The 112,017-nt window shown below is 68.9% G+C and carries 102 protein-coding genes and 4 pseudogenes (1 of these 106 running past the window's edge); 64 read left to right on the forward strand and 42 right to left on the reverse strand.

Annotation, left to right across the window (positions count from 1 at the left end; genetic code table 11):
- The 7 genes from HWX62_RS05785 to HWX62_RS05815 all read left to right on the forward strand — a co-directional run.
- Positions 1-1,218 carry the 3' portion of a ShlB/FhaC/HecB family hemolysin secretion/activation protein gene (locus HWX62_RS05785; protein WP_175932832.1) on the forward strand. Its footprint begins 540 nt before the window's first position, so the window shows 1,218 of its 1,758 coding nt (coding positions 541-1,758); its start codon lies beyond the left edge, outside the window; its stop codon occupies positions 1,216-1,218.
- Positions 1,219-1,357: 139 nt separating this feature from the next.
- Positions 1,358-1,660 (forward strand): hypothetical protein, encoded by a 303-nt coding sequence (locus HWX62_RS05790; protein ID WP_175932833.1) that lies wholly within the window; start codon positions 1,358-1,360, stop codon positions 1,658-1,660.
- 348 nt (positions 1,661-2,008) lie between these two features.
- A complete protein-coding gene (locus tag HWX62_RS05795) occupies positions 2,009-2,479 on the forward strand; it encodes a rhodanese-like domain-containing protein (RefSeq protein WP_175932834.1) in 471 nt (156 codons plus the stop codon).
- Between the two features lie 28 nt (positions 2,480-2,507).
- Positions 2,508-3,446, forward strand: a complete 939-nt coding sequence (gene epsC / locus HWX62_RS05800) for a serine O-acetyltransferase EpsC (protein ID WP_175932835.1) — start codon at positions 2,508-2,510, stop codon at positions 3,444-3,446.
- Positions 3,447-3,454: 8 nt separating this feature from the next.
- Positions 3,455-3,676: a helix-turn-helix transcriptional regulator gene (locus HWX62_RS05805; RefSeq protein ID WP_011356215.1), complete on the forward strand. Its 222-nt coding sequence runs from the start codon at positions 3,455-3,457 to the stop codon at positions 3,674-3,676.
- A 137-nt stretch (positions 3,677-3,813) separates the two neighbouring features.
- Positions 3,814-4,746, forward strand: coding sequence for a family 2A encapsulin nanocompartment shell protein (locus tag HWX62_RS05810; RefSeq protein WP_006479760.1), 933 nt, complete (start codon positions 3,814-3,816; stop codon positions 4,744-4,746).
- Positions 4,721-6,721: a family 2A encapsulin nanocompartment cargo protein cysteine desulfurase gene (locus HWX62_RS05815; protein ID WP_175932836.1), complete on the forward strand. Its 2,001-nt coding sequence runs from the start codon at positions 4,721-4,723 to the stop codon at positions 6,719-6,721. The genes HWX62_RS05810 and HWX62_RS05815 overlap by 26 nt, the downstream gene beginning before the upstream one ends.
- 79 nt (positions 6,722-6,800) lie before the next feature.
- On the opposite strand, the gene HWX62_RS05820 is transcribed toward HWX62_RS05815, so the two are convergent.
- The 6 genes from HWX62_RS05820 to HWX62_RS05845 all read right to left on the reverse strand — a co-directional run bounded on the left by HWX62_RS05820 (position 6,801) and on the right by HWX62_RS05845 (position 12,581).
- Complete coding sequence (locus HWX62_RS05820; protein ID WP_175932837.1) at positions 6,801-7,685, reverse strand: acetylglutamate kinase; 885 nt, start codon at positions 7,683-7,685, stop codon at positions 6,801-6,803.
- 48 nt (positions 7,686-7,733) lie between these two features.
- On the reverse strand, positions 7,734-8,255 hold the full coding sequence (locus tag HWX62_RS05825; RefSeq protein WP_175932838.1) for a PTS sugar transporter subunit IIA: 522 nt from the start codon (positions 8,253-8,255) through the stop codon (positions 7,734-7,736).
- 133 nt (positions 8,256-8,388) lie between these two features.
- Positions 8,389-8,610, reverse strand: a complete 222-nt coding sequence (locus tag HWX62_RS05830) for a hypothetical protein (protein WP_175932839.1) — start codon at positions 8,608-8,610, stop codon at positions 8,389-8,391.
- Between the two features lie 601 nt (positions 8,611-9,211).
- Positions 9,212-10,852 carry a chaperonin GroEL gene (gene groL, locus HWX62_RS05835; RefSeq protein ID WP_175932840.1) on the reverse strand — a complete coding sequence of 547 codons (1,641 nt, stop codon included), beginning with the start codon at positions 10,850-10,852 and terminating at the stop codon, positions 9,212-9,214.
- 12 nt (positions 10,853-10,864) lie between these two features.
- On the reverse strand, positions 10,865-11,155 hold the full coding sequence (locus HWX62_RS05840; RefSeq protein WP_011694564.1) for a co-chaperone GroES: 291 nt from the start codon (positions 11,153-11,155) through the stop codon (positions 10,865-10,867).
- A gap of 142 nt (positions 11,156-11,297) precedes the next feature.
- Entirely contained in the window at positions 11,298-12,581 is a 1,284-nt protein-coding gene (locus tag HWX62_RS05845) for a lipase family protein (RefSeq protein WP_175932841.1), read from the reverse strand.
- A gap of 384 nt (positions 12,582-12,965) precedes the next feature.
- Between HWX62_RS05845 and HWX62_RS05850 the strand changes: the two genes are divergently transcribed.
- Positions 12,966-13,646 carry a class II aldolase/adducin family protein gene (locus HWX62_RS05850; protein WP_175932842.1) on the forward strand — a complete coding sequence of 227 codons (681 nt, stop codon included), beginning with the start codon at positions 12,966-12,968 and terminating at the stop codon, positions 13,644-13,646.
- A 120-nt stretch (positions 13,647-13,766) separates the two neighbouring features.
- A complete protein-coding gene (locus HWX62_RS05855) occupies positions 13,767-14,891 on the forward strand; it encodes a sigma 54-interacting transcriptional regulator (protein WP_175932843.1) in 1,125 nt (374 codons plus the stop codon).
- Here HWX62_RS05855 and HWX62_RS05860 read toward each other — a convergent pair.
- From HWX62_RS05860 to HWX62_RS05875, 4 genes are read right to left on the reverse strand one after another with little or no spacing between them, the layout of a single operon-like run.
- Positions 14,882-15,670: an ABC transporter permease gene (locus HWX62_RS05860; protein ID WP_175932844.1), complete on the reverse strand. Its 789-nt coding sequence runs from the start codon at positions 15,668-15,670 to the stop codon at positions 14,882-14,884. The genes HWX62_RS05855 and HWX62_RS05860 overlap by 10 nt on opposite strands.
- 22 nt (positions 15,671-15,692) lie before the next feature.
- A complete protein-coding gene (locus HWX62_RS05865; protein ID WP_175932845.1) occupies positions 15,693-16,508 on the reverse strand; it encodes an ABC transporter permease in 816 nt (271 codons plus the stop codon).
- Entirely contained in the window at positions 16,508-17,614 is a 1,107-nt protein-coding gene (locus HWX62_RS05870; RefSeq protein WP_175932846.1) for a PhnD/SsuA/transferrin family substrate-binding protein, read from the reverse strand. The genes HWX62_RS05865 and HWX62_RS05870 overlap by 1 nt, the downstream gene beginning before the upstream one ends.
- A 31-nt stretch (positions 17,615-17,645) precedes the next feature.
- Complete coding sequence (locus tag HWX62_RS05875; RefSeq protein WP_175932847.1) at positions 17,646-18,722, reverse strand: ABC transporter substrate-binding protein; 1,077 nt, start codon at positions 18,720-18,722, stop codon at positions 17,646-17,648.
- 442 nt (positions 18,723-19,164) lie between these two features.
- Here HWX62_RS05875 and HWX62_RS05880 point away from each other — a divergent pair, with 442 nt between their 5' ends.
- The 8 genes from HWX62_RS05880 (at position 19,165) to HWX62_RS05915 (ending at position 28,272) form a co-directional block, all read left to right on the forward strand.
- Complete coding sequence (locus HWX62_RS05880; RefSeq protein WP_175932848.1) at positions 19,165-20,337, forward strand: LLM class flavin-dependent oxidoreductase; 1,173 nt, start codon at positions 19,165-19,167, stop codon at positions 20,335-20,337.
- Positions 20,338-20,387: 50 nt separating this feature from the next.
- Positions 20,388-21,434 carry an ABC transporter substrate-binding protein gene (locus tag HWX62_RS05885; RefSeq protein ID WP_175932849.1) on the forward strand — a complete coding sequence of 349 codons (1,047 nt, stop codon included), beginning with the start codon at positions 20,388-20,390 and terminating at the stop codon, positions 21,432-21,434.
- 33 nt (positions 21,435-21,467) lie between these two features.
- On the forward strand, positions 21,468-22,280 hold the full coding sequence (locus tag HWX62_RS05890; RefSeq protein ID WP_175932850.1) for an energy transducer TonB: 813 nt from the start codon (positions 21,468-21,470) through the stop codon (positions 22,278-22,280).
- Positions 22,281-22,320: 40 nt separating this feature from the next.
- A complete protein-coding gene (locus tag HWX62_RS05895; RefSeq protein ID WP_175932851.1) occupies positions 22,321-23,037 on the forward strand; it encodes a MotA/TolQ/ExbB proton channel family protein in 717 nt (238 codons plus the stop codon).
- A complete protein-coding gene (locus tag HWX62_RS05900) occupies positions 23,037-23,447 on the forward strand; it encodes a biopolymer transporter ExbD (RefSeq protein ID WP_006484323.1) in 411 nt (136 codons plus the stop codon). The genes HWX62_RS05895 and HWX62_RS05900 overlap by 1 nt, the downstream gene beginning before the upstream one ends.
- Before the next feature lie 35 nt (positions 23,448-23,482).
- Entirely contained in the window at positions 23,483-24,547 is a 1,065-nt protein-coding gene (locus tag HWX62_RS05905; protein WP_175932852.1) for an ABC transporter substrate-binding protein, read from the forward strand.
- On the forward strand, positions 24,544-25,761 hold the full coding sequence (locus HWX62_RS05910; RefSeq protein ID WP_175932853.1) for an MFS transporter: 1,218 nt from the start codon (positions 24,544-24,546) through the stop codon (positions 25,759-25,761). The genes HWX62_RS05905 and HWX62_RS05910 overlap by 4 nt, the downstream gene beginning before the upstream one ends.
- Positions 25,762-25,956: 195 nt before the next feature.
- Positions 25,957-28,272 (forward strand): TonB-dependent receptor, encoded by a 2,316-nt coding sequence (locus tag HWX62_RS05915; protein ID WP_175932854.1) that lies wholly within the window; start codon positions 25,957-25,959, stop codon positions 28,270-28,272.
- Positions 28,273-28,337: 65 nt separating this feature from the next.
- On the opposite strand, the gene HWX62_RS05920 is transcribed toward HWX62_RS05915, so the two are convergent.
- Entirely contained in the window at positions 28,338-29,357 is a 1,020-nt protein-coding gene (locus HWX62_RS05920; RefSeq protein ID WP_175932855.1) for an NAD(P)-dependent alcohol dehydrogenase, read from the reverse strand.
- 136 nt (positions 29,358-29,493) lie between these two features.
- On the opposite strand from HWX62_RS05920, the gene HWX62_RS05925 reads away from it, so the two are divergent.
- From HWX62_RS05925 to HWX62_RS05960, 8 genes are all read left to right on the forward strand, one after another.
- Positions 29,494-30,423, forward strand: a complete 930-nt coding sequence (locus tag HWX62_RS05925; RefSeq protein WP_175932856.1) for a LysR substrate-binding domain-containing protein — start codon at positions 29,494-29,496, stop codon at positions 30,421-30,423.
- 171 nt (positions 30,424-30,594) lie between these two features.
- Positions 30,595-31,902, forward strand: a complete 1,308-nt coding sequence (locus HWX62_RS05930) for an MFS transporter (protein WP_175932857.1) — start codon at positions 30,595-30,597, stop codon at positions 31,900-31,902.
- Between the two features lie 161 nt (positions 31,903-32,063).
- Positions 32,064-32,783 (forward strand): SDR family oxidoreductase, encoded by a 720-nt coding sequence (locus HWX62_RS05935; RefSeq protein ID WP_175932858.1) that lies wholly within the window; start codon positions 32,064-32,066, stop codon positions 32,781-32,783.
- A gap of 136 nt (positions 32,784-32,919) precedes the next feature.
- Positions 32,920-34,869 carry an arylsulfatase gene (locus tag HWX62_RS05940; RefSeq protein ID WP_175932859.1) on the forward strand — a complete coding sequence of 650 codons (1,950 nt, stop codon included), beginning with the start codon at positions 32,920-32,922 and terminating at the stop codon, positions 34,867-34,869.
- A gap of 10 nt (positions 34,870-34,879) precedes the next feature.
- Entirely contained in the window at positions 34,880-35,929 is a 1,050-nt protein-coding gene (locus tag HWX62_RS05945; protein ID WP_175932860.1) for a formylglycine-generating enzyme family protein, read from the forward strand.
- Positions 35,926-36,738: a MetQ/NlpA family lipoprotein gene (locus HWX62_RS05950; protein WP_175932861.1), complete on the forward strand. Its 813-nt coding sequence runs from the start codon at positions 35,926-35,928 to the stop codon at positions 36,736-36,738. Before HWX62_RS05945 ends, HWX62_RS05950 begins: the two co-directional genes overlap by 4 nt.
- Entirely contained in the window at positions 36,732-37,718 is a 987-nt protein-coding gene (locus HWX62_RS05955) for a YkgJ family cysteine cluster protein (RefSeq protein WP_175932862.1), read from the forward strand. The genes HWX62_RS05950 and HWX62_RS05955 overlap by 7 nt, the downstream gene beginning before the upstream one ends.
- A gap of 63 nt (positions 37,719-37,781) precedes the next feature.
- On the forward strand, positions 37,782-38,108 hold the full coding sequence (locus HWX62_RS05960; protein ID WP_175932863.1) for an antibiotic biosynthesis monooxygenase: 327 nt from the start codon (positions 37,782-37,784) through the stop codon (positions 38,106-38,108).
- Positions 38,109-38,118: 10 nt separating this feature from the next.
- Here HWX62_RS05960 and HWX62_RS05965 read toward each other — a convergent pair whose 3' ends face one another.
- Together HWX62_RS05965 and HWX62_RS05970 are read right to left on the reverse strand one after the other, a co-directional pair.
- Entirely contained in the window at positions 38,119-39,003 is an 885-nt protein-coding gene (locus HWX62_RS05965; protein WP_175932864.1) for a hypothetical protein, read from the reverse strand.
- Positions 39,004-39,158: 155 nt separating this feature from the next.
- Entirely contained in the window at positions 39,159-40,091 is a 933-nt protein-coding gene (locus HWX62_RS05970; RefSeq protein WP_027782276.1) for a LysR family transcriptional regulator, read from the reverse strand.
- Between the two features lie 203 nt (positions 40,092-40,294).
- Here HWX62_RS05970 and HWX62_RS05975 point away from each other — a divergent pair, with 203 nt between their 5' ends.
- From HWX62_RS05975 to pdeR, 4 genes are all read left to right on the forward strand, one after another.
- Positions 40,295-41,068: a putative hydro-lyase gene (locus tag HWX62_RS05975; protein WP_175932865.1), complete on the forward strand. Its 774-nt coding sequence runs from the start codon at positions 40,295-40,297 to the stop codon at positions 41,066-41,068.
- Positions 41,069-41,153: 85 nt separating this feature from the next.
- Positions 41,154-42,452: an MFS transporter gene (locus HWX62_RS05980; protein ID WP_175932866.1), complete on the forward strand. Its 1,299-nt coding sequence runs from the start codon at positions 41,154-41,156 to the stop codon at positions 42,450-42,452.
- Between the two features lie 128 nt (positions 42,453-42,580).
- A complete protein-coding gene (locus HWX62_RS05985; protein WP_175932867.1) occupies positions 42,581-46,219 on the forward strand; it encodes a hydantoinase B/oxoprolinase family protein in 3,639 nt (1,212 codons plus the stop codon).
- A 578-nt stretch (positions 46,220-46,797) separates the two neighbouring features.
- Complete coding sequence (gene pdeR, locus HWX62_RS05990; protein WP_175932868.1) at positions 46,798-48,801, forward strand: cyclic di-GMP phosphodiesterase; 2,004 nt, start codon at positions 46,798-46,800, stop codon at positions 48,799-48,801.
- Positions 48,802-48,849: 48 nt separating this feature from the next.
- Here pdeR and HWX62_RS05995 read toward each other — a convergent pair whose 3' ends face one another.
- Positions 48,850-49,713, reverse strand: coding sequence for a crotonase/enoyl-CoA hydratase family protein (locus tag HWX62_RS05995; protein WP_175932869.1), 864 nt, complete (start codon positions 49,711-49,713; stop codon positions 48,850-48,852).
- 467 nt (positions 49,714-50,180) lie between these two features.
- Between HWX62_RS05995 and HWX62_RS06000 the strand changes: the two genes are divergently transcribed.
- From HWX62_RS06000 to HWX62_RS06010, 3 genes are all read left to right on the forward strand, one after another.
- Positions 50,181-51,182, forward strand: a complete 1,002-nt coding sequence (locus HWX62_RS06000; RefSeq protein ID WP_175932870.1) for an OmpA family protein — start codon at positions 50,181-50,183, stop codon at positions 51,180-51,182.
- Between the two features lie 481 nt (positions 51,183-51,663).
- Positions 51,664-53,553, forward strand: coding sequence for a DUF3857 and transglutaminase domain-containing protein (locus HWX62_RS06005; RefSeq protein WP_175932871.1), 1,890 nt, complete (start codon positions 51,664-51,666; stop codon positions 53,551-53,553).
- Positions 53,554-53,621: 68 nt separating this feature from the next.
- Positions 53,622-53,786 (forward strand): hypothetical protein, encoded by a 165-nt coding sequence (locus HWX62_RS06010; protein ID WP_175932872.1) that lies wholly within the window; start codon positions 53,622-53,624, stop codon positions 53,784-53,786.
- 40 nt (positions 53,787-53,826) lie between these two features.
- On the opposite strand, the gene HWX62_RS06015 is transcribed toward HWX62_RS06010, so the two are convergent.
- Complete coding sequence (locus HWX62_RS06015) at positions 53,827-54,876, reverse strand: AraC family transcriptional regulator (RefSeq protein ID WP_175932873.1); 1,050 nt, start codon at positions 54,874-54,876, stop codon at positions 53,827-53,829.
- Positions 54,877-54,946: 70 nt separating this feature from the next.
- Here HWX62_RS06015 and HWX62_RS06020 point away from each other — a divergent pair, with 70 nt between their 5' ends.
- Positions 54,947-56,149 carry an MFS transporter gene (locus HWX62_RS06020; RefSeq protein ID WP_175932874.1) on the forward strand — a complete coding sequence of 401 codons (1,203 nt, stop codon included), beginning with the start codon at positions 54,947-54,949 and terminating at the stop codon, positions 56,147-56,149.
- Between the two features lie 49 nt (positions 56,150-56,198).
- Here the strand turns inward: HWX62_RS06020 and HWX62_RS06025 are convergent, their stop codons facing one another.
- Positions 56,199-57,077: an aldo/keto reductase family oxidoreductase gene (locus HWX62_RS06025; RefSeq protein ID WP_175932875.1), complete on the reverse strand. Its 879-nt coding sequence runs from the start codon at positions 57,075-57,077 to the stop codon at positions 56,199-56,201.
- Positions 57,078-57,178: 101 nt separating this feature from the next.
- On the opposite strand from HWX62_RS06025, the gene HWX62_RS06030 reads away from it, so the two are divergent.
- Positions 57,179-58,078: a LysR family transcriptional regulator gene (locus HWX62_RS06030; RefSeq protein ID WP_175932876.1), complete on the forward strand. Its 900-nt coding sequence runs from the start codon at positions 57,179-57,181 to the stop codon at positions 58,076-58,078.
- 7 nt (positions 58,079-58,085) lie between these two features.
- Here HWX62_RS06030 and HWX62_RS06035 read toward each other — a convergent pair.
- From HWX62_RS06035 to HWX62_RS06045, 3 genes and pseudogenes are all read right to left on the reverse strand, one after another.
- A pseudogene (locus tag HWX62_RS06035) lies at positions 58,086-58,277 on the reverse strand (transcriptional regulator); the annotation flags it as partial.
- A gap of 34 nt (positions 58,278-58,311) precedes the next feature.
- Positions 58,312-59,073, reverse strand: coding sequence for an isocitrate lyase/phosphoenolpyruvate mutase family protein (locus HWX62_RS06040; RefSeq protein ID WP_175932877.1), 762 nt, complete (start codon positions 59,071-59,073; stop codon positions 58,312-58,314).
- A gap of 146 nt (positions 59,074-59,219) precedes the next feature.
- Positions 59,220-59,687, reverse strand: a complete 468-nt coding sequence (locus tag HWX62_RS06045) for a MarR family transcriptional regulator (protein WP_175932878.1) — start codon at positions 59,685-59,687, stop codon at positions 59,220-59,222.
- Positions 59,688-59,768: 81 nt separating this feature from the next.
- Between HWX62_RS06045 and HWX62_RS06050 the strand changes: the two genes are divergently transcribed.
- Positions 59,769-60,137, forward strand: coding sequence for a hypothetical protein (locus HWX62_RS06050; protein WP_175932879.1), 369 nt, complete (start codon positions 59,769-59,771; stop codon positions 60,135-60,137).
- A 94-nt stretch (positions 60,138-60,231) separates the two neighbouring features.
- Positions 60,232-60,849, forward strand: coding sequence for a glutathione S-transferase family protein (locus HWX62_RS06055; protein WP_175932880.1), 618 nt, complete (start codon positions 60,232-60,234; stop codon positions 60,847-60,849).
- Positions 60,850-60,913: 64 nt separating this feature from the next.
- Here the strand turns inward: HWX62_RS06055 and HWX62_RS06060 are convergent, their stop codons facing one another.
- The 4 genes and pseudogenes from HWX62_RS06060 to HWX62_RS06075 form a co-directional block, all read right to left on the reverse strand.
- Complete coding sequence (locus HWX62_RS06060; protein WP_175932881.1) at positions 60,914-61,636, reverse strand: HAD-IA family hydrolase; 723 nt, start codon at positions 61,634-61,636, stop codon at positions 60,914-60,916.
- Between the two features lie 24 nt (positions 61,637-61,660).
- Complete coding sequence (locus tag HWX62_RS06065) at positions 61,661-62,632, reverse strand: ornithine cyclodeaminase family protein (protein WP_175932882.1); 972 nt, start codon at positions 62,630-62,632, stop codon at positions 61,661-61,663.
- A 108-nt stretch (positions 62,633-62,740) separates the two neighbouring features.
- A pseudogene (locus HWX62_RS06070) lies at positions 62,741-63,871 on the reverse strand (DSD1 family PLP-dependent enzyme).
- 129 nt (positions 63,872-64,000) lie between these two features.
- A complete protein-coding gene (locus HWX62_RS06075; protein WP_175932884.1) occupies positions 64,001-64,960 on the reverse strand; it encodes a LysR substrate-binding domain-containing protein in 960 nt (319 codons plus the stop codon).
- Between the two features lie 1,099 nt (positions 64,961-66,059).
- Here HWX62_RS06075 and HWX62_RS06080 point away from each other — a divergent pair.
- The 5 genes and pseudogenes from HWX62_RS06080 to HWX62_RS06100 all read left to right on the forward strand — a co-directional run bounded on the left by HWX62_RS06080 (position 66,060) and on the right by HWX62_RS06100 (position 72,286).
- Positions 66,060-66,518, forward strand: coding sequence for an NUDIX domain-containing protein (locus HWX62_RS06080; protein ID WP_175985106.1), 459 nt, complete (start codon positions 66,060-66,062; stop codon positions 66,516-66,518).
- 216 nt (positions 66,519-66,734) lie between these two features.
- Positions 66,735-66,845, forward strand: a pseudogene (locus HWX62_RS06085) (transcriptional regulator); the annotation flags it as partial.
- 250 nt (positions 66,846-67,095) lie between these two features.
- Positions 67,096-67,686 carry a DUF2760 domain-containing protein gene (locus HWX62_RS06090; RefSeq protein ID WP_175985108.1) on the forward strand — a complete coding sequence of 197 codons (591 nt, stop codon included), beginning with the start codon at positions 67,096-67,098 and terminating at the stop codon, positions 67,684-67,686.
- Positions 67,683-69,524, forward strand: coding sequence for an Hsp70 family protein (locus tag HWX62_RS06095; RefSeq protein ID WP_175985109.1), 1,842 nt, complete (start codon positions 67,683-67,685; stop codon positions 69,522-69,524). Before HWX62_RS06090 ends, HWX62_RS06095 begins: the two co-directional genes overlap by 4 nt.
- 5 nt (positions 69,525-69,529) lie before the next feature.
- On the forward strand, positions 69,530-72,286 hold the full coding sequence (locus HWX62_RS06100) for an Hsp70 family protein (protein WP_175985111.1): 2,757 nt from the start codon (positions 69,530-69,532) through the stop codon (positions 72,284-72,286).
- 248 nt (positions 72,287-72,534) lie between these two features.
- On the opposite strand, the gene HWX62_RS06105 is transcribed toward HWX62_RS06100, so the two are convergent.
- Genes HWX62_RS06105 through HWX62_RS06120 form a run of 4 tightly spaced genes read right to left on the reverse strand, consistent with a single transcriptional unit; the run spans position 72,535 to position 76,122 of the window.
- Positions 72,535-73,128 (reverse strand): peroxidase-related enzyme, encoded by a 594-nt coding sequence (locus tag HWX62_RS06105; RefSeq protein WP_175931958.1) that lies wholly within the window; start codon positions 73,126-73,128, stop codon positions 72,535-72,537.
- Positions 73,125-73,655 (reverse strand): hypothetical protein, encoded by a 531-nt coding sequence (locus HWX62_RS06110; protein WP_175931957.1) that lies wholly within the window; start codon positions 73,653-73,655, stop codon positions 73,125-73,127. Before HWX62_RS06110 ends, HWX62_RS06105 begins: the two co-directional genes overlap by 4 nt.
- A complete protein-coding gene (locus HWX62_RS06115) occupies positions 73,652-75,112 on the reverse strand; it encodes an NAD(P)/FAD-dependent oxidoreductase (RefSeq protein ID WP_175931956.1) in 1,461 nt (486 codons plus the stop codon). Before HWX62_RS06115 ends, HWX62_RS06110 begins: the two co-directional genes overlap by 4 nt.
- The gene (locus tag HWX62_RS06120) at positions 75,109-76,122 is read right to left on the reverse strand and encodes a LysR family transcriptional regulator (RefSeq protein WP_175931955.1); all 1,014 of its coding nucleotides are present in this window, start codon (positions 76,120-76,122) and stop codon (positions 75,109-75,111) included. Before HWX62_RS06120 ends, HWX62_RS06115 begins: the two co-directional genes overlap by 4 nt.
- A gap of 44 nt (positions 76,123-76,166) precedes the next feature.
- Between HWX62_RS06120 and HWX62_RS06125 the strand changes: the two genes are divergently transcribed.
- The 5 genes from HWX62_RS06125 to HWX62_RS06145 are packed head-to-tail and all read left to right on the forward strand — an operon-like array spanning position 76,167 to position 81,131.
- Positions 76,167-76,424, forward strand: coding sequence for a hypothetical protein (locus HWX62_RS06125; protein ID WP_175931954.1), 258 nt, complete (start codon positions 76,167-76,169; stop codon positions 76,422-76,424).
- 53 nt (positions 76,425-76,477) lie between these two features.
- On the forward strand, positions 76,478-77,671 hold the full coding sequence (locus HWX62_RS06130; RefSeq protein WP_048988388.1) for an ABC transporter substrate-binding protein: 1,194 nt from the start codon (positions 76,478-76,480) through the stop codon (positions 77,669-77,671).
- Between the two features lie 18 nt (positions 77,672-77,689).
- Positions 77,690-79,501, forward strand: coding sequence for an ABC transporter permease (locus HWX62_RS06135; RefSeq protein WP_175931966.1), 1,812 nt, complete (start codon positions 77,690-77,692; stop codon positions 79,499-79,501).
- A gap of 11 nt (positions 79,502-79,512) precedes the next feature.
- Positions 79,513-80,370, forward strand: a complete 858-nt coding sequence (locus HWX62_RS06140) for an ABC transporter ATP-binding protein (RefSeq protein WP_175931953.1) — start codon at positions 79,513-79,515, stop codon at positions 80,368-80,370.
- Positions 80,367-81,131, forward strand: coding sequence for an ABC transporter ATP-binding protein (locus HWX62_RS06145; protein ID WP_175931952.1), 765 nt, complete (start codon positions 80,367-80,369; stop codon positions 81,129-81,131). Before HWX62_RS06140 ends, HWX62_RS06145 begins: the two co-directional genes overlap by 4 nt.
- Positions 81,132-81,152: 21 nt before the next feature.
- Here HWX62_RS06145 and HWX62_RS06150 read toward each other — a convergent pair whose 3' ends face one another.
- A complete protein-coding gene (locus tag HWX62_RS06150) occupies positions 81,153-82,574 on the reverse strand; it encodes a sensor histidine kinase (RefSeq protein ID WP_175931951.1) in 1,422 nt (473 codons plus the stop codon).
- On the reverse strand, positions 82,561-83,226 hold the full coding sequence (locus HWX62_RS06155; RefSeq protein WP_175931950.1) for a response regulator transcription factor: 666 nt from the start codon (positions 83,224-83,226) through the stop codon (positions 82,561-82,563). Before HWX62_RS06155 ends, HWX62_RS06150 begins: the two co-directional genes overlap by 14 nt.
- A 46-nt stretch (positions 83,227-83,272) precedes the next feature.
- Between HWX62_RS06155 and HWX62_RS06160 the strand changes: the two genes are divergently transcribed.
- From HWX62_RS06160 to HWX62_RS06180, 5 genes are all read left to right on the forward strand, one after another.
- Positions 83,273-83,470 carry a hypothetical protein gene (locus tag HWX62_RS06160; RefSeq protein WP_175931949.1) on the forward strand — a complete coding sequence of 66 codons (198 nt, stop codon included), beginning with the start codon at positions 83,273-83,275 and terminating at the stop codon, positions 83,468-83,470.
- Positions 83,467-84,492 carry an ABC transporter substrate-binding protein gene (locus HWX62_RS06165; RefSeq protein ID WP_175931948.1) on the forward strand — a complete coding sequence of 342 codons (1,026 nt, stop codon included), beginning with the start codon at positions 83,467-83,469 and terminating at the stop codon, positions 84,490-84,492. The genes HWX62_RS06160 and HWX62_RS06165 overlap by 4 nt, the downstream gene beginning before the upstream one ends.
- Before the next feature lie 125 nt (positions 84,493-84,617).
- A complete protein-coding gene (locus tag HWX62_RS06170; RefSeq protein WP_175931947.1) occupies positions 84,618-85,928 on the forward strand; it encodes an MFS transporter in 1,311 nt (436 codons plus the stop codon).
- A 199-nt stretch (positions 85,929-86,127) separates the two neighbouring features.
- Positions 86,128-86,580 (forward strand): hypothetical protein, encoded by a 453-nt coding sequence (locus tag HWX62_RS06175; RefSeq protein ID WP_175931946.1) that lies wholly within the window; start codon positions 86,128-86,130, stop codon positions 86,578-86,580.
- 116 nt (positions 86,581-86,696) lie between these two features.
- The gene (locus tag HWX62_RS06180) at positions 86,697-88,715 is read left to right on the forward strand and encodes an LssY C-terminal domain-containing protein (RefSeq protein ID WP_175931945.1); all 2,019 of its coding nucleotides are present in this window, start codon (positions 86,697-86,699) and stop codon (positions 88,713-88,715) included.
- Between the two features lie 24 nt (positions 88,716-88,739).
- Here HWX62_RS06180 and HWX62_RS06185 read toward each other — a convergent pair whose 3' ends face one another.
- Entirely contained in the window at positions 88,740-89,069 is a 330-nt protein-coding gene (locus HWX62_RS06185) for a transcriptional regulator (protein ID WP_047901651.1), read from the reverse strand.
- Entirely contained in the window at positions 89,066-89,398 is a 333-nt protein-coding gene (locus HWX62_RS06190; protein WP_175931944.1) for a type II toxin-antitoxin system RelE/ParE family toxin, read from the reverse strand. The genes HWX62_RS06185 and HWX62_RS06190 overlap by 4 nt, the downstream gene beginning before the upstream one ends.
- A 374-nt stretch (positions 89,399-89,772) precedes the next feature.
- Between HWX62_RS06190 and HWX62_RS06195 the strand changes: the two genes are divergently transcribed.
- Positions 89,773-90,282, forward strand: a complete 510-nt coding sequence (locus HWX62_RS06195; RefSeq protein ID WP_175931943.1) for an N-acetyltransferase — start codon at positions 89,773-89,775, stop codon at positions 90,280-90,282.
- 17 nt (positions 90,283-90,299) lie between these two features.
- Here the strand turns inward: HWX62_RS06195 and HWX62_RS06200 are convergent, their stop codons facing one another.
- The 3 genes from HWX62_RS06200 to HWX62_RS06205 form a co-directional block, all read right to left on the reverse strand.
- Positions 90,300-91,253 carry a leucyl aminopeptidase gene (locus HWX62_RS06200; protein WP_175931942.1) on the reverse strand — a complete coding sequence of 318 codons (954 nt, stop codon included), beginning with the start codon at positions 91,251-91,253 and terminating at the stop codon, positions 90,300-90,302.
- Between the two features lie 58 nt (positions 91,254-91,311).
- Positions 91,312-91,434 carry a hypothetical protein gene (locus HWX62_RS33190; protein WP_006479692.1) on the reverse strand — a complete coding sequence of 41 codons (123 nt, stop codon included), beginning with the start codon at positions 91,432-91,434 and terminating at the stop codon, positions 91,312-91,314.
- A gap of 406 nt (positions 91,435-91,840) precedes the next feature.
- Positions 91,841-92,296 (reverse strand): Lrp/AsnC family transcriptional regulator, encoded by a 456-nt coding sequence (locus HWX62_RS06205; protein WP_175931941.1) that lies wholly within the window; start codon positions 92,294-92,296, stop codon positions 91,841-91,843.
- A 114-nt stretch (positions 92,297-92,410) separates the two neighbouring features.
- Between HWX62_RS06205 and HWX62_RS06210 the strand changes: the two genes are divergently transcribed.
- The 3 genes and pseudogenes from HWX62_RS06210 to HWX62_RS06220 all read left to right on the forward strand — a co-directional run.
- Positions 92,411-92,956, forward strand: a complete 546-nt coding sequence (locus tag HWX62_RS06210; RefSeq protein ID WP_175931965.1) for an alpha/beta hydrolase — start codon at positions 92,411-92,413, stop codon at positions 92,954-92,956.
- Between the two features lie 122 nt (positions 92,957-93,078).
- Positions 93,079-94,332, forward strand: coding sequence for a YbfB/YjiJ family MFS transporter (locus HWX62_RS06215; protein WP_175931940.1), 1,254 nt, complete (start codon positions 93,079-93,081; stop codon positions 94,330-94,332).
- Positions 94,333-94,377: 45 nt separating this feature from the next.
- Positions 94,378-94,731, forward strand: a pseudogene (locus HWX62_RS06220) (LuxR C-terminal-related transcriptional regulator); the annotation flags it as partial.
- Between the two features lie 184 nt (positions 94,732-94,915).
- Here HWX62_RS06220 and HWX62_RS06225 read toward each other — a convergent pair.
- Positions 94,916-95,833 (reverse strand): LysR family transcriptional regulator, encoded by a 918-nt coding sequence (locus HWX62_RS06225; RefSeq protein ID WP_175931939.1) that lies wholly within the window; start codon positions 95,831-95,833, stop codon positions 94,916-94,918.
- 100 nt (positions 95,834-95,933) lie between these two features.
- Between HWX62_RS06225 and HWX62_RS06230 the strand changes: the two genes are divergently transcribed.
- The 6 genes from HWX62_RS06230 to HWX62_RS06255 all read left to right on the forward strand — a co-directional run bounded on the left by HWX62_RS06230 (position 95,934) and on the right by HWX62_RS06255 (position 102,783).
- Positions 95,934-97,487 carry an AMP-binding protein gene (locus HWX62_RS06230; RefSeq protein WP_175931938.1) on the forward strand — a complete coding sequence of 518 codons (1,554 nt, stop codon included), beginning with the start codon at positions 95,934-95,936 and terminating at the stop codon, positions 97,485-97,487.
- A gap of 11 nt (positions 97,488-97,498) precedes the next feature.
- Entirely contained in the window at positions 97,499-98,686 is a 1,188-nt protein-coding gene (locus HWX62_RS06235) for an acyl-CoA dehydrogenase family protein (protein WP_175931937.1), read from the forward strand.
- Entirely contained in the window at positions 98,683-99,825 is a 1,143-nt protein-coding gene (locus tag HWX62_RS06240) for a CoA transferase (RefSeq protein ID WP_175931936.1), read from the forward strand. Before HWX62_RS06235 ends, HWX62_RS06240 begins: the two co-directional genes overlap by 4 nt.
- A gap of 44 nt (positions 99,826-99,869) precedes the next feature.
- Complete coding sequence (locus HWX62_RS06245; RefSeq protein ID WP_175931935.1) at positions 99,870-101,168, forward strand: MFS transporter; 1,299 nt, start codon at positions 99,870-99,872, stop codon at positions 101,166-101,168.
- 109 nt (positions 101,169-101,277) lie between these two features.
- The gene (locus HWX62_RS06250) at positions 101,278-102,336 is read left to right on the forward strand and encodes a porin (RefSeq protein WP_175931934.1); all 1,059 of its coding nucleotides are present in this window, start codon (positions 101,278-101,280) and stop codon (positions 102,334-102,336) included.
- A gap of 39 nt (positions 102,337-102,375) precedes the next feature.
- Entirely contained in the window at positions 102,376-102,783 is a 408-nt protein-coding gene (locus HWX62_RS06255; RefSeq protein ID WP_175931933.1) for a BON domain-containing protein, read from the forward strand.
- Between the two features lie 98 nt (positions 102,784-102,881).
- On the opposite strand, the gene HWX62_RS06260 is transcribed toward HWX62_RS06255, so the two are convergent.
- From HWX62_RS06260 to HWX62_RS06290, 7 genes are read right to left on the reverse strand one after another with little or no spacing between them, the layout of a single operon-like run.
- Complete coding sequence (locus HWX62_RS06260; protein WP_175931932.1) at positions 102,882-103,928, reverse strand: ABC transporter substrate-binding protein; 1,047 nt, start codon at positions 103,926-103,928, stop codon at positions 102,882-102,884.
- Positions 103,928-105,076 (reverse strand): FAD-binding oxidoreductase, encoded by a 1,149-nt coding sequence (locus HWX62_RS06265; RefSeq protein WP_175931931.1) that lies wholly within the window; start codon positions 105,074-105,076, stop codon positions 103,928-103,930. The genes HWX62_RS06260 and HWX62_RS06265 overlap by 1 nt, the downstream gene beginning before the upstream one ends.
- Complete coding sequence (locus tag HWX62_RS06270) at positions 105,069-106,511, reverse strand: NAD(P)/FAD-dependent oxidoreductase (RefSeq protein WP_175931930.1); 1,443 nt, start codon at positions 106,509-106,511, stop codon at positions 105,069-105,071. The genes HWX62_RS06265 and HWX62_RS06270 overlap by 8 nt, the downstream gene beginning before the upstream one ends.
- Positions 106,508-106,855 carry a (2Fe-2S)-binding protein gene (locus HWX62_RS06275; RefSeq protein WP_175931929.1) on the reverse strand — a complete coding sequence of 116 codons (348 nt, stop codon included), beginning with the start codon at positions 106,853-106,855 and terminating at the stop codon, positions 106,508-106,510. Before HWX62_RS06275 ends, HWX62_RS06270 begins: the two co-directional genes overlap by 4 nt.
- On the reverse strand, positions 106,855-107,649 hold the full coding sequence (locus tag HWX62_RS06280) for an ABC transporter permease (protein ID WP_175931928.1): 795 nt from the start codon (positions 107,647-107,649) through the stop codon (positions 106,855-106,857). Before HWX62_RS06280 ends, HWX62_RS06275 begins: the two co-directional genes overlap by 1 nt.
- Entirely contained in the window at positions 107,646-108,650 is a 1,005-nt protein-coding gene (locus HWX62_RS06285) for an ABC transporter permease (protein WP_175931927.1), read from the reverse strand. Before HWX62_RS06285 ends, HWX62_RS06280 begins: the two co-directional genes overlap by 4 nt.
- Positions 108,651-109,733: an ABC transporter ATP-binding protein gene (locus HWX62_RS06290; RefSeq protein WP_175931926.1), complete on the reverse strand. Its 1,083-nt coding sequence runs from the start codon at positions 109,731-109,733 to the stop codon at positions 108,651-108,653. It abuts the gene before it with no gap.
- Here HWX62_RS06290 and HWX62_RS33015 point away from each other — a divergent pair.
- From HWX62_RS33015 to HWX62_RS06305, 3 genes are all read left to right on the forward strand, one after another.
- A complete protein-coding gene (locus tag HWX62_RS33015; RefSeq protein ID WP_244135979.1) occupies positions 109,732-109,920 on the forward strand; it encodes a hypothetical protein in 189 nt (62 codons plus the stop codon). The genes HWX62_RS06290 and HWX62_RS33015 overlap by 2 nt on opposite strands.
- A gap of 103 nt (positions 109,921-110,023) precedes the next feature.
- On the forward strand, positions 110,024-110,929 hold the full coding sequence (locus HWX62_RS06300) for an IclR family transcriptional regulator (RefSeq protein ID WP_175931925.1): 906 nt from the start codon (positions 110,024-110,026) through the stop codon (positions 110,927-110,929).
- Between the two features lie 298 nt (positions 110,930-111,227).
- On the forward strand, positions 111,228-111,974 hold the full coding sequence (locus HWX62_RS06305) for an SDR family oxidoreductase (RefSeq protein ID WP_175931924.1): 747 nt from the start codon (positions 111,228-111,230) through the stop codon (positions 111,972-111,974).
- The last annotated feature ends 43 nt before the right edge of the window (positions 111,975-112,017 follow it).

Below are 112,017 nucleotides of genomic sequence, written 5' to 3' on the forward strand. Positions count from 1 at the left end.
GACGAGAAGTTGCGCGGAACGTGGAAGACTGCGTTCCCGACTCGCGACGGCGACGTGTTGAACCTGCGCGATATCGAGCAAGGGCTTGAGCAAATGAAGCGCGTCTCAAGTCAAGACGTGTCGATGCGGATCGCACCGGGCGACATGCCCGGCGAAAGCGATGTCGTGCTCGACGTGAAGCGCGGCAAGCCATGGACCGTTGTGGCGTCCATTGACAATTCCGGCACGCGCGCGACCGGCAAGCTGCAAGGCAACGTATCGCTTGGCATCGACAACCCGCTAGGCCTGAACGACATCTTCAACGTCGGCTTCAACCAAGACCTGGAATTCGGCGACAAGCGCTTCGGCTCGCACGGCTGGAACGCGTTCTACTCGGTTCCGTGGGGTTACTGGACCGGCACCCTGTCGGCCTATACCAGCACGTACTTTCAACCGCTCGCGGCCGTGAATCAGACGTTCGTTGCGAGCGGCAACATGAAGACGGTCGACTTCAAGCTCAATCGTGTGCTGACGCGCAGCCGCAACGATGTGTTCGGTGTGCAGGTTCGCCTGACGCGCCGCTTTGGCGACAGCTACATCGAAGGCACGACGATACCGTCGTCGCACCAGAACGCGACCTTTCTTGAATTCGGGCTGAACGACCGGCACTATTTCGGTTCGTCGCAGTTCGACGGCTCGCTTGCCTATCGTCAGGGGCTCGGCTGGCTCGGCTCGACAGACAGCATGTTCGCGGCAGAGGGAGGGCAGACGTACCGATTCAAGATGGTCGTGCTCGATGCGAATCTGTCGACACCGTTCGTCATCGGTACGCAGCCGTTCAAGTATGTGACGACCTTTCACGGCCAGTACACGGGCAACACGGTTTCATACCTTGACAGTGTCACGATCGGCAGCCGTTATACCGTGCGGGGATTCGACGGCGAAAGGTTGCTGGCGGCATCACGCGGGTTCTACTGGCGCAACGAATTGCAGGTCCCGATCGCGCAGACCGGGCTCGCGGCCTATGCCGGTCTCGACTATGGTCGCGTCTGGGGACCTGAGCCGGTGGCGCTGGTCGGCACGCAGCTCGCGGGCGCCGTGATCGGCGTGAAGGGCAGCGTCGCCACGCGCTTCGGCTCATATGCGTACGATCTCTTTGCGGGCACCCCGGTGTACAAGCCTTCCGGATTCGAGACCGCACGCGTAACACTTGGATTTCAGCTTACGGCGCAATTCTGAGCGAGGCATGTAGAAGCAAAAAGCCATGTGCGTGGGAGCCCCCGTCATGCATATCGAGCAGTCGGTCGAAATGTATTAGCCGGTGCGATGCAAAAGGCAGCTCGGGGGGAGTCGTCAGTTGCCGATCATGGAGATTTCAATGCTGAAGAATGCGTGGGCCGGAAATGAGCCTCTTTGGAAGGTCTGGTGGGGACTCGGTATTCCCACAGGAGCGGCCATGTTTCTGAGCAACGTATGTGTGAGGCACGTGGTCCATCTGTCGACGCCGATTATCTACGTGGTACCGCTGCTCTTTCTGCAACTCGTATTGATCGCCGCGTGGGTACGAATTGCCTGGATTTGTGCTCCGAATGTGAAGCATTATTTGTGGATGTATCTTGCGCGAATCTGGCTTGTGTTCTGGCTGCTTTCACAGGTTCGGCAGGCGTTGCAGTACGGGTAGGCAATCGCCGTTCTGCGTGGCGTTACAGCGCCGGCCAGCCCGCCTTGATTTATCTGGGACCGAGATTGCTGTCGGCCCATGAGCGTCCGCTTTCACCACACCCCCTTCGATGCACGACATCGAACGGCCCTCGTCCTCCATTTCCCACCCGCCAGCGACGCGCGCACCAATAGCGCGCGTCCGCTATTGCATTCCCCGCGGCGCTGATTAGGAAATGAATTTTTATTGGTTCTGCTTCCCCGACCGCACTCGCATAGTGGCGCTGACGGCTATAGACAGCACGCAAGCTGCAACGGCCGCATTCCCGGTGTTTTTGTTCATACGAATCTGCGAAAACGAGGAAGTGTGATGACGGTTGAACTGGAAGAACGAACCGCTGCGCAGCAGGCGCTCGACGGCGCGCGCGCGGCAGCCGTGGCGGCCGGCACGCCGTACGCGGGCGGCGTCGCGCCGGAAGCCGCGTGGGCGCTGTTTTCAGCGGGCGACGCATTGCTGGTGGACGTGCGCACGGCCGAGGAACGGAAATTCGTCGGTTACGTGCCCGAGTCGCTGCACGTGCCGTGGGCGACCGGTACCAGCCTGACGCGCAACCCGCGCTTCGTGCGCGAGCTGGAAGCGAAGACCGGCAAGGACGCGGTCGTGCTGTTGTTGTGCCGCAGCGGCAACCGCTCGGCGCAGGCGGCCGAGGCCGCAACGAAGGCAGGTTTCACGCAGGTATTCAATGTGCTCGAAGGCTTCGAGGGCGACCTCGACGAGCGGCAGCATCGCGGCGGCCACAACGGCTGGCGCTTTCGCGGCCTGCCGTGGGCGCAGGATTGATTCACGGCCGTTACGGGGAGAAAGCAGCATGGCCGCATTCGACATCGACGACATCGTTCAATCGTTGCAAACGGTGCGCCGCGCCTGGCGCGAAAAGCAGCGGCGCTCGCTCGAACCGGGCGGGCGCGATTTGCCGGCGCGCGAGGCGCTTGCGCAGATCGTCGGCGCGCTGAAGGGCGTGCTGTTCCCGATGCGGCTCGGGCCGCCCGACCTGCGGCAGGAAAGCGAAAACTTCCACGTGGCCCATGCGCTCGACGCGGCGCTGAATGCGCTGCTCGCGCAGGTGACGCTCGAATTGCGCTACACGGCGCGTCAGCGCAATGCCGACGGGCCAATCGAGAACCTCGACGAAGTCGCGTCGAAGGCCGTGCAGGCATTCGCCGCGCGCTTGCCGGAGATTCGCCGGCTGCTCGACAGCGACGTGCTGGCGGCTTTTCACGGCGATCCGGCGGCCGGCAGCGTCGACGAGGTGCTGCTGTGCTATCCGGGCATCCTCGCGATGATCCATCACCGGCTTGCGCACGAGCTGTACGGGCTCGGCCTGCCGCTGCTCGCGCGGATCATCGCCGAGCAGGCGCATGCGGAAACGGGCATCGACATTCATCCGGGCGCGCGCATCGGCGCGGGCTTCTTCATCGACCACGGCACGGGCGTCGTGATCGGCGAGACGGCGATCATCGGCGAGCGCGTGCGCGTGTACCAGGCGGTCACGCTCGGCGCGAAGCGCTTTCCGCGCGATGCGGCCGGCCATCTGGAGAAAGGGCTCGCGCGCCATCCGATCGTCGAGGACGACGTGGTGATCTATGCGGGCGCAACGATCCTCGGGCGCGTGACGATCGGGCGCGGCGCGGTGATCGGCGGCAACGTGTGGCTCACGCAGGACGTGCCGCCCGGCGAAAACGTCACGCAGGCCGTGCTGCGCAGCGAAGCGAACGCCGCGCCGCGCACGGCGGCGCGCGTCGCCTAGGAGGCGCGATGAGCGACCTCATCCATCACTTCGGCGCCAACGTGCGCAAGCTGCGCGAAGCGCGCACGTGGTCGCAGGAGCAACTGGCCGAGCATGCGGGGCTGAACCGCTCGTACGTCGGCGAGATCGAGCGCGGCGAGGCGATCGCGTCGATCGTCACGGCCGACAAGATCGCGCGCGCGTTCGACGTGTCGATCTCGACGCTGCTGCCGGGCGCGTACGTCACCTGAGGTCGCGCCGCATCGTTTCCCCTTTCGGGTGCACGACCTGACGGCTATAGCATGTTGAGCCGGCAGGGGCGTGCTTCCGATAATCACCGAGCGTCATAAGCAATCCCGTTTTTCATCTTAAGAACCCGGAGCCACACATGTCGACCGTTGCAAGCGGCACGGCCGCGCTGAGCGATCACGCCGCCCGCCAACTAGCGAACGCTACCAAGACCGTCCCCCAGCTTTCCACGATCACGCCGCGCTGGCTGACCCATCTGCTGCAATGGGTACCGGTCGAGGCCGGCATCTATCGCCTGAACCAGGTGAAGAACCCGGAAGCCGTGCGCGCCGCGTGCACGCAGCTCGAGGACGAAAGCGTGCTGCCGCAGACCTTCGTGCCGTACGAGGAACAGCCGCGCGAGTACTTCCTGAACGCGGTGAGCACGGTGCTCGACGTGCATACGCGGATCTCCGATCTCTACAGCAGTCCTCATGACCAGATCAAGGAACAGCTGCGCCTGACGATCGAGACGATCAAGGAGCTGCAGGAAAGCCAGCTGATCAACAACCCGGACTACGGGCTGCTCGCGAACGTGACAGACGAACAGCGGATCTTCCCGCTGACGGGCGCGCCGACGCCGGACGATCTCGACGAGCTGCTGACGAAGGTGTGGAAGGAGCCGGCGTTCTTCCTCACGCATCCGCTCGCGATCGCCGCGTTCGGCCGCGAATGCACGCGGCGCGGCGTGCCGCCGCCGACGGTCAGCCTGTTCGGCTCGCAGTTCCTCACGTGGCGCGGCATTCCGCTGATTCCGTCGGACAAGGTGCCGGTCGCGGACGGCAAGACCAAGATCCTGCTGCTGCGCGTCGGCGACAAGCGCCAGGGCGTCGTCGGCCTGTATCAGCCGGGCGTCGCGGGCGAGCAGGGGCCGGGCCTGTCGGTGCGCTTCATGGGGATCAACAACCAGGCGATCGCGTCGTACCTGATCTCGCTGTATTGCTCGCTCGCGGTCCATTCGCCGGATGCGCTGGCTGTCCTCGATGACGTCGAAATCGCCAAGTTCCATGACTATCCCGACACCTACCGTTAATCCCGGCCCGGCCGGCGGCGACGCGCACGCGTTGCCGCATGCGCCGCTGCCGGCCGGGTTGCCCGATCCGGCGACGCTCGCGCGGCTCGCGTCCGAGTTCTTCGCGACGCCGCCCGGGCAGGCCACCGCACCCGGCTTGTCGGCGGGCAGCGGCGCGGTCGGCGGCGTGCCGTCGGCCTTGCCTGCGGCGGCGCCGATTCTCGCGTCGGTGAGCAACCCGGTGCCGGGCGGTTCGCCGCTCGCGGGCCCGGGCGGGGCGGGCACCGGCGTGCCGGGCCTCGCGCTGCCGCAAGGCAAGGTACCGGGCGCGAACCTCGCGCCGTCCGCGCCGACGCACGTGCTGTCGCTCGGCAACCGCGCACCCGCGCTCGCGCCGCATGCGGCCGCGCAGAACGGGCTGCCCGACAACGTCGTATCGATCGCGCCCGCGCTGGAGCCGCGCGTCGGCGGCGCGGCGCTCGGCGTGCCGCAGGTGAATGCACCGGCACCGGAAGGCGCGGCGAAGGCGTCGCCGTACTACTTCACCGACGGTTCGCTGCAGGGCTGGCAAGGGACGCCGCAGGACATCGTCGTGCCGTCGAACGGCCTCGCGTCGCCGGAAGCGTTCGGGTTGCCGGGCGACGACACGCTGCGCGAACTGCTCGCCGTGCATCGTGACGTGCCGGCTTCGCGTGCATCGGGCGCTGACGTGCCGCGTTACTTCATCGACGACGCGCACGCAGCCGAGCCGCAAGGCCAGTTGCATGGCGGCGCCCACCCGCCGTTCGACGTGAACGCGATTCGCCGCGATTTCCCGATCCTGCAGGAGCGCGTGAACGGCAAGCAGCTCGTCTGGTTCGACAACGCGGCGACGACGCACAAGCCGCAGGCCGTGATCGATCGCCTCGCGTACTTCTACGCACACGAGAACTCGAACATCCACCGCGCGGCGCACGCGCTGGCCGGCCGCGCGACGGATGCGTACGAGCATGCACGGGAAACGGTGCAGCGCTTCATCGGCGCATCGTCGCCGGACGAGATCGTGTTCGTGCGCGGCACGACCGAGGCGATCAACCTGATCGCGAAGACGTGGGGCGTGCAGAACGTCGGCGAAGGCGACGAGATCGTCGTGTCGCATCTCGAGCATCACGCGAACATCGTGCCGTGGCAGCAGCTTGCCGCGCTCAAGGGCGCGACGCTGCGCGTGATTCCGGTCGACGATTCGGGCCAGGTATTGCTCGACGAATACCGGAAGCTGCTCAACGATCGCACGAAAATCGTGTCCGTCACGCAGGTGTCGAACGCGCTCGGCACGGTCGTGCCGGTGAAGGAAATCGTCGAGCTCGCGCATCGCGCGGGTGCGAAGGCGCTGGTCGACGGTGCGCAGTCGATCTCGCACATGCGTGTCGACGTGCAGGCGCTCGATGCGGATTTCTTCGTGTTCTCCGGGCACAAGATCTACGGGCCGACCGGGATCGGCGTCGTGTACGGCAAGCGCGCGATCCTCGACGACATGCCGCCGTGGCAGGGCGGCGGCAACATGATCGCGGACGTGACGTTCGAGCGCACGGTGTTCCAGCCGCCGCCGAACCGTTTCGAAGCCGGCACCGGCAACATCGCGGATGCGGTGGGGCTCGGCGCGGCGCTCGACTACGTGAACCGCATCGGCATCGAGAACATCGCGCGCTACGAGCACGATCTGCTCGCGTATGCGACGAGCGTGCTCGCGCCGGTGCCGGGCGTGCGGCTCGTCGGCACCGCGCGCGACAAGGCGAGCGTGCTGTCGTTCGTGCTGAAGGGCTATGAAACCGAGGAAGTCGGGCAGGCGTTGAACGAAGAGGGCATCGCGGTGCGCTCGGGGCACCACTGCGCGCAACCGATCCTGCGACGTTTCGGGCTCGAAGCCACGGTGCGGCCGTCGCTCGCGTTCTACAACACGTGCGACGAAGTCGATGCGCTGGTGAGCGTCGTCAGGAGACTGGCGGCGCGACGCTGACGTCGACGTTGTCGTCGTGTCGATGTTGTCCCCTTGCGGCGGCCTTTGCGGGCCGCCGCAAGCGTTTTGATGCTACCGATCAGAAACGTACGACCGGCTTCTTCTCGACGCTGAACCCGTCGCGCAGCACGCACGACGAATCGGCGAAGTAGCGGCGGATTTCCGACAGCAGATCGGTGTTGCCGCGCCGGCAGAACACCACGCCCGAACCTTCGTCCGTCAACAGTTCGTCGATCAGCGAGTCGGGTTGCCCGATATCGGCGAGGTGGACGTTCTGCACGCCGTGCGCGAGCGCATCGAGCGCGTCCCGCACGCACGGCGCCGCGTCGGCGGCAGGATGTTCGGCGAGCCATTGCTCGAGTTCCGTGATGCCGTACAACCCGGCCAGCTCGCCGAGTTCGCGCAGCAACGCACCGTCGACCATCATCACCAACGACACGGCGCACGTGTGTTGCGCGAGCACGCTGCCGAGCCGTTCAGGGCGCAGCAGGCAGTCGCGGCCCGCGTCGTCTGGTGCGATCGGCATCACGACGGGCACCAGTCCATTGTCGAGAAACGCATTCAATGCGGTGACGTCGAACCGCGCGACCTCGCTCGTGTTCGCGTGGCCGGATTCGGCGCTGGCGACGAGCAGGCCGCCGTCGTGACCGTCGACGCCGATTGCCCGCGCGCCGTGGCTGCCGATCAGGCGCACCAGTTCATGGTTGACGCCGGCCATGGCGGCGTGTGTCGCGTGGACCGATTGCGCGACGGACGCAGTCGGAATGCTTTGGATCACGATCGGATGGATGCCGGTGAGCGCGAGCAGCGCGACATCCTGCGCGAAGGCCGAGCGCGTGTGGACGTCGCTGGCGGCACCACCGTCGACGATGACGACGGTCTGTCCGTGCAGCGCCTGCATGAACGGCAGTGAGCGGGCCAAGCCGGCCACGCGTCGAGTGGGAGTGTCAGGGTCTGGGAACATGGGCGTTCGAAAGGATGAAGGGGATACCTGTCGTTGCGCGACGCTGGATCAAACGGTGCGTTGCATGAGTCGGCGAATCTCGTCGGGTGTTTGTGCGTCGCGTGACGCTTGCCGGATCGCGCGTTCGCTGAACCATCGCGCGGCGTCGGCGAGCAGTTCGAGGTGTACACGGTCGTCCGCGTGCGGCAGAACCAGCACGACGAATTCGCGCACGGGCTTGCGGTCGGGCGCGTTGAACGTGAACGGGTATCGCGCGCGGACGAACAGCGCGACGGCCGAGCCGATCCCGTCGACGCGCGCGTGCGGAATCGCGACGCCCTGGCCGAGGCCGGTCGAGCCGAGTCGTTCGCGCTTGATCAGTTCGGCCCGGATCCGTTCCGCGGATACGCCGCTGTCGCGTGCGACATGGTGAGCGACGAGATCGAACAACTGGATCGCGCTTTCCACTGGCACGTCGAGCAGGATGTTGTCCGGCGGACAGGCGTCGGCGAGCCGGGGCGCGAACGGCGTGCCGCCGTGTCGGCGAAGGAGGTCGGGTTGGCCGCCGGCGGCGGCCTGCTGCGTTTGCATGCGGATTGCTCCGTGTCGGGATGACAGGGAAATCCTAGACAACCGCGTGTAAAGACGGTGTCAGATACGCGGGGGCCGGGCATTAAAATTTCGTATCGAGCGGCGTTGGAGCCGTACCCGCTACGAAAAAACCTCAAGTGCCCGACAGCACGAACGGCAGCGTCGTCAGCACAAACACCGAAATGCCGATGACCGGCGCACCGAACGCGATTGCCGCGAACGCCACGATGGCGCTCGCCAGCACGAGCGTTCTCGACACCCGGCGGTGTCGGCCGTGCGCCGTCGTCCGGTCCTCGCGGATAGCAGGGGAGCGCGCGCCGATCACGTGTTTCCAGAACGTCAAGCCCAGCATCATTCCATGGCTCCTGTATGAAAGATGATCGAGACGGGGGCGACGCGCCGGAAGCGGAAATCCCCGTGCACGAAATCAGTGATGCAAAATAAGTGGATCGGATCGGCGGACCGATAGCGCGTCGTTACGCGGAACGTGTCGCACGCACGTGTGCGAACGCATGCATTGCGATGCGGGACGACGCATCGATGTCGTGTTCAAGCGTGCACGGGAAGGACTACGGCGCGCATCGTCCGCCTGTCGGCGGGACGGTGGCTCGGGAAGGAGACGCAGGCGTCCTGCCTGTCAGGCGGAGAAGCAACTCGGAGGACGAGGACTTCGGATGCGCATGGCGCGTGTTCGGTAGTGGCTGGCGAACCCATTCTAGTGAACGGATGAGCGGGCGCAAGTAAAAAGGTCGTAAAGGTGCACGAATCGCTCGTTACGTATACCGCGCACTGATGTGCGCTGGTGTGGCATGGCGCGTACCGGAACGTGCGGTTCGCGCTAACGGCTCCGCAAACGGTCGAATCCAAAAAAACGCGTGACGATTTTCGTCGTCACGCGTTTCCCGTTTCTGCATGACGGCGCGCACGCCGGCGAGCCGGCGCACGCTGCCGTGTCGTCAGAAATCGAACCCAGGCCCGCCCGCGCCCGGGCCGCCCGGCGCGGCAGCGGGCGCCGCATCCTTCGGCGCTTCGAACACGGTCGCATCGGTCGTCAGCAGCAGCCCGGCCACCGACGCCGCGTTCTGCAGCGCGGTGCGCGTGACCTTGGTCGGATCGAGCACGCCCGATTCGACGAGGTCGCCGTACTCGCCCGTCTGCGCGTTGTAGCCGAAGTTGCCCGTGCCTTCCGCGACCTTCGCGACGACGACGCTCGCTTCCTCGCCCGCATTCGTGACGATCTGGCGCAGCGGTTCCTCCAGCGCGCGCAGCACGATCTTGATGCCCGCGTCCTGATCGGCGTTCGTGCCTTTCAGTTCGCGGATCGCCTGCCGCACGCGGATCAGCGCGACGCCGCCGCCCGGCACGATGCCTTCCTCGACGGCCGCGCGCGTGGCGTGCAGCGCGTCGTCGACGCGATCCTTCTTCTCCTTTACCTCGATTTCGGTCGCGCCGCCGACCTTGATCACCGCCACGCCGCCCGCGAGCTTCGCGACGCGTTCCTGCAGCTTCTCGCGGTCGTAGTCGGACGTCGCTTCGTCGATCTGCACGCGGATCTGCTTCACGCGCGCCTCGATGTTCTTCGCATCGCCCGCGCCGTCGATCACCGTGGTGTTTTCCTTGCCGACCTCGATGCGCTTCGCCTGTCCCAGTTCGGCGAGCGTCGCCTTCTCGAGCGTCAGGCCCGTTTCCTCGGCGATGACCTGGCCGCCGGTGAGGATCGCGATGTCCTCGAGCAGCGCCTTGCGGCGATCGCCGAAGCCCGGCGCCTTGACCGCGATCGTCTTCAGGATCCCGCGGATGTTGTTCACGACGAGCGTCGCGAGCGCTTCGCCTTCGACGTCTTCCGCGATGATCAGCAGCGGGCGGCCCGACTTCGCGACCTGTTCGAGCACCGGCAGCAGGTCGCGGATGTTCGAGATCTTCTTGTCGTGCAGCAGGATGTACGGGTTCTCGATCTCGGCGATCTGCTTGTCCGGATTGTTGATGAAGTACGGCGACAGGTAGCCGCGATCGAACTGCAGCCCTTCGACGACGTCGAGCTCGTCGGCGAGCGACTTGCCGTCCTCGACGGTGATCACGCCTTCCTTGCCGACGCGGTCGATCGCCTCGGCGATGCGCTGGCCGATCGATTCCTCGCCGTTCGCGGAGATCGTCGCGACCTGCGCGATTTCCTTGCTCGTGGTGGTCGGCTTGCTGATCTTCTTCAGCTCGTCGACGGCCGATGCGACGGCCTTGTCGATGCCGCGCTTCAGGTCGAGCGGATTGAGCCCGGCCGCCACGTATTTCTGGCCTTCGCGGACGATCGCCTGCGCGAGCACGGTGGCCGTGGTCGTGCCGTCGCCGGCCGCGTCGCTGGTGCGCGACGCGACTTCCTTCACGAGCTGCGCGCCGATGTTCTGCAGCTTGTCCGCGAGTTCGATTTCCTTCGCGACCGACACGCCGTCCTTCGTGACGACGGGCGCGCCGAAGCTGCGTTCGAGCACGACGTTGCGGCCTTTCGGCCCGAGCGTGACCTTCACCGCGTTCGCAAGGATGTTCACGCCTTCGGTCAGCTTCGACCGTGCGATGTCGCTGAAAATGATTTCCTTGGCTGCCATGATTGCGCTCCGTTATTGATTGACGACCGCGACGATGTCTTCTTCGCGCAGCACGAGAAACTCGTTGCCGTCCACCTTGACGGCTTGCCCCGCGTACTTGCCGAACAGCACGCGCTCGCCGACCTGCAGGTCGGGCACGATGCGCTGGCCGTCCGTGTCCTTGCGGCCGGGGCCCACGGCGATCACTTCGCCCTGGTCGGGTTTTTCGGCGGCGCTGTCGGGGATCACGATGCCCGACGCGGTGGTGGTTTCCTGATCGAGTCGCTTCACGATCACGCGATCGTGCAAGGGGCGTAGGCTCATTTTTTCGTCCTGTACGGTTCTGTCGAAGTTGGCTGGCACTCTTTGGCAGAGAGTGCTGACGAGTATAAAAATGGGCGGCGGCGCGATCCAATAACGGATTTGCACAAGCATTCGCGCCGTCGTGCAAAGCGCGGTGAACCGGCTATTGCGACACGGCCGGCTGCGCGGCAGGCGAGCAGACCGGGCGGATCGTCTCGCCGGCCAGCACGCGTTTCACGAACGGAATCGAATCGGCGAGCGACGCGTTCACGGTGCCGTTGTGCTCGCGGCCCGCATACAGGTGTGCTTCGACCGTCGTGCCGGCCGCGCACGCGTCCCGGGCGAGCGCGAGTTCGAGCGGCGCGAGCCCGTCGTCCGCGCCCGCACCGATGAAAACGGGCGTCGCGATCTTCAATGACGGGTATTTCAGGTAGTCGTCCCACCACGCCTTCAGCCGCGCATCGCCGCCCGGCTTCACGGTGTTCGCGTGCGTGAGGTGCGCGAGCGCCGCATCGTCCTCGAGCGATGCGAGGCAACCGATGCGCGCCTGTTCGAGAATCGGCAGCGCGGTGTCGGTCAGTACCTCGTCGGCCCGCAGCGACGGATCGATCTGCTGTGCGGACAGCACCGAGTAGAACTGGTACGCGAGCGTCGGATCGACGCGGTCGGGATCGCGCCGGTACGCCGTCTCGAACTTCGGCAGCGCCGCGAGCGTGGCGTGCGACGCGTTGTAGATCGTGCCCGTCGCGACGGTCGCGCGGATCGCCAGTTCGGGCGCATAGGCCGGCGCGTAGCCGGCTGCCGCGATCACGGCCGAGCCGCCTTGCGACTGGCCGACCAGCACGACCTCGTTCGCGAGGCCTGGCACGCCGCCGAGCACCGCGCGCACGCTGTCGAGCAGCGTGTAGCTGTTCGAACGGTTGTTGAGCTGCGGATTCGGGCCGGGCGTGCCGAGCCCCTGATAGTCGGTGGCGACCACCGCGAACCCTTGCTGAAGCCAGGCGTTCAGGTAGCGCACGTCGCGATACGAGCGGCCGAACCACGACGGCGCGCAGATGTCGGCCATCCCGAACGTGCCGTGCGCCCACGCGACGATCGGCCAGCCGCCGGCCGGCGGCGTGCCGCGCGGCACGAACAGCGCGCCCGACACGGCGATCGGCGTATGGCCGCCGACGCCGTCGGTCGACGCGTACAGGATGCGCAATTGTCGCGCGGCGCTCGCGAGCCCGACCGTCGCGGGCAGCGGCTCGGTGCGCAGCAGCACGCCGGGCTTGGCCGGAATGTCGCGGTCCCACGTGTAGAACGCGGATACGCGGCCGTCGCCCTGCAACGGGTCAGGAGCGGGGGCGCGGCCGGGCGAAGCGGCGAGCGAAACGATGGAAGGCACGGCGAGTGCCGATACAAGCAGCGTGCGCGCGGCGACGCCGCGCAGGGAAAGAAGCGTCATGGTCGGATGAAGGTCGATGAGAGCGGATGCGTCGGGCCATGCCGGCGCGAGCCGAGTGCGATGCAAGTTTCGAACCAGAAAGGTCGTTGCGTACGCAACGCGCGGCGCGGCGGACGATCGGTCGATGCCGCGCGTGTCGCACGCATGCACCGACTGCGTGTCGTGCAGCAATCCCGGCCGGCACGGTGTTGCTTCCGCAACAAAACGCGCATGCGCGGGCTGCACGGCGCAACGCTGGCATCGCGTGCCTGCGCCACGCCGGCCGGCCCTCGATACGCAAATCGCAGCGCTGGCACGATTGCTGCTGATCCGTTGACCGTGCGTCGCGGCGTGGCGACGCGAGCCCTTCCGTTCAACCGTTCAACCGATCAAGGAAACGCCCTCATGTCCGTCACCCAAGCCATCGACAGCGGCGAACTCGTGGCCTTCGTCGAGCGCGCTACGCGCGAATTCGCGCAAGCCGCGCGCGTGCTGAAGGAAACGCGCACGCTCAGCGCCACCAACACGTTCCAGGCATTCCAGCGCGTGCCGGGCACGGAGCTCGTCGTCGCGCTGTCGGCGCCCAGCCCGTGGGCCGCGTCGCAGGAGATCCAGCCGGTCGTCGTGACGCTCGACGGCGACGTGCTGCACGGCGACGCACGCGCCGGCGGCAACGGCCCGCGCTACGCAGGCGTATTCCGCGAGGCGCCGGAAGTCGACGTGGTGATTCATGTCCACGGCGCGTATCTCGGCGCATGGGCGAGCGCGCATCGTCCGCTGCCGATCCGTTACGCGCCAGCCGCGCGCTATACGCGGGCACGCGAAATCCCCGTCTACGTCGATCGCCGCCCCGGCGAGCCGCGCTTCATCGTCGACACGATCCGGCGCGATCCCGACGTACCGGCGATCATCGAGGCGAACGGCGGCGCGACGTTCTGGGGCAAGTCGATCCTCGACGTGTCGAAGTACATCCTGATCCTCGAGGAAGCCGCGTACTTCCAGGCGCTCGCGGAACCGCTCGGCGGCTCGCTCGAATTCGGGCCGGGCGCGCTCGAACAGCAATGGAAGATGACCGGTCTCGCATGATGCGGCGCGGCGGCCGGCGCAATCCGGCCGCCGTCATACCGATAGCTCGATGAATTGGTTCGTGGCCGGCGTGCGCGTTGCTATCGTCGAACCTTCCCCGTTCAACACGCCGGTCGTGCCATGGCCATCTTCAGCTTGCCGGACCCGACTTCGCATGCGATCACGATTCGCGCGAAGGCACTGACGTTCGACGATCCCAAATCGCGGGTGCTGCTCGAACGCATCCAGCTCGTCGCACCGAGCGATGCGACGGTGCTCGTCACCGGCGAGAGCGGCACGGGCAAGGAGCTGATCGCGCGCCTCGTGCATTCGCTGAGCGAGCGTCACGACGGGCCGTTCGTCGCGGTCAACTGCGGGGCTTTTTCGGAAACGCTGATCGAAAGCGAGCTGTTCGGCCACGAGCGCGGCGCGTTCACCGGCGCGATCAACAGCCAGCCCGGCTGGTTCGAATCCGCGAATCGCGGCACGCTGTTTCTCGATGAAGTGGGCGACCTGCCGCTGTCCGCGCAGGTCAAGCTGCTGCGTGTGCTGCAGGAGCGCGAGGTGACGCCGGTCGGCTCGCGCAAGACCGTGAAGATCGACGTGCGGCTCGTCGCGGCGACCAACGTGAATCTCGAAGCCGCGGTGCGCGCGGGCAATTTCCGCGAGGATCTGTACTACCGGCTCAACGTCGTGAAGCTGAGCCTGTTGCCGCTGCGCGAGCGGCCCGGCGATATCGCGCCGCTGATCGAACACTTCATCGACACCTACGCGAAGCGGCTGCGCGTGGCCGCGCCGACGCTGACCGACGCTGCGCGCGCGCGGCTGCATGCGCATGCATGGCCCGGCAACATCCGCGAACTGGAGAACGTGATTCACCACGCGGTGCTGATCTGCGCAGGCGGGGCGATCGACGTCGGCGACCTGCAATTCTCCGCGCTGTCACTCGCACCCGACCCGGCCGACGCACCAGGCACGGCCGCCGCGCCGCCGCGCCGCGCGCGCGACGTGGCCGAAGCGACCGACGCACTGCGCCACGCGGTGATCGAACTGCTGGATCTCGGCACGCCGGCGCTGTGGCAGCACATCGAGGACACCGTGTACCGCAGCGTGTTCGACTACAGCGAGCACAACCAGTTGCGGATGTCGCGCCTGCTCGACCAGTCGCGCAACATCGTGCGTGCCCGGCTCGCGCAGCTCGGCATCCTGAAGCCGCGCGACGCAGGCGACGGCGACGCCGACGCGCGGCTGCGCCGTCAGGCGTGATCGCGCCAGCGCAGCGCGCGCCGCGCGATCCGCTCGCATGACGCGCTCATGCCGACGGCCAGCGCCGTCACGCCCAGCACGCACACCAGCAGCACGTCGGCGCGCGCGCCGGCCTGCGCGTTCTGCATCAGACTACCGACGCCGGCGCCCGTGTTGAACAGCAACTCGCTGCTGGTCGCGGTGATCCACGCGAACGGCACGGCCTGCAGCACGCCCGCGAACAGGTCGGGCAACGCGCCGGGGATCAGCACGTCGCGCCACAGGCCGATGCGGGTCAGGCGATACGACTGCGCGAGCTCCACATAGCGCGGATCGACGCGGCGCAACCCGTCGAAGCTGGCGGTGGTCATCGGGTAGAACGCGGCCAGCGCGATGGTGAACACCTTCGCGAATTCGCCGGTGCCGGCCCACAGGCTCAGCAGCGGAATCAGGCCGAGCAGCGGTACGTAGCGCAGCGCCTGGAACGCCGGCTCGCCGAGCTTGCGCGCGAGCGGCGAGCGCGCCATCGCCGCGCCGAACACGAGCCCGAACGCGACGCCGAAGCCGAGCCCGAGCGTCGTGCGGCGCAGGCTCGCGCCGAGATCGGTCGCGAGTTCGCCGCTGCGCGCAAGTTCGACGAGCGCGGCGCCGACCTGCTGCAGCGGCACGAACGCATATTGATGGGCTGCGTCGCCGGACGAGGCGGTTTGCCAGGCGGCCAGCAGCAGCGCCGGTACGACGAGGCCGCGCGCGCGGCGGCGCAGCGGGGCGAGCGAGGCAACGCGGGTAACGAAGGTCATGCCGAGGCGGTTCCGGTCAGGGTCAGCGCGCAGGCGTCTGCCAGCGCAACGCATAACGTTGGACGAGTGCGATCGAGCGGTCGAGCGCGAAGCCGATCAGCCCGATTACCGCGACGTCGACGAGCACCACGTCGAGCCGCAGCATCTGCCGGGCGAGTTCCATCATCTGGCCGATGCCGCTGTCCGCGCTGAGCAGCTCGACCGCGACGAGCGCGAGCCACGCACGCGCGAGCGCGATCCGCACGCCGGTGAGCAGCGGCGGCAGCGCGGCCGGCAGCAGTACGTCGCGCAGCAGCGCGAAGCGGCCGAGCCCGTAGTGGCGCGCCATCTCGACGAGATCGCGCGGCGCGTCGTGCACGCCCGTGTATGCGGCCAGTGCGACCGGGAAGAACACGGCCTTGCCGACCACGACGAGCTTCAACGGTTCGTCGACGCCGATCAGCAGGATCAGCAGCGGAATCAATGTGAGCGTGGGCAATTGCCGCAACAGGTCGAAGGTCGGCCGCAGGTAGTCGGCGAACAGCCGGCTGCGTGCGAGCAGGATGCCGAATGCGGCGCCGCTGGTCGCGCCGATCGCGAACCCGAGCACGAGGCGGTGCAGCGTGATCGACAGGTTGTCGCGCAGTTCGCCGGTGTCGAGCAGCGTGCGCAGCGTCACCGCGAGGCGCTCGGGCGGCACGACGAGCTGCGGCGGAAACCAGCGCTGCGCGCTCGCGAGCCACCACAGCGCGGCGAACGCGACGGGCGTGATCCACCACAGCGCATGCTCGCCGAGCTGCGCGACGCTCGGCACGCGAATCGCGCGCAAGCCGTTCGGCGCGAGGGCGCGGATCGCCATCAGCGGCTCGCGACGCGCGGGGCGTCGGCGCGCCAGTAGCCGTCGAGGCCGAGCTGCTTGAGCGCGGTCGACACGAAGGTCGGCGCGAGCAGCGCGTTCACGTCGACCGGCGCGGACGTCAGCCCGGCCTGGCGGCTGTACGCGACGACATCGCGGTAATGGCCGGTCAACGCCGGCGTGAAGAGCGGCGTCCATTGCTCCTTCCACGGCGTCGCTTCGTCCGCGTATTCGCGGCGCACGACGCTTTCCGGCTGGCCGGACGCGCTCAGGATCTTCACGTACGCGTCGCGGTTCTGCGGCTGCGAGATCCAGTGCGCGGCCCGGACGTAGGCAGTCGCGACGATCTGCGTGATGTCGGGGTAGCGCCGCACGAAATCGTCGGATGCCCACAGTTCCGCGCGCATCTTCCAGTCGTCGGGCGCGCGCTTGGTCGACCAGATGATCTTGCCGACGTTCTTGTCGACGAGCGAATACGCGTCGGACAGCGTGAAGAAGCCGTCGACGCGGCCGGCCGCGACGGCTGCCGCGCCGGCCTGCGGATCGAGGTTGTAGATCCTGAAGTCGGACAGCTTCAGCCCGTTCTCGGCGAGCAGCTTGCTGAACGGCACTTCCCACGGCCGGCCGCGATTGAGGGCGATGCGCTTGCCCTTGAGGTCGACGATCGACTTCGCGCTCGAGCCGGCCGGCACGACCAGATAGGTATTGCTGCCGACGCCGCCCGGCACGATCAGGCGCGTATGCGTGCCCGACGCGTTGACGACCACCGACGGCAGGTCGCCGTAGCCGGCGAAATCGATGCTGCCGTTCGTGAATGCCTCGTTGACGAGCGTGCCGACCGCGGCGGTCGACACCGGCACCCATTGCAGCGTCACGTGCCGCGCGGCGAGTGCTTTTTCGAGCGACTTGTCGGCGTCGATCAATGCGGAGGCGCCCGCGTATTGCGTCTTGCCGCCGCTCGAATACGCGACGACGGCGATCCGCACGACCTTGGGCGGGTCTTCCGCGTGCGCGGCAGGGGCGGTGAGCGATGCGGCGGCCAACGGCAGCGCGGCGAGCAGCGCGCGCAGCGGGCGGCGCAGCGAGGCAAGGCAGAGCGTGTGTTTCATGATGGTCCCGAACAGTGAACGGTAAAGGGGCTCACGCACGTTTTTGCAGCGAGGGCTGCAGCACGTCGGCGAGCGGGCGCGGATCGATCCAGTCGGCGACGTCGAAATCGGCTTCCAGAAAACCGTGGTCGTGCAGGAAGGTCTTGAACTCGCCGAGCGCGGCGACCGATTCGTCGTCGAGATTGATGCCGAGATGCCGGTGCAACTGGTTGCCGTACGCGGCGCGCACCCAGTCGATCGACGACGCGGTTTCGCCGGCCACGTAGTGCGCGGTTTCGTCGGGATGCGTGCCGGCCCATTCGCCGGCGGCGACCACGAGTTTGAGGAAGCCGGCGACGATGTCGGGATGGTTCGCGAGCACGTCCGCGTTGACGGTCAGCGGTCGCGGCGTGCCGTTGTTGTTGCGGATCGAGCGCTCCGGATGAAAGCCGATGTCGATCACGACGTGCGCGCCGATCAGTTGCGCGATTTCGAGGCCCGTCGAACCCTTCACGTAGATCGCGTCGACTTCGCCGCGCAGCAGCGCGCCGGCTTCGGCCGCATACAGCGCGCGGCTCGAAAAGCCGTGCGGCGACGCGAACAGGTTCGCCGCCCGCGCCGGCCCGACGGCTTGCAGCGTGCGGGCGCGCACGTCGACGCGTTCGACGTCGCCGAGCGTCAGCCCGTCGAGGCTCAGTGCGTTGACGAAGCCGCGCAGCGCCGATGCGCGAAAGATGTCGATGCGATCGTCGGGGCGGCTCGGAATCGCGATCCGGCGCCCGCGCAACGCCTTCACGGACCGGATGCCCGACTCGGGGCGCGCGAGAATCAACTGCGACTCGTCGACCCACGACAGCCCGATCACGCGCGTATGCGCGTCGTTCGAGCGCGCCCACATCGCGGGGATGCTGCCGCCCTGGCGAAACGATTGCGCGAGCGTGTGATCGCTGATCGACGACACGTCGTGCCGCGTGGCGCCGCGCGGCGAGCGGATCGCGACGCCGTCGGCCGAGGTCTCGCCGTTGAGCCAGCCGAGGTGCACGGCGATGCCGAGCGGCGTCGGCACCGGCGATCGGGCGTACCAGAACGTCTGCTGCTTGTCCGATGACGAATCGGGCCTGTCTGTCATGTGTGAGATTCCCCTGTCTGGGTAAGCGTGGTCGAGGCGCGGTGTCGCCCGCGCGGGCCGTTCCACGTTGCAAGTTCCGGGCCACAGTGAACGGCAACCGCCGTGCGGCCGCTGCCGCGGGCCGCGCGGGCGATGCGCGGCATGGCGGCAGTCCCCTGCGTTGTTGCGTGAGCAACAGTCGCATCGGGCGCTGTTGCGCGCGCAGCACCGGTGCGGCGGATGCAGCAGCGGCGCGTGTGCGTGTCGCGACGGGTTCGGCGGCAATCGGCGCACGTGATTCGACCGCCGCCTACGCCCGGCCCGCAAGGCGCAGCGCGCGTTCATCGGCGCCGCCGCGCGCGGCGCGGCGAGCCCGTTGGCACACCGCGTGCTTTACAGCGCTGCACACGCGCGGCACGCCGGTGCCGCACGCAATCCGAACGGGCCGACAAGGAGAATCCCGATGGCTGTTGAATTTCTGTGGCGCCTGCCGATGCACGGCGACGGCCGGCGCGCACACGATCTGCATACGCGCGGCGAATGGAATCGCCAGCGCGCGTCGCGCGTCGCGCCGAAAGTCGACGACGACGCGTTCGGCTACATCGACTATCTGTCGCAGGTCGCGCGTGCGGCCGACATCGCCGGTTTCCACGGCGCGCTGATTCCGATCTTCCGTTTCACCGAGGAGCCGTGGGTCGTGGCGGCCGCGCTGGCGCGCGAGACGCGCCGGTTGCGCTTGCTGATCGCGCTGCAGCCGCATTTCGTGCATCCGGTCTATGCGGCGCAAATGGCCGCGAGCCTGCAGCGGATCAGCCGCGGCCGCGTCGAGTGGAACGTCGTCACGGGTGGCGGCGGCCCTGACCAGCGCGCGTACGGCGATTTCATCGATCACGACAGCCGCTATGCGCGCACCGACGAATTCCTCGACGTCGTGAAAGGCGTCGCAGCCGGCGCGCCGTTCACGTTCGACGGCCGCTTCTATCGCGTCGAGGAGGGCGGCCTGCTGCCGCCGCTGAGCGGCCAGAAACCGCCGCGGATCTATCTGGCCGGCGCGAGCGACGCGGCGCTCGCGGTCGCCGCGAAGCACGGCGACGTGCACCTGAGCTGGGGCGAGCCGCTCGCGAAGCAGAAGGAAGTGATCGATGCGGCCCGTCGCGCGCTCGACCGGCAGAACGCCGAGCGCGACCTGCGCTTCGGCATGCGCATCGACATCCTGGCGCGCGAGACCGAGGAGCAGGCGTGGGCCGAGCTGCGGCAGATGTTCGCGACGGTGGGCGACACGACGCGCAACGGATTCGGCGGGCGCGGCGAAGCGTCGGAGTCGGTCGGCGCGAAACGCCAGTTCGCCTTGCACCAGGGCAACACGCAACACTTCGACGACCTGATCGTCGGCCCGAACCTGTGGGCCGGGATGTCGCAGATTCGCGGCGGCCCCGGCTGCGTGATCGTCGGCAGCCACGAGCAGGTGGCCGAGCGGCTCGCGGAGTACGTCGAGATCGGCGTGTCGACGTTCATCCTCGCGAGCAACCCGCATCTCGAAGAAGCGTACCGCGTGGGCGAGGAAGTGCTGCCGCTCGTCGACGGCGCGCTGAACGCGCGCGGCACGCAGGCGGCGCTGCCCGTGGCCGGCGCCTGAGCGCGGCGGCCCGCCGCCACGCACCCATGACAACGACAAGGACACTCACCATGACGACACTCGCTGCGCAGGCCACGGCTTGCGACGCACTCTGGTACACGCGCTGCCCGGTGCCGACCGCGCTCGGCATCGCCGTGCATCGCGGCTGGTTCGACGAGGAGTTCGGGCCGGACGGCATCGCACTCCATTCGCTGCAGGAGACGGCCGACGCCGACAAGCGCGAATCGCACTTCGATCACAGCCTGCGGCACTCGTTCCGGCAGGGCGGCAACATTCCCGCGCTGTGGGCGCGGGCCCGCGGCGCCGATACGCGCGTGATCGGCCTGTCGTGGACCAACGAATTCCAGGCGATCGTCACGCTGCCCGAGCGCGACATCCGCACCGCGCGCGACCTGCGCGGCCGGCGGCTCGGCTTGCCGCGCCATCCGATCAGCATCGACTTCTGGCGCGCGGCCGCGCTGAAGGGGTTCCTGAGCGCACTCGAACTGGAAGGGCTCGGCCACGGCGACGCCGAATGGGTCGACCTGCCCGACACGCGCGAGCGCCACACCGGGCCCGCGTCGTTCACGCGCGGCCCGCACGAATACGGGCTCGAAATCGCGGCGCTCGTGCGCGGCGACGTCGATGCGGTGTTCGTGAAGGGCGTGGCCGGGCTGGAAACCGTGCATCTGATCGACGCGCAGATCGTCATCGATCTCGGCGCGCATCCCGATCCGCTGGTGCGGATCGGCAACGGCACGCCGCGCACGCTGACCGTCGATCGCGCGCTGATCGACGCGCGCCCCGATCTCGTGAGCCGCTTCCTGTCGGTCGTGGTCGGCGCGGGTGACTGGGCCGCGCGCCATCCGGCGGAGACGGTCGCCTATATCGGCCGCGAAACGCGTGCATCCGACGAGTGGGTGCGCTACGCGTATGGCGCGGACGTGCATCGCCATCTCGAGACCGGGCTCGCGCCGACGTCGATCGACGGGCTGGTCGCGTTCAAGGATTTTCTCGTCGAGTGGGGCTTTCTCGAACACGATTTCGACGCGCGCGCGTGGATCGATCCGGCGCCGTTCACGCAGATCGACCGGCACCGCCATGCGTGGGTCGCGTAGCACGCCGCGGCGTGTCATTGCAAGGAGTCGAACATGACAGGGCTGACGATCGAATACGGCGTGCCGCCCGCACGCCGGCATGCGGCGCGTGCCGCGCCGCGCACGGTGAGCGTGACGGCGGCGACCCGGGCGCGACCGCCGTCGGTCGTACCGTCCGCGCAGGCGGACACGCGACCGGCGCAGGCGAGCGGATGGCGCGGCGCGGCCGCGATCGCGCTGGCTGTCGCGGCACTGCATGCGGGCGTTGCGCTGCTGACCGCGCGCGTGCCTGCCGCACCGCCCGCGCAGCCGCCCCGGCCGTTGCCGATGACGGTCGAATTGACGCGGCCGCCCGAACCGCTGCCGCAGGCCGCGCATCCGCCGCCGCCGGTCGTGCCGCCGAAGCCGTTGAAGCAGGCGCCGACCCCGCCGAAGCCGCGCGCGGCCGTACCGCGTCCGGCGCTGGCGGCCACGCCGCAGGCGACGCGCGAAGCCGCACCTGCACCCGTGACGGCGACGCCGGCCGTCGCCGCGCCCGCTGCCCCGATTCAGGCGCCTGCGCCCGCACCCGCCGTACCCGTGCGCGAAACCGCGCCGATCGGCGACGCGGCGTACCTGCGCAACCCGGTGCCCGACTATCCGGCGTTCGCGCAGGACCAGGGCTGGGAAGGGCGCGTCGTGCTGCGCGTGCACGTGCTCGCGAACGGCACGCCCGATTCGGTCGAGGTCCGCACGAGCAGCGGCCGCCGCCTGCTCGACAGCGCGGCGGTGGCCGCCGTGAAGCGCTGGACCTTCGTGCCCGCGAAGCGCGGCGACGAAGCGGTCGACGGCTGGGTCAACGTGCCGATCGATTTCAAGCTGGGCTGACCCGCCGGGCCGCCCGCACATTTTTCAAGGAACTCACATCATGAACGCTATCCCGACTACCTTCATCGTCCAGGGCGCGCTCTGGCTGCTCGTCGTCTTCTCCGTCGTCACATGGACGCTGATCGTCGTGAAGGCGATCCAGAGCCTGCGTTCGAGCGCGCGCAACCGGCGCTACGTCAGCGCATTCTGGGCCGCGAACAGTTTCCACGACGCGGCCGCGCTCGACGGCGCGAACAGCCCGGTGGGCGAACTCGCCGCGACGGGCTTCGACGCATTGCGACGCGCCGACGAGAGCAGCGCGCACGATCTCGAACACAGTTGGAGCCGTCACGACCTGCTCGAACGCCATCTGCGCCAGCAGATCCACAACGCGCGCCGGCGCGAGGAAGCGGGGCTCGCGGTGCTCGCGTCGATCGGCAGCACCGCGCCGTTCGTCGGGCTGTTCGGTACGGTGTTCGGCATCATCCATGCGCTGACCGCGATCACGCACAGCGCGTCGGCGAGCATCGACGTCGTGGCCGGTCCGATCGGCGAGGCGCTGGTCGCGACCGGGATCGGCATCGCGGTCGCGGTGCCGGCCGTGCTCGCGTACAACTTCTTCGTGCGCCGCGTGAAGGCTGCGTCGGCCGATCTCGACGCGTTCGCGACCGACTTCGTCACGCTCGCGCAGAAGGCCGGCTTCCGCGTGCCGGCCGCCGCGCCCGCGGCCGCCCCGGCGCGCCGTTCCGACGACACCCGCCAGGAGGCGTTCGCATAATGGCCTTCTCGTCCTCCTCCGACAACGACGACGTGCTCAGCGAAATCAACATCACGCCGCTCGTCGACGTGATGCTCGTGCTGCTGGTCGCGTTCATCGTCACCGCGCCGCTGCTGAACAACGCGGTGCACGTGAATCTGCCGAACACCGTCGCCACCGCGCCGGCCGACCGCAAGCCGAACGTCACCGTGAGCGTCGACGGCAAGGGCGTCGTGTATCTCGACAAGCGCGCGGTCGCGCTCGACACGGTGCCGGCCGAGCTGGCCGCGCTGAAGGCCGGCCGGCCCGACGTCGCGCTCGACCTGCAGGCCGACGAGCACGTGCCGTACGGCACCGTCGCGAAGCTGATGGCGGCGATCGAGCACGCGGGCATCACGCGACTGTCGGTGCTCACCGCGCCGCGCGGCTGACGCGCCCTTCACGACTCCTTTCTGCGAACGCATTCATGAGCACCACGGCTTCACACAACGTCCAGTCGATCTGGTACACGCGCTGTCCGGTGCCGACACCGCTCGGTATCGCCGCGCATCTCGGCTGGCTGGATCACGAATTCGCCGGCGACGGCATCACCGTGCGCGCGCTGCAGGAAAGCCAGCACGCGGCACTGCATCACGCGCACGTCGACCATTCGCTCGACAACGCGTTCCGCCAGGGCGGCAGCATTCCGGCGCTGTGGGCACGCGCGTCCGGTGCCGACACGCGCGTGATCGCGCTGACCTGGGTCGACGAGGCGCAGGCGATCGTCGCGTTGCCGGAAGCCGGCCTCGCGCGACCGAAGGATCTGCGCGGGCGCCGCATCGGCCTGCCGCGCCGCGACGGCGAGCGGATCGACATCTTCCGCGCGGCGGCACTGCGCGGCTTCGTGAGCGCGCTGTCGCTCGACGGGCTTGGCCCCGGCGACGTCGAATGGGTCGACGTACCGGCATCGAACCTGCGCGCGCCGGTGGCGACGCCCGCGACTCGCGACGCGGCGTTCAGTCATCCGGCGAGCCTGTCGAGCCGGCGGCTCTATGCGGCCGAGGCGGCCGCGCTGGTGCGCGGCGACGTCGACGCGATCTACGTGAAGGGTTCGCTCGGGCTCGAAACCGCGCACCTGATCGGCGCGCAGCCGGTGGTCGACATCGGCTTTCATCCCGATCCGCAGATCCGCATCAACAACGGCTCGCCGCGCCCGCTGACCGTCAATGCGTCGACGCTGGAGCGCCACCCCGATATCGTCAGCCGCTTTCTCGCGCGCGTGACCGACGTCGAAGGGTGGGCGCGCGAGCACGAGCACGAAGTGCTCGGCTATCTCGGCCGCGAGACGGGCTCGGGCCACGACTGGCTGCGGCTCGCATACGGCGCGGACGTCCACCGGCGGCTGCGCACGGATCTCGACGAAGCGTCGATCGCCGCGCTCGACGATTTCAAGCGCTTCCTGGTCGACTGGCGGTTCCTGCCCGCCGACTTCGACGTGCGCGCATGGATCGACCGGCGCGCGCTCGACGGCATCGCGACGCTGTCGCGGTGAGCACGCCGGCACGCGTCGCCGACGCATGGCGGCGCGAGCGCTTTACCGGCGGCTTCATGCTGCTCGCGCTCGCGAGCGGCACGACGATCAGCATGGCGCAGCTCGCGACGACGCTGTATGCGCTGGCGCTCGGCGTCGACGACGCACGGCTCGGCATCATCGCCGCGATGGAGCCGCTCGGCATCGCGCTGATGACATTGCCGGCCGGGCTGCTGGTCGCGCGCTACGGTGCACGGCGCGTGTACTTCGCCGCGAGCATGGGGCCGATGCTGCTCAATCTCGTCGTGCCGTTCACCGGCGCATGGCCGCTGATCGCACTCACGCAGGGGCTGATCGGGCTGTGCATCCCGTTCCGGATCGTGTCGATCAACGGCGTGTTTCTCGCGCGGCTCGCGCAGATCGGCCTCGCCCGCGCGGGCTGGTATCGCGCGGCGATGTCGGTCGGAACGGGGATGGCCGGGCCGTGGCTGGCGAGCTGGCTGATCGGCACGCACGGTGCGGCCGCGACGTTCTGCGCGGCATCGGCGAGTTTCGCGGGCATGGCGCTGTTCAGCCGCGTGTTGCTCGGCGAGGCGGCACCACCGTCGCGCGGCGCGTCACGTCGAACCGGCGGCCTGCGCGCGCTGTTCGCGCTCGCGTGGAGCCGCGACATCCGCGAGCAGCTCGTCGTGGAAGCGGTGAACAGCGCGACGCGCGCGCTCGTCGGCACCTATACGGTGGTGCTCGCGATCCAGTCGCTCGGCCTCACGCAGACGCGTGCCGTCGCACTGCTGACGTTGCAGGGCGCGGTCGCGGTGATCGCGCTGTTCGGGCTCGGGCACGTCGCGCAGCGAATGACGGAACGCCGTTGCCATGCACTGAGCGTCGCGGGCGGCGTGACCGGGCTGCTCGCGCTCGGCCTCGGGCGCGATGCTTGGATCGTCGGCGCGGGGCTCGCCGCGCTGTGCGCCGGCTCGTCGCTGCTGCATCTCGTCAACATGCAGCATCTCGGCCGTCATCCGGCCGACAAGAGCCAGGTATCGAGCCTCTACAACCTCGCGTCGATGACCGGCGCGTTCTGCGGCCCGCTGGTCGGCAGCGCGCTCGCGCCGCTCGTCGGGTTGCGGGCCGTGTTTCTGTGCTGGCTGCCGGTCGTCGTGCTGGTCGCGCTCGCGCTGCGGCTCGCACACGGGCGTCGCGGCGCGACGCAAGCGCTGCCTGCGAAGCCATCCTGACGAATTCGGCATCGTGCGGTGTTGCGTGACCAGCAATTTTCCGCTTACACAGATGCGCATGCAGCAACACGGGCGCAGCAGGCCCGCCGCGAGCCCCGTGCGACGGGCCTGTCGATGCTGGCATCCGAATTGCATGAGAGAACCCGTGCGTCGCGCACGCACTGCGTTCAACCGATCAAACAGGATGACTCATCGATGTTCAGGAAAAAACTAATCGTCACCGCGCTGGGGGGACTGCTGACGGGCGGCGCCGTATCGTTGCCCGCATGGGCAGAAGATGGCGCGGCGACGGCGGGGGCGCCGGACGCGAAGCCGGCGCAACAGGCATCGGACGACGCGGCCGCGGCCGCACCGAAGGCGGTGCGTGCGAACCGCGGCACGGCGGTACGCGAAACGAATCTCGGCACGGTGACCGTGACGGCGCGCCGGCGCAAGGAACGCATCCAGGACGTGCCGGTCGCGGTCAGCGCGCTGAGCGGCGATGCGATCAAGAACAACGAGCTGCGCGTGATCAACGACGTGACGAAGTACGTGCCGAACTTCACCGGACAATCGACCGAGGGCCGCGAGCGGCCGCGCTGGTTCCTGCGCGGCGTCGGCAGCAACGATCCGTCGGACCTGTCGCTGAGCCCGATCGGCGTGTACTTCGACGACGTGTACATCAACAGCGTGTTCGGGCAGGGCTTTCCGCTGTTCGACCTCGACCACATCGAAGTGCTGCGCGGGCCGCAGGGCACGCTGTGGGGCAAGAATACGGTCGGCGGCGCGCTCAACATCACGTCCCAGAAGCCGACGTTCGACGTGAGCGGTTACGGCAAGCTCGGCTTCGGTCAGTACAACAGCCGGCTCGCGGAAGCGGCGATCGGCGGGCCGATCGGCAAGAACGACGTGCTGGCCGCGCGCGTGTCGGTGTATCACGAGAATGCCGACAGCTTCTACACGAACACGGTGCAGCAGGGGCGCTTCGGCGGCTTCCACGACAACGCGGTGCGCTTCCAGGTGCTCGCCGTGCCCACGGCGGACACCGATTTCCTGTTCAACATCCATGGCCGCAACTACACGGGCGGCGGCAACGCATGGCACGCGGAAGGTGCGGGGCGCGGTGGCACGAACCAGTTCGGCTTCGTCGGGTCGAGCGATCCGTATACGGTGTCGCTCAATGCGCCGTCGAGCGATCACATCTCGACGTGGGGCACGTCGCTGACTGCGCACTGGCGCATCAACCCGGCGGTGTCGCTGACGTCGATCACCGCGTTCGAAGGGCTGCACCGCTGGTACCAGGACGACGAGGACTATTCGCCGGTCGATGCGGCGCGCTCGCACGATCGCCTGTCGAGCCGGCAGTTTTCGCAGGAATTCCGGCTCGAATCGCCGCAGAACGACCGGCTGAGCTGGATCGTCGGCACGCACCTGTTCACCGAGCAACTGGCCGAGCAGGGCGCCGGCGGCGGGCTGCCGGGCTCGCCGTCGCCCGCGTACTACCATCTGACCGATCTCACGCAGCACACGCAGAGCGCGGCAATCTTCGGCAGCGTCAAGTACCGCTTCACCGACCGCTTCAACGTGACGGGCGGGCTGCGTTACACGATCGAGCGCAAGACCATCAACCTGACCGGGCTGCAGGATACCGGCAACGTGACGTTCAGCGATCCGAACAGCTGGTGGTCGCCGTCGTCGGTGTCGTCGCCGCTCGCGGTCAGCGCGCGGCAGAACCAGGCCAACACCTGGCGCGCGCCGACCTGGGACCTCACGCCCGAATATGCGCTCAGCAGCAATGTGCGCGCGTATTTCCGCTATGCGCGCGGCTTCCGTTCGGGCGGCTACAACGGCAACGCCTATACGCAGAGCACGGTGTCGACCGTGTCGCCGGAGTACCTGACCGATTACGAGGTCGGCATCAAGAGCGAGTGGTTCGACAAGCGGCTGATCGTCAACGCGAGCGTGTTCCACTACGACTATCGCGACATCCAGGTGTTCGCGCTGGCGCCGAACCCGTTCGGCGGGCCGCCGGTGTCGACGCTGTCGAATGCCGGGCAGGGGCGCGCGGACGGTTTCGAGCTGGAGCTGAAGGCGCAGCCGGTCAACAGCCTGTACCTGTTCGCGAACCTCGGGATGCTGAACACGCGCTACACGGAATTCCGCAACGTGCCGACGGCCGTTGGCAACTCGTTCGCGCGTTCGCCGCATACGACGCTGAACGCGGGCTTCGACTATCGCGTGCCGGTGTCGTTCGGCACGCTGACGGCGGGCGGCGACGTGAACTACCGCAGCCGCGAGTACTTCAGCGCGACGCGGCAGACGATGCCGCAGCTCTGGCAGGGCGGCTATACGGTGCTGAACGCGCATGTGTCGTACACGACGCCGAACCAGAAGTACATCGTGACCGGCTACGTGACGAACCTGACGAACAAGGTCTACAAGAAACTCGAGTTGTTGCCGTCGTATGGCGCGTATCCGGTGCTGTATGGCGATCCGCGCACGGTCGGGATCACGCTGACCGCGAAGATCTGACGGCGATGCCTGCCGCGGCGCCGGCGCGTCGAGCGCCGGCCCGCGGCGGGCGGTCCTTGCACGCGTCACGACGCGACGCGAATCACCACCTTGCCGAAGTGCTGCCCCGATTGCAGGTACGCGTACGCTTGCGGCGCTTCGTCGAAGCCGAACACGCGATCGACCACCGGCTTGATCCGTTTCGCGTCGACGAGCCGCACGACGTCGTCGAGCATCGCGCGGCTGCCCACCATGAAGCCGTGCAGCCGGCGGAAGCCGCCGATCAACGGCAGCAGCGCGAGTTCCGGCCCGCCGAAGCTGCTGAGGCCGCCGATGATCGATACGATGCCGCCGATCTTCGTCGCGGCGACCGAGCGCGGCAGCGTATCGCGGCCGCCGACTTCGACGACCAGATCCGCGCCCGCACCGCCGGTGAGCCGCAGTACCTCGTGTTGCCATTCGGGCGTCGCCCGATAGTTGATCGTTGCGTCCGCACCGAGTGCGCGCGCGCGTTCGAGCTTCGCGTCGCTCGACGACGTGACGATCATGCGCAATCCGGCGGCCTGCGCGAGCTGCAGCGCGACGATCGACACACCGCCGGTGCCGAGCAGCACGACGGTCGCGCCCGGCTCCAGTCCGCCGTCGACGAACAGCGCGTTCCACGCGGTGATGCCCGCGCACGACAGCGTCGCCGCTTCGTCGTAGTCGAGATGCGCGGGAATCGCGACCAGCGCGGTTTCGTCGGACACGAAGCGTTCGGCGAGCACGCCGTCGAATTGCGCGCCGGGCGACCCCGCGACTTTCTGCGGCGTCGGCGGCCCGTCGATCCAGCGCGGGAAGTAGGTGTTGATCACACGATCGCCCGGCTTGAAGCGCGTGACGTCGCGGCCGGTCTCGACGACTTCGCCGGCGCCGTCGGCGACCGGGATCAGCGCGTCCTTGCCGATGCCGAGATAGTCGCCGCGCGCGAACATCAGGTCGCGATAGTTCAGCGCGGCGGAGTGGATCCTGACGACGACGTCGGTCGGCCCGACCGGGCGCAGCGTTGCGTCGATGCGCCGGAGCTCGGTAATGCCGTCCCCCGGTTTGATTTGCCATGCATGCATGTCGACTCCTTTTCGAGATAGTCAGGACTATCATAGTGTCGCGCACGGGGACGCATTGGTGAGAATTCGGCCAACGATTGTCGCCGGTATGGAAACAAATCGGTCATCTCATTGCATCGGAGCGGAGCGGAACGGCATGGACGAACGGCTGAGAGGCGTCGCCGAATTTGTCGACGTGGTGGAATCGGGCAGCTTCGCCGCGGCGGCGCTGCGCCTCGGCATGACGCGCTCGGCCGTCGCGAAGATCGTCGCGCGGCTCGAACAGCGTCTCGGCGCGCGGCTGCTGCAACGCACGACACGCCAGCTCGGCCTGACCGACGAAGGGCTCGTCTATTACGAGCAGTGCCGGCGGCTGCTGGCCGAACTCGGCGAGACGGAGGCCGCGCTCGACGCGGGCCGCCGCGAGCCGGCCGGGCGCGTGCGCATCAGCGTGCCCGTGCTGTTCGGGCGGCAGTGCGTGGCGCCCGTCGTGCGGCGTCTCGTCGAGCGCCATCCGCGGCTCGAAATCGACATATCGTTCAGCGATCGCGTGGCCGATCTCGTCAACGACGGTTTCGACCTGGCGGTGCGCATCGGCGAGCTGGCCGACACGCACGCGCTGGTCGGCCGGAAGTTGGGCGTGCAGCGCATGGGCATCTGCGCGTCGCCCGCGTATCTCGCGCGGCACGGCCGGCCGTCGGGGCTCGACGAGCTCGCGTCGCACGTCGGCATCGCGTATTCGCGCGGCGGACAGCCGACGCCGTGGCGGGTCATCGGCGCCGACGGCGCGGTGCACGACCATCGCGCGGCCGGCCGCCTGCGGTTCGACGACCTGCAGGCGATCGCCGACGCGGCCGCCGCCGGCGCGGGCCTCGCATGGCTGCCGTGCTGGCTGATGGCGCCGTACGTGCGCGACGGCCGCCTCGCGCTCGTGATGGACAGCGACAGCGTGTCGGGCGCCGAGGTGTTCGCGGTGCGGCCGGCGGCGCGTCACGTGCCGTCGAAGGTGCGTGTGGTCGTCGATGCGCTGGTCGACGAGATTCCGCACTTGCTGGCGTCGGACGACGCGAACGGCGAGCGCGGATGACGGCGACCGATTCTCCGATGACGACGCCATGACCCGGCTACCTGCGCATCGCGCCCGAGCGCGTCTCACATATCGAGAAGGCATCCCGGTAATTGACGCGAATTTCACGCGGCTCCTAGACTGGCCTGCATGACGCCGCGCCTTGCGCGAGACGATCCGGGAGACATGCCGATGACCGCCACCGCCCCGCAGTTGCATGCCGCGACGATGCGGCGCCTGAACCTGCGCCTGATTCCGTTCCTGATGCTGCTGTACCTCGTTGCGTACATCGACCGCTCGAACATCTCGGTCGCGGCACTGCAGATGAATGCCGACCTCGGCCTCAGCGCCGAGATGTACGGCCTCGGCGCGGGGCTGTTCTACGTGACCTACATCCTGTTCGAAGTGCCGAGCAACCTGTTCCTCGCGCGCGTCGGTGCACGCCGCTGGATCGCGCGGATCATGATCACGTGGGGCATCGTCGCGGCCGCGATGAGCGCGGTGCAGACGCCGGGCCAGCTCTATGCGATGCGCCTGCTGCTCGGCGCGGCCGAAGCCGGCTTCACGCCGGGCATCATCTACTACCTGTCCGCGTGGTATCCGCAGAGCGATCGGGCGCGTGCGATGTCGTTCTTCTATATCGGTGCGACGCTCGCGTCGGTGATCGGGTTGCCGCTGTCCGGTGCGCTGCTGAACCTGAACGGCGTGCTCGGCGTCGAAGGCTGGCGCTGGCTGTTCCTGCTCGAAGGCGTGCCCGCGCTGCTGCTCGGGTTCGTCGTGCTGCGCCGCCTGCCCGATACGCCGGCGCACGCGCGCTGGCTGCCGGCCGACGAGCGGGCGTGGCTCGAAGCGACGCTGCGCGAGGGTGCGCCGCGCGAGCATCTGTCGCACGGCGTCGCATTGCGGCGTGCGTTCGGCGACGGCAAGGTCTGGGCGCTCGCCGCATTCTGGCTGCTGCAGGCGTTCGGCACGATCGGCCTCACGTTGTTTCTGCCGCTGCTCGTGAAGAGCCTGTCGGGGCAGTCGAGCTTCGCGGTCGGCAGCTTGTCCGCGCTGCCGTTCCTGTTCGCATGCGTTGCGATGTACCTGAACGGCCGGCATTCGGATCTCGGCGGCGAACGCGCGTTGCATCTCGGCGTGCCGATGCTGCTGGCCGGTGCGTTGCTGGTTGCGGCGATCTATACGCCGGTGCGGCCTGTCGCGTACGCGCTGCTGGTGCTCGCGGTCGGCTTCAACTGGGCTGCGACGCCGGTGTTCTGGGCCGTGACGACCGAGTACGTGTCGGGGCTCACGGCGGCCGCGTCGATCGCGCTGATCAACGCGGTCGCGAACATCGCGGGGCTCGCGCTGCCGCCGGTGATGGGGCGGATCAAGGACGTCACGCATTCGTACGATCTCGCGCTGCTGCTCGTCGCGGCCGCGTTGCTGGCGGGCGGCGTGCTTGCGTTGCGGATCGCGTCGCGGCGCGCGATGCCGGTGGCGGCGGGGCGGGTGGGGTGAGCGACTGGCGAGCGTGAGGGTGACGCATCGAACGCGACGAGAAGGCATCGACCGTACGCGTTTCTCATCGCTGCGGCACAATCGGGCGGAGCACGCGCGCGCCGGGTGACCACAAGGCGCGTTGCGCCATTTCCTCCGGATTCCTTCCCAAGGGCACGCCTATGTCATCCCGCACTTATCTCGTCACCGGCGCGTCGCGCGGCATCGGCCTCGCGATCAGCACCACGCTTGCCCGACGCGGCCATCGCGTCGTCGGTCTCGCGCGAAATGCGCAAGGCATCGACTTTCCCGGCGAATTGCTCGCGTGCGATCTCGCCGATCTCGACCAGATCGCCGCGACGCTCGCGCGGATCGGCGAACGTCACGCCGTCGACGGCATCGTCAACAACGCGGGCATCGCGCTGCCGCAACCGCTCGGCAAGATCGATTTCCGGTCGCTGCAGGCCGTGTTCGACCTCAACGTGCGAGCCGCGATCCAGGTCACGCAGCACTTCGCCGATGCGATGAAGGCGCGCGGCTACGGGCGCATCGTCAACATCTGCAGCCGCGCGATCTTCGGCAGCCTCGATCGCACCGCGTATTCCGCCGCGAAGAGTGCGCTGGTCGGCTGCACGCGCACGTGGGCGCTCGAACTCGCCGAATACGGCGTGACCGTCAATGCGGTGGCGCCGGGCCCGATCGAGACGGAACTGTTCCGCCAGACGCGGCCGGTCGGCAGCGAAGCCGAGCGCAAGGTGCTCGCTACGATTCCCGCGCGCCGGCTCGGCACGGCCGACGACGTCGCGGCCGCGACCGCGTTCTTCCTGTCCGACGAAGCCGGGTTCGTCACCGGGCAGGTGCTGTCGGTGGACGGCGGCGGCAGCCTCGGCGGGCGAAGCTGATGCATCGCGGCGCGGTGCGTGGCGGACGGCGCGCACCGCATATTCCCCCACCCCGTTAGCATGTGACGAATCCGACTTTGGGCGCTGCGCGCGCGACGCTAAGATCGCCGATCCCGTAGATCGAGCGTCAACAATAATGGAAAAGTCCGCTTCGCCGTTGCATGCCTTTCGTTTCCGTGTCGTCTGCGCCGCGATTGCCGGTGCGGTGTCGCTCGCGTCGTGCGGCGGCGTCGACAGCGATCCGCCGCCCCAGGCCAGCGCGACGCCCTCGGTCAAGCGCCCGAACATCCTGTACATCATGGCCGACGATCTCGGCTATTCCGACATCCATGCGTTCGGCGGCGAGATCAACACGCCGAACCTCGACGCGCTCGTCGCATCGGGCCGCATCCTGTCGAACCACCACACGGGCACCGTCTGCGCGATCACGCGCGCGATGCTGGTGTCCGGCACCGATCATCATCTGGTCGGCGAAGGCACGATGGGCGTGCCGACCGACGAACGGCGCGGGCTGCCCGGCTACGAGGGTTACCTGAACGATCGCGCGCTGTCGTTCGCGCAACTGCTGAAGGACGCCGGTTATCACACGTATATCGCCGGCAAGTGGCACATCGGCTCGGGGATCGTCGGCAGCGCGACGGGCAGCGGGCAGACGCCCGATCAGTGGGGCTTCGAGCGCAGCTACGTGCTGCTCGGCGGCGCGGCGACGAACCACTTCGCGCACGAGCCGGCCGGCTCGTCGAACTACACGGAAGACGGCCGCTACGTGCAGCCGGGCCAGCCCGGGCAGCCGGGCGGTGCGGGCGGCAGCCCCGCGGTGTTCTATTCGACCGATTTCTATACGCAGAAGCTGATCTCGTACATCGATGCGAACAAGCAGGACGGCAAGCCGTTCTTCGCATACGCGGCGTACACGTCGCCGCACTGGCCGCTGCAGGTGCCGGACCCATGGCTGCACAAATACGCGGGCGTGTACGACGCCGGCTATGACGCGATCCGCAATGCGCGCATCGCGCGGCAGAAGGCGCTCGGCCTGATTCCCGCCGACTTCAAGCCGTTCGACGGTCTGCCGGAAACGACGTCGGCATCGCCCGCGACGGCCAACAACGGTACCGCCGACGCGAAGTACATCAGCGCGGTGCATTCGGCCGCGGACGGCTACAGCGACTACGGCCCCGGCAAGGTCGACAAGCTGTGGGCCAGCCTGAGCCCGGCCGAGCGCAAGGCCCAGGCGCGCTACATGGAGATCTACGCGGGGATGGTCGAGAACCTCGACTACAACATCGGACGCCTGATCCAGCACCTGAAGGACATCGGCGAATACGACAACACGTTCATCATGTTCCAGTCGGACAACGGCGCGGAAGGCTGGCCGATCGATTCCGGCGCCGACCCGACCGCGACCGACACCGCGAATGCACAGGAGCCGACCTATTCGGCGCTCGGCACCGACAACGGCAAGCAGAATGCGCAGCGCCTGCAGTACGGCTTGCGCTGGGCCGAGGTGAGCGCGGCGCCGTTCCGGCTCACGAAGGGCTATTCGGCCGAAGGCGGCGTGTCGACGCCGACGATCGTGCACCTGCCGGGCCAGTCGCAGCCGTTGCCGACGCTGCGCGCGTTCACGCACGTGACCGACAACACGGCGACGTTCCTCGCGGTCGCGGGCGTCACGCCGCCGTCGCAGCCGGCGCCGCCGCTCGTCAATACGCTGACGGGTGTCGACCAGAACAAGGGCAAGGTCGTTTACAACAACCGCTACGTGTATCCGGTCACGGGCCAGTCGCTGCTGCCGGTGCTGACCGGCTCGGCGTCGGGCGAAGTGCACACGACGCCGTTCGGCGACGAAGCGTATGGCCGCGCGTACCTGCGCAGCGCCGACGGCCGCTGGAAGGCGCTGTGGACCGAGCCGCCGCTCGGGCCGCTCGACGGTCACTGGCAGCTCTACGACCTCGCGTCGGATCGCGGCGAGACGACCGACGTGTCTGCACAGAACGCGTCGGTGGTCAGCACGCTCGTCGACCAGTGGAAGACCTACATGAGCAACGTCGGCGGCGTCGAGCCGCTGCGTCCGCGCGGCTACTACTGAGGACGGCACGATGCGGTTCCGCTTCCTGACGCTCGGCTCGGCACTCGCGGCCACGCTGTTTGCGGCTGCGTTTGCCGCCGGCTATGCGAGCCCGTCGGCGTCCGCGGGCGGCGCGTTCGACGACGCGAATCGCGGGCGCCCGCTGGCGCCGCTCGGCTCCGAGCGCCAGTGCGAACGCTATTCGGGGCTGCCCGCGAAGTGGCGCGACGATCCGAAGGCCGGAATGGTGCACCTGCGCGGCGGCGCGTTCGTGTTCGGCAGCACGCGCGGCTATGCGGACGAGCGTCCGGCCGGCGACGGCAAGACGCGCGTCGGCGGGTTCTGGATCGACCAGACGGACGTGACGATCGCGCAGTTCGCGGCATTCGTGCAGGCGACCGGTTACGTGACCGAGGCCGAGCAGCAGGGCGGCGCGGCGGTGTTCCATGTGCCGACGCGCGACGAGATGAACGCGCGCGACCTCGCGTGGTGGTCGTGGGTGAAGGGTGCGTCGTGGCGGCATCCGCGCGGGCCCGGCAGCGACGTGGACGGGCACGGCAACCTGCCGGTGACGCTCGTCACGCAGCGCGATGCGCTCGCGTATGCGCGCTGGCTCGGCCGCGACCTGCCGACCGAGGCCGAATGGGAATACGCGGGCAAGGCCGGCCGCGACGACGCATCGCTCGATGCGGCGCCGCGCGATGCGGACGGCAAGCCGGCCGCGAACTACTGGCAGGGCGCGTTCCCCGTGCTCGACACGGCCGAGGATGGTCATGCGGGCCTCGCGCCGGTCGGCTGCTACGCGGCGAACGGCTTCCATCTGTACGACATGATCGGCAACGCGTGGGAATGGACGAAGGACGCGTACACGGGCCCGCATCAGTCGCATACGAACGGCGACACGGCGGCCGTCGCACCGCCGACGCGCCGGCACGATACGCCGATGGTCATCAAGGGCGGCTCGTTCCTGTGCTCGCGCGATTACTGCGTGCGCTATCGCGCATCGTCGCGCGAACGGCAGGAAGCCGATCTCGGCGCGTCGCATATCGGGTTTCGCACGATCCTGAGGGACGCGTCATGACGGCCGGCATCGGGCGATTCGTTTCGGCGTGGCTGCTGGCGGCATGCGGCGTCGCGCACGGCGGCGCGGCGCTGGCTGCCGACGCCGCGGCGCCGGCCGTGCGCGTCGGCGTCACGCGCGGCGTGCACGCGCAGATCCTCGACGAAGTGAAGCGGGTGGCCGCCGCGCGCGGGCTGGGCGTCGACGTCGTCGAATTCGACGATGCGTCGCGCATCGACACGGCGCTGGCCGACGGGCGGATCGACGCGGCCAGCTTCGAGGATGCGCAACGCCTGAGCGCCACGCGCGCGGCGAAAGGCTATGCGCTGACCGCCGTCGCGCCGACCGTCACGCTGCCGATGGCGTTCTATTCGCGCAAGCTGACGAGCCTGAACGCATTGCAACCCGGCGCGACGGTCGCGCTTCCCGCCGATCCGCGCGGGATGGCGCGCGCGCTCGTGCTGCTGCAGAACGACACGCTGGTGACGCTGCGCGAACAGGCCGGCCTGCATGCGACGCTGCGCGACGTCACGAGCAACCGGCTCGGGCTGAAATTCGTCGCGCTGCGCCGCGACCGGCTTTACGCGGCGCTCGACACGGCCGCGTTCGTCGCGATCGACAGCGACGACGCGGCCCGCTTCGGGCTGCAGCCCGCGCGCGACAGCATCAGCCTCGAGGACGCCCGCTCGCCGTATGCGAACGTGCTGACGGTGCGCGACGCCGATCGCACGAAGCCGTGGGTCGCGCAGCTCGTCGCCGCGTATCACTCGGACGACGTCGCGCGCTTCATCCTCACGCGCTACCAGGATTCGGTGCGCCGGCCGTGGTAGACACCTACCTGCTCGCGTGCCACGCGTGCGGCCGCTGCTGCAACAGCGCGCCGACGTTGTCGTTGCGCGAACTGTTCCGGCATCGGCATCGCTTCGTCGGCGCATTGACGATTCGCCGCGTGCCGAGGCGGCGGATCGGCGAACGCTGGCAGGCGGGCGGTCGCGAACATGCGCTCGATGCCGACGACGTCGCGGCGGCCGATGCGCTGGCGGACCGCCTGTTCCATCGCCGCGGCGGCGCGCAGGCCGAATGGCTCGCGCTGACGCTGCAAGGTTACGACTATCCGTCGCTGGGCCGCTGCGCGGCGCTCGCCGACGACGGTCGCTGCGGCGTGCACGCGAACAAGCCGTCGATCTGCCGCGCGGTGCCGCTCGATCCGATGCTGCCCGACCGGTTGCAGGCACGCGTGCTCGCGGCACGGCGCGACGATGCGGCGTGGCTGGGCGCGAACTGCATCGTCGAAGCGGGGCATGTGCGGTCTGCCGACGAATCGGTGTTCCCGATTCCGCTGGTGACGGCCGGGCAGGTCGCCGATTGCGCGGCGCTCGACGCGCATCGCGAGGCGCTCGTGATCGAGCGCGCGGTGTGGCGCGACGCCGTGTTCGCGTCGCTGACCGGCGGCGGAGCGGGCGCGAGCCACGCGCTGTCGCGGCTTGCCCCCGGCGGCTACCTGACCGTGTCGATCGTGCCGGTCCTGCTGACCGTCGCTCAGGTGTCCGCGCATTGCCGTGCGCTGTGCATCGATTTCATCGACGCCCAGCTGGCGCTGATCGGCGCGAACATCGAAGCGGCGCTCGCGCGCCGACTGGCCGCCGACCGGCCGGCGACGCACGAATTGCGCGGCTTCGCGCAGGCGCTGGAACGCGCGCGACGGGCGCTCGCGGCGATGCCCGCATCCGCGGTTGGAACGCGCGACGATGCGCCACGCATCGACGCATGGCTCGACGATCGCGTCGACGCCGATCCGCTCGCCGCGTGACGATCGCGGCACGCCGCGCATGCCTTACACTTCGCGCTCTTTCATTCATTCGGATGGAGCGGCATGTACGCATCGACCTTCATTTTTCGCGCCGGGCAGTACGACGACGAATTTCACCGGCTCGACCGGCAGATCGCCGACATGGCGCGCGCGACGCCCGGCTATCTCGGCGAGGAAGCGTGGGAGAACGCGGAGGCCGGGCTGATCCAGAACGTCTACTACTGGGAATCCGAGGCGGCGCTGCGGCAGTTGATGCAGCATCCCGCGCATCTCGAGGCCAAGGCGAAGCAGGCGCGCTGGCTGGACGGGTATCGCGTCGTGATTTCGCAGGTGCTTCGCGAGTATGGCGACGGCAAGCTGACGCCGCCGCGTGTGGCGCCAGCCGCGTAACGGTTGCCGGTCAGGCAGTCGCCCCGGCTTCTCCCGGCGCGCTCGACTCGCTCGTCGCGCGCGCCCAGATCGGAAACGTCGCGTTCTGGATCGACGTCTGCGCATCGATGACCTTGCGGTGATCGATGCCGGGCAGATCGAGCAGCCGGTCGACCGCCGCCTTCGCGCCTTCCGCGTCCTGCGGGAAGGCGCATGCGAATCGCTGGTTCGTATCGAACAGGATCCACCAGATATCCGACACGAACGGACCCTCGTCGTTGGTTTCGATCACGATCGCGCCGAGGTCGGACAGCGCAATGCCGCGCGTCGCGCCCGTCTGGTCGGTCGCTTCGATGTGCGTATCGGTTGCCGTCACGGTCCAGCCGCTCGGCCGGGCGGGCGGTCGAGTCGATGCCGACGCGGCATTCGGGCGGGTCGGGCTGTCCGTGCCCGTGCCGGCCGGCACGGCCGCACGCGCGGCATCGACCGCATGGTTCGGGGCCACGCCATCCTGCCGCCTGCGCCCGTCGATCCACGGCAGCGCGGCGGCGCCCACCATCGCCGCGATCCATAAGTAGTACCCGGCCCCGAACGTGCGGATCGTTTCGTAGTTCGCGTCGGTCGGGATCGTATGCCACCCGAGCGCAAAGGCCACGACCACGGCCAGCAGCGCGGATACGGTACGGCTCGGCCTGAGCAGCGCGACGACGAGCAGCGGGTTGCCGAGCCACGCGAATTGCAGGTCGAGGATCGCGAGCCCGCCGAGCGCGAGCACCGTGTAGCCGCGCCACCAGCTCACCGCGCCGGCCGCGTTCGGCGGTTCGGCCGCGACGGGCAGCAGCAGCGACGCGACGTACAGCGCGACGATCACGGCGCGCGCCAGGTTCAGGCGGGGCGAAGCGGAGCGAATCGGCATGTTGCCTTCTCGGGGGGCGCGATCGTGCGAAGCGGCGAATGCCGGATGGCCGGGCGGTCATTCACGCGGCGCGGCGCCGGTGTCGCGACGCGCCGAATGCGATTGTGGGGGATTCGCATCGCGATGTCGACCGCGCGTCATCCGGCGCATGACCGTCAAAGCGCTTCGACCAGCAACCGCGTGCTCTTCTCGCAATACTCGTGACATGCCGCGCGCGCGGCGATCGATGCGCCGTGTACGAACCGCGGCGCGTCCGCCCGCCGCGACATCGACACGACGATCGACGGCGGCGACGGCTGCAGCGGCAGCTCGACGACTTCGCCGCTCTCGATCAATGCATCGACGAACAGCACCGGAATCGCGGCGACGCCGAAACCGTCGCGCACCAGCTGCACGATCACCGAGATCGACGGCGACCCGGTGATGCGCGTCTCCGACAGCGGCACGCCGTGCGCATGCGCGAGCGTGCGCACGATGTCTTCCAGCGCGCGATGGGGCGCGGTGCCGCGCCCGTAGGTGAGGATCGGCTGACGCAGCACCTGCCGCGCGAGGCCCGTGCGCGTGTTCGGCAGCAGCCCCGCGCGCGCGATCCAGCGCACCGGGTAGTTCGCGAGCGCGTCGCACACGACCGACGCCTCGTCGCTGCCCTCGACGCGGATGATCAGGTCGAGTTCTCCGGCCATCAGCCGGCGCTGCAGCACGACGCTGACGTCGACGGTCAGGTCGATCTCGAGCTGCGGATAGTCGGCCGCGAGCCGGCGCATATAGTGCGGCAGCCAGCTGTGCACGACCGTCTCGATCACGCCGAGCCGCAGCTTGCCGCGCAGCGCGCGCTCGCCGGACGCGGCGGCCTGCAGTTCCTGCGTCGCCTCGACCACGGCTTTCGCATAGCCGAGCAGGTATTCGCCGTTCGGCGTGAGCCGGAACGCGCGGCTGTCGCGATCGACGAGTACGGTATGCAATTCGTCCTCGAGCGCCTTCAGGCGTTGCGAGATCGCGGCCGGCGTCGCATGCAGCGCGGCCGCGGTCGTGCGGAAGTTGCGCAGCTTCGCGAGCGTGACGAAGGTTTCGAGAAAACGCGTGTTCATGGCGGTCGGGCGAGCAGTGGATGCGCAGCTTGCCGGCGACGAAAAATGAACGGGACCGGGGAAAACCCGCGGGTCCGTTAAGAAATTCTATACAACGGGCGCAAAAAAACTCGTTGGCGACAAAATTTTTTCCTTTCTATTCTTCGCCGTATCCGATGACACGCCACCGTCATCTCCCCGTCACCCGATCTGCGACCACCATCATGACGCCTTCCGAATTCCGCCAGTCCGTGCGCCGCGGCGCGTTTCGCGGCCCGACCGCCGGCCATTGCGGCCCGTTTGCCCAGGCGAACCTGGCGATCCTGCCCGACGCGTACGCGCACGATTTCCTGCGCTTTTGTCAGGCGAACCCGAAGGCCTGCCCGCTGCTGGGCGTCGGCGAACCGGGCGCGTTCCGCCTCGACGCGCTCGGCGAGGATCTCGACATCCGTACCGACGTGCCGAGCTACAACGTCTATCGGGACGGCCGCCTGACCGAGCGCGTCGAGTCGCTCGAAGCGCTGTGGCGCGACGATTTCGTCGTATTCGCGATCGGCTGCTCGTTCTCGTTCGAGGACATGCTCGCCCGCGAAGGCATCGGCCTGCGCCACGTCGAGGAGGGTCGCAACGTGCCGATGTACCGCACGTCGATCGCGAACCGCCGCGCGGGCATCTTCGGCGGCCAGCTGGTCGTGTCGATGCGGCCGCTGCGCGGCGCCGACGCGATCCGCGCGGTGCAGATCACGAGCCGCTTCCCGGGCGTGCACGGCGCGCCGATCCATATCGGGCACCCGCGGGAACTCGGCATCGAGGATCTGAACGCGCCCGAATTCGGCGACGCGGTGACGATCCGCGACGACGAGCTGCCGGTGTTCTGGGCGTGCGGCGTGACGCCGCAAACCGCGCTGATGGACGCGAAGCTGCCGATCGCGATCGCGCATACGCCCGGCCACATGCTGATGACCGACATCGCGAACGCGTCGCTGGCCGTGTTCTGACCCGGCCGGGCATCCCTGCGCGACGCACGTACGACACACACCGCACCCACGCCATTTCACGGCGCACAACGACAGGAGTACCGCCATGGAAAGCAAGACCCTCGCGGCGCCCGCCGCCGAGCCCGCGAGCCGCGAGCGCACCGGCCTGTTCTCGTGGTACGCGGATGCGCAGCCGCGCGAGCGGCGCGCGTTCTGGAGCTGCAAGGTCGGCTACATGCTCGACGGGATGGACACGCAGATGCTGTCGTTCGTGATCCCGACGCTCGTCGCGACCTGGGGCATTTCGCTCGCCGACGCGGGTTTCATCGGCACGATCACGCTGCTCGCGTCGGCGCTCGGCGGCTGGATCGCCGGCATCCTGTCCGACCGGATCGGCCGCGTGCGCACGCTGCAGCTCACGGTGCTGTGGTTCGCGGTGTTCACCGCGCTGTGCGGGCTCGCGCAGAACTACCCCCAACTGGTCGCGGCGCGCGCGCTGATGGGCTTCGGCTTCGGCGGCGAATGGACGGCCGGCGCGGTGCTGATCGGCGAAGTGATTCGCGCGCGCGATCGCGGCAGGGCGGTCGGCCTCGTGCAGTCGGGCTGGGCGATCGGCTGGGGGCTGTGCGCGCTGCTGTATGCGCTGCTGTTCTCGGTGCTGCCGGCCGAGCAGGCATGGCGCGCGCTGTTCCTCGTCGGGCTCGCGCCCGCGCTGCTGGTCGTCGCGATCCGCCGCTACGTGAAGGAGCCGGACGTCTACGAGAAGGAGAAGGCCGCGCAGGCGAAAGTGGCCGGCGCGCCGCGCCTCACCGAGATCTTCGCGCCCAAGCTGATCACGACGACGCTGCGCGCGGCGCTGCTGACGACCGGCGCGCAGGGCGGCTACTACGCGATCACGACGTGGCTGCCGACCTTCCTGAAGACCGAGCGGCACCTCACGGTGATGGGCACCGGCGGCTATCTCGCGATGATCATCTTCGGTTCGTGGGTCGGCTACCTGACGAGCGCGTACCTGACCGATCGCCTCGGCCGCAAGCCGAACTTCATCCTGTTCGCGGTCGGCTCGATGGTGATCGCGTTCTCGTATACGTCGCTGAACCTGACCAACGCGTCGATGCTGTGGCTCGGCTTCCCGCTCGGCTTCTTCGCGTCGGGCATCTTCTCCGGGATGGGCGCGTTCCTCACCGAGCTGTTCCCGACCCGCGTGCGCGGCTCCGGCCAGGGCTTCTGCTACAACGTGGGCCGCGCGATCGGTGCGCTGTTCCCGTTCCTGATCGGTGCGCTGTCGAAGCAGTACGGGCTCGGCACGAGCATCGGCCTCTTCGCGGTCGCCGCCTACGGCGTGGTGATCGTCGCCGCGCTGACGCTGCCCGAGACCCGCGGCCGCGAACTCGACGCCGCCTGACCGGCGGCAACGGCAGGGCGGCAGGCCCTGCGTCTTCCTTTCCCTTTCATCGAGACCGTGACACGGCGTGCGACGCGCGCCGTGCGGCGGCGCTCGTTCCTCGATTCAACGACGCATCGACCGACATCATGACTGACCGACATCTTTCTCCCGTTTCCTCCGACGCCGCCCGCTGGCAATTCTGGATCGACCGCGGCGGCACGTTCACCGACATCGTCGCGCGGCGGCCCGACGGCACGCTCGTCACGCACAAGCTGCTGTCGGAGAACCCCGAGCAGTACCGCGACGCGGCCGTGGCCGGCATCCGCCACCTGCTCGGCCTCGCGGCCGACGAGCCGATCACGCCGGCGCAGGTCGACATGGTGAAGATGGGCACGACGGTCGCGACCAACGCGCTGCTCGAACGCAAGGGCGAACGCACCGCGCTCGCCACGACGCGCGGCTTTCGCGACGTGCTGCGCATCGCGTACCAGAACCGGCCGCGCCTGTTCGATCTCGACATCGTGCTGCCCGACGCGCTGTACGAGACGGTCGTCGAGATCGACGAGCGCGTCGGCGCGCAGGGCGACGTGGTCGTGCCGCTCGACGTTCAGGGTGCCGAAGCATCGTTGCGCCGCGTGTTCGACAGCGGCGTGCGGGCGCTCGCGATCGTGCTGATCCACGGCTACCGCCATACCGCGCACGAACGGATGGTGGCCGAACTCGCGCGCCGCATCGGCTTCACGCAGGTGTCGGTGTCGCACGAGGTGTCGCCGTTGATGAAGATGGTGTCGCGCGGCGATACGACCGTCGTCGACGCGTACCTGTCGCCGATCCTGCGCCGCTATGTCGAGCAGGTCGCGCACGAGATGCCGGGCGTGAACCTGCAGTTCATGCAGAGCAGCGGCGGCCTGACGCGCGCCGATGCATTCCAGGGCAAGGACGCGATCCTGTCCGGCCCGGCCGGCGGCATCGTCGGGATGGTGCGCGCGGCGCGCGCGGCCGGCTTCGAGCGCGTGATCGGCTTCGACATGGGCGGCACGTCGACCGACGTGTCGCACTACAACGGCGAATTCGAGCGCGTGTTCGAGACGCAGGTGGCCGGCGTGCGGATGCGCGCGCCGATGATGAGCATCCATACGGTCGCGGCCGGCGGCGGCTCGGTGCTCGGCTTCGACGGCGCGCGGCTGCGCGTCGGGCCCGAATCGGCCGGCGCGAACCCGGGGCCGGCCGCCTACCGGCGCGGCGGCCCGCTGACGGTGACCGACTGCAACGTGATGCTCGGCAAGATCCAGCCCGACCATTTCCCGCGCGTGTTCGGCCCGCATGCGGACCAGCCGCTCGACCGCGACGGCGTGGTCGCGAAGTTCGCGGCGCTCGCCGATGAAATCCACGCGGCGACCGGGCGGCGCGAGACGCCCGAGGCGCTCGCCGAAGGGTTCCTGGAGATCGCGATCGGCAGCATGGCGAATGCGATCAAGAAGATTTCCGTGCAGCGCGGCCACGACGTGTCGCGCTACGTGCTGACGACGTTCGGCGGCGCGGGCGGCCAGCACGCGTGCGGCGTGGCCGATGCGCTCGGGATGACGCAGGTGTTCGCGCATCCGCTCGCCGGCGTGCTGTCCGCGTACGGGATGGGCCTCGCCGACCAGACGGCAATGCGCGAGCGTGCGGTGGAAGCCGTGTTGTCCGACGCATCGCTGCCGGCGCTGAATGCGGCGCTCGACCGGCTGGCCGACGAAGCCATCGGCGCGTTGCTTGAACAGGGCGTGCCGCCGCAGCGGATCGTGACCGAACGGCGCGTGCACCTGCGCTACCAGGGCACCGATTCGGCGCTCGACGTGCCGGCCGGCTCGGTCGCGGCGATGCAGCAGGCGTTCGAAACCGCGTACCGGCAGCGCTACGCGTTCCTGATGCCCGGCACGCCGCTCGTCGCCGAGCTTGCGTCGGTCGAGGCGATCGGCCGCTCGGACGCGCCGGTCGACGTCGCGCCGCTCGCCCCGCGCGAGGCTGGCGCGGCGCCGCAGGCGCACGCGGCCGTGCGCTTTTATTCGGGCGGCCAGTGGCACGATGCGGCGCTGGTCGTGCGCGACACGCTGCGCGCCGGCGACGCGATCGACGGCCCGGCGATCGTCGCGGAGCAGAACGGCACGACCGTCGTCGAGCCCGGCTGGCGCGCCGGGATGACCGCGCAGGGCAACCTCGTGCTGACGCGCACGACGCCGCTGCCGACGCGCCGCTCGCTCGGCACCGACGCCGACCCGGTGCGGCTGGAGATCTTCAACAACCTGTTCATGTCGATCGCCGAGCAGATGGGGCTGCGGCTGCAGAACACCGCGTACTCGGTGAACATCAAGGAGCGGCTCGACTTCTCCTGCGCGATCTTCGACGGCGACGGCAACCTGATCGCGAACGCGCCGCACATGCCCGTGCACCTCGGCTCGATGGGCGAAAGCATCCGCACGGTGATCGCGCGCAACCGCGGCCGCATGCGCGACGGCGACGTGTTCATGCTCAACGACCCGTATCACGGCGGCACGCACCTGCCGGACGTCACCGTCATCACGCCGGTGTTCGCGGACGGCTCGGACGCACCGCTGTTCTACGTCGGCTCGCGCGGCCACCATGCGGACATCGGCGGCACGACGCCGGGCTCGATGCCGCCCGATTCGACGCATATCGACGAGGAAGGCGTGCTGATCGACAACTGGCAGCTCGTGTCGGCCGGCGTGCTGCGCGACGCCGAGACGCGCGCGCTGCTGGCGTCGGGCCGTTATCCGGCGCGCAACGTCGAGCAGAACATGGCCGACCTGCGCGCGCAGGTCGCCGCGAACCAGAAGGGCGTCGACGAGCTGCGCCGGATGGTCGCGCAGTTCGGCCGCGACGTCGTGCTCGCGTTCATGGGGCACGTGCAGGACAACGCGGAAGAAGCGGTGCGGCGCGTGATCGGCGCGCTGCAGGACGGCGCGTACCGCTACCCGCTCGACAACGGCGCGGAGATTCGCGTCGCGATCCGCGTCGATCGCGCGGCACGGCGCGCGGAGATCGACTTCACCGGCACGTCCGCGCAGCTCGACAACAATTTCAACGCGCCGAAGGCCGTCTGCATGGCCGCGGTGCTGTACGTGTTCCGCACGCTGGTCGGCGACGACATCCCGCTGAACGCCGGCTGCCTGAAGCCGCTGACCGTGATCGTGCCGGCCCGCTCGATGCTGAACCCCGACTACCCGGCGGCCGTCGTGTCGGGCAACGTCGAGACGTCGTCGGCGGTGACCAACGCGCTGTACGGCGCACTCGGCTGCGTCGCGTCGAGCCAGGGAACGATGAATAACTTCACATTCGGTAACGATCGGTACCAGTACTACGAGACGATCGCCGGCGGCAGCGGCGCGGGCAACGGCTTCGCGGGTGTCGGCGCGGTGCAGACGCACATGACGAACTCGCGGCTCACCGATCCGGAGGTACTCGAATGGCGCTACCCGGTGCGGCTCGATTCGCACCGGATCCGCGCCGGCTCGGGCGGCGGCGGGCGCTGGCGCGGCGGCGACGGCGCGGTGCGGCGGATCCGCTTCCTCGAGCCGATGACCGCGTCGATCCTGTCGAACAACCGGATCCACGCGCCGTTCGGCGCGGCGGGCGGCGAGGCCGGCGCGCTCGGCCGCAACACGATCGAGCGGGCGGACGGCACGGTGGAGGTGCTCGGCCACATCGGCCGCGCGCAGATGGCGCCGGGCGACGTGTTCGTCGTCGAAACCCCGGGCGGCGGCGGCTACGGCGCGGCAGGCTGAGCCGCGCATCCGGCGCGGACGTGCCGCGCCGGGTGCCGGTGCCGGATACGGGGTGGCGGATATTGCAACGAACTGTGGAATAAAGCCCGGCATTCACGCCTGAATGGAATCAAAAGCGGCGAAAAGCCGGCTCGCCGACTGCGATTCGACCCTGCCGCCGCGGTATCGGCAAAGGTCCGGCCCCATATTCTGGAGTTGGCGCCAGAAGCCCGCCCGGCGGCCCTCCCGGGCGGTCTCGCCGCCCGGCCGCACGCCGCGTCATCCGCCCGTTGGCCCGCTGCCGATCATGAAAAATCGGGCTTGCCAATCGAGTCCCGGTTCCTTGACACACCGATCTAAATGTGAGTGCCAATCCTCATCGTCATTTGATAAGATGGCTCTCATCATTCGTAAGGCAGAACCTGCGCGCGTCATGCGCGAACGCCGGCCGCATTAGCTGGAAACAAGTACGGGACGAGGCCCGCTGTCACGGCAATCACGGCTGCCCTGCCGGGCATGCGCACTGCGCGACCCGGGAAGGCGGCCGGCCCACTCGCCTCCGTCTACACTGTGCGTTTTTTCTGGATCGGGGCGTGTCCATGGATGACGAAAACGATAGCGCGGTGCTCGAGGCGCACGTCGGTACGCGCAGCCCGTGCTGGCGGCTCGGCAGCGACAGCAACGCGCTCGAACTGGCCGCGGTCCGCGGCCTGACCAACGTCGCGATCGCACTGACGGCCGAGCAGGCCGCGCGCATCCGCGCACTGACCGGCGTCACGTCGCACCTCGTGATCGACATCGTGCTGTTCGGCAACCCGGTCAGCCTCCATCTCGTCGGCAGGAAGGTCAATACGGTCGACTGGGCCGGCACGGCGTCCGCCTATTCCGATACCGCCTCCGTCGCCGCCGACCTGTCGCACGGGCTCGCGTTCGCCGAGCAGGTCGTGTCCGAAGTGAATTCGCTCGTCGTGATCCTCGACCGCAACGGGATGGTGCAGCGCTTCAACCGCCTGTGCGAGGAGGTGACGGGCAAGCGCGAGGTCGACGTGATCGGCCGCAGCGCGTTCGAGCTGTTCATGAGCCCGGAGCAGGGCGCGCAGTCGCGCAGCAACATCACGGGGTTCTTCGCGAGCAACCAGTCGTTCGCGGTCGAGCGCTACATCAACACGGTCAACGGGCCGCGTCTGTTCCAGTTCCGCAACAAGTTCGTGCAGAGCGGCAGCGGCGTCGACGAGCAGTTCCTGATCTGTTCGGGTATCGACATCACCGAGGAGCGCAACGCGCAGCAACGGCTCACCGAGCTCGCGAACACCGACGTGCTCACCGGGCTGCCGAACCGCCATGCGATCAGCGAGCGCATCCGTACGGCGATCGCCGAGGAGAGCGAGCTGACGCGCGGCCAGGTCGGCATCCTGTTCCTCGATCTCGACAACTTCAAGCGCGTCAACGATCACTACGGGCACATCACCGGCGACCGGCTGCTGCAGGACGTGTCGGCGATCATCAGCGGCTGCCTGCCGTCCGGCGCGACGCTCGCGCGGCTCGGCGGCGACGAATTCCTCGTGCTGTTCGAACACGGCACGCGGCCGCTGCTGGAGGCGACCGCGCAGATCATTCTCGAGCGGCTGCGCACGCCGATCCATCTCGGGCTGATGGAGATCTACACGAGCTGCTCGATCGGCATCGCGATGCATCCGCAGCACGGCGATTCGCTCGAGACGCTGATCCGCAGCGCCGACACCGCGATGTACGTCGCGAAGGAAGAAGGCAAGCACACGTATCGCGTGTTCTCGCTGGAGATGAACCAGAAGGTCGCGAAGTACATGTGGCTCGACACGAACCTGCGCAAGGCGCTCGAGGAAGAGCAGTTCGTGCTGCACTACCAGCCGGTCGTCGATATCGCGACGGGGGACGTGCACGGCGTCGAGGCGCTGATCCGCTGGCAGTCGCCCGATCGCGGGCTCGTCGCGCCGGTCGAGTTCATCCGGTTCGCGGAGGAGTCGGGGCTGATCGCGCCGCTCGGGCGCTGGGTGATGCGCACGGCGGCCGCGCAGGCCGCTGCGTGGAAGGCGAAGGGGCTCGGTATCCGGATCGCGGTGAACGTGTCCGCGCGGCAGTTGCAGGACATGAACATCGTGCACCAGTTCGCGTCGATTCTCGACGGCGCGGGGCTGAAGCCCGGCCTGCTCGACATCGAGCTGACCGAGAGCTGCTTCATCGAGGACGAGGAGGCGGCCAACGGGCTGATGCGGCAGTTCCGCCAGCTCGGCGCGCAGATCCATCTCGACGATTTCGGCACCGGTTATTCGTCGCTGTCGCAGTTGTCGCGCCTGCCGCTCGACGCGATCAAGCTCGACCGTACCTTCATCACGGCCATCGACCGCAATCCGCGCTCGCAGGCGCTGGTGCGCTCGGTCGTGTCGCTCGCGAAGGCGCTGAATTTCGCAGTGGTCGCCGAAGGCGTCGAAACGCACGCGGAAGCCGAATTCCTCAAGCAGCTCGACGTCGATCACGCGCAGGGCTACTACTACGCGCGGCCGATGCCGGCGCAGGCGTTCGAGGCGTGGCTCGCGGAGACGAGAAAGCTCAGGCTGATCGCCTGAGCGCCGTTCCGGACAAGGCGCCGCCGGCAATCGGCGGCGCCCGTCGCATTACACCGTGCGCAGCTTCGATACGCGCCGGTTCTGCAGCATCACCAGGCGTTCCATGTACGCGAGGTCCTTCGGCTCGATCGTGAACGCCGCATGCACCCACGCTTCCGTGATGTCCATCAGCTCCGAGCGCGACAGCTGGAACACGCGTTCGCGGGCGCGCAGCATCGCGCGGATGCCGTTCAGCTTGGGCTTCGTCACGTCGATGAAGGTGCGCGTCGCCAGATACGCGTCACCCGCGTCGAACGTCTCGTCGATCAGCCCGCGATCCTCGTACCACTCGGCCGCATGCGCCTCGCCGGTCGCGATCAGCGATTCCGCGAGGCCGCGGTTCGCCTTGCGCGCGACCAGCGAATAGCCGCCCATGCCCGGGAACAGGTTGAACGCGATCTCCGGGAACCCGAGTTTCACGCCCTTCTGCGCGAGCACGTAGTGATGCGCGAGCGCGGCCTCGAAGCCGCCGCCGAGCGCGCTGCCCTCGACCATCGCGATCGAGATCGCACCGGTGCCGAAGCCCGTGTAGATCTCGTACACGCCGTCGATGCACGAGCGCGCGTAGGCCATCAGCTGATCGCGCCGGCCGCTGCGGATCGCGTCGACGAAGAAGCTCAGGTCGCCGCCGACGTTGAACAGCTCGGGGACGAGCGAGCCCGTCACCCAGAAGTCGAACGTGAGGCCCGAGTCGCGTGCGACGCGCGCGAGATGGATGATGTCGGTGACGAGTTGCTGGTTGAAACACGGCCGCGGCTCCGATCGCAGCATCATCCACATGACGTTACGGCCTTCTTCGTAGAAGGCGGTCAGTTGCGAGAGTTCGCCGGCTTCGTAAAACGGGCGGCATGCCGGATGGGATTGGAGTTGCATGGTATGTCCTCGTGAGATGTGGTTTTAAAGACCGTCGCGCCAGGCGCCTGGCGGGCATCGGGTTGCCCGCCGGGCGCCTGGCGCGAGGCATCGCCATTGTTGCGCGCGCACAAAAGACGAATTGCGGGGAACAACGCACGAACGGGACGCGGGTGAGGGGGGCACTCGGGTGGGCCGGGGACGACGGACGCAGAGACGGGAATCGGGAGGGGGCGCGGTGGATCGGGCGGGAGGCGACGTCTGCCGGCGCGGGCCGGCAGACGGTTCGGCGCAGGGTTGTCGGCATCGTTCGCTTACATGCCGAAAGCGCTGCCCGGCCGCGGGGCGGCCTGCGGCTGCATGCCGGACAGTCCGGTGGGCGGCTACCGGATCGCATCCGGCAGTCCGGACGGCCGGACAAGGTTTGCTAAGATGCGCGCCGCATCACCGCGATCAATCGAACTAAAAATCTATTCCGAGAGACTCCCATGAAGAACGCAGTCACGACGTTCACCCGTTTCACGCGTGCAGGCCGTTACGCATTGCCGGCCGCCGCGCTGCTGTCGCTTTCCACGCTCGCCTGGGCCGCCGGCGACGTGCCCGGCTCGAAGGACCATCCGCTGATTTCGCGCTTCGCCGGCGCGACGATCAACGCGTATTCGCAGACCGCGTTCGACGAGGCATTCCTGCCGAACCAGCCGATCGACGACGAGCGAACCGCGAAGGGGTTGAACCTGGAAGGCAAGATCACGCGCATCGGCTATACGATCGGCGGCGACAAGTCGACGCTCGAAGTCGAGCGCAACTACCTCGATGCGCTGCAAAAGGGCGGTTTCCAGATCCTGTTTCGTTGCACGGCGGAGCAGTGCGGCAAGAGCGGCGGCAACGAGTTCCAGAGCGTCGTGATCAACTCCGGGCGGATGCGCAAGGCGGGCGGCGGCGAAGCGAACTTCGGCGGCAAGCACCGGACGATCCTCGCGAAGCTGCCCCGCGCGGCGGGCGATGCATACGTGTTCGTGCACGTGATGGACGATTCGGCGTCGAACAAGCGCACGGTCGTCTACGAGGAAGTCGTCGAGGTGAAGCCGATGCAGACGGGGCAGGTGAAGGTGATCGATTCCGGCGCGCTGCAGAAGGGGCTGGCCGCGACCGGCAAGGTCGCGCTGTACGGCATCTACTTCGATACCGACAAGGCGCAGGTGAAGCCGGAGTCGAAGGCGCAGCTCGACGAGATGGCGAAGCTGCTGTCGGCGAATCCGGCGCTGAAGGTCTACATCGTCGGGCATACCGACAACCAGGGGCAGCTCGCGCACAACGTCGACCTGTCGCAGAAACGCGCGGAGGCCGTCACGCAGGCGCTCGCGACGACGTACCGGATCGCGCCGGCACGGCTGGTCGCGAAGGGCGTGGCATCGCTGTCGCCGGTCGCCTCCAACGCCGACGACGCGGGCCGTGCGCAGAACCGCCGCGTCGAGCTCGTGCAGCAGTAGTACGCGTCAGCGACGAGCTATGACCTGAAGGGGCAATTGCGCGGGCAGCACGCGCAGGCCGGTGCGTACACGCTCGCGTGGACGTGGCGCGGCAAGCGCGTCGGCGACTGCCAGTAACGGGCCGGCGCGGCGGGCATCGCACCGGCACACGACGGCGAGCGGCTGGTACAGCGCACCGCACTCGAGCCCTTCGCCCACCGCCGGGTCGACGAGTGCGACCGGACGAACGACGACCGGGCCGCGATCACGTCGGCATCGGCATCGCTTCGATCAGCGCGATGCCGGCCGTCACGGTTTGCCGCGCCGCGCGCCGGCCTTGCGCCAGGCGGCTTGACGCTCGCCGGTACGTCACCCACACTGGCCGCACGACGGCCCCCGCGGCGGGTACGCGGGTGGCCCGTCATGTGCGCGTCATGCGGTACGAGTTCCGCGCCGGCGCGCGGCCCTGACGCCCGGTAACGAACGCGCGGAGAGCTTCGACGTGGTGCGTTTTCCTTCCCGATGGACCGGCTGCCTGTTCGCATGCGCCGTGGCGCTCGGCGCAGGTACGGCCGCGGCCGATACGCACGACACGGGCGACACGGCGCCCGTCACGCTCGTCAGCGACGTCCACGAATTCGTGATCCAGCACGACGGTTCGCTCGACGAGCACGACGATTCGACGCTGCGCGCGAACGACGCGAACGGTATCGACGCGGTCGCGCAACGCTACGTGTGGTTCGACAAGAATCTCGAGAAGGTCGAGCTGTTCGCGGCCGAGACGATCGACCGCGACGGCGTCGCGCATCCGGTCGGCGCGGACGGCATTCGCGACGTGCAGGAGCCGCGCTCGGCCGGCGCGCCGACGTTCCAGGACGGGCTGCTGCGCACCGTCGTGTTCCCCGGCGTCGAAGCCGGGTCGAGCACCCGCGTCGCGTTTCGCAAGACCCGCACGAAGCCCGTCAATCGCGGCTACTTCGGCTATTACGTGGAGCCGTCGCGCGAGCCGGTCGACAGCCAGCGGCTGATCTTCGACGTGCCGGCCGACATGCCGCTGTACGCGGATGCGCGCGGCTATGTCGCGCTGCCGCCGGTCACGGCGAACGGCCGCACACGCTACGAATTCGACTACCGGCACGGCGCGTACGATCGCATCGAGAGCGGCGCGGTCGGCTATCCGACCTACGGCGACCGGCTCGTCGTGTCGACGCTGCCCGATTACGCGGCGTTCGCGGCGCGCTACCGCGACGCGGCCGTCGACGCGAGTGCGAACGATCCGGCCGTCGTGCAACTGGCGCGCGCGCTCACGGCGGGTGCCGCCGATTCCCGCGACAAGGCGCGCATCCTGTACGACTGGGTGCAGGCGAACGTGCGCTACGTCGGACTGTTTCTCGGCGAAACGGCCGCCGCGCCGCATCGCGTGGCCGACATCCTGCGCAACCGCTACGGCGACTGCAAGGATCATGTCGCGCTGTTCGGCGCGCTGCTCGCGGCGGTCGGCATTCGCAGCGAGCCGGTGCTGATCAATCTCGGCTCGGTGTACACGCTGCCGTCGGTGCCCGGCTACGGCGCCGGCGCGATCAATCATGCGATCACGTGGCTGCCCGATCTCGGTCTCTACGCGGATACCACGACGGCCGGCATCGCGTTCGGCTACCTGCCGCCGATCGTGATGGATCGGCCGGCGCTGCTCGTCGATACGGGCGTGCTGTCGCGCACGCCGGCCACGCAGCCGCGCGGGCGCATCGCGCGCATCGCGATCGATGCCGCGCAGCCCGGCGCCGCGCGTGTTCAGGCGTATGTCGAGGACGACGGCTGGACGGCCGAACTCGAGCGCAACCTGTTTCGCCGCGCGTCGCGCGACCGCATCGCGCAACTGGCGAACGAGCGCCTGCGGCAAAGCGGCCTGCGCGGCCGCGCGCAACTGGCGACCAGCGACCGGCACGTGACCGACGGGCCGTTCGGCGTGACCCTGACCGGCACGCTCGATCATGTCGTATGGCCCGACGGCACGACCGCGTTGCCCGCATTGTCGAGCCTCACGGGCGGCATCGCGACGCAGGTAGAGAGCTGGCTGGCCGAGCCCGTGCGCACGCAGCCGTGGGGCTGCCTCGGCGGCACGTTCGACGAGACCGGCCAGATCGCGCTGCCGGCGGGCGTCGCCGTGACCGACCTGCCGGCCGATGCGGCCGTGCACGATCGCTTCGTCGATTTCACGTCGCATTACGTGTTCGATGCGGCCGCGCACGTCCTGCAGGTCACGCGGCGGATGAAGGCGGATTTCGGCCGGCAGGTGTGCACGCCGGACGAATTCGCGGCGCTGCGCGCGTCGCTGGAGCGCATCGAGCGCGACACGCAGGCGCAGATCGTCGTGCGGGCGAAGCCGCGTTGAACGGGGCGGGCACGGCATTCGCTCCGCACGGGCGAATCACTGAATCGCCGACGCGCAGGAGGGACATCATGACGGAGCGGGACCGCGAGATCGCCGAGCTCGCGAAGGAATTGCTGGGCCGGATCGTGCAAGGCACGGTCGCGACCGGCGCGACAGTCGATGTGGAGCAGTGCGCGGCGCTCGCCGTGCGGTGCGCGACGGCGCTGGTCGACCGGCTCGACGCGCTGAAGTGAGGCGGGGCGGGCGGCTACCGCCGCCGCCGCGCGCCGGGCGTTACGCTTCGGCGTGCACGGCGCCGTCCGCGCGCACGGCGCCCGGCGGTTTGCCGATCACGCGCTTGAACGCGCGACTGAACGCGGCGAGCGACCCGTAGCCGAGCCGGTACGCGACCGCTTCGATCGTCTCGCGGTCGCGCGCGATCCACTGCGCGGCGAGCCGCATCCGCAGCTCGGTCAGGTAACGCACGGGCGTCATTCCGGTTGCCGCGAGGAAGCGCTCGGCGAACACCGAACGCGACACGCCCGCTTCGGTCGCGAGTTCCGCGACGCTCCAGTTGCGCCCCGGGTCGCGATGCAGCGCGACGATCGCGCGGCCGAGCTTCGGCTCGCGCAGCGCCTGGACCCAGCCGGTCGCGTCGCCGCATCCGCACTCGACCCAGCCGCGCACGATGAACGCCGCGACCACGTCCGCGAGCCGCGCGAGGATGCCCGCGAAGCCCGCGCGCGCGGTGCACGCTTCGCGCTCCATCGCATCGAGCATCGGGCGGATCTCCGGGTAGCGCGCGAGCAGCGTGCCCACGTGCATGAACGCGGGCATCGTGCCGACGAGCGGCTGCATGCCGCCGAGGTCGAGCTCCATGCACGCGCTGAAGATCAGCGCGTCGCCGGCGCCGGGTTCCGCCGTCGCGCAGGTGGACGGCGAGACGCCGGCCGACGCCACCGACGCGACCGTATCGCAGATCTTCGCGATCTCGAAGCCGTTGATCTCGCGGCACGGCACGTCCGGATCGGACACCAGCGCGTGCATGCCGCCGTGCGGCAACAGGATCGCGTCGCCGGCCTCGAGCCGCATCGTCTCGCCCGAATCGTCGCGCAGCAGCACCGGCCCGCGCACGACGAAATGGAACTGCGCCCGCCCCGGCGCATGGCCGAAATTCAGCCCGAACGGCCGCGCGACCTGGATGCGGCGGTACTGGACGCCGCTCAGGCGCATCCCGAGCAACAGCTCGCTGACGAGGTCGTGCGTGTCGGGAATCGGGGGCAGAAGGGGCGCGGACATATCGAGATACGGACGTTCGATCAACAAGAACGGATTGTATGTCATAGACCGTCCTGCCGTCGTTCCTTACGATACGCCCTCATCCGTATTTTCCCTAACCGACACGGAACCTCGCATGAATCCCGGAATCTCCTCGACCGCCTCGACGGCGGCCCCCCGCGAACCGGCCTGGGGCGCGGTTTTCGCGATGGCGCTCGGCGTGTTCGGGCTCGTCACGGCCGAATTCCTGCCGGCGAGCCTGCTGACGCCGATGGCCGAGAGCCTCGGCGTGACCGAAGGCGTGGCCGGACAGGCCGTCACGGCCACGGCCACGGTCGCGCTCGTCACGAGCCTGCTGATCTCCGCGCTCACGCGCACGATCGATCGGCGGCGCGTGCTGCTGGTGTTCTCGGTGCTGCTCGTCGCGTCGAACCTCGCCGTGGCGTGCGCGCCGAACTTGGGTGTGCTGCTGATTGGCCGCGTCGTGCTCGGCATCGCGCTCGGCGGCTTCTGGACGATGGCGACGGCCACCGCGATGCGGCTCGTGCCGACGGCGATGGTGCCGCGCGCGCTGTCGATCATCTTCAGCGGCGTGGCGGTCGCGACCATCGCGTCCGCGCCGATGGGCAGCTACTTCGGTCACCTGATCGGCTGGCGCAACGTGTTCCTGATCGCGGCCGCGCTCGGCGGCCTCGCATTCGTGTCGCAGCTTCTCACGCTGCCGTCGATGCCGCCGAGCGGCACGACGCGGCTGCGCACGCTGATCGACGTCCTGCGCCGGCCGACCGTCGGCCTCGGGATGTTCGCGACGATCCTCGTGTTCACCGGGCATTTCGCGTTCTTCACGTATCTGCGGCCGTTCCTCGAACAGGTGGCGGGCGTCGGCGTGAACGGGCTGTCGGCGATCCTGCTCGGCTACGGCATCGCGAACTTCGTCGGCACGTCGCTCGCGGGCCGCGTGCTCGAACACCGGCTGCGGCCGATGCTGATCGGCATGCCCGCGCTGATGGTCGTGCTCGGCATCGCGCTCGTCGTGCTCGGCCGCGCGCCGATGATCGACGCGGTGCTGGTCGCGTTGTGGGGGATGGCGTTCGGCGGCGTGCCGGTCGCGTGGTCGACGTGGGTCACGCGCACCGTGCCCGACGAGGCCGAGAGCGCGGGCGGCCTGATCGTCGCGGCGATCCAGCTCGCGATCGCGACGGGCGCGGCGGCCGGCGGCGTCGTGTTCGACGCGAACGGCGCGGCGGGCGTGTTCGTCGGCGCGGCGATCGTGCTGGCGGTGGCGGTCGCGACGATCGTGACCGGCGTGCCCAAGCGGGTCGGCGTGGCCGCGTCCTGACCGGCCTGGCGGCCCGCATTGCGCGGGCTGCCGGGCGATCGTCCGCGCGTCAGGCGGCGCGGGCGCTCGCGATGCGGTCCAGTTCCGCGAGCGCGTCTGCCGGCAGATCGAGATCGGCAGCCGCGAGATTCTCGCGCAGATGCGCGACCGACGACGTGCCGGGAATCAGCAGGATATTCGGCGCGCGGTGCAGCAGCCACGCAAGCGCGACCTGCATCGGCGTCGCGCCGAGGCGGGCCGCCACGCCGGACAGCGTCGACGACTGCAGCGGCGAGAAGCCGCCGAGCGGAAAGTACGGCACGTATGCGATGCCGTCACGGGCGAGCGCGTCGATCAGCGCATCGTCGCCGCGATGCGCGATGTTGTAGTGATTCTGCACGCAGACGATGTCGCAGATCCGCCGGCCTTCCGTGACCTGCGCGGGCGTCACGTTGCTCAGGCCGATGTGCCGCACGAGCCCGCGCTGCTGCAGCTCGGCGAGCGTGGCCAGCGGCGCCTCGATCGATCCTTCGGCCGGCCCGTGCGTGTCGAACATGATGCGCAGGTTGACGACGTCGAGCACATCGAGCCCCAGGTTGCGCAGGTTGTCGTGCACGGCCCGCTCGAGTTCGTCGGGCGCGAACGCGGGCAGCCACGATGCGTCGTCGCCGCGTCGCGCGCCGATCTTGGTGACGATCACGAGATCGTCGCGATACGGATGCAACGCGTCGCGAATCAGCCGGTTCGTTACGTGCGGGCCGTAGAAGTCGCTGGTGTCGAGATGGTCGACGCCGGATTCGACGGCTTCGCGCAGGACGTTCAATGCGGCTTCGCGATCTTTCGGCGGGCCGAATACACCGGGGCCCGCGAGCTGCATCGCGCCGTAGCCGATTCGTCTGACGTGACGATTTCCGAGCTTGCAGGTGGCGGTGTGGCGAATGTCGGGCATGACCGTGCTCCTGTCGGTGAATTGAATGCATCCAGCATAGGGATGCGTCGCCTGCGCGATAAGGCGTCATAATTCGCACGGGTTGTACGAAAAGGCGAACAATGCAAACCGATCTGGGCGATCTGAACGCGTTCATGGCCGTGGCGCGCGCCGGCGGGTTCCGCGACGCCGCACGCAAGACCGGCCTCAGCGCATCGGGGCTGAGCGAGGCCGTGCGCCGGCTGGAAGCGCGGCTCGGCGTGCGGCTGCTGCATCGCACGACGCGCAGCGTCGTGCCCACCGAAGCCGGCGAGCGCCTGCTCGCGCGTCTCGGGCCCGCACTGACCGAAGTGGCGGCGGCGCTCGACGGTATCGACGAATTCCGCGGCCGCCCGGCCGGCACGCTGAAGCTCAACGTGCCGGTCAGTGCATCGCGGCTCGTGTTGCCGGCGATCGTACCGCGCTTTCTCGATGCGTATCCGGACATCCGGCTGGAAGTGATCGCCGACGAAAATTTCGTCGACGTGCTGGCGGCCGGATGCGACGCGGGCATCCGCTACGACGAACGCCTCGAACAGGACATGATCGCGGTGCCGATCGGCCCGCGCATCCAGCGCTTCGCGACCGCGGCGGCGCCCGGCTATCTCGACCGGCACGGCCGGCCGCGGCATCCGCGCGATCTGCTCGACCATCGGTGCCTGCGCGGGCGCTTCGCGAGCGGTGCGATGCCGCCGTGGGAGTTCGAGCGCGACGGCGAGGTCGTGCGGGTGGAGCCGGCCGCCGGGCCGCTGCTGGTCCAGATCGGCGGGGCGACGGAGCTGCTGGTCGACGCGGCGATCGCCGGGACGGGCATCGTGCATCTGTTCGAGGACTGGCTGCGCCCGCATGTCGACAGCGGCGCGCTCGAACCGGTGCTCGAACCGTGGTGGCGGCCGTTCTCGGGACCTTTTCTGTATTATCCGGGGCGACGCCTCGTGCCGCCGGCACTGCGCGCATTCATCGATTTCGTCAAGGGATCCTGAGCGTCGATCAGCGCGCCGGCGCATGCGCGTCGAGCAACTTTCGGTGGCGCGCGTCGGTCGCGTCGTCGGCTGGAAACATGCATTCCATGCGCAGCTCCTGAGCGGCCGCGCTGTGCGGCGTGCCGACCGTCGTGACGAGCGAGAAGTAACGCAGCACGACACCTTCGTGGATGAAGCCGATCGGGATGACCGGCAGCGACGGGGCGGCGGCCGCCCGCCGCCCCGCGAATCCGTCAACCGCCTTGCTTGACCAGCGCCGCCAGCGTCTTCATCGCCTGCAGGTACGGATACGGCCCGTGGCTGATGCGCGCCACGCCGTATTCCGCGAGGTCGGCGAGCGTCGGCGTGTCCGCGACGCGCATCACGTTCACCGGCAGCGGCGACGCGGCCGTCAGCGCGCGAATCAACTCGGGGGAGCGCAGGCCCGGCACGAACAGGCCGTCGGCGCCGGCCGCCGCATACGCGCGGGCGCGTGCCAGCGTTGCATCGAGCAATCGTTCGTCGTGCGTCTCGGCTGCCGCCTTGAAGAACACGTCGGTGCGCGCGTTGATGAAGTAGTCGGCGCCCGCGCGATCGGCCGCCTGCCGGGCGGCCGCGAGACGGGCCGCCGCTTCGTCGACGTCGCGCAGCTCGCCCGTGGCCGGAAAACTGTCTTCGAGATTGCAGCCGATCGCGCCGGCCTGGATGCTCATCGCGATCGTCTCGGCGACATCCTCCGGCCGCTCGCCGTACCCGCTTTCGAGATCGACGGTGACGGGCAGCTCCGTCGCGCGCACGATCCGCGCCAGCACCTCCATCATCACCGCGCGCGGCATCTGCTCGCCGTCGACGAAACCGTTGGCCGCCGCGACCGACCAGCTGCCGGTCGCCAGCGCGGGCGCGCCGGCATCGGCCACCGCGCGCGCACTGCCGGCGTCCCACACGTTGAACAGCGTCAGCGGCTGGCCCGCGCGGTGAAGCGACCGGAACGTCGCGCCTTTCTCGTTGTTGCCCATGCTCGTCTCCTCGTGGATACCCGACCGGTTGTCGTGTCGAGCGATATTGCCACCGAATCGGGCGGTGCGACGAAGCCCGGCAATGTCTGCTGACAGCGCGTGGCAGGAAGTTCGCGCGAGCGCGGCGGCGCGATGTGCGCGCCGGCTCAGTCGCGCGAATCCGGATCGACCGACAGCGTGCGCAACTGGTCGCGCAACCGGTCGACGTCGCCCGGCGCGAACGGCCGCTCGATCTCGGCATGCGCGTGCTGCCACAGCGGGAACGCTTCGGCCAGCAGGTCGTGCCCGGCCGGCGTCAGCGAGAGCAGGCGGCTGCGTCCGTCGTCCGGATCCTGCACGATCGTGACGAGGCCGCGCCGCTCGAGCGGCTTGAGCGCCGCGGTGAGCGTGGTGCGGTCCATCGCGAGCAGCGACGCGACCGATTTCATCGGAGCCGGTTGCGGCCGGTTCAGCGACATCAGCAGCGAAAACTGACCGTTGGTGAGATCCAGCGGGCGCAGCACGTCGTCGAAAATGCGCGCCAGATTGCGCGCCGCGCGCTGCATGTGCAGGCACAGGCAGCAGTCGCGCACCATCAGCGCCGTCTCGAAGGGAAGCTTTTCTTTTCGTGCCATGTTGCAATTGTGTTGATATCAACCTATCTTGTCAAGGTCGAGGCGCGGCAGCCCGCCGCGTCCGTCATCGGAGGAGCAGGCATGAGTGCGCAACCCCAGTTGTATCTCGCCGTATTTCTCGGAACCAAGGATAGCCCGGCGATGCAGGCCTGGATCGCGCTGCCGGAGGAAGAGCGGCGCACGCGCGAGCGCGACGGCATCGCGGCATGGCATGCGTGGGTCGACCGGCATCGCGACGCGATCGTCGAGCTGGGCGGGCCGCTCGGCAAGACCAAGACGATCGACGCAGGCGGCATCCGCGACACGACCAATGCGCTGAGCGGGTTCACCGTCGTGCGGGCGGCGTCGCACGAGGCGGCCGCCGCGCTGTTCGAAGGTCATCCGCATTTCACGCTGTTCCCGGGCGTGTCGGTCGACGTGATGCCGGTGCTCGCGATTCCCGGCGCGTGAGCGACGCGCGATGCCGGGCACGGCGTGTCGCGTCGTTCGATGTGCCGTGATCCGCACGCAGACATTTTTCCGACATTCTGGATGGAGACTGGCGATGAAGCTTTACGGATTTGCCGGCACCCGCACGCAACGGGCGCTGTGGGGGCTGAAGGAACTGGATGCGGATTTCGAATTCGTGTCGGTCAACCTGCTCGAGGGCGAGCACAAGCGGCCCGAATTCCTGCGTCTCAACCCGGCCGGCAAGGTGCCCGTGCTGGTGGACGGCGACCTCGTGATTCCCGAATCGGCCGCGATCGTGCTGTATCTCGCGGACAAGTACCCGGAGAAGGCGCTGCTGCCCGTCGATCCGGCGCTGCGGGCGCAGGCCTATCGGTGGATCATGTTCGCGGTGACGGAACTCGAGCAGCCGCTGTGGCGGATCACGCGGCACACGTTCATCTATCCGCCGGAGAAGCGTTCGCCGGCCGACATCGAACTGGCGCGCGAGGATTTCACGACGATGGCCGCGGTTCTCGACAAGCATCTCGAAGGGCGCGCGTTCATCGTCGGCGATACGCTGACGGTGGCCGATTGCGTGACGGCCTATCTGATCGACTGGGCGAGCGAGTGCCAACTGATCGAACCGTTCCCGCAATTGCGCGCGTATCTCGAACGGCTGTATGCGCGGCCGAAGGCGCCGCAGCGGATCGCGGAGGCGAGGAAGGCGGCTTGAACGGGCGGACGGTGCGGGGTGGGTCATGCGCCGCATCGGCATGACCTGCCGCGTCCGCCTGCGATCACGAAGCCGTATCCGGCCCGCCGAGCGCACGGCACAGCATCGCGAGGTCGCGCAACGTAAGATGCGGCGTCGCCACGTGCCGCGGAGCCTGTTCTCCTTCCGCCCGAGGCTCGCGCACGACCCACGCGGCCTGAAGCCCCGCATTCAACGCGCCGACGATATCGAGGTGGAAATCGTCGCCGACATGCAGCAATTCGGCCGGACGCACGCCGAGTGCGTCCGCCGCCGCATGGAAGATCTCGGGGTCCGGCTTAGCGAAGCCGAATGCACGCGCGCTGAGCGTCGTGCGGAAGAATTCGCCGCCGCCGGTCAGCCGGAGATCCGCGTTGCCGTTGGTGACCGCGATCAACGGAAAGCGGGCGCTCAACCATGCGAGCGCCGGCAGCGCGTCCTCGTAGAACTCGACGCGGTTGCGCGCCGCATAGAAGACGTCGTAGGCACGATCGGTCAGCGAGACGTCTTCGTTCGCGCGCTCCAGCGCAAGCCTGATCGAGCCGATTCGCATCGCACGATAGTCGCCGGCGAGATCCGGATGCAAACGTTCGTATTCCTCACGTAATGCACTGAGAGCCTGTTGTGTCGGCAGCACGCTCGCGGTATTCGGCGCGTGCTCGATCAGCCATGCGCGAAGCGTCGCCTCGGCCCGTACGACGGACGGCCCGAACGGCCACAGGGTATCGTCGAGGTCGAACGAGAGCGCGGAAACTTTGGCGAGACGCATGGCGGTCGAAAGCGGGAAGTCGTGTTACCAGGGCCACGGAACGGAGGTGCCGGTGCCGTTGTCGACGGCGTGCCGATACAGGAAGCGCGCGACGGTCAGGTCCTGAAGCGCGAGCCCCGTCATGTCGAAGACGGTGATCTCGTGCGCGGCACGGTCGATCGAAGTCGCACCCGCGAGGATGTCACCGATTTCCGTACACGGCAAATCCGGCGCCCACTGGCACTCGCCGATGCTGCGTGCCTGGTCACGATCGTCCACGACGATGCGCGCGCGTTCCAGCACGTCTGCCGGAAGTTCGCGCTTGCCCGCGGTGTCGGCGCCCACGCAGGTCAGGTGGGTGCCCGGCTGAACCGCATCCGCGTCGAACAACGCGCCGCCGCCGGGCGTGGCCGTGATCACCACGTCGCTGTTGGCCACCGCGTCGTTCCGGTCGCGCGCCACGCCGATCGTGCATCGATCGACGAAGTGCGCTTCGAACGCCGGGTCCGATTCGCCGCTCACATTCACGTACTGCACCGTGCACCGCTGCGGCAGCAGCCTGAGCGCGTAATCAAGTTGCACGCGCGCCTGCACGCCGGTGCCGAACACGCAGAGCCGCGTGCTGTCGCGGCGCGCCAACTGTTGCAGCCCGAGGCCGCCCGCCGCGCCGGTGCGTGCGGTGGTGATCGCGTTGCCGTCCATGATGCACAGCGGGCGGCCCGTCGCCGGATCGAACAACGCGACGGTGGCCTGATGCGGCTCGCTGCCGTGCGCCCGGTTGCCCGGCCAGAACCCGGCCGCCTTGAAGCCGAGCAGATCCTGACCGGCGACGTCGCCCGACTTGATGCCGAACACGCCGCCGGTGTGCAGTTTCTCGCGTACCACCGGGAATACGCGTCCGGCCCGTCGACTGTGCAGCACGAAGGCTTCGCGCACGGCCGCCATCACTTGCTCGGCCCGCAGGGCGGGCTCGACGGCATCGCGGTCGAGGAGAAGGAGGTGGGCGTCGGTCGGCATGGTGGGCGGTGCCTGTTCGGCACGAGACGAATCGAGAGTGTTTAAAGTTTGTCCAAATTTGGATAAATAGTCAATGCGTGGTGGCACGGCACGGACACCGGGTTTCGCTCACCACCCGTAGAAGCGCGGCCACGTCTGCGCGGCGCCGTCGTCGCCGATCGCCTGGTAGTCGGGATGTTGCGCACCGGTGGCGCACGCGTGATTCGGCAGGATGCGCAGGCGCGTGCCGATCGGAAACCGCTGCGCGATGCCCGTATCCGGCGCGCCCGCGCGCGACACGATCCCGTGTTCCTGGTTGGCGGCGCTCATCAGGTAGTCGCCGAGCACGTCGCCGGCTTCGGTGCAGACCAGCCCGTAGCCGAAATCGCGCGCCTGGCGCTGCGTGCCGCGGTCGCGGCTCATCGCCATCCAGCCCGCGTCGACGATCGCCCAGCCTTTCTCTTCCTGGTGGCCGATGACGGTGGTCAGCACGGACAGCGCAATGTCGGACAGTTCGCATACGCCGATGTTGTGCATCACGAGGTCGAACATCACGTACACGCCGGCGCGCACTTCGGTCACGCCGTCGAGCCGTTGCGCGGCCAGCGCGGTGGGCGTCGAGCCGATACTCACGACCGGGCAGGGCAACCCGGCGGCCCGCAGGCGCTCGGCGGCGCGCACGGTGCGGCTGCGCTCCTGTTCGGCGATCGCGACCAGCGCGTCGTGCGTGTCGTATTCGTAGCTGGAGCCTGCGTGCGCGAGCACGCCGCCGAGCCGCATGCCGCCGTCGGTCAGCGCGCGGCCGACGTCGATCAGCAGGTCGGCGTCGGGCGGGATGCCCGAGCGGTGGCCGTCGACGTCGACTTCGATCCATACGTCGAAACGCTCGCCATGCTCGCGCCCGAAGGCGGCGATCGCGTGCGCGGCCGGCAGGCTGTCGGCGACGATCTTCAGGTCGCAGCCTTGGCGGCGCAGCGCGAGCGCCTAGCCGAGCTTGGCGGGCACCATGCCGACCGCGTAGACGATGTCGCGGATGCCGTGCGCGAAGAACTGCTCGGCTTCCTTGAGCGTCGACACCGTGATGCCTTGCGCGCCCGCCGAGATCTGCGCGTCGACGACGTGCCGGCATTTGGTGGTCTTGAGGTGCGGCCGGAACCGGACGCCGAGCGCCTCCAGATGCGTTTGCATGCGAGCGATATTGCGCTGCATGCGGCCGACATCGATCAAGGCCGCGGGGGTGTTGAGGGTGTGAAGGTTCACGATGCGTCCGATTGCCAGGTTGCCGAAGCGGACACTGTAGGCTGGTTGGTTCGCACCGTGTTTAATGCGAGGCTAATCCGGCATTAAGCCGCATTTAATCCACCGAATTGCGCGGATCGTGGCGCTGCCTCACGCCTTGCCGCGCCACGGCGGCGGATCGAGAAACTGCCGCGCGGCGTCGAGAAACACCCGCTGCCGCGCGGAGCGGCCGGTGCGCGACGGCAGCAGCGCCGTCACCGGCGCGGGCGGCAGGCGCCAGCCGGGCAGCAAGCGGACGAGCTTGCCGTTCGCGAGCAGCGGGGCGACGTCCCACTCGGAGCGTTCGACGATGCCGAGCCCGGCCAGCGCCCATTCGGTGATCACGGTGCCGTCGTTGGACGACAGCGCGCCGCTGACGCGGATGACGGTCGCCCGCCGCGGCTCGCCCTTGGCGCCGCTCGCAGGCGAGAAGCGCCAGCGCGGGATGTCCTCGTCGTTCTCGCGCAGGCACAGGCAGTCGTAGCGCGTCAGGTCGGACGGATGCTTCAGGTCCTTGAGGCGGCGCGCGTACGCGGGACTCGCGCACAAGAAGCGCTCGTTGGGCGCGAGCGGATAGCCGATCCACGAAGACGACTTGAGGCTGCCGACATGGATGACTACGTCGGCGCCCGATGCACTGGTCAACGGGCTTTCGGACAGGTGGAGCGAGATTTCGAGCTTCGGATGCGCTCGCTGCACGTCGCGCACGATCCGCGCGACGTACTTGCGGCCGAAGCCGAGCGGCGCGACGACGCGCAGCGTGCCCTGCACGTCGCCATGGTCGCCCGCGATGCTGACCGGCAGCGCCTCCACGCGCTCGAGAATGCCGACGGCTTCCTGGTACAGCCTCTGCCCTTCATCGGTCAGCGCAATCCCTTTCGGCTGCCGCACGGCGAGCCTCGCGTTCAGGCGCGCCTCCATCCGCTGCAGGCGAATCGTGACCGCGGGCGGCGTGAGATCGAGCAGCCGGGCGGCAGCGGCTAACGAGCGCGACGTGCCGATCGCGCGGACGAGTCGAAGGTCGTCGAGGTCGAGCATTTCGTGGCTCTTAATGCAGGTGGTGTCGAGCATTAAACCGCAGATCGAAATGCGAGGCCATCGACGTGCAGTGCCCTCTGGTTGAAGGAGACATATGAGTCGGTCATGTAATTCATGATGAGGGACGTCAAGGTAAAGCGGAGTAATCCGCAGAATTCTCGTCTGCCGGACGCGATGGAGGCAGATGTTCTCGCCTTTGAGCCGCTAGGCTTTTCTCAAAATGGCCGTCTGGCTACGTCGCATATCTGCACACCATACACGAAGACAGGAGAGATGCTGCCACATCAATTACGACAACGTTCGCCAGTATTCTCGCTTCCTTCAGGGGGCGGCACCTGTGCAGCTCAATAGAGGAGTTTGTGGTCTGTGCCACTCTTCGTTCACACTTTTTCAAGTTTTAATGGGGCTGCAAATTCTAGGGCGGGTTGTCTTCGCCTCCTAATTTTACGAAACGTCGGTGGCCGCTTTTCCGAGCGTGACTCAGCCAAGAACCGCGACAGCAGTTCACTCCTTGAGGTTCAAGTGCGGACAAGTCCGCGTCTTTTTGGGTCACGTGAGATTCTCAATGCAACGATACTGGTTTTCCCGTGCGCTCCTGAGACAGATGTCAGATCTTTCCCTGAGTGCCTCATAGAATGATTGGTTCGCTTGCGACAACTCGAGGAGATGCGCGCGAAGTCGAAAATTAGGAGCCTCGTAATACTGGTCGACGAAATTCCCCTCTCCAATTCACTCCCGAGGAATTTGGCCACTGTCGAAAACGCCACGACTGCGTGCAGGAAATTGAATGTGGAACTGGTCGGTGGAGTCAATGCATCGACTTCAGAAGACTCAAAGACGTCAGGATCTGGTCCCTTGCAATCCGGGTTGACCATACGCTTGGTCGCTCAATGTTAGGCTGAACGTAGCCAATTTCGCAGACTTCGTTCGACGTGGTGAGGCGCTGGACTTGGGTGAATCGAGCGGCAAGACGAAAGCGCACACTTCGGCGGTGACGCTGAGTTGGACTCCGATCCTTGATTCGGCGACTGGCCAGGGCGTCTCTGCGGAAGTGCAGCGACCTGGATAACTGATCAATGCGAGGAGCCGCTGTCCCATCGGGATGGGGGTGACTTCGACTGGAAGAATTATCGTGCAAATCAAGAACAAAGTGCTTGTCTATCTTACATGGCGAGATAAATTGCTCACTTTCACGCAGCCTAAGTTTCCGGAAGCCGGGCGGCAGGTAATCGCCGGCACGATGGAACAGGACGAAACACCAGAAGCCGCTGCGCTACGTGAGCTACGAGAGGAAAGTGGCATCCAAGATGCAGAAGTTGTTCGCATCCTCGGTGACTACTTCTATTCGATGAGAAAATTCGGAAGAAGCGAGATCCAGCACCGGCATGTTGTGCATGTCATGGCGAGTGACTCCATTGCTATGAAGGAATGCTGGACGTATTTCGAGACTCATCCAAGTTCCGGTGGCGAACCAATTGAACTCAGCCTTCAATGGCTTCCCCTTTTTGAAAAAGAATTCGCGCTGATCGGTGGACACGATTTCTTCCTGCCCATACTGAAACATTTCGTGCGCGAGCATTCGGAGATTTGAGATGTGCTGCCGATGACGTCGACAAAAGCGCATTGTTTGACGAGCCCACGGCCATCCACCTCGCGTCGGCAAGGCTGGTGGACGGTCGTGCGATCCACCACTACCTGATGTTTATCGAACCGGTGCTGGAGGCATCGAGGGCACAGGCGAGACAGAGAGAGAGTGCATGCTAGGTGAGGCTGGCTTGATGAATATCGTTGCCCGTTGGGCAGACGGAGCGCGCGCGAGGCCGAAGCATCGCTGCTCGCACGCTTCGGCGCAGTCGCGCTCGGCATGCTGTCGCGCGATTTCGAGGCGAAGGCGGCCCGCCTGCGCAAGCCGCGCTGACGCAGCGCAGCACGGCCGCAGTACGCGTATGGCGCGCGCTCCGGCGCGCTCGAAACCCTCGCGCCGCCATGTTCTGACCCCCAACTTCTGCCCGGTTCGCCCGCCACAGGGCAAAATACGGGTTTTCCGCACCCGCGAGGGCGCGTTCGAATCACGCGCCGGGCGGCGGCAGTGCGCATGCCGCACGCCGCCGCCGGGCGCCCAGGCAAGATCGCTCGCCGTGCCGCGAGCCCACAGGAGTCCAGACCCCATGCCCGAATCCAACCTGTCCTTCTTCGGCCGGCTGTCGCTGGCCGTCGGTACGTTCTTCTCCGTGCTCGGCAATCGCGAGTTCGCGGCCGACGTGCTGCGCGTGCGCGACGGCGCGCCGGCCCCGATCGCGCCGGCCCCGACGCCGACGCCCGCTGCCGCGCCCGTCGCACCCGCGCCGGTGAAGGCGCCGGCGCCCGAGCTGCGCGAAGCGAGCCCGCAGGCCGCACTGCAACTGCTCGGCCTGCTGCAGCGCGACGCGCGCTTCATCGATTTCGTCGAGGAAGACATCGCCGGCTACGCGGACGCCGATATCGGCGCCGCCGCGCGCCTCGTGCACGACGGCTGCCGCGCCGCGCTGCGCGAACACTTCACGATCGTGCCGGTGCGCGACGAAGCCGAAGGCAGCCGTGTGACGTTGCCGGCCGGCTTCGACGCAACCGCCGTGCGCGTGACCGGCAACGTGGTCGGCTCCGCGCCGTTCACGGGCACCGTCAGCCATCGCGGCTGGCGCGTGTCCGACGTGCGCCTGCCGAAGCTGACGGGCAGCCACGACGCATCGGTGATCGCACCGGCGGAGGTGGAATTGTGAGCGATCCGCGCTATTCGATCGGTATCGACCTCGGGACGACCCATTGCGCGCTGTCGTACGTCGACAGCAGCACCAGTGACGGCGAAACGATCACGCAGCAGGTGCTGCCGATCGCCCAACTGACCGCGCCCGGCGCACTGGAATCGCGCGACCTGCTGCCGTCGTTCCTGTACCTCCCGCATGAAAGCGAGCTGACGCAGGGCGACCTGACGCTGCCGTGGACGGCCTCGCGCACCTTTGCGGTCGGCGAGATGGCGCGCACGCGCGGCGCCGGCACGCCGATCCGCCTCGTGTCGAGCGCGAAGAGCTGGCTGTGCCACCCGGGCGTCGACCGCCGCGCGGCGATCCTGCCGAGCGATGCGCCGCCGGAAGTCGCGCGCGTCTCGCCGCTGGAAAGCTCGATCCGCTACCTGACGCACCTGCGCGAAGCGTGGGACCACGCACACCCCGACGCGCCGTTCGCCGACCAGGACGTGACGGTCACGATCCCCGCGTCGTTCGATCCGGCCGCACGCGAGCTGACGGCCGAGGCGGCCCGCGCCGCCGGCTACTCGCGGATGACGCTGCTGGAAGAGCCGCAGGCCGCGCTGTACAGCTGGATCCAGAAGAGCCAGGGCGGCTGGCGCAAGCAGGTGCAGGTCGGCGACCTGATCCTGTGCGTCGACGTCGGCGGCGGCACGACCGACCTGTCGCTGATCGCGGTGGTCGAGCGCGACGGCAATCTCGAACTGCATCGCGTGGCCGTCGGCGAGCACATCCTGCTCGGCGGCGACAACATGGACCTCGCGCTCGCGCACGTGGTCGCGCGCAAGCTCGCGCAGCAGGGTACGCAGGCCGATCCGTGGCAACTGCGTGCGTTGACCTACGCGTGCCGCTCGGCGAAGGAAACGCTGCTGTCCGACCCGACGACCGACGCGGTGCCGCTCGTCGTGCCGAGCCGCGGCTCGAAGCTGATCGGCGGCTCGATCCGCACGGAACTGACGCGCGCGGAACTCACGCAGACGATCCTCGAAGGCTTCTTCCCGCAAGTCGATGCGACCGCGCGCCCGGTGAGCCGCGCGCGTGTCGGTCTCACGCAGCTCGGCCTGCCGTATGCGCAGGATGCGGGCATCACGCGCCATCTGGCGGCGTTCCTGGGCCGCCAGGTCGCGGCGCTCGACACGCTCGAAGGCGTGCAGCGCACGCTGCCGCAGGGCGCGACGTTCCTGCATCCGACCGCCGTGCTGTTCAACGGCGGCGTGTTCAAGTCGACGCTGCTCACGCAGCGCGTGCTCGATACGCTCAACGGCTGGCTCGCCGCCGAAGGCGCGCCGCCCGCGCGCCTGCTCGAAGGCGCGGATCTCGATCTCGCGGTCGCGCGCGGCGCGGCGTACTACGGCTACGTGAAGCGCGGCCGTGGCGTGCGCATTCGCGGCGGCACGGCGCGTGCGTACTACGTCGCGATCGAGTCGGCGATGCCCGCGGTGCCGGGGCTGGAGCCGCCGGTGCAGGCGCTGTGCGTCGCGCCGTTCGGGATGGAGGAGGGCTCGGACGCGGCGCTGCCGCCGCAGGAGTTCGGCCTCGTCGTCGGCGAACCGGTGCAGTTCCGCTTCTTCGGGTCGTCGGTGCGCCGCCAGGACCAGGTCGGCACGCTGCTCGACTACTGGTCGCCGGAAGAGCTGCAGGAGCTGGAGGAAATCCAGGCGACGCTGCCCGCCGAAGGACGCACGGTCGGCGAAGTCGTGCCGGTGAAGCTGCATGCGCGCGTGACAGAAGCCGGCACGCTCGAACTCGAGGCGATCCCGAGCGGCACGGACGAGCGCTGGAAGGTCGAGTTCGACGTGCGCGGCGCCGCCTGAGCGCGATGAAGCGTTATACGGTCGGCATCGACCTCGGCACGAGCAATACGGTCGTCGCGTACGTCGAGGCCGGTTCCGACGCGATCTGCGTGTTCGACGTCGAGCAACTGGTCGGCCCCGGCGCGGTGGCCGCGCAGCCACTGCTGCCGTCGGTGCGCTATCACCCGGCGGCGGGCGAGCTGCCGCCGGACGCGCTGCGGCTGCCGTGGTCGGCCGATGCGAAGGCCAATACGAAAGCGCACGCGGCCGATGCGCCGCCGGCCGTGATCGGGCGCTACGCGCGCACGCTCGGCGCGCAGGTGCCGGGCCGGCTCGTGACGAGCGCGAAAAGCTGGCTGTCGCACGCGGCGGTCGACCGGCTCGCGGCGATCCTGCCGTGGGGCGCGGCCGACGGCGTCGACAAGGTGTCGCCGGTCGATGCGAGCGCGAGCTATCTCGCGCATGTACGCGACGCATGGGACGCACGCTTTCCCGATGCGCCGCTCGCGAAGCAGGACGTGATCCTGACGGTGCCCGCGTCGTTCGATGACGGCGCGCGCGCGTTGACGGTCGAAGCTGCCAAACGCGCGAAGCTGCCGGCGCTGCGCTTGCTGGAAGAGCCGCAGGCCGCGTTCTACGACTGGCTGTATGGCCAGCGCGCGTCGCTGCGCGACACGTTCGCCGCGCCGCGGCGCGTGCTGATCTGCGACGTCGGCGGCGGCACGACCGACCTCACGCTCGTCGACGTCGCGCCGGGCGACGACGGCGAGCCGACCTTCACGCGCGTGGGCGTCGGCAACCACCTGATGCTCGGCGGCGACAACATGGACCTCGCGCTCGCGCGCCTGGTCGAGACGCGGCTCACCGAGCCCGGTACGCGGTTGTCGGCCGCGAGCCTGTCGCAACTCGTCGAACGCTGCCGCGCGGCGAAGGAGCGGCTGCTCGGCGACGATGCGCCCGCGTCCGTCACCGTCACGCTGCTCGGCGCGGGCAGCAAGCTCGTCGGCGGCGCGCGCTCGGCCGAGCTGACGCGGCAGGAAGTCGAGCAGATCGTCGTCGACGGGTTCTTTCCGCAGGTCGAGGCGGGCGACTTGCCGCGCCGGGCGCGCGCGGCGATCGTCGAATTCGGCTTGCCGTATGCGAGCGACGCGGCCGTCACGCGCCACGTCGCCGCGTTCCTGAACCGTCATGCGGAAGGCCCGTTGCCCGACACGCTGCTGCTCAACGGCGGCGTGTTCCGCGCGGGCGCGCTCGCCGGCCGCCTCGCGCAGACGCTCGGCGCGTGGCGCGGCGCGCCGCTCGACGTGCTGCACAACGCGCATCCCGATGTGGCCGTCGCGCGCGGCGCGGTGGCCTACGGGCTCGCGCGTGCCGGTCATGCGCCGCGCATCGGCGGCGGCTCCGCGCGCAGCTATTTCCTCGTGCTCGACGATGGCGCGGACGATTCGACGGCACGCGGCGTCTGTCTGCTGCCGCGCGGCGCGGAAGAGGGCCGCGAAATCCGGCTCGACGATCGCACGTTCGCGCTGCAGCTCGGGCAGCCGGTGCGTTTCCACCTCGTATCGACGGTGGCCGACACGAAGTATCAACCCGGCGATCTCGTCGATCTCGATGGCGGCGATTTCGTGCGGCTGCCGCCGATCGCGACGGTCGTCGATGCGCAGGCGGGCGGCGACGTACGCGAAACGCCGGTGAAGCTCACCGCGTCGCTGACCGAGGTCGGCACGCTCGAAATGCATTGCATCGCGACCGACGACGCGGCGCGCCGCTGGCGGCTCGAATTCCAGTTGCGCGGCGATGCGCCGGTTCGCGGCGACGATGCCGCGCCCATGCGGCATCCGCGGCTCGACCAGGCGATCGAGCTGATCGAGCGCTCGTTCGGCAGCAAGGCCGCGGGCGTCGCGCCGAAGGACACGCGCCGGTTGCGCGCGCAGCTCGAACAGGTGCTCGGCGCGCGCGAAGACTGGGACGTCGCGCTCGCACGCGAACTGTTCGACGCGTTGCTCGCGCGGGCGCGGCGGCGCCGCCGCTCGGCCGATCACGAGCGCGCGTGGCTGAACCTGGCCGGGTATTGCCTGCGTCCGGGCTTCGGTCATCCGCTTGACGCGTGGCGGATCGAGCAGCTGTGGCCGCTGTTCGACGACGGCATTCAATATGTGACCGACGCGCAGGTGTGGTCCGAATGGTGGACGCTGTGGCGGCGCGTGGCCGGCGGCCTCGACGACGATGCGCAGACGCAGGTGCGCGACGCGATTGCGTTCCTCGAACCGTCCGACGACAAGCGGCGCAAGCTGCCGTTCGATCCGGCCAAGGTCGGGCCGGCCGACATGACGCGGTTGTCGGCGTCGCTCGAACGGCTGCCGGTCGAGCGCAAGGTCGAACTGGCCGAGCGCCTGATCGTGCAATTGCAGAAGCCGGCCGAACGTCCGTTATGTGCGTGGGCACTGGGCCGGATCGGCGCGCGCCGGCCGTTCTACGGCAGCGCGCACGGTGTCGTGCCGGCGGAAATCGTCACGGGCTGGCTCGATGCGCTGTTCGCGCTCGACTGGAAGCAAGTCGAGCCGGCCGCGTTCGCGGCCGCGCAGATTGCGCGGATGACGGGCGACCGCTCACGCGATCTGCCGGACGATACGCGCGAGGCCGTCATCAAGCGCCTGTCGGCCGCGAATGCGTCGGCGGCGTGGATCGACATGGTGCGCGAAGCGATCGCGTTCGACGAAGCCGATACGGTGCGCGTGTTCGGCGAAACGCTGCCGGCCGGGTTGAAGCTGCTGGCCGATTGACAGCAGGACGGGGTGCTTCGATCTCGTTCGCGGATCGAAGCATCGATCCGGTCGCGCCCGACCGTGGCGCGACGCCGAAGCCGTTCCATTCAGGCGTGCGACATCGCTTCGCGCCGCTTTTCCACGGATCCGATTTCCGCGCCGTCTTGCGCGGCTGCCAAACGGGAGCGCCGATACCGCGACGAGCATTGTGTTGTCGACGCACCAGGCACGACGCGGGCAAGGCCGCACCACGTTCCTGCGCGCGGTCAGACGCCGGCCGCCCGCTCGGGAAACACCGGCTCGCCGAGCGTCAGCATCAGCCGGTTCGCCCACGCGAAGATCGCGATCGCGTGCGACAGGTCGAGAATCTCCTCATGCGTGAGCCCTTCGGCTTCGAGCGCGGCGATGTCACTGTCGTCGATCGCGTCGGGCCGTTCGGTCAACGCGATCGCATAGCGGACGATCGCGCGTTCGCGCGCCGTCGTGCCGGCCGCCGCCGGATCGTCGAACACCTGCTCGATCGCGTCGGTGCGTTTCGCGAGTTGCGCGAAGCGCTGCGCATGCACCGACGCGCAGTACACGCAGCCGTTCACGCGCGACACAGCCGTGCTCGCCAGTTCGCGTTCGGAGCGCGACAGCCCGCCGGGCCCGTACATGATCGCGTTGAACACGCCCGAGCGCTGCCGCAGGATCTCGGGCAGATGGACGAGCAGCAGGTAATAGTCGGACGTTTTCGCCTGCGGATGGCTCGCTTCGAGCACCGCGATCTGATCGGGCGTCGCCGCGTCGAGCGAGACCGTGTCGAGCCACGCGCGCCAGCCGAGCGTGGCCGATGTGAAGCCGTGGGCGGCAGTCGTCATGCGGCCTCCTTTGCGGCACGTGCCTGAAGTGCCCGTGCGGCAGCGGCCACGCGCAACTGATACGCGACGAACGCGACGAGCTGCGACAGCGCGACGATCGCGGGCGTCGTGAGTCCGGCCGATTTCAACGCGTCGAGATCGGCTGCGCGTGCGTCGACCGGCGCGTGCGTCAGGCGCTTCGCGTGCGACAGGATCGCGCCGAGGCGTCGGGGCAGTGCGTCGAGCGCGTCGGCATCGGCGTGCGCGATGTCGTCGCGCGTGCCGCCTGCGTCGAGCAGCCGGGCGCGATAGATGTCGGCCAGCGCGTGCGCGTTCGACTGACGCGCGACATACCGCGCCGCATGCAGCCGCTCGATCAGCGAAAGATCGGGCAGCGTGGAATCGAACAGCGCGGCTTCGCTCAGTTGCGTATGCAACAGCATCTTGTCGCGTGCACGGCGCAGCGCGGCGACGGCGTCGCCTTCCCGCAAGCCGGCTGCCGCGTCGATCGTATCCGGCACGGCGGCCGGCGTGATGGCGTCATTCATCGTTTCGGTATTCCTTCTTCGTCAAAGTGATCGAGGGCGTCGGCATCGCGCCATTCGTCGCCCTGCAATTCCGCATTCGCGTAGGCGACGAGCGCGTCGTAGTGGCGGTCGCGATCGGCGTCGAACAGCCGGCTCGCAATGCCGCGCGCGAGCCGCTGCGCGCCCGCGCTGATCGCCGGAATGTCGCCGGACAGCTTGCCGTGGCTCAGGCTCGCCGCATGGTTGAAGCAATGGATGCGCGTGACGGCCGGACACGCGCCGCGTTCGCGCTCCTGGAATGCGAATGCGGGGCCGAGATCGGGCGACTCGGCGAGCTCGTCGAGCCACAGCGCCGGCTCCGGCCGATAGCGGTCCTTCCAGCGCCGCACGTGGGCGCCGAACGACGCGAATTCGTCGCGCGTCGTCCAGTCCGAATGAAAACCCGTCGCGAAGATCAGGAAGTCGACCGTGTAGCGGCCGCGCGGCGTCGTCACGTCGAGGCCGTCCGCATGGTCGGCGAGCGACTCGATCGGGCTACCCGCATGGAAATGCGCGCGGTCGTGGCGCGAGACGCGCAGCACGCTGTCGCGCGGCGGCGGGGTCTGCGACGTCAGCGCGTAGTGCATGAAGCGCCACTTCGTCGCGTCGTCGAGATCGGCGTAGCCGTGCACGAGGCCCGGGCTGCCGATGCCGGTCAGCTTGTTGATGCGCGGAATGTCCGCGCGGCGGAAGAACAGGTCGACGCGCGCGGCGCCCGCTTCGAGCGCGGTGCCCGCGTTGTCGAACGCGGACGCACCCGCGCCGACCACGCCGACGCGCTTGCCGGCGAGCGCCGCGAAATCGATCGGCTCGGACGAATGGGCCCAGCGCGAGCGCGGCGCACGCTGTGCGACGGGCGGCACGTACGGGCCGCCGAGCCCGTCTCGGCCGGTCGCGAGCACGACGTGCCGCGCGAGCAGCGTCTGCGCCTCGCCGTTGCCGCGCACGTCGAGCGCGAGCAGCCCGTCCTCGCGCGGGCGCAGCGCGACGAGCGTCGTGTCGTTGCGCACCTGCAGGTCGAGCACGCGCCGGTACCAGCGCAGGTAGTCCATCCATTGCGGGCGCGGGATCTTGTACAGCGCATCCCACGCATCGCGGCCGTATTGCGCTTCGAACCACGCGCGGAACGTCAGCGCGGGCAGGCCGAGCGCGGGGCCGGCGAGTTGCTTGGGAGAACGCAGCGTCTCCATCCGCGCGAACGTGACCCACGGGCCTTCGTAGCCGGCCGGTGCGCGGTCGATCACGCATTGGTTGTCGATGCCGAGCAGGCGCAGTTCGGCGGACGCCGCGAGCCCGGCCATACCGCCGCCGACGATCGCGACGTCGAGCACGCGCGCGCCGTCCGTTTCGCGCGGCGGCACCCACGGCGGCGCGGGCAGGTCGAGCCAGCGCAAGTCCTGCGCGAGCCGTGCTTCGAGTGCGTCGAGCGGGATCGTCATGCAGCCTCCGGACGCACGCGGCGGGTTCGTGCCGGGCGAGGCGGGCGCGCCGCGCGTTCGCTGCGCAACCGGTCGCCGCGCAGCAGCGCATCGTGCGCGGCGGCGTCGTGAAAGATCACGTCGTCGAGCAGCGTGTGCGTCGTGCGGTGCAGCGCGTCGAGCAGCGCATCGACGGCGGCCGTGCGCGCCTTGCCGGCCGGCGTCGCGACGCCGAACGCGAACGGGATGTCGACGTCGAGCGCTCGCGAGACGACGCCGTCCACCGGCAGCGCGACGCCCGTGGCCGGATCGACGATGCCGATCGCGATGCCCGCGCGCGCGGCCATCACCGCATTCAGCGACGCATTGGTTTCGATGAACACGCGCGCATCGACACGTGCGGCCGCGAACGCCGCGTCGATCCGCTGGCGCAGCCGGTGCCGGTTCGCGACCGTCACGATGCGGCGCCGCGCGAGGTCGCGCAACGCGATGCGCGGCTTCGCCGCGAGCGGGTCGTCGGCCGGCAACACGGCGACGCAGGGTGTTTGCGCGATCCAGTGCACGTCGAGCCCGGCATGCGCCATCGGCAGCGTGACGACACCGACGTCGGCCGTGCCGGCCAGCACCTCGTGCACGACATGCTCGGCCGATTCGCTGCGCAACTGGTAGTGCGGCGCATGCGCGTCGTCGGGCAGCGCGGCGAGCGCGGCCGGCACGAGCGTGGCCGCGAGCGACGGCGTGGCCGCGATACGCACGGGCTCGGCGGTTTCGTCGCCGAGCGCGCGCGCCCGCGCCTCGATCGCGCGCAGGCCGACGAGCGAGCGTTCGACTTCCTCGTACAGCAGGAACGCGCGCCGCGTCGGCGTGACGCGCGGGCCGTGCCGGTCGAACAGCGCGTAGCCGAGATCGGCTTCGAGATCCTGGATCTGCCGCGTGACGGCCGGCTGCGAGCGGCCGAGCAGTTCGCCCGCGCCAGTCACGCTGCCGGCCGACATGACCGCGGAAAAGGCTTCGAGTTGATGCAGCTCCATGACGCGTTCCGATGATGCGATTTGCGCATTGTAGGAGTGCGAGCATGCGCGATTCATATAATGATTTTTGCTATCGACAGCGGGAAAACTGCGAAGGGCGTGCGCGTGGCGACTGCCGGTTGTGCGTGCGTGCGCATCGTTTGCACGCGGTGCCGCCGATGAAACGCCAATCGAATCAATACGATGCAATGCATGCCGGCATGTCGCTCGATGCAGGCGGTGCCGACGACCGATCGCGCACGTCATCCGCTTCGCGCCGCCTGCGATATCGATATGCGCAAAACTTCGTTGGAACGCCCTGAACCGGATGGTTACATGCCCTCACTCTTTTCGATCGACTGAAGCTGGGGGACGCATGAACGTTTCGGGGAACGACGCACGCGGCGCATGGCGGCGCGTGCTGGGTACGGTGGCGGCGCTCGCCGCCGCATGGGGCTTGTCGACGGGCGGCGCGCTCGCGGCCGGCGTGTCGGGCGAACCGGTGGTGATCGGCGTGAGCGGGCCGCTGACGGGCCAGGACGCGCAATACGGCGAGCAGTGGAAGCGCGGCTTCGATCTCGCGCTCGACGAGATCAACGGCAGCGGCGGTATTCACGGCCGCCCGCTCGCGATCGACTTCCAGGACAGCCGCAGCGACCCGCGCCAGGCGGTGGCGATCGCGCAGAAGTTCGTCGCCGATCCGCGCATCGCGATCGAGCTTGGCGACTTCTCGAGCGCGACGTCGATGGCCGCGTCGCCCATCTACCAGCGCGGCCAACTGATCCAGTTCGGCTTCACGAATTCGCATCCGGATTTCACGAAGGGCGGCGACTATCTGTGGAGCACCGCGCTGAGCCAGGCCGAGGAACAGCCGCTGCTCGCGCGCTACGCGGTGAAGGAGCTCGGCTTCAAGCGGATCGCGGTGCTGTACCTGAACACCGACTGGGGCCGTACCAGCAAGGACATCTTCGCGAAGGCGGTGGCCGGGCTCGGCGCGCAGGTCGTCGCGGCCGAGGGCTACCAGCCGGCGGAGAAGGATTTCCGCTCGACGCTCGTGCGCATCGGCGAATCGAAGCCCGATTCGATCGTGTTGATCTCGTACTACGCGGACGGTGCGCAGATCGTGCGGCAGGCGCGCACGTCGGGCGTCGCGCTGCCGATCGCGGCGGTGGGATCGGTGTACTCGCCGAAGTTCCTCGAACTGGGCGGCACGGCCGTCGAAGGCGTCTATACGGAATCGAACTTCTTCCCGGCCGAACCGCGCCCCGAGGTGCAGGCGTTCGTGCAGCGCTATCGCGCGAAATTCCACGCCGATCCCGATTCGTTCGTCGCACGTGCGTACGACGCGCTGATCCTGTCGGCCGAGGTGCTGCGCCGCTACGGCACGACGCGCCAGGCCGCGCACGACGGCTTCGCGAAGATCAGCGACGTGCCGAGCGTGATCTTCGGCAAGGTGCGCTTCGATCCGCAGACGCGCCGCGTCGCCGGCGCGCGCACCGTGTATCTCGTCGTGAAGCAGGGGCAGTGGGCGCTGTGGGACGGCGCGAAGCCGCAGCTCGCGGCGCGCTAAAAACACGGACGCATCGTGATGGCTTCCTGGCTCGACTACACGCTCAACGGCCTCATCGTCGGCAACATCTACGCGCTGCTCGCGGTCGGGCTCGCGCTGATCTTCGGCGTGTCGCACCTGATCAACTTCGCGCACGGCTCGGTCTACATGGTCGGCGCGTTCATCGGCTGGCTGTGCCTGACGCGCTTCGGCCTGCCGCTGCCGGTCGCACTCGCGGCGGTCGTCATCGGCTGCGGCGCGCTCGGCATCGCGATCGAGCGGATCGGGCTGCGGCCGCTGCGTCATGCCGCGCGCATCGCGCCGCTGCTCGCGACGATCGGCATCAGCTTCATCCTCGACCAGCTCGCGCAGCTCGCATTCGGCGCGGACCCGCGCGCGGTGCCGACGCCGCTGCCCGACTGGCACGTGCGCATCGCCGGCGCGACGCTCGGCTCGCTCGACCTGCTGATCGCCGGGATCGGCATCGCGGCGGCCGCGTTGCTGTACGGCTTCCTGCGCTTTACGCGGCTCGGCTGGGCTGTGCGCGCGACCGCGCAGGATCGCGACGCGGCGCTGCAGATGGGCGTCGACGTCGATCGCGTGAACCAGACCGTGTTCGCGATCGCGTGCGCGCTCGGCGGCGTGAGCGGGCTGCTGGTCGGCATGTACTACAACAGCATCGATCCGGCGATGGGCTTCCAGGCGACGCTCAAGGGCGTCGTCGCGCTGCTGATCGGCGGGCTCGGCAACGTGCCGGGCGCGATCGCCGGCAGCCTGCTGCTCGGCCTCGTCGAAAGCTACGGCGTCGCGCTGTTCGGCACCAGCTATCGCGACCTGTTCGCGTTCGGGCTGCTGATCGTGTTCCTCGTGTGGCGGCCGAACGGCCTGTTCAGCGCGAACCGAGCGCTGCCGCCGGAGCCGATGACGGGCACCTTCCTCGCCGCCGCGAAGGCCGTGCGCGTGCCGCGCCCGATGCTCGTCGCGCTGATCGCGGCGGCGGTCGTGCTGCCGTGGCTCGGTGCATCGCCTTACGTGCTGCAGACGCTGACCAACGCGTGGCTGTACGGTCTGCTCGCGCTCAGCCTCACGCTCGTCGCGGGCACGGTCGGACAGATCTCGCTTGGCCATGCGGCGCTGCTCGTGATCGGCGCGTATGCGTCGGCGCTGCTGTCGTCGGATCTCGGCTGGTCGCCGGCCGTGACGATTCCGTGCGCGGGTGCGATCACGGCCGTGCTCGGCACGCTGCTCGTCTATCCGGCGTTCCGGCTGCGCGGGCACTACGTGTCGATCGCGACGCTCGGCATCGGCGAAGTAGTGAGCCTCGTGATCCTGAACTGGGATGGCTTGACGCGCGGCCCGCTCGGCATCACCGGCATCGCGCCGCTGCCGTGGGCGACGACCGCGCGCGCCGCGTACTGGTTCACGTTCGCGGTGCTCGTCGCGTTCGCGCTCGTGCAGGTGCGGCTGCTGCGCTCGCATCTGGGCCGCACGCTGCGCGCGGTGCGCGAGGACGACGTGGCCGCGCGTGCGCACGGCATCGCGCCGAACCGCTACAAGGCGATCGCGTTCGCGGTCGGCGGCGTCGCGGCCGGCGTGAGCGGCGGCATCGCCGCGCATCTGTACAGCTACATCAATCACCAGACTTTCGATTCGCAGGTGTCGATCCTCGCGCTGACGATGGTGATCCTCGGCGGCCTCGGCAACGTGCTCGGCGGCATCGTCGGCGCGATCGCGCTGATCGGGCTGCCCGAGCTGTTCCGCTGGGCGGCCGACTACCGGATGCTGATCTACGGCCTCGTGCTGCTGCTGCTCGTCCGGTTCCGGCCGCAGGGCCTGCTCGGCACGGTGTGAGGAGGAATGCGATGACGACTACCCGACCCCTGCTCGACGTGCAGGGCCTGACGCGCCGCTTCGACGGCGTGACCGCGCTCGACGGCGCGAGCCTGACGCTGGCCGACGGCGAACTGCTGAGCGTGATCGGCCCGAACGGCGCGGGCAAGTCGACGCTGTTCAACCTGATCGCGGGCGCCGACCGGCCCGATGCCGGCCGCGTGACCTTCGACGGCCGCGACATCACCGGCACCGCGCCCGAACGGCTCGCGGCGCTCGGCATCGCGCGTACCTTCCAGCATGGCCGCGTGTTCGGCAACCTCAGCGTGCTCGACAACGTGCTGATCGGCGCGCATGCGCGGCTGCGGGCGGCGCGGCCCGGCTGGCCGGCGCTCGGCGCGGCCGCCGAAGTGCTGCGCGCGCTCGTGCGGCCCGCGTCGGTGCGGCGCGAGGAAGCGGCGCTGCGCGACGAGGCGCGCGACATCATCGCGGGCTTCGGCGAGCGGCTCACGCCGCGCATCGATCATCCGGCGCACAGCCTGTCGTACGCGAACCGGCGGCGCGTGGAGATCGGCCGCGCGCTCGCGCTGCATCCGCGCCTGCTGCTGCTCGACGAGCCGACGGCCGGGATGAACGAGACGGAGACCGCCGAGATGCTGGCGCTGATCCAGTCGCTGAAGGCGCGCGGCCTGACGATCCTGCTGATCGAGCACAAGCTCGAACTCGTGATGCGCGTGTCCGACCGCGTGATGGTGCTCGACAACGGCGTGAAGATCGCCGAAGGCGCGCCGCGCGACGTGCGGCACGATCCGCGCGTGATCGAGGCGTATCTCGGCCGTCGCCACGCGGGCGGCGCGGCTGTCGAGCACACCGTGCAGGCGACCGCATGAGCGCACTTTCTTCGGAACCCGATACGACCATGACCGACGCGCTGTTGAAACTCGAACACCTCGATACGTTCTACGGACCGGTGCAGGTGCACTTCGACGTGAACTTCGAGGTCGGCCGCGGGCAGATCGTCAGCCTGCTCGGCGGCAACGCGAGCGGCAAGTCGACGACGATGAAGCTGATTCTCGGGCTGATGCGGCCGAAGCGTGGCGTCGTGCGTTTCGACGGCGACGACGTGACGGCGCTCGCGACGCCGCAGCGCGTGCGGCGCGGGATCGCGGCCGTGCCGGAGGCGCGGCGGCTGTTCGGCGACATGAGCGTGCGCGAGAACCTGCTGATGGGCGCGTACACGCGCGGCGATCGTGCGGCGGTGTCCGACGACTACGAACGCGTGCTCGACCTGTTTCCGCGTGTGCGCGAACGGCTCGCGCAGCGCGCGGGCACGCTGTCCGGCGGCGAGCAGCAGATGCTCGCGATGGCGCGTGCGCTGATGGCGCGGCCGAAACTGATCTGCATGGACGAGCCGACGATGGGGCTGTCGCCGCTCTACGTCGACAAGGTGCTGGAGCTGATCGACGCGATCAACCGGCAGGGCGTGACGGTGTTCATGGTCGAGCAGAACGCGAGCCTCGCGCTGGAGATCGCGCACTACGGGTACGTGCTGCAGACGGGGCGCGTCGTGCTCGAAGGGCCCGCGAAAACATTGCTCGACGACGAGCGCGTGCGCGATGCGTATCTCGGTGGGGAGGCGGTGGCGGTGTAGGGGGCGCCACGGGACTTCATTTCATGCGTGATCGGCGTGCATCGCTGCCGCCCGCGGAAACGTCAACACCACGGCAAACCCGCCCGCCTCGGGAAACGCGAACCCGACGCGCCCGCCGTGCGCCTTCATCACTTCCTGCACGATCGCGAGCCCGAGGCCCGACCCGGTGCGCCGCTCGCTGCCGTCCGGCGCGATCCGCACGAACGGCTGCAACGCCGCGTCCCAGTGCTCGCGCGGCATCCCGCGCCCGTTGTCGGTGACGGTCAGCGTCACCGCTCGATCCACGTTGCCGATGGTCGCGACCGACACGACGATGTCGTCCGCGTGCCCATGCAGCAGCGCGTTGTGCAGCACGTTCGACAGCGCTTCCTGAAGACTGATCGCATCGCCGTCGATCCACGCATGCGGCGCGTCGCTCGCGAACGCAACCGCCACGTCGCGCTCGCCGGCGAGCGGAATCGTGCGGCCCAGCACCTCTTTCGCGAGCGCGACGAGGTCGACCGGTTGCAGCGGCACGGCCTCGGTGCGATGAATCACCATCGCATGATTGAGCAACTGCCCGGTGAGCCGGCCGACGTCCGAGCAGGTCGCGCGCAGCGCATCGAGCCGCGCCGCGTGACGCGCGGGATCGGATTCGCCGTCGAGCAGCTCGATCTGCGCATCGAGCCGCGCGAGCGGCGTGCGCATCTGGTGCGCGGCGTCGGCGATGAAGCGCTGCATCGCGTTGATCCGCTCGGCGAGCCGCCGCATCAGCCCGTTGATCGACCCGATGATCGCGTCGATCTCGCTCGGCGTATCGACGGCCACGGGCCGCAGGTCGGCCGGATCGCGCGCGGCGATGATCGTGCCGATCTGCGCGAGCGGACGCAGGCCGCGCCGGATCGCGAGGCCGCTCGCGCCGATCGCGAGCACGCTCATCAGCAGGATCAGCGTCCAGACCTTGAAGCTCATGTCGTTCGTCAGCTGCTGGCGCGCGTTGGTTGTCTGCGCAACCGTCACGAGCGCCCAGCCCGGCGTGCTTTCCTCGGGCATGTAGCGTGCGATGGTCGCGGTGCGGACCCGGTGCCCCTGGTAGACGGCATTCGCGAACGCCGGGCCTTGTTTCGCGGCGGCGAGCGTCGCGGGGCTCGCGAGATCGTGGTAGCCGGCCACGACCACGCCGCGCGAATCGACCACCTTGTAGTAGACGAGGTCGTAGCGCGACAGCGTCGACAGCGCGGCCACCGGCGGATTCAGCGCGAGCACGCCGCCTTGCACGTACAGGTTTTCCGCGACCTGGATCGACGCGCCTGCCAGCAACTGGTCGTACGCGCGTTCGGCCGCGACCCCGGCGTAGTAGCGCGCGATCGCCGCGAGCGCGAGCGCGCCGGTCGCGACGACGAGCGCGATGAACAGCAGCGTGCGCCCGAACAGCGTCTTCGGGAACCAGTCAATGCGCGGCAATCTGATACCCCATCCCGCGGGCGGTGCGGATCTCGACCGAGCTGCCCTGCAGCTTCCTGCGCACACGCGTCACGTATTGCTCGACCGCGTTCGCGGTCGGCTCGTTGCCGAAGCTGAACAACTGGTTCAGCAGTTCGTCCTTCGAGAAGATGCGCTGCGGCCGGCTCGCGAGGATTTCGAGCAGCGCGAATTCCTGGCGCGACAGCGACAGCGGCCGGCCGTCGAGTTCCGCGAGGCGGCTGCTGCGGTCGATCACGAGGCCGCCGAGCGTCAGCACGTCGTTCGCGTGGCCGCTGTTGCGGCGCAGCAGCGCCTGCACGCGCGCGTCGAGTTCGCGGTAGTCGAACGGCTTCACGAGGTAATCGTCGGCGCCGAGGCCGAGGCCGCTCACGCGGTCGTCGATCGCCGAGCGCGCGGTGACGAGCAGCACGGGCGTCGTGCTGCCCGACGCGCGCAGGTTGCGCAGGACCGTGAAGCCGTCCATGCCGGGCAGGTTCGCATCGAGCACGACGAGGTCGAAGCGCTCGACGCGCAGCAGCCCGTTCGCGGTCGCGCCGTCGGCTTCGAGATCGACGGCGTGGCCGAGCCGGGCCAGGCGGCTGCGGATCGCCGCGCCGATTTCGGCATCGTCCTCCACGACGAGAATACGCATGGTGCCGTTTGCAGGTAGGTAGATTAGGGGTTTTCCCGGAGCCGGGATGTCAGCATTTTCTCAGACTCGGCCGATAACCTGTGTCGAGCCGGAAGCAGCAAGCAAGGACGGCATTAATACCAGAAATATTCAAGGAGACGGCAACATGCAGCATGTCACGGGCACGACGAATGCGCGCCGCGGCGCCACGCCGGCCCGCGCGTGGCCGCTGGCCGTTCGTCGCACGACGACGGTGCGCGCATGACGATGTCGCCGCGCCGCCGCGCATTGATCGCCGCCGGGCTCGGCGTGCTGGGCGTGCTCGGGGCGCCGGCGCTCGTGCGCGCGAAGCCGCGCACGGTGCGGACCTCGAAAGGCTATGGCGTGCTGTACCTGCCGCTGCTCGTGATGGAGAAGCAGCGGCTGTTCGAGCGACACGCGGCGCGCCACGGCGTGCGCGACGTCGCGGTCGAATGGGTGCTGCTCGACGGCGGCAACTCCGTCAACGACGCGATGATGGCCGGCACGCTCGATTTCGCCGGTGCCGGCGCGCCGGGCTTCATCGAGCTGTGGGCGCGGGCGCGCGGCATTCCGAACGTCGAGGTGATCGGCATCAGCGGGCTGTCGACCACGTCGCTGTCGCTGAACGCGAACCGGCCGGGCCTCGCGTCGCTGCGCGACTTCACGCCGTCCGACCGGATCGCGGTGCCGGGCATCCGCACGTCGCTGTCGGCGGTCGTGCTGCAGATGGTCGCGAGCCGGCAGCTCGGCCCGACGCACTTCGCGCAGCTCGATTCGATCACCGTGAACCTGCCGCATCCGCAGGCGATGCAGGCGCTGATCCGCCGCGAGAACGGCGTGACCGCGCACTTCACGTCGCCGCCGTTCTCGACGCTCGAGTTGCGGCAGCCGGGTATCCACCGCGTGGTGAGCTCGGTCGACGTGCTCGGCCCGCTGACGCTCGACGTCGTGTTCGCGCCGAAGCGGCTCGTCGATACGGAGCCGGCGCTCGCCGCCGCGTTTCTCGGCGCGCTCGACGAAGCGAACCGCCTGATCGCGCAGGACCCGCGCGCGGCGGCGGCGCTCTATGCGGCGTCGTCGGGCGTCGGCGTGTCGCACGACGACGTGATGCGGATGCTCGCCGCGCCCGACACGCGCTTCTCGGTGCGACCGAACCAGCTGATGGACTACGTCGAATTCCTGTACCTGGCCGGCACGATCAAGGCGAAGCCGCGCGCGTGGCACGAGATGTTCGCGCCGATGCTCGACGACTACCGGTCGGGTTGAGCCATGCCTGCCGCGATTCGAGTCCATTCATCGAACCACACCTGACGCGGGCGCGTTCGTCACGCGCGGCGTCGATTCGACCGACACGCAACCGATATGCAACCGATTCACCCAAGGAGCCTGAAGTGAACGCTACCGACACCCTGGACCCCGCGTCCGCCGAAGAACAGCGCATCATGTCGAAGATGGCGCGGCGCCTGCTGCCCATCCTCGTCGTGATGTTCCTGATCGCGTTCATCGACCGGCAGAACGTCGGGTTCGCGAAACTGCAGATGGTGCACAGCCTCGGGATGACGGAAGCCGCGTTCGGGCTCGCGTCGTCGCTGTTCTTCATCGGCTACCTGCTGTTCGAGGTGCCGAGCACGCTTGCGCTGCATCGTTACGGCGCGCGCGTGTGGCTCGCGCGGATCATGCTGACGTGGGGGCTCATCACGGTGCTGATGGGCTTCACGACGTCGATGCCCGCGTTCTGCTCGCTGCGCTTCGTGCTCGGCATCGCCGAGGCCGGCTTCTATCCGGGCGTGATCTATTACCTGACGCTGTGGTTCCCGCAGAGCTACCGCGCGAAGGTGCTCGGCATCTTCACGCTCGGCAGCGCGCTCGCGAACATGCTCGGCTCGCTGGTCGGCGGTCTCCTGCTGAGCCTGAACGGCGTATGGGGGCTGGCGGGCTGGCAGTGGGTGTTCGTCGCGACGGGCCTGCCCGCCGTGATCGTCGCGATTGTCGTGTTCCGCGTGCTGCCTGCGTCGTTCCGCGAAGCGCCGTTCCTCGACGCGCGCGAGAAGCAGATCGTCGCGGCCGCGCTGGAGCGCGAGAAGCCCGCGCAGGCCGAGCACGGCCAGCCGTGGAAGGCGCTGCTCGATCCGCGCGTGATGCTGTTCGCGGCGACCTACATGCTGATGTCGACGTCGCTGTACGGCGTCACGTACTGGCTGCCGACGCTCGTGAAATCGTTCGGCGTGTCGAGCACGACGAACGGGTTCCTGAGCATGCTGCCGTGGGCGCTCGCGGTGGTGCTGCTGGTGTGGCTGCCGTCGAAGCTGCGCCGCGCGAAGAGCATCCTGCGCACGATCGCGATCGTCGCGGCGCTGGGTGCGCTCGGCTTCCTGCTGAGCCTCGTGCTGCCGTCCACGCCGCTGCGCTTCATCGCGCTCGTGCTCGGCGGCGCGTGCATCCCGCTGCTGTATCCGTGCTTCTGGTCGATGCCGCCGCGTTACTTCACCGGTGCGCGGGCGGCCGCGAGCGTCGCCGCGATCAACTCGATCGGCAACCTCGGCGGCTTCTTCAGCCAGAACCTGATGCCGTTCGCCGGCAAGGTGACGGGCACCGCGTTCGGGCCGATGATCGTGCCGATCGTGTGCCTTGCGCTGCTCGGCGTCGGCGCGCTGGTCGCGTGGACGCGCTCGGAGCGGGGGATGGTGGCGGCGCGGGCGTGACGGGGCGCGGCGCTATCGCGGCGTCGCCCGGTTTCCGCTCGTCTTGAAACCGGGCGGCGCGGACGGATCAGGGTATGCCCGCGTGGCCGGTGCGATCGTCGCGCGCCGGCACGGCTTCCCCGGAGCCGCTGCGCGAACCGCGTCGATTCAGGACTAAACTGGTGCCTGATGCCACGTGCGCGAATCGAGGAGCCCTGCGATGATCGACCTTGCCGATATCCTGCCGTCCGCACTGCCCGCCGCCGTCGCCTGGGCCGAAGCGGAGGCGGCGCGCGGGCTGTTGCAGGGTGTGCCGCTGACGCCCGCGCAAGCCGACGACGCGCGCACCGTGGGCGTCGCGCAACCGGACCGGATCCGCGTGATGGCGGTCGACCGCATGCCGTTTCCCGACACGCCGACGCTTGCCGCGATCGCCCGCGACACGGGGCTGCTGTCGCCCGGGACGATCGGCCTCACGCTCGGTCATGCGGTGTACGTGCTGCGCGGGCACGCCACGCGCCGCCTGTTCACCCACGAATTCCGGCATGTGCATCAATTCGAGGCCGCCGGCTCGATCGGCGCGTTTCTTGCGCGCTATCTGCGCGAGATCGCGACGGTCGGCTACCACGACGCGCCGCTCGAGGCCGACGCGCGGCAGTACGAGTTCGATTGAACGCCGAGCCCTGAACCCCGACGCGGGCGCGAGCGTGCGCATGTCGCGATGAACGTATCCCATGCCCCTGCCGGCCCGGTGTGCGCGCACCGGGCCGCACCGTTCGGGAGTGTGCGATGAGCGACACGATCCATGCGTGGATCGGCGCGATCGGCGCGCATCCGCTGCTCGTGTTGGCGATCGTGTTCGTGGCCGCCTGCGCCGAGGCGATCGCGTTGATCGGCACGGTCGTGCCCGCCGGCGCCGTGATGTTCGCGGCCGGCGCGCTGATCGGCGCGGGCGCGCTCGATGCATGGGCGACGATCGGCATCGCGGCCGTCGGCGCGGTGATCGGCGACGGGGTCAGCTACGAACTCGGGCGGCATTACCGCGGGATGATCCGCAACGCGTGGGTGCGCTTCGGCTATGCAACGGCCTACGCGCGCGGCGAGGAATTCGTGCTGCGTCACGGCATGAAGAGCATCGTGCTCGCGCGCTTTCTCGCGCCGGTGCGTGCGGTGGTGCCGGTCGTCGTCGGCTGTGCGATGCTGCCGCGCCGGTCGTTCTACCCGGTCAACGTGATCTCGGCGCTCGTGTGGGCGCCCGTCCACGTCGCGCCCGGCATTCTGTTCGGCGCGTCGGCCGCGCTCGCCGCGGCGATCAGCGTGCGGGTCGCCGCGATCCTGCTGGTCGTGGCCGCGCTGGTCGCGCTCGTGTGGATCGGCGTGCGCGTCGCGCTGCGGCGCGGCTGGCCGCTGCTGCGCCGTGCGCTTGCCGAAGCCGTGCACGCCGGCGTGCGCCGCTGGCCGCGGTTCGGCGCGCGAGTGCACGACGGGATCGCATATCTGCGCGGGTTGCCGGGCGCGGTGCCCGTGCTCGCGCTGCTGTTCGTCGGCTGCGTGTGGCTGTTCGCGGGCATCGTGCAGGACGTCGTCGCGAACGATCCGCTGATGCATGCGGACATCGCGCTGTACGCTTTTCTGCAGAGCCTGCGCACGCCGCCCGTCGACGCCGCGATGAGCGCGCTCGCCGTGCTGCACGGCCACGATACGGGGCTGATCGTCGCGGCCGCGTTTCTCGTCTGGCTGATGATTCACCGCTGCTGGCTGACGGCGGCATGGTGGCTCGCGACGGTCGGCGTCGCCGTCGTGCTCGTGCCGGTGTTCGGCGCGGGGATGCCCGGCGCGACGCCCGCGAGCCTGCCGCCCGGCGCGCCGCACGTGCCGCTGCCCGATGCCGACGCCGCCTTCGCGATCCTCGCGAGCAGCGGCCTCGGCTGGGTGCTCGCGCGCGACCGGCCCGCGCCGTGGCGCATTCCGGTCGTGACGGCGGTCGTGCTGTGGATCGTGCTGGGCGGTTTGGCGCGGCTGTACGTCGGCGATACCTGGTTGTCGGGTTTGCTGGGCGGGTGGAGCCTCGGGCTCGCGTGGTTCGCGTTGCTCGCCGGAGCGTATGCGTACTGGCGCGTGCGGGAGCACGTGCAGCCGAGAGGTGCGCTCGTCGCGGTCGTCGTCGTGCTGGCGACGGCCGGCGTATGGACGGTGCCCGCGCAATGGCAGCGCGATCGCGCGGCGCGTCCGCATGTCGGCGACGTGGTCGCGATGACCGTCGACCAGTGGCTGCACGGCGGCTGGCAGCGCGTGCCGGCGCGGCGCACCGAGATCGGCGGCGACCGCGAGGAATATCTGCCGCTGCAATGGAGCGCGACGTCGGACACGCTCGACCGCCATCTTGCGCAGGCCGGCTGGCAGCGCGCGACGCCGTGGACGCCGGCTACCGCGCTGCGCTGGCTGGTGCCGCAGGCGCCGGCCGACACGCTACCCGTACTGCCGCGCTACACGCATGGCGAAAGCACGCGGCGCGTGTTCGTCCGCGTCGATCCGGCTCACCCTGAAAGCCGCTTCGTGCTGCGGCTGTGGCGTTATCCGTACGTGTTGCAGGATGCGCTCGGCATGCGGCCGCTGTGGTACGGCGCGCTGTATCGCGAGACGCTGCGCCGGCCGGCGCGGCTGATGACGATCGTGCGCACGACGACGATCGACGATGCGGCGGCGATCGCGCAGGCGCTGGCGGTCGAGCCGACGATCGCGCATCGGCCGGCGGGGATGACGGGGGCGCCGGACGAGATGCTGCTCGTGTGGATGGTCAGGCCGTGAGCGGACCCGCGTGCCATGCGCGGCTCATGCGTGAGCCGGCTGCGCGGGAACCACGGATAGCCGCAGGCCGACCGTCTTGAGCACCGCGAGCAGGGTTTTCAGCGTCGGGTTGCCATTCGGTGACAGCGTGCGGTACAGCGATTCGCGGCTGATGCCGGCTTCGGCCGCGACGGCGCCGAGCCCGCCGTACGCTTCCGCGACCGTGCGCAATGCGAGCAGGCCGGCCGCGCGGTTGTCCGGGTCGTCGAGCGATTCCATCGCGACGCGCAGATAGGCGACAGCGAGTTCGCGGTCGGCGCCGAGTTCGGCAACTTCCGCGTCGTGGTGCGATACCGCACCTTTGAGCTTGTTCATGTTTGCCTCCGTTTCCAGTTCGACCAGTGTTCCCTGGCGCGCCTGATGTCGTCGGATTGACTCGCCTTGTCGCCGCCGGACAGCAACAGCACCAGGGCGCTGCCGTGCCGGCCGAAGTACACGCGGTAGCCGGCGCCGACATGGACGCGCAGTTCGATCACGCCTTCGCCGACCGGCTCGCAATCGCCGAAGTTACCGGTCTGCACGCGACGCAGGCGCTCGCGAATGCGTGCCTGCGCGGGCTTGTCACGGATGGCGTTCAGCCATTCGGTGAAAGGCTCGCGACCGTCGTCGCGCCGATAGCGAAGGAGTTTGAACTTGGCGAGCATTGTAACTTATAAGCTACAAATAAGTAAATGGAACGAGGCGGTGCGCATCGCAATGGCTGGTTGGCTGACACGCGTGCGATGTATTCATGGTTAGGGATTCGAGGGCGTGGAGCGAGCCTCCCGGACGACGATCATTTTTTCATCCGGGATGGCGTCTGACGATTCGGCCGAATGGCCGGTATCGATGGTGCGATGGGGGCGTGTCGTGGCCGAGCGGCTCGGCTTCAGCGATCTATCCGGTTTTCCCGAGCGCACAAGCCCTGGTACGGCGCGCCGCAGCGCAGCGCGGCAAGATAGCGACCGTCGATGAATCGCGGTACGATCGCCCGTTTGCCTGTCTGGCCTGTCGCCGTCCCCCTCACGAGAGACCTCGCATGATCACGATCCGTCCGATGACCAACGACGATTTCGCGCGCTTCTGGCCGACCTATCGCGCCATCGTCGCTGCTCAGGAAACCTACGCATTCGATCCCGAACCGACGCCGGAAGCGGCACGCGCATTGTGGCTCGACGCGCCGCTCTGCACGTGGATCGCCGAGGAGGACGGCGTGGTGCTCGGCTCGTATTATCTGAAGGCGAACGCGGCCGGCCCCGGCAAGCACGTGAGCAACTGCGGCTACATGGTGAGCGAGGCCGCGCGCGGTCGCGGCGTCGCGCGCCTGATGTGCGAGCACTCGCAGCAGGTCGCGCGCGAGCGCGGTTTCCTCGCGATGCAGTTCAACTCGGTGGTCGCGACGAACGAGGTCGCGGTCGCGCTGTGGCAGAAGCTGGGGTTCGAGATCGTCGGCCGGCTGCCGCGCGCATACCGTCACGCGCGGCTCGGCTTCGTCGACTGCTTCGTGATGTTCAAGTGGCTCGGCGACGCGGCCGCCGCCGAAGCCTGAGCAACCGGCTCCCTGCGTCAGACGGCGAACGCGCCGTCGAACACGATGCGTTCGTCGAGCGCGAGCGTGCCGCGCGCGAAGATCAGGTCGAGATGGTGGCTGCCGTTTTCGCCGCCGCCGAGCCCGAGATGCAGCCCGGGGTGGCGTTCCTCGAACCCCGCGTTGCGGCCGTACAGGCCGCGGATCCCGAGGTTCGTGCCGATGCCGAATTCCTCGATCCGCCGGTGATTCGCGTGCCGGTCGAGATAGGTCGAGAAATCGCGCCGGAAGCCCGCATCGTCGGTGTCGAAATCGACGATCGTGCTGTGCTCGACATGCAGCGTCGCGAGCCGCTCGGCCACCTTGTACTTGATCGCGAACGGCACGGTGCCGAGAAACGTGCCGCTGAACACGACCGAGCCGTTGAGGTCGGTCACGTGCGTCGCGATCTCGCCGGGCACGACGTCGAGGTTGCCCATGCCGTCTACGCTCGTCCACTTCTGGTCCGGCGTGAGCGAGCCCGTCAGCGCGTTGCCGGCTTCGTCGATGAAGCGGATCCGCGACGCGCGTGCGGCCGCCTCGATCAGCCGGCCGTTGCGTGCGGCGATGTCGTCGAGCGATTCGGCGAACGCCTCGTCGAGGTGCGGACCGTAATCCTTGAACAGCACCGACTTGCTCCAGTGCTCGACGATCGCGGGGCGGATCGCGGCGAGGAACGGCGGCCCGCTCGGCGACGGTGTCGGCAGGCACGACGAGTCGTACAGCAGCACGAACAGGTCGGCGTCGTCGAGCGCGGCGGCGATTTCGCCGGGCGGCGTGCTTTCGAGGCAGAGGGTGGTCGCGTCGAGCGAATCGGGCAGGGCGGAAAAGGCGCGCAACGCGATGTCGCGGTTGCGGGTGTCGTAGCCGACCAGCAGTTTTCCCGATTCGCCGCGTGCCAGCTTGTCGCGCAGCGCCGGGTGAAAGCCGAGCGCGCGGTGCAGGTTCTGCATGCGTATCTCCGGAAACGGCGGAAGGGCCGCGGCCCTTCCGCGAGAACGGGTGGCCCGCTCAGACCGGCCAGAGCGCGGTGCCGAACGGCACCACGGCGTCCTCGACCATCATGTCGACGGCTTCGGGGTGCGTGTCTTCCTGCATCCAGTCAAGCAATTCGATTTGCTGGGTTTCCTGCATGTCAATTCTCCTGTGGTGAACATGAGTGATTCAACATGAAAGCGCGGTAAAAGTATTTCCGCTCCTCGTTCGATATTTTGTGAATGCCGGACGAGTGGCGTCGATATTAGTCTGCTGAATTTGCGAAAGCAATGCGTTGCAATGTTTTTAGTCGCGACGTGCTAAACACGGATGTTTTCGATTCACATATTGAAAAAACCGGATAAAACGGGCGACAGATCGCGCATCTTTTTTTCAGAGAATGGAATCCGGATCCAGGAAATGAATACGGTTATTTTTAATTGATATTCAATTGACCGGATTGCTGCACTTTATGTCGTTCTGGAAAGCCGCATGCGCGACCGTCCGGTGCTCGAAGCGGTCCGCGCGTTTTACACGCGTCAAGCGGTCGATCGGCATCCGCGCGTCATCCGAGCAACGCCTTTCCGATCGCCTTGGTCGGCTCGGAGCGCAGCACCAGCGAAGTCGTGACCGCGCCGAAGCGGGCAATCGCGTCGATGAGCGTTTCGAGCTGGCCCGGCGTCGGCACCAGCACCTTCAGCAGAAAGCAATCCTCGCCGGTCATGCGGTGGACTTCGATCACATGCGGCATGTCGGCAAACGCGCGCAGCGCCGGTTTGATGTGCTCGTGCGTCGTTTTCAGCCGGATGATGGCCATCATGCCCAACCCGAGCGCCGCCGGATCGATCCGTGCGCCGTAGCCGGCGATGATGCCGCGTTCCTCGAGTCGCTTGACGCGCTCCGAGGTCGCGGGCTGTGACAGCCCGATGCGCCTGCCGACTTCCGATAGCGGCGTTCGCGCGTTCTCCTGCAAGGCTTCGAGGATCGCAAGATCCAGGCGATCCAGTGCTTCGTCCGGCATGTCGGTCCTCCGCTACCGTTGATTCATCGGCATTTTGTCTCAATAACCGATGAGTTGCCATTCCATGCCGGCCGGCGCGTGGTCACACTGCGGCTTTCGTTGACGGAGGCAGTGATGGATCAGGCGATGGTGATCGTGCCGGGTATCGGCAATTCGGGACCGGATCATTGGCAGAGTCATTGGGAGGCGGCGTTGCCCCGCGCCGCGCGCATCGCGCCGGCTTCGTGGGAGGCGCCGGATCTGGCCGACTGGACGGCGGCGCTGGACGCGGCTGTCGCGAACGCCGGGGCGCCGCCGCTCGTGGTTTGTCATTCGCTGGGCTGTCTGTTGTTCGCGCATTGGCATGCCGTTTCGCCGCGCGCGGTGCGCGGCGCGTTTCTCGTGGCCGTGCCCGACCCGGAAGGGCCGCGCTTTCCGGTATCCGCCGCCGCGTTCGGGAACCTGCCGAACGGCCGGTTCGGGCGCGTGCCGGTGCTTGCGGTCGCGAGCACGGACGATCCGTACGATCCGTCGGGGCGAGCGCTCGAATGGGCCACGGAACGGGGCGCGACGCCGCTTGTGCTCGGCGCGCGCGGCCATCTGAACGCGGCGTCGGGGTTGGGCGGATGGGCCGAAGGGCGCGCGCTGCTTGCGGCGTTTGCGGCCGGACTCGGGCGATAGTGCGCGCCGGCACCGGGCCGCCGGATTTTTGCCGCCTGTGCGCGCCGGTTTCACGGCGGCTCGAGTATGATCGGCCGACGGTGGCCCAAGCCCCGGAATCGAACAACGATGGAGACACCCCGATGCGCGCAGTGCCGCAACAGGAGCGTGACGGCCGCTCGCGGCCGGACGCCGGCGCAACCGATCCCGGCCGGATGGCCGCGTGGCGGCTTGCGATCTGCCTGTCGCTCGGCAGCGCGATCGCGCTCGGCCTCGCACGCTTTTCATATGCGCTGCTGCTGCCGCCGATGAAGGCCGATCTCGGCTGGACCTTCGCGCAGGCCGGCGCGCTGAACACGGCGAACGCGGCCGGCTACCTGGTCGGCGCGCTTGCCTTTCCGCTGTTGTCGCGGCGCTGGCGCGCGGGCACGCTGCTCGCGGCCGGTTGCGCGTTGACTGCCGTACTGATGGCCGCGGGCGGGCTCACGTCGGACATGCACGTGCTGCTGGTGCAGCGGCTGGCAACGGGTATCGGCAGCGCATTGATCTTCATCAGCGGCGGCGTGCTGGCCGCGCGGCTCGCGTCCGCGTCGCCGCGCGACGCAGGGCTGTTGCTTGGCCTCTATTACGGCGGCACCGGCTGGGGCATCGTCGCGTCGTCGCTGCTGGTGCCGGCCACGCTCGCGTCACGCGTGCATGGCTGGCAACCCGCGTGGTTCGCGCTCGCCACCGCATGCGTGCTGTTCTCGGCGGTGGCCGTGTCGGCGGCGTTTCGCATCGAGCGCGTGCATGCGGCGCCGGCCACGCAGGCCGACGGCACGCGACCGGCGCCGACCGCGAGCCCAACCCGCTTCGCGCTCGCGCTGGCCGGCTACGGCCTGTTCGGCGTCGGCTATATCGGCTACATGACGTTCATCGTCGCGCTGTTGCGCGGCGCGGGCATGAGCGGCACGGTGGTCGCCGCGTTCTACGTGATGCTCGGGATCGCGACCGTCGTGTCGGCGCGGCTGTGGTCGGGGCTGCTCGACCGGATGCGCGGCGGCCAGGCGCTTGCCGTGCTCGACGCGCTGCTCGGCGTCGCGACGTTGATGCCCGCGCTGTTCGTGCATCCGGCTGCGGCATTCGCGTCGGGGCTGCTGTTCGGCGCGACGTTCCTGTCGGCGGTTGCGTCGACGACGGCCTTCGTGCGGCACAACCTGCCGCCCGACGGCTGGGCGAAGGGCATCAGCGCATTCACGACGGTCTTCGCATTCGGGCAGATCGGGGGGCCGGTGGCGATCGGCTGGGTGTCGGACAGTGCGGGGCTCGCGCGCGGGCTCGTGTATTCGGCGCTGACGCTGTTCGCGGGCGCCGCGCTCGCGGCCGGACAGCGGGCGCTGCGCGGCACGTCCGCGTAGTCGCGCGACCGTCACCGCACGCAGGCGGTGCGCGACGCTGCCGGTATCTTCGTCAGCGGGCACGGCGACATTCCGATGTCGCTGCGTGCGCTGCAGAACGGCGCGATCGATTTCGTCGAGAAGCCGTACAACTCGCAGCAGATGCTCGAGCGCGTGCAGCGTGCGCTGCGGCTCGCGCAGCAGCGGCATGCGGTGAGCCAGCGCCGCCGCGAGCTGCGCCAGCGGCTCGACGCGCTGACCGCGCGCGAGAAGGAAGTGCTGCGCGGCGTCGTGGACGGCAAGGGCAGCAAGCAGATCGCGTCGGACCTGTCGATCGACGTGCATCGCGCGAGCATCAAGGAGAAGCTCGGCTCGACGTCGATCGCCGCGCTGGTGCGCGACGTGATGGTCGTGTGGGGAGGAGGCGCGATAGCCGTAGCTATTGCAACGACGAACGACGCCGCCATGCGGGCGGAAAGGCACGTTCCCCCCGTTTGGAAAATTCATTCGTGGGGCCGGCGCAAGCCCGTTATTAGCGTGAACAGACCCTGGTGTTGTCGGCCCGCCGCTCCCCGGTCAAATCCGCAGAAAAAGGGGAGTGTCATCACTCCCGCAAATGATGGTCGGCGCGCGAGGCGGCGCTTTCCTGCAGCAGCGCGATCATCCGCTGCGCGAGCGGTGGCACGTATGCGCCCGCGCGATGCATCGCGCCGACGCGGCGGTCCAGCTCGAGTTCGCCGGCCCGCAGGTCGAGCGCGCGCAGTCCGGACACTTGGCCGAGCGCGTCGGCGCCGCCGACGCACAGCAGCGACGTGCCGCGCAGCAACTGCAGCAGCGACGTGTTGCCGAAATCGGTCTCGACGCGCAGGCGCGGCGCCGGCAGCCCGCGCGCGCGGAACGCGTCGTCGATCCGGTGCCGCACCGGGATCGTCGTTTCCGGCAGCAGCCATTCCTGGTCGGCGAGATCCGCGAGCGTGAGCGCGCGCTTGCGCTGCAGCGGGTGGGCGGCGTCGGCGAGCACCGTGAGCCGGTCGTCGAACAGCACGATGGTGTCGAGCGCGAGGTCCGGCTGCTGCGGCTCGGGCGCCACGACCAGGTCGAGCTCGCCGGCCGCGAGCAGGTCGAGCAGCTCGCGGGCGAGCCGGCAGCGCAGCCGCAGCCGCGCGGCCGGCCGCTCGCGGATCAGTTGCCGGCACGCACCGAGCACGAACGCGTTCGGCACGGTCGGCGAGTAGCCGACCCGCACGACGCCCTGTTCGCCGCCGCGGATCGCGCGCATCTCCTGCAGCGCATCGTCGAATTCGAGCGCGATCCGCTGCGCGCGGGCGACGAAGCGCGCGCCGGCCGGCGTCGACGTCATCCCGTTCGCGGTGCGCTCGAACAGCGTCACGCCGACCTGCGTCTCCAGCCGCTGCACGGCCTTGGTCAGCGCGGGCTGCGACAGCCCCAGCGCGTCGGCGGCCTTGCCGATGCTGCCGTGCCGCTCCACGGCCAGCAGGTATTCCAGATCGCGGGTATCCATCAGGGATTCCTGTCGGTTATGACTTTATATCCGGTAATGCATTGTGGTGATGCCTCGGCATCTTACAGACTGGCGGCACTGTTCGACCAGGAGAATCGTTTTGAGCTTCGCCTACTTCCTGCGGCGCGCGGCCCGTTACTGGGGCAGCCAGCCCGCCGTGATCCACCGCGACCGCGCGGTCACGTATCGTCAGCTCGACGAACGTTCGACGCGCCTCGCGAACGCGCTGCGCGGCCTCGGCTTCGCGCGCGGCGAGCGCATCGCCGTGCAGGCGCGCAACTGCATCGAACTCGTCGAGATCGAGTGCGCGCTATACAAAGCCGGCCTCGTGAAGGCCGCGCTGAACCCGCGCTTCACGGCGGCCGAGGCCGCCGACGTCGTCGGCAACTGCACGCCCGTCGCGTTCATCGGCGGGCGCGGCTATACGGACTACACGCCCGATTCGCCGGGCTTCGGCTCGGTCGAGCGGTTCGTGTCGCTCGACGGCGCGGCCACCGGCTATCTCGACTACGAAACGCTGCTCGCGAAGGGCAGCGATACGGCGCTCGACTACGTGCCGGCGGCCGACGACCTCGCGGTGCTGCACTTCTCGTCGGGCTCGACCGGGCGCATCAAGGCCGCGATGCAGAGCTACGGCAACCGGCTCGCGTCGCTGCGCAAGATCGTGCTCGGAATGGACCGTCCCGCGCAGCCCGGCGACCGGCTTGCGCTGATCGGACCGATCACGCACGCGTCGGGGATGCTGATGCAGCCGTACCTGTTCTGCGGCGCGACGCTGGTGCTGTTCGATGCGTTCGAGCCCGCGCAATTCCTCGCCGAAGTCGCGCGCCAGCGCATCACGCACACCTTCATGGTGCCGGCGATGGTCAACATGCTGCTGAACACGCCGGCGCTCGCGCAGGCCGACCTGCGCAGCCTGAAGGTGCTCGGCTACGGCGCCGCGCCGATGGCGCCCGCGCGCATCGAGGAAGCGTGGGCGCGCATCGGCCCCGTGCTGTCGCAAGGCTATGGCGCGAGCGAATCGACGTCGGGCGTCACGCGGCTTGGGATCGCCGATCACGCGCATGCGCTGCTGCACGACCGCGAGCGGCTCGCATCGTGCGGCCGGCCGCTCGGTGAAACGGAAGTGCGCGTGGTCGATGCGGACGGCCGCGAAGTCGAAGGCGATGCGATCGGCGAGATCGTGATCCGCGGCGCGGACGTGTTCCACGGCTACTGGAACGCGCCGGAGCTCACGCGCGAGGTGCTGATCGACGGCTGGCTGCACACCGGCGACCTCGCGCGCACCGATCGCGAAGGCTTCATCTACCTCGTCGACCGCAAGCACGACATGATCATTTCCGGCGGCTTCAACGTGTATCCGACCGAAGTCGAGGCGGCGCTGTACCGGCACGACGACGTGCTCGAAGCGTGCGTCGTCGGCGTGCCCGACGACAAGTGGGGCGAGGCCGTGAAGGCCGTCGTCGTGCTGCGTTCGGGCCGCGGCGCGCAGGCGGCCGAGCTCGTCGCGCACTGCCGCGCGCAGCTCGCCGACTACAAGGCGCCGCGCTCCGTCGATTTCGTCGCGGAACTGCCGAAGAACGCGAGCGGAAAGGTCGCCCGCAAGCTCGTGCGCGAGCCGTACTGGCGCGGCGTCACGCGTCGCGTCAACTGAAGGAGCCCGCCATGTTCGATCATCTGCAACGCCCCGAATTCGTCGCGCTGCGCGCGGCCGTCCAGCGCTTCGTCGACGACGAGCTGCGCCCGATCGAGCGCGAGCTGGGGCTCGACTCGGAAGACGTGTGGCCGCGCGACGTGCTGCGCCGCGTGTGGCGACGCTCGGCCGCGCTCGGTTTCTATACCGCGAGCCTGCCCGTCGAGATCGGCGGCCAGGGGCTGTCGATCGCCGAGGTGTGCGCACTGAAGGCCGACCTGGCCGCGTGCGGCGCGGCGCTCGCGCCGCACGTGCTCGGCGAACTCGGCGGGCCGCCGCGCATCGGCAACATGCTGAAGTACGCGACGCCCGCGCAGCTCGACCGCTATTTCAAGCCGGTGATGCGCGGCGAGAAATCGACGTGCTTCGCGCTGACCGAGCCGCATTCGGGCTCGGACGCGATGAGCATCCGCACGACGGCGGTCGACGACGGCGATTCGCTCGTCATCAACGGCACGAAGCACTACATCAGCGGTGCGCCGTTCGCCGATTTCGCGATCGTGATGTGCGTGACCGACGCGAACGCGACGCCGCCGCAGATCATGGCCGTGCTCGTCGATCTCGATCTGCCGGGCGTGAGCGTTCAGCACGAGTACGTGCCGATGTCGGGCCAGCACATCGACGCGGACATCCGCTTCGTCGACGTGCGCGTGCCGCGCGAGAACGTGTTCGGCGGCGTCGGCAACGGATTCAAGCTCGGCATGTCGCGTATCAGCGTGAACCGGCTGTTGCACTGCCCGACGATGCTCGGCCTCGCGATGTCCGCGTACCGGGCGGCGCTCGACTATGCACGCACGCGCCAGCAGTTCGGCGGCCCGATCGCGCGCTTCCAGGCGATCCAGCACATGCTTGCCGACATGGCCGCCGCGCTGTGGGCGTGCGAGAGCATGATTGCGCACACCGCCGCGCTCGCCGACGCGGGCGCGGACCTGCGAATGATGTCGTCCGCGTGCAAGCTGTACGTGTCGGAGCGCTGCTTCGAGATCGCGGACAAGGCCGTGCAGATCCACGGCAACGTCGGCGTGACGCGCGGTCATCCGGTCGAGCAGACGTTCCGCAAGCTGCGGATGTTCCGCATCCTGACCGGCACGAGCGAGATCCAGCGCAACGCGATCGCGAAGGCGATTCTCGAACCGGCCCGCGCGGGGCGCGACGCATGACGGCCCGCGGCGCGCACGACGCGTGGCCCGCAGGCGACGACCACGCCCCCGCGTGGTCGTGCCTGCGCGGCGTGCGCATCGTCGATGCCGGCCAGTTGCTGCCCGGCCCGCACGCGTGCGCGCTGCTGCGCCAGCTCGGCGCCGACGTGATCAAGGTCGAGCCGCCGGGCGGCGACGCGTTGCGGCAGTTCGGCGCCGACACGTTCGCGCAGTTCAACCGCGGCAAGCGCTCGGTCGTGCTCGACCTGAAGACGCCGGACGGGCGCGCGCGCTTTCTCGATCTCGTGCGCGACGCCGACGCGGTGGTCGAAGGCAACCGGCCCGGCGTGATGGCGCGGCTCGGGCTCGACTACGCGACGCTCGCCCGCACGAATCCGCGCATCGTGCTGTGCTCGATCACCGGCTACGGGCAGGACGGCCCGTATGCGAACCGCCCCGGCCACGACCTGAATTTTCTCGCCGAGGCCGGCTACTGGTCGGTGCCTGCGCAACTGCACGACACCGTCGCGCGTCCCCGCGTGCGGCTCGCCGACCATGCGGCCGCGATGCATGCCGCACTCGCGCTGGCCGTCGCCGTGATGAGCGCGCGTGCGAATGGGGTCGGCCAGCACCTCGACGTATCGATCCACGACGCGATCTTCGCGTGGACCGCGCCGGCCGCGTGGGCGCTGCACACCGGTCGCGATACACCCGACACCGCGCGCTGGGTGATGCCCGACAACGATCTGTTCGAAACCGCCGACGGCCGGCACATCGTGCTCGCGACGCTCGAGGACAAGTTCTGGGCCGTGTTCGCCGATGCGCTCGGCGATGCCTGCCCGGCGCTGCGCGAGCCGCGCTACGCGCAGCGCGCGGGCCGCCAGGAGCATCGGCATGCGCTCGGTGCGCAGTTGCGCGCGCTCTTCGCGACGCGCACGCAGGGCGACTGGATGCGCGTGCTCGGCGCGCTGGGACTGCCGGTGTCGCGCGTGCCCGATGCCGGCGAGGTGTTCGACGATCCGCACGTGCGGGCTCGCGGCGTCGCGCGCGAGGTGGCGGCCGACCGCACGCTCGCGGTGCGCTTCCCGGTGAAGTTCTCGTTGGGTTTGCCGGACAGCGACGATCGCGTGCCGGCGCCCGGTGAGCCCGGCGGCGGATAGCACGACGCCGCCGACCGACCACGATAAGGAAACAGGAGACAGCCATGACGAATGGTGCGCAGTACCGCCCCGGACGGGCGTGGTCCATCGCGACGATGCTCGCGCTGATGATGCTGGTGAATTTTCTCGACAAGGTCGTGCTCGGCCTCGTGTCGGTGCCGATGATGCGCGACCTGCATCTGAGCCCGACGCAGTTCGGCGTGATCGGCGGCAGCCTCAACTGGCTGTTCGCGGTCGCGGCCGTCGCAGGCGGCATCGCCGCGAACCGCTGGCCCGCGAAATGGCTGCTGTTCGCGATGGCCGCCGCGTGGGCGCTGCTGCAACTGCCGATGCTGGTGGCCGGCTCGATCTGGGTCGTCGTCGCGTGCCGCGTGCTGCTCGGCATCGGCGAAGGCCCTGCGTCGCCGGTCGCGACGCACGCGATCTACAAGTGGTTTCCCGATACGCGGCGCAACCTGCCCGTCGCGCTGCTGCACCAGGGCAGCGCGCTCGGCCTGCTGATCGCGGGGCTGTCGATTCCGGTCATCACGACGCACTGGGGCTGGCGCGCGAACTTCGCGGTGCTCGCGCTGCTCGGGGCCGTGTGGTGTATCGCGTGGGCGGTGTTCGGCGAGGAGGGCACGCTGGCGCGGGCGCCGCGCGCGACGGGCGGCGAGCGGGTGCCGTACGGGCGGCTGCTGACCGACCGCACGGTGCTCGGCAACTTCCTCGGCCATTTCGCGGCGAACTGGATTCTCGCGATGACGCTCACGTGGATGCCGACCTACCTGCAGCTCGGGCTCGGCTTCGGGCCGCACGCGGCCGGCCGCATGTTCGCGCTGTTCGTCGCGGTCACGTCGCCACTCAGTCTCGCGCTCGCGTGGCTGTCGCAAGCGCTGCTCGCGCGCGGCATGCCGTCGCGGCATGGCCGCGGCACCTTCATCGCGGTCACGCTGGCGATCGCCGGCGCGATGCTCGCCATGCTGCCGCTGCCCGAAGTGCCGCGCGCGGCGAAGCTCGTGCTGCTGACGCTCGGCAGCGGCCTGACGCTGACCATGTACTCGATCGGCCCCGCGATGCTCGCCGAAGTGACGCCCGATGCGCAGCGCGGCGGCGTGCTCGCGCTCAGCAACGGCTTCGCGTCGCTCGCGGGGCTCGGCGCGCCGGTCGTCACGGGAATGCTGATCGAAGGCGCGGGCGCATCGGTCGCGCACGGCTTCGAACAGGCGAGCCTCGTATGCGGCGTCGTGCTGATCGCATGCGGCGTGCTCGGCGCGTGGTGCCTCGATCCGCAGCGCTCGCTGCGGCGTCTGGCGGGCGAACCGGCGCGCGCGACGCCGCCGGTCGGCGCGTGCGGCCACTAGCACGGCGCGACACATCGTTTTCGGCGTGCGGCCCGCTTGCCGGGCGGCGGCGCCTTTCGACGGCAGGCAGTACCACGATACGCCGCGCGATGACGCGGCAGGAGGAGACATGAAGAAGATGATCGCGGCGACGCTGGCTGGCGCGCTTTGCGCGAGCGTGCATGCGCAGTCGAGCGTCACGCTGTTCGGCCGGATCGGCGGCGGCGTGCGGTGGGTCAACGGGCTGCCGGGCGGCAGCCAGATCGGCTTCAACAACAACATCATCGCGGGCAACGAGTTCGGTATTCGCGGCAAGGAGGATCTCGGCGGCGGGCTGAGGGCGCTGTTCGTGCTCGACGGCGCATTCAACAGCGGCACCGGCGCGCTGAAGATGTCCGGCACGCTGTTTTCGCAGGCGGCGTATGTCGGGCTCGCCGGCGATTTCGGCCGTCTGACCCTCGGCCGTCAGTTCAACGTCGCGGAGGATCTCGGCATCGCGCTCGATCCGCTCGGCGGGCGCGGGCAGTCGCTCGCGGTCGAGCCGGGTGTGCTGTTCGACGGCAACTTCTTCACGCTCGACTCGCGTTTCAACAACACGATCAAGTATCTCGGGCAGGTGGGCGGCCTGCGCTTCGGCGCGAACTATTCGCCGGGTGGTGTCGCCGGCAGCTCGCATGCGGGCACCAGCTATTCGACGGCCGCGATGTACACGTATTCGGACCTGATGGGCGGCGTGTCGTACGCGAAGACGTACAGCCCGGACGGCTCGCAGTCGGCGCAGACGATCCAGGCGGGCGGCACGCTGCAGCTCGGTCGCGCGCGCTTCTACCTGAGCTACGCGTCGCTGAACGTGCGCGCGAACAAGGCCGGCGCGCCGTCGCGACGCGACGACATCCCGTCGTTCGGCGTCGTCGTGCAGCCGCTGCCGTCGCTGCAGCTGAGCGCAGCCGCGTTCTACGACCGCGCGCGCAATCTCGGCAACGTGCGGGGCGCGGACGGCCACAAGCTGACAACCTACGCGATCGCCGAGTACTTCCTGTCGAAGCGCACGGAGCTGTATGTCGAAATCGACCGCAACGGGATGACGGGCGCATACATGCGCGACCCGGCGACCATCGCGGCGCTGAACCTGCGACGCGGCGCGAGCGCGACGACCGGCGTGTCGATCGGGTTGATGACGCAGTTCTGAGCTGTTCCCTTCACCGTTTTCAAGGAGCGTGATCCGATCATGCGTACTTCATCCAGATGGGTCGCGGGGCTGCTGACGGCAGCGTGCTGGACCGTCGCCGCCCACGCGCAATCCGATGCCGCGAGTGTGGCGGCTGCGTCGTCGTCGATTCCGGCGGCGCAGGAAGCCGCACAAGCACCCGCGGCATCACCGGCGTCGGCCGGCGTGCCGCCCGCGCAGCGCAACGCGGCCGACCGCAAGCTGAAGCGCCGCGTCAGCACCGCGCTTGCCCGCACGAAAAACTTGAACGCGACACGCATCCTGGTGCGGGTGCGCGACGGCGGCGTGACGCTCGCCGGCTCGGTCACCGATACGGGCCAGGTGAATCTCGCGGCGGCGGTCGCGCGGCGCGTCGACGGCGTGACGTCGGTGTCGAACCAGTTGCGCATCGACGGCCAGCAGCCGTGAGGGTCGCGCGCGCTCGATGAGGGCTAAGCAACCCGGCCGCGCGCGGTCGCGGAGAAGCTGCCGTCACGCAACCGCGCGCAACCGCGCGCCGTGCGCGCTTACCGCTCGATCTGCCGGTTCCAGCGCGTATCCCACTGCGCGCGACGCGCATTGATCGCGGCCCAGTCGACCACGGTCACCTTGCGCACCAGGTCCTCGACGTTGCCGAGGCTCTGCTGCATCGCGACGGGCATCTTCGCGAGGCGGTTGGTCGGGATCTGCTTGCCGGCCTCGGCCGCCTTCGTCTGCGCGGGCACGGACAGCAGGAACTGCGCGAGCTTCTGCGCCAGTTGCGGATCGGGATTGTTCGCGACCACGCACAGATCGACGAGCAGCAGCACGGGGCCTTCCTTCGGGTTCGCATACGCGACGGGGATGCCCTTGTCCTGCAGGTCGCCCACCCCGGTCGGCGTGAGCGGGAACAGGCCGGCCTCGCCCGTCTGCACCATCTCGGAGATCTTCGCCGAATTCGGGATGTACTCGACGACGTTGGGCCCGACCGTGCTCGCCCACTTGCCGAAGCCGGGCTCGACGTTCTGTTCGTTGCCGCCGAGCAGCCGGTTGATCGCGAGGAAGCCGTGCAGCCCGAACGTGCTGCTCGACGCCGACTGGAACACGACCTTGCCCTTGTATTTCGGATCGGCGAAATCCATCCACGAGGTCGGCGGCGCCCAGCCTTTCTCCGCGAACAGCTTCTTGTTGTAGGCGATGCCGGTCATCCCGAGCTGCACGCCCGCGCCGACGTCGTCCTTCATCCGCGCGAACGGGTACAGCTCCTTCAGCACCGGCGAATCGTCGAGTTTCTGGCATACGCCGAGGCTGACCGCGCGTGCCATCACGCCGTCGTCGAGGAACGCGACGTGGATCTGCGGCTTGTTGCGGTTCGCGAGCAGTTTCGCGAGCACGTCCGACGACGTGCCCGGAACGATCACGACTTTCACGTTGTTCGCCTTCTCGAAGTCGGGCAGCACCTGGCTCGTATAGGCCTTTTCCATCGGGCCGCCGTTCATGCCGACGTAGATCGTCTTCGTTTGCGCGAACGCGGGCGTGCCGACGCCTGCGATGCAGAGGGCGGCGGCCGCCGCGATCGTTCCGAGCAGTTTCATCAGTGGGGCTCCTCTTGACGGAAAGGGGCGGTCGGCGCGGCTTGGGGAAAGAAGCGGCCGATCGAGAATGCATCGAGTGGCGTGGCGGTTTCGCCCGCCGTGACGAGGTCGGCGAGCACGTCGCCGACGCCCGGCGCGAGCAGGAAACCGCCGCCGGAAAAACCGAACGCGTGCAGCAGATTCGGCGTGGTACGGCTCGCGCCGATGACCGGATTGTGGTCGGGCGTGCAGCCTTCGACGCCGCTCCACGTGCGGATCAGCAGCGCGTCGCGCAGCGCCGGCAGCAGCGCGCAGGCATCGCGCATCACCGCACGCGTCGTGTCGACCGACGGCTGGCCGAATTCACCGTCGCCGCGGCCGCGGCCGCCGCCGATCACGCAGTTGCCGCGCGCGACCTGCCGCGCATAGACGCCGCCGCCATACACGCCGAGGTTGTGCGTGATGAACGGCGGCAGCGGCTCGGTCACCCACATGTTCGGGTAGATCGGCTCCATCGGTACGGCTTCGCCGAAGCGTTCGGCGATCGTGTTCGCCCATGCGCCGGCCGAGTTGATCAGCCACGTCGCGGTATGCGCGCGGCCGCCCGCGTGCCAGTGAAAGCGCGTGCCGTCGTGATGAATCTCGTCGACGGCGGTGTGCTCGAACACGTCCGCGCCCGCCGCGCGGGCCGCGCGTGCGAACGCGGGCGACACGATGCGCGGGTTCGCATGGCCGTCGGTTTCGCACAGCGAGCCGCCGAGCGCCGCGCGGCCGAGCCACGGGTAGCGGCGGCGGAACGCGTCGCCGCGCATGACCTGCAGCGGCAGGCCGTGTTCGGCGGCGAGCGCGGCGTACGCGTCGAGCGCATCGAGATCGGCATCGCTGCGCGCGAGCCGCAAGTGGCCCGAGACGACGAATTCGCCATCGATGCCGATCAGTTCGGGCAGCCGATCCCAGATGCGCCGTGCGCGCAGCGCGAGCGGCAGTTGCTCGGCCGGACGGCCCTGGCAGCGCACGCCGCCGTAGTTCACGCCGCTCGCCTGCGCGCCGCAGTCGCGCCGCTCGAACAGCCCGACGCGCAGCCCGCGCCGCGTCAGCGCGAGCGCGGCCGATGCGCCCACGAGGCCGCCGCCGACGATCGCGACGTCGTAATGGCGGATTTCACTCATCGCGCGCCTCGTCGGGAATCGCCGCGACGTCGTCGCCCGCGAGCGCGGCGGAGATCGGGAACGGCTTCACGGGCGGTTGCACACGCAACCGGCCGACGTCGGCGAGCGGGCGGCCGGTTGCGGCGGCCAGCACCAGCGCGGCCGCGTCGCCGCACATGCGGCCCTGACAGCGGCCCATGCCGACGCGCGTCAGCGCTTTCAGCCGGTTCAGCTCGGTTGCCGCGCCGCCGCGAATGCAGCGACGCAGCGTGCCCGCGTCGATCTCCTCGCAGCGGCATACGATCGTGTCGTCCGGGCAGCGCGCGGCCAGCTCGGCCGGCGGCGCGAACGCCGCTTCGAGGCCCGCGCGGAAGGTGCCGATGCGGGCGAGCATGTGTTCGAGCGCCGCCGCGTCGGGTTTGCCGGACGGCGAGCGCGGCGCGATGCCTGCATCGTCGAGCAACGCGAGCGCCGCCCGCCGGCCTGATGCTTCGGCCGCGTCGGCGCCAGCGATCCCCGCGCCGTCGCCCGCGACGTAGATGCCGCGCACCGACGTACGCCCGGCCGCGTCGCGTTCGGGCAGCCATGCGCGATGGAGCGGGTCGAAGCCGAACCGGCAACCGGCGAGATCGGCGAGCTGCGTTTCGGCGCGCAGGCCGAAGCCGAGGCCGAGCGCATCGCAGTCGAGCAGGCGCGGTGGCGCGCGGCGTGCGCCGTCGCCGCCCGCGCGCCAGGCGAGCCCCGTCACATGCCGGTCGCCGAGCACGCGTTCGAGCGTGACGCCGGTTTCGATCGCGATGCCGTGCGCGCGCAGCCAGCCGATGTAATACAGCCCCTTCGCGAAGATCGACGGCATGCGCAGCAGCGCGGGCGCGGCAGCGGCCTGCCGGCGCAGCGGGCTCGTGTCGAGCACGGCCGCGACCTGTGCGCCGGCCTTCGCGTACTGATACGCGACGAGATACAGCAGCGGCCCCGTGCCCGCGAACACGATGCGCCGGCCGATCGCGCAACCCTGCGCCTTCAGCGCGACCTGAGCGCCGCCGAGCGTGTAGACGCCCGCGAGCGTCCAGCCCGGCACGGGCAGCATCCGGTCGGTCGCACCGCTCGCGACGATCAGGTGCGAGTACGGCACCGTCACCTCGCGGCCGCCCTGCAGCGTGTCCACGCGGCCCGCGCCGCATGCCCACGCAAGCGTGTCCGGCCGGTAGTCGACGTGCGGCAGCAGCGCGGCCATCGTCCGGTGCACGGCGTCGGCCTTGCCGGCATCGAACCCGTACAGCGCGCGCTTGCCGCGTACGAACGTGCCGTCGGGCGGCGGCTGACGATAGATCTGCCCGCCCCAGCGCGCGTTCTCGTCGATCACGACCGGGCGCAGCCCCGCGTCGACCAGCGCTTCGGCCGCGCGCACGCCGGCCGGCCCCGCGCCGACGATCACCGGTTGCAGCGCGGCGCTCATGATGCGTCTCCGGTCGCGGCCGGCGGGGCAGTCGTGACAATCCGCATGCCGTCGGCGATCGGCGTCGAGCACGCGCGCACGCGCGTGCCGGCTTCGGTGCGCACCCAGCAATCCTGGCAGGCGCCGATCAGGCAGAAGCCCGCGCGCGACTGCCCGCTGAATTCGCTCACGCGCACGCGACGCTGCGCGACGAGAATCGCGGTGAGCACCGTGTCGCCGGCAAGCGCCTGCGCGGGCCGGCCGTCGAGCGTGAACGCGATGGCCGCGCGCGCGCGTTCGGCAACGCGCACGAACTGCGCGCCGTCGTCCGCGAGGTCGGTGGAAGGGGAAGCGGGAATCGTCATCAATGTTGGCCGATCAGGATGCGGTTCAGGCCGTACACGCGATCGAGCAGCAGCATCGCGCCGGCGGTGATGAAGATGACGAGCGCCGACACCGACGCCATCATCGGATCGATCGATTCGGTCGCGTACATGTACATGCGCACGGGCAGCGTGACCGTCTGCGGCGACGTGACGAAGATCGACATCGTCAGCTCGTCGAAGCTGTTGATGAACGCGAGCAGCCAGCCGCCCGTGATGCCGGGCACGATCATCGGCAGCGTGATGCGGCGGAAGGTCGTCCACGGATCCGCGCCGAGCGAGCACGCGGCCTGCTCGATGCTGCGGTCGAGGCCCGCGACGGACGCGAGCACGAGCCGCATCACGAACGGCGTGATGACGATCATGTGCGCGAGCACCAGCCACGCGAACGAGCCGGTCGCGCCGATCAGCGCGAAGAAGCGCAGCAGCGCGATGCCGAGCACGAGGCCGGGAATCACGAGCGGCGACAGCAGCAGGCCGTTCAGGAACGCGCGGCCCGGAAACGTCGCGCGGCCGATCGCGAGGCCGGCCGGCAACGCGATCGCGAGCGACAGCGTCGCCGACGCGAACGCGAGCTTCACGCTGTTCGCGAACGCGGTGACGAAGTCGGGATAGTCGAGGATCGCGCGGAACCAGCGCAGCGACGCGCCGTGTACCGGCAGCGTCAGCGTTTCGTCGGGCGTGAACGCGACGAGCACGACGATCGCGAGCGGCGCGAGCACGAACAGGATCACGAGCGTGTGGAACGCAAGAGCGAAGGGGCCGTTCTTTCTCATCGCGATGCGCCTCCGAGGCTGCGTGCGTAGCGGCGTTCGAGCACGCGGTAGTAGGTGAGCATCACGACGAGGTTCGCGGCCAGCAGCAACACCGCGATCGTCGCGCCGAGCGGCCAGTTCAGCGAGCCGAGGAATTCGTCGTAGACGGCGGTGGCCGCCACCTTCAGCCGGCGTCCGCCGAGCAGGCCGGGAATCGCGAATGCGCTCGCCGACAGCCCGAACACCATCAGACTGCCCGACAGCACGCCCGGCATCAGTTGCGGCACGACGATGCGGCGCAGCGTCGTGAACGGCGACGCGCCGAGCGACAGCGCCGCATGTTCGGTCTGCGGATCGAGCCGCTGCAATGCCGTCCACACGGGAATCACCATGAACGGCAGCATCACGTGCACCAGCGCGATCACGATCGCGAACGTCGTGTATTCGAGCTTGTACGGGCCGAGGCCCACGAGCGCGAGCGCCTGGTTCACGAGTCCGCTCGTGTTCAGCAGCATGCTCCAGCCGAACGCGCGCACGACGACCGACACGAGCAGCGGCGCGAGGATCGCGAGCAGGAACAGCGAACGCCACGGGTCGCGCATCTTCGACAGCACGTACGCTTCCGGCGTGCCGATCGCGACGCAGAGCGCGGTGGTCAGCGCGGCGATGCCGAACGTGCGCGCGAAGATCGTGTGGAAATACGACGAGCCGAGCACCTCCGCGTAGTGGCCGAACTGGAACGCGGCGATCGGGCCGGTCGCCGGATCGAAGCGGTAGAACGTGAGCGCGAACGTCATCGCGAGCGGCACGAGCACGAGCGCGGCGAACAGCGCGAAGGCAGGCGCGCACATCAGCCAGAGCGGCGCGTGGGCACGCCACGTCGCACGCATCGTGCGCGTCGTCGGCGTCGTTTGTGTCGTGTGCGCGGTGGCGACGCGCGCCGGCACCGCGTCATGCGAGGCCGGTTGCGCGAGGCCGGGCGGGGCGCCGTCGCCGGGCAGCGGGCGGGAGGGCTGTTGCATTCAGGCCTCCCGGCGCATCACGCGCACCGCGTCGCTGTGCCAGTCGATGCCGACCGGCGCGCCTTCCGCGAGCGGCTCCGCCCCTTCGTTCTGGCAGCACACGAGCACCTCGCCGAGCGCGCTGTCGACGCGGTACAGCCACTGGCTGCCGAGGAAGAAGCGGCTCGTGACCGTCGCGGCGAAGCGGCCGGCGTCGGGCGCGCACAGCCGCAGCTTCTCCGGACGGATGCAGACCGACACCGCATCGCCCACGCGCATGTCGCGCTCGCGCGGCGGCAGGTGCGCGGTACGGCCCGTCTCGGCGAGATCGTGCCCGAGGTCGATGCGGATCGCGTCGCCATCGTGCGCGACGATCGTGCCGGGCAGCAGGTTCGCCTTGCCGATGAACTGCGACACGAAGTGATTTTCCGGGCGTTCGTACGCGCGGTACGGCGTATCGGTCTGCGTGATGCGGCCGGCTTCCATCACGACCACGCGATCGCTGATCGACAGCGCTTCCGACTGATCGTGCGTGACCATGATCGTCGTCGTGCCGATCTTGCGCTGGATCGCGCGCAGCTCGAACTGCATGTCCTCGCGCAGCTTCGCATCGAGATTCGACATCGGCTCGTCGAGCAGCAGCACGGGCGGCTCGATCACGACCGCGCGTGCGATCGCGACGCGCTGCCGCTGGCCGCCCGACAGTTCGCGCGGGAAACGGTGCGCGAGTGCGTCGAGCCGCACGAGCGCCAGTGCCGCGCGGATGCGCTCCGCGCGCTCGGCCTTGTCGACGCCGCGCATGTCGAGGCCGAAGCCGACGTTCTCGGCGACGCTCATGTGCGGAAACAGCGCATAGCTCTGGAACACGATGCCGAGCCCACGGCGGTTCGGCTTCAGGTGCGTGATGTCCTGCCCGTCGAGCGCGATGCGACCGCGCGTGACGTCGACGAAACCGGCGATCATCTGCAGCGTGGTGGTCTTGCCGCAGCCTGACGGCCCGAGCAGCGACACGAATTCGCCTTGCTCGACCGACAGGTTGACGTCCGCGACGGCGGTGAGCTCGCCGAAGGTTTTCGTCAGATCCGTAAGCGTGAGAAACGACATGGGGAGCTCCGGGTTCGCACACCGCGTGGCCGGTGCGCTGATGACGCGGACTCTAGCCAGCCATATTTCGGCGCGTCAATTTCGAATTCTGCTGAACGGGATGAATTTCGAAAAAATTCCATTGAACGGAATGAACGAGAAAATCGTCCGCGATTCGTTCCGGTGGGTGAAGGCGATCGAGCCGTGAAATGCGTGCGTCAATCCCGTGCACACCCGGATGCCCGCGGATTTTCGGCCGGACGACAATGGCGGCTATCGTATTCCGCTCAATGAAATCGAGGAGAGCCGGCATGCAGGACCCCCATTCGCCCGGAACGTCGTCGGCCGCACGCGCACCGCGCTCGGACGACGACGCCGTCGACGCGGCAGATTCGGTCGAGCCTGCCGGCGCGCCCGGCACCGGCATGCTGCAGCGCGCGTTCGCGATCCTGCGCGCGCTGGCCGGCATGCAGCAGGACGGCGTGCGCGTCACGCATCTGGCGAAGGCCGTCGGCCTCACGCAGGGCACCGCGCACCGGATCCTGCAATCGCTGATCGCCGAAGGGATGGTCGAACAGGACGAGCAGTCGAAGCTGTACCGGCTGAGCGTCGATTTCTTCGCGCTCGCCGCGCAGGCGGGCAACCCGAGCAGCATGCGCACGCTGTGCCGTCCCGCGCTGCTGCGGCTGTGCGCGAGCCTCGGCGAAACCATCTTCCTGCTCGTGAAGAGCGGCTTCGACGCCGTGTGTCTCGACCTGTGCGAAGGGCCGTTTCCGATCCGCTCGTTTACCGGCGACATCGGTGGGCGCATCGCGCTCGGCGTCGGGCAGGGCAGCCTCGCGATCCTCGCGTTTCTGCCCGAGGCCGAACGCGAGGAGGTGATCCGCTTCAACGTGCCGCGCATCCGCGGCTACGGCGTGCTCGACGAGGTATATCTGCGCACCGAGATCGAACGCGTGCGGCAACTCGGCTACGCGGGCCGCAACAGCGGCGTGCTCGACGGGATGGCCGGCGTCGCGGTGCCGATCCTCGATCGCACCGGTTATCCGGTGGGTGCGCTGAGCGTCGGCACGCTTGCGTCGCGGCTCGGCGACGACCGGATGCCGATGGTCGTCGAACTGCTGCGGCGCCAGGCCGACGCGATCGGGCCGCGCACCAATCCGTTCGACGCCGCGTTGCGGCGGCCGATGCACGGGCTATCGGGGAAAGCCGTGTAGCGGGCGTCGCGCGTTGCCGTTTCATCGGCTTGCTTGCGCAAGCCATTCGCGGCCGATCGAGGCGCGCAGGGTCCGGCGGACCCGCGCTTTCGTTTTTTCCTGCGGGCTTGCGCGTGTGGCGCCGCGAGCGCGCGATACCGTTCGAATCGAATGGCGTTTTTCGAGGGTTATACGACCTTTGCGCCATAGGTGTCCCGTTCCATACTTCACGTGAACGATCAAGGCGGAGCAAGCGCGCGAACGCAGCCCCGTGTCGCGTATCCGGCCTGATCAATCACGACATGAACGGGAACGGAAGATGAGACTCGAGAGTAAATCGGCATTGATCACCGGGGGCACCAGCGGCATCGGCCTCGCCACCGCGAAGCTGTTCATTGCGGAAGGCGCGCGCGTCGCGGTGACGGGGCGCGACGAGGCCGCCTTCGACCGCGTGAAGGCGGCGCTCGGCGAGCAGGCGCTCGTGCTCAAGGGCGACGTACGGTCGCTCGACGACATGCGCGCGATCGCCACCGAGGTCAACGACACGTTCGGCGGCCTCGATGTCGTGTTCGCCAATGCCGGCTGGGCGTTCCCGTCCGCCGTCGACGACATCGACGACACGCTCTACGACGACATCATGGACATCAACGTCAAGGGCGTGGTGTTCACGCTTCAGGCGGTGCTGCCGTACTTGCGCGAAGGTTCTTCGGTGGTCCTCAATACCTCGTTCGTCGCGCAGACCGGCAAGCATGGCATCTCGTTGACCGCCGCGGCGAAGGCCGCCGTGCGATCGCTGGCCCGCAGCTGGTCGTACGAATTTCTCGACCGGAATATCCGCTTCAACGCGATCGCGCCCGGCGCGATCGACACACCGCTGCTCTCGAAGTGGGGCAAGCCCGCCGAATGGGTGCGCGCCCGCAAGGCCGAATTCGCCGAAGCGATTCCGGTGGGCCGCATGGGCAACGCGGACGACATCGCCTACGCCGCGCTCTATCTCGCCAGCGACGAATCCTCGTACGTCGTCGGCACCGAGCTGGTCGTCGATGGCGGCGCGTCGCAGCTTTAAGCCTGCGCTTCACGATTGCCGAGCCCGGCACGTCATCCCGGCT

Origin of the sequence: Burkholderia sp. BCC0506, assembly GCF_902833145.1 — a bacterium.
Taxonomy (GTDB): domain Bacteria; phylum Pseudomonadota; class Gammaproteobacteria; order Burkholderiales; family Burkholderiaceae; genus Burkholderia.

What these genes read in the sequence shown, in the direction of transcription:
- HWX62_RS06265 (WP_175931931.1), bottom strand. Translation starts at nt 105,076, where the DNA reads ATGAGTGAAATCCGCCATTACGACGTCGCGATCGTCGGCGGCGGCCTC.
- HWX62_RS05895 (WP_175932851.1), top strand. Translation starts at nt 22,321, where the DNA reads ATGAACGCTATCCCGACTACCTTCATCGTCCAGGGCGCGCTCTGGCTG.
- HWX62_RS05980 (WP_175932866.1), top strand. Translation starts at nt 41,154, where the DNA reads ATGGAAAGCAAGACCCTCGCGGCGCCCGCCGCCGAGCCCGCGAGCCGC.
- HWX62_RS05960 (WP_175932863.1), top strand. Translation starts at nt 37,782, where the DNA reads ATGTACGCATCGACCTTCATTTTTCGCGCCGGGCAGTACGACGACGAA.
- HWX62_RS05820 (WP_175932837.1), bottom strand. Translation starts at nt 7,685, where the DNA reads ATGTTCCCAGACCCTGACACTCCCACTCGACGCGTGGCCGGCTTGGCC.
- HWX62_RS06245 (WP_175931935.1), top strand. Translation starts at nt 99,870, where the DNA reads ATGACGAATGGTGCGCAGTACCGCCCCGGACGGGCGTGGTCCATCGCG.
- HWX62_RS05940 (WP_175932859.1), top strand. Translation starts at nt 32,920, where the DNA reads ATGGAAAAGTCCGCTTCGCCGTTGCATGCCTTTCGTTTCCGTGTCGTC.
- HWX62_RS06235 (WP_175931937.1), top strand. Translation starts at nt 97,499, where the DNA reads ATGTTCGATCATCTGCAACGCCCCGAATTCGTCGCGCTGCGCGCGGCC.
- HWX62_RS06105 (WP_175931958.1), bottom strand. Translation starts at nt 73,128, where the DNA reads ATGACGACTGCCGCCCACGGCTTCACATCGGCCACGCTCGGCTGGCGC.
- HWX62_RS05855 (WP_175932843.1), top strand. Translation starts at nt 13,767, where the DNA reads ATGGCCATCTTCAGCTTGCCGGACCCGACTTCGCATGCGATCACGATT.
- HWX62_RS05825 (WP_175932838.1), bottom strand. Translation starts at nt 8,255, where the DNA reads ATGCAAACGCAGCAGGCCGCCGCCGGCGGCCAACCCGACCTCCTTCGC.
- HWX62_RS06135 (WP_175931966.1), top strand. Translation starts at nt 77,690, where the DNA reads ATGGCTTCCTGGCTCGACTACACGCTCAACGGCCTCATCGTCGGCAAC.
- HWX62_RS06010 (WP_175932872.1), top strand. Translation starts at nt 53,622, where the DNA reads ATGACGGAGCGGGACCGCGAGATCGCCGAGCTCGCGAAGGAATTGCTG.
- HWX62_RS05810 (WP_006479760.1), top strand. Translation starts at nt 3,814, where the DNA reads ATGTCGACCGTTGCAAGCGGCACGGCCGCGCTGAGCGATCACGCCGCC.
- HWX62_RS06030 (WP_175932876.1), top strand. Translation starts at nt 57,179, where the DNA reads ATGCAAACCGATCTGGGCGATCTGAACGCGTTCATGGCCGTGGCGCGC.
- HWX62_RS33190 (WP_006479692.1), bottom strand. Translation starts at nt 91,434, where the DNA reads ATGCAGGAAACCCAGCAAATCGAATTGCTTGACTGGATGCAGGAAGAC.
- HWX62_RS06260 (WP_175931932.1), bottom strand. Translation starts at nt 103,928, where the DNA reads ATGAAACTGCTCGGAACGATCGCGGCGGCCGCCGCCCTCTGCATCGCA.
- HWX62_RS06015 (WP_175932873.1), bottom strand. Translation starts at nt 54,876, where the DNA reads ATGACATACAATCCGTTCTTGTTGATCGAACGTCCGTATCTCGATATG.
- HWX62_RS05900 (WP_006484323.1), top strand. Translation starts at nt 23,037, where the DNA reads ATGGCCTTCTCGTCCTCCTCCGACAACGACGACGTGCTCAGCGAAATC.
- HWX62_RS06175 (WP_175931946.1), top strand. Translation starts at nt 86,128, where the DNA reads ATGATCGACCTTGCCGATATCCTGCCGTCCGCACTGCCCGCCGCCGTC.
- HWX62_RS05975 (WP_175932865.1), top strand. Translation starts at nt 40,295, where the DNA reads ATGACGCCTTCCGAATTCCGCCAGTCCGTGCGCCGCGGCGCGTTTCGC.
- HWX62_RS06185 (WP_047901651.1), bottom strand. Translation starts at nt 89,069, where the DNA reads ATGAACAAGCTCAAAGGTGCGGTATCGCACCACGACGCGGAAGTTGCC.
- HWX62_RS06210 (WP_175931965.1), top strand. Translation starts at nt 92,411, where the DNA reads ATGGATCAGGCGATGGTGATCGTGCCGGGTATCGGCAATTCGGGACCG.
- HWX62_RS05815 (WP_175932836.1), top strand. Translation starts at nt 4,721, where the DNA reads ATGACTATCCCGACACCTACCGTTAATCCCGGCCCGGCCGGCGGCGAC.
- HWX62_RS05805 (WP_011356215.1), top strand. Translation starts at nt 3,455, where the DNA reads ATGAGCGACCTCATCCATCACTTCGGCGCCAACGTGCGCAAGCTGCGC.
- HWX62_RS06155 (WP_175931950.1), bottom strand. Translation starts at nt 83,226, where the DNA reads ATGCGTATTCTCGTCGTGGAGGACGATGCCGAAATCGGCGCGGCGATC.
- HWX62_RS05920 (WP_175932855.1), bottom strand. Translation starts at nt 29,357, where the DNA reads ATGCATGCATGGCAAATCAAACCGGGGGACGGCATTACCGAGCTCCGG.
- HWX62_RS05795 (WP_175932834.1), top strand. Translation starts at nt 2,009, where the DNA reads ATGACGGTTGAACTGGAAGAACGAACCGCTGCGCAGCAGGCGCTCGAC.
- HWX62_RS05890 (WP_175932850.1), top strand. Translation starts at nt 21,468, where the DNA reads ATGACAGGGCTGACGATCGAATACGGCGTGCCGCCCGCACGCCGGCAT.
- HWX62_RS05945 (WP_175932860.1), top strand. Translation starts at nt 34,880, where the DNA reads ATGCGGTTCCGCTTCCTGACGCTCGGCTCGGCACTCGCGGCCACGCTG.
- HWX62_RS06075 (WP_175932884.1), bottom strand. Translation starts at nt 64,960, where the DNA reads ATGCTCGACACCACCTGCATTAAGAGCCACGAAATGCTCGACCTCGAC.
- HWX62_RS06165 (WP_175931948.1), top strand. Translation starts at nt 83,467, where the DNA reads ATGACGATGTCGCCGCGCCGCCGCGCATTGATCGCCGCCGGGCTCGGC.
- HWX62_RS05790 (WP_175932833.1), top strand. Translation starts at nt 1,358, where the DNA reads ATGCTGAAGAATGCGTGGGCCGGAAATGAGCCTCTTTGGAAGGTCTGG.
- HWX62_RS05880 (WP_175932848.1), top strand. Translation starts at nt 19,165, where the DNA reads ATGGCTGTTGAATTTCTGTGGCGCCTGCCGATGCACGGCGACGGCCGG.
- HWX62_RS06130 (WP_048988388.1), top strand. Translation starts at nt 76,478, where the DNA reads ATGAACGTTTCGGGGAACGACGCACGCGGCGCATGGCGGCGCGTGCTG.
- HWX62_RS06225 (WP_175931939.1), bottom strand. Translation starts at nt 95,833, where the DNA reads ATGGATACCCGCGATCTGGAATACCTGCTGGCCGTGGAGCGGCACGGC.
- HWX62_RS06290 (WP_175931926.1), bottom strand. Translation starts at nt 109,733, where the DNA reads ATGTCGTTTCTCACGCTTACGGATCTGACGAAAACCTTCGGCGAGCTC.
- HWX62_RS06200 (WP_175931942.1), bottom strand. Translation starts at nt 91,253, where the DNA reads ATGCAGAACCTGCACCGCGCGCTCGGCTTTCACCCGGCGCTGCGCGAC.
- HWX62_RS06125 (WP_175931954.1), top strand. Translation starts at nt 76,167, where the DNA reads ATGCGCGATTCATATAATGATTTTTGCTATCGACAGCGGGAAAACTGC.
- HWX62_RS05965 (WP_175932864.1), bottom strand. Translation starts at nt 39,003, where the DNA reads ATGCCGATTCGCTCCGCTTCGCCCCGCCTGAACCTGGCGCGCGCCGTG.
- HWX62_RS06275 (WP_175931929.1), bottom strand. Translation starts at nt 106,855, where the DNA reads ATGACGATTCCCGCTTCCCCTTCCACCGACCTCGCGGACGACGGCGCG.
- epsC (WP_175932835.1), top strand. Translation starts at nt 2,508, where the DNA reads ATGGCCGCATTCGACATCGACGACATCGTTCAATCGTTGCAAACGGTG.
- HWX62_RS06110 (WP_175931957.1), bottom strand. Translation starts at nt 73,655, where the DNA reads ATGAATGACGCCATCACGCCGGCCGCCGTGCCGGATACGATCGACGCG.
- HWX62_RS06280 (WP_175931928.1), bottom strand. Translation starts at nt 107,649, where the DNA reads ATGAGAAAGAACGGCCCCTTCGCTCTTGCGTTCCACACGCTCGTGATC.
- HWX62_RS05930 (WP_175932857.1), top strand. Translation starts at nt 30,595, where the DNA reads ATGACCGCCACCGCCCCGCAGTTGCATGCCGCGACGATGCGGCGCCTG.
- HWX62_RS05950 (WP_175932861.1), top strand. Translation starts at nt 35,926, where the DNA reads ATGACGGCCGGCATCGGGCGATTCGTTTCGGCGTGGCTGCTGGCGGCA.
- HWX62_RS05925 (WP_175932856.1), top strand. Translation starts at nt 29,494, where the DNA reads ATGGACGAACGGCTGAGAGGCGTCGCCGAATTTGTCGACGTGGTGGAA.
- HWX62_RS06060 (WP_175932881.1), bottom strand. Translation starts at nt 61,636, where the DNA reads ATGCGTCTCGCCAAAGTTTCCGCGCTCTCGTTCGACCTCGACGATACC.
- HWX62_RS05935 (WP_175932858.1), top strand. Translation starts at nt 32,064, where the DNA reads ATGTCATCCCGCACTTATCTCGTCACCGGCGCGTCGCGCGGCATCGGC.
- HWX62_RS06250 (WP_175931934.1), top strand. Translation starts at nt 101,278, where the DNA reads ATGAAGAAGATGATCGCGGCGACGCTGGCTGGCGCGCTTTGCGCGAGC.
- HWX62_RS06180 (WP_175931945.1), top strand. Translation starts at nt 86,697, where the DNA reads ATGAGCGACACGATCCATGCGTGGATCGGCGCGATCGGCGCGCATCCG.
- HWX62_RS06050 (WP_175932879.1), top strand. Translation starts at nt 59,769, where the DNA reads ATGAGTGCGCAACCCCAGTTGTATCTCGCCGTATTTCTCGGAACCAAG.
- HWX62_RS06160 (WP_175931949.1), top strand. Translation starts at nt 83,273, where the DNA reads ATGTCAGCATTTTCTCAGACTCGGCCGATAACCTGTGTCGAGCCGGAA.
- HWX62_RS06300 (WP_175931925.1), top strand. Translation starts at nt 110,024, where the DNA reads ATGCAGGACCCCCATTCGCCCGGAACGTCGTCGGCCGCACGCGCACCG.
- HWX62_RS05875 (WP_175932847.1), bottom strand. Translation starts at nt 18,722, where the DNA reads ATGACAGACAGGCCCGATTCGTCATCGGACAAGCAGCAGACGTTCTGG.
- HWX62_RS05865 (WP_175932845.1), bottom strand. Translation starts at nt 16,508, where the DNA reads ATGGCGATCCGCGCCCTCGCGCCGAACGGCTTGCGCGCGATTCGCGTG.
- HWX62_RS05995 (WP_175932869.1), bottom strand. Translation starts at nt 49,713, where the DNA reads ATGCAACTCCAATCCCATCCGGCATGCCGCCCGTTTTACGAAGCCGGC.
- HWX62_RS05850 (WP_175932842.1), top strand. Translation starts at nt 12,966, where the DNA reads ATGTCCGTCACCCAAGCCATCGACAGCGGCGAACTCGTGGCCTTCGTC.
- HWX62_RS05840 (WP_011694564.1), bottom strand. Translation starts at nt 11,155, where the DNA reads ATGAGCCTACGCCCCTTGCACGATCGCGTGATCGTGAAGCGACTCGAT.
- HWX62_RS06285 (WP_175931927.1), bottom strand. Translation starts at nt 108,650, where the DNA reads ATGCAACAGCCCTCCCGCCCGCTGCCCGGCGACGGCGCCCCGCCCGGC.
- HWX62_RS06025 (WP_175932875.1), bottom strand. Translation starts at nt 57,077, where the DNA reads ATGCCCGACATTCGCCACACCGCCACCTGCAAGCTCGGAAATCGTCAC.
- groL (WP_175932840.1), bottom strand. Translation starts at nt 10,852, where the DNA reads ATGGCAGCCAAGGAAATCATTTTCAGCGACATCGCACGGTCGAAGCTG.
- HWX62_RS33015 (WP_244135979.1), top strand. Translation starts at nt 109,732, where the DNA reads ATGGGGAGCTCCGGGTTCGCACACCGCGTGGCCGGTGCGCTGATGACG.
- HWX62_RS06270 (WP_175931930.1), bottom strand. Translation starts at nt 106,511, where the DNA reads ATGAGCGCCGCGCTGCAACCGGTGATCGTCGGCGCGGGGCCGGCCGGC.
- HWX62_RS06065 (WP_175932882.1), bottom strand. Translation starts at nt 62,632, where the DNA reads ATGCCGACCGACGCCCACCTCCTTCTCCTCGACCGCGATGCCGTCGAG.
- HWX62_RS06100 (WP_175985111.1), top strand. Translation starts at nt 69,530, where the DNA reads ATGAAGCGTTATACGGTCGGCATCGACCTCGGCACGAGCAATACGGTC.
- HWX62_RS06215 (WP_175931940.1), top strand. Translation starts at nt 93,079, where the DNA reads ATGCGCGCAGTGCCGCAACAGGAGCGTGACGGCCGCTCGCGGCCGGAC.
- HWX62_RS06090 (WP_175985108.1), top strand. Translation starts at nt 67,096, where the DNA reads ATGCCCGAATCCAACCTGTCCTTCTTCGGCCGGCTGTCGCTGGCCGTC.
- HWX62_RS05860 (WP_175932844.1), bottom strand. Translation starts at nt 15,670, where the DNA reads ATGACCTTCGTTACCCGCGTTGCCTCGCTCGCCCCGCTGCGCCGCCGC.
- HWX62_RS06115 (WP_175931956.1), bottom strand. Translation starts at nt 75,112, where the DNA reads ATGACGATCCCGCTCGACGCACTCGAAGCACGGCTCGCGCAGGACTTG.
- HWX62_RS05845 (WP_175932841.1), bottom strand. Translation starts at nt 12,581, where the DNA reads ATGACGCTTCTTTCCCTGCGCGGCGTCGCCGCGCGCACGCTGCTTGTA.
- HWX62_RS06145 (WP_175931952.1), top strand. Translation starts at nt 80,367, where the DNA reads ATGAGCGCACTTTCTTCGGAACCCGATACGACCATGACCGACGCGCTG.
- HWX62_RS06045 (WP_175932878.1), bottom strand. Translation starts at nt 59,687, where the DNA reads ATGGCACGAAAAGAAAAGCTTCCCTTCGAGACGGCGCTGATGGTGCGC.
- HWX62_RS05985 (WP_175932867.1), top strand. Translation starts at nt 42,581, where the DNA reads ATGACTGACCGACATCTTTCTCCCGTTTCCTCCGACGCCGCCCGCTGG.
- HWX62_RS06190 (WP_175931944.1), bottom strand. Translation starts at nt 89,398, where the DNA reads ATGCTCGCCAAGTTCAAACTCCTTCGCTATCGGCGCGACGACGGTCGC.
- HWX62_RS05885 (WP_175932849.1), top strand. Translation starts at nt 20,388, where the DNA reads ATGACGACACTCGCTGCGCAGGCCACGGCTTGCGACGCACTCTGGTAC.
- HWX62_RS05830 (WP_175932839.1), bottom strand. Translation starts at nt 8,610, where the DNA reads ATGATGCTGGGCTTGACGTTCTGGAAACACGTGATCGGCGCGCGCTCC.
- HWX62_RS05970 (WP_027782276.1), bottom strand. Translation starts at nt 40,091, where the DNA reads ATGAACACGCGTTTTCTCGAAACCTTCGTCACGCTCGCGAAGCTGCGC.
- HWX62_RS06305 (WP_175931924.1), top strand. Translation starts at nt 111,228, where the DNA reads ATGAGACTCGAGAGTAAATCGGCATTGATCACCGGGGGCACCAGCGGC.
- HWX62_RS06195 (WP_175931943.1), top strand. Translation starts at nt 89,773, where the DNA reads ATGATCACGATCCGTCCGATGACCAACGACGATTTCGCGCGCTTCTGG.
- HWX62_RS06020 (WP_175932874.1), top strand. Translation starts at nt 54,947, where the DNA reads ATGAATCCCGGAATCTCCTCGACCGCCTCGACGGCGGCCCCCCGCGAA.
- HWX62_RS06205 (WP_175931941.1), bottom strand. Translation starts at nt 92,296, where the DNA reads ATGCCGGACGAAGCACTGGATCGCCTGGATCTTGCGATCCTCGAAGCC.
- HWX62_RS06040 (WP_175932877.1), bottom strand. Translation starts at nt 59,073, where the DNA reads ATGGGCAACAACGAGAAAGGCGCGACGTTCCGGTCGCTTCACCGCGCG.
- HWX62_RS05870 (WP_175932846.1), bottom strand. Translation starts at nt 17,614, where the DNA reads ATGAAACACACGCTCTGCCTTGCCTCGCTGCGCCGCCCGCTGCGCGCG.
- HWX62_RS06120 (WP_175931955.1), bottom strand. Translation starts at nt 76,122, where the DNA reads ATGGAGCTGCATCAACTCGAAGCCTTTTCCGCGGTCATGTCGGCCGGC.
- HWX62_RS05905 (WP_175932852.1), top strand. Translation starts at nt 23,483, where the DNA reads ATGAGCACCACGGCTTCACACAACGTCCAGTCGATCTGGTACACGCGC.
- HWX62_RS05915 (WP_175932854.1), top strand. Translation starts at nt 25,957, where the DNA reads ATGTTCAGGAAAAAACTAATCGTCACCGCGCTGGGGGGACTGCTGACG.
- HWX62_RS06240 (WP_175931936.1), top strand. Translation starts at nt 98,683, where the DNA reads ATGACGGCCCGCGGCGCGCACGACGCGTGGCCCGCAGGCGACGACCAC.
- HWX62_RS06255 (WP_175931933.1), top strand. Translation starts at nt 102,376, where the DNA reads ATGCGTACTTCATCCAGATGGGTCGCGGGGCTGCTGACGGCAGCGTGC.
- HWX62_RS06140 (WP_175931953.1), top strand. Translation starts at nt 79,513, where the DNA reads ATGACGACTACCCGACCCCTGCTCGACGTGCAGGGCCTGACGCGCCGC.
- HWX62_RS06000 (WP_175932870.1), top strand. Translation starts at nt 50,181, where the DNA reads ATGAAGAACGCAGTCACGACGTTCACCCGTTTCACGCGTGCAGGCCGT.
- pdeR (WP_175932868.1), top strand. Translation starts at nt 46,798, where the DNA reads ATGGATGACGAAAACGATAGCGCGGTGCTCGAGGCGCACGTCGGTACG.
- HWX62_RS06055 (WP_175932880.1), top strand. Translation starts at nt 60,232, where the DNA reads ATGAAGCTTTACGGATTTGCCGGCACCCGCACGCAACGGGCGCTGTGG.